This is a genomic window from Tenacibaculum sp. 1B UA (assembly GCF_033978845.1).
Taxonomy (GTDB): domain Bacteria; phylum Bacteroidota; class Bacteroidia; order Flavobacteriales; family Flavobacteriaceae; genus Polaribacter.
In genome coordinates, this window is record NZ_JAKVUA010000014.1 from 1 (window position 1) to 84391 (window position 84391).

Annotated in this window: 81 protein-coding genes, 1 other RNA gene and 2 riboswitches; of the genes, 25 read left to right on the forward strand and 57 right to left on the reverse strand. The window is 32.9% G+C overall.

From position 1 onward, the window contains the following. The 4 genes from MK851_RS11140 to MK851_RS11155 form a co-directional block, all read left to right on the forward strand. Window positions 1-339: SDR family NAD(P)-dependent oxidoreductase (locus tag MK851_RS11140; RefSeq protein WP_320243944.1), on the forward strand; the 339-nt coding region annotated here is incomplete at its 5' end. Window positions 340-362: 23 nt separating this feature from the next. Next, window positions 363-776, forward strand: a complete 414-nt coding sequence (locus MK851_RS11145; protein WP_320243946.1) for a hypothetical protein — start codon at window positions 363-365, stop codon at window positions 774-776. A gap of 57 nt (window positions 777-833) precedes the next feature. After that, window positions 834-995 carry a hypothetical protein gene (locus MK851_RS11150; protein WP_320243947.1) on the forward strand — a complete coding sequence of 54 codons (162 nt, stop codon included), beginning with the start codon at window positions 834-836 and terminating at the stop codon, window positions 993-995. Between the two features lie 11 nt (window positions 996-1006). Continuing rightward, on the forward strand, window positions 1007-1600 hold the full coding sequence (locus MK851_RS11155) for a hypothetical protein (protein ID WP_320243949.1): 594 nt from the start codon (window positions 1007-1009) through the stop codon (window positions 1598-1600). A gap of 296 nt (window positions 1601-1896) precedes the next feature. Here MK851_RS11155 and MK851_RS11160 read toward each other — a convergent pair whose 3' ends face one another. Further along, on the reverse strand, window positions 1897-2715 hold the full coding sequence (locus MK851_RS11160) for a copper resistance protein NlpE (RefSeq protein ID WP_320243951.1): 819 nt from the start codon (window positions 2713-2715) through the stop codon (window positions 1897-1899). Window positions 2716-2878: 163 nt separating this feature from the next. Here MK851_RS11160 and MK851_RS11165 point away from each other — a divergent pair, with 163 nt between their 5' ends. After that, a complete protein-coding gene (locus MK851_RS11165; protein WP_320243954.1) occupies window positions 2879-5215 on the forward strand; it encodes a DNA topoisomerase 3 in 2337 nt (778 codons plus the stop codon). Here MK851_RS11165 and MK851_RS11170 read toward each other — a convergent pair. Then, window positions 5208-5879: an RNA methyltransferase gene (locus MK851_RS11170; RefSeq protein ID WP_320243956.1), complete on the reverse strand. Its 672-nt coding sequence runs from the start codon at window positions 5877-5879 to the stop codon at window positions 5208-5210. The two genes, MK851_RS11165 and MK851_RS11170, sit on opposite strands and share 8 nt — an antisense overlap. Window positions 5880-5967: 88 nt before the next feature. On the opposite strand from MK851_RS11170, the gene MK851_RS11175 reads away from it, so the two are divergent. Then, window positions 5968-6669 (forward strand): NAD-dependent deacylase, encoded by a 702-nt coding sequence (locus MK851_RS11175; RefSeq protein ID WP_320243958.1) that lies wholly within the window; start codon window positions 5968-5970, stop codon window positions 6667-6669. Here MK851_RS11175 and MK851_RS11180 read toward each other — a convergent pair whose 3' ends face one another. The 9 genes from MK851_RS11180 to MK851_RS11220 form a co-directional block, all read right to left on the reverse strand. After that, window positions 6670-7143 carry a DUF6495 family protein gene (locus MK851_RS11180; RefSeq protein ID WP_320243960.1) on the reverse strand — a complete coding sequence of 158 codons (474 nt, stop codon included), beginning with the start codon at window positions 7141-7143 and terminating at the stop codon, window positions 6670-6672. Between the two features lie 122 nt (window positions 7144-7265). Beyond that, on the reverse strand, window positions 7266-7964 hold the full coding sequence (locus MK851_RS11185) for a peptidoglycan DD-metalloendopeptidase family protein (RefSeq protein ID WP_320243962.1): 699 nt from the start codon (window positions 7962-7964) through the stop codon (window positions 7266-7268). Between the two features lie 72 nt (window positions 7965-8036). Next, window positions 8037-8921 (reverse strand): anti-sigma factor, encoded by an 885-nt coding sequence (locus tag MK851_RS11190; RefSeq protein WP_303510132.1) that lies wholly within the window; start codon window positions 8919-8921, stop codon window positions 8037-8039. A gap of 76 nt (window positions 8922-8997) precedes the next feature. Further along, a complete protein-coding gene (locus tag MK851_RS11195; RefSeq protein WP_320243964.1) occupies window positions 8998-9669 on the reverse strand; it encodes a Crp/Fnr family transcriptional regulator in 672 nt (223 codons plus the stop codon). Between the two features lie 101 nt (window positions 9670-9770). Next, window positions 9771-12038: an aconitate hydratase gene (locus tag MK851_RS11200; protein WP_320243966.1), complete on the reverse strand. Its 2268-nt coding sequence runs from the start codon at window positions 12036-12038 to the stop codon at window positions 9771-9773. Between the two features lie 180 nt (window positions 12039-12218). Next, the gene (locus tag MK851_RS11205) at window positions 12219-14999 is read right to left on the reverse strand and encodes a bifunctional aconitate hydratase 2/2-methylisocitrate dehydratase (RefSeq protein ID WP_320243968.1); all 2781 of its coding nucleotides are present in this window, start codon (window positions 14997-14999) and stop codon (window positions 12219-12221) included. 290 nt (window positions 15000-15289) lie between these two features. Further along, window positions 15290-15598: RNase P RNA component class A (gene rnpB / locus MK851_RS11210), an RNA gene on the reverse strand. A gap of 184 nt (window positions 15599-15782) precedes the next feature. Beyond that, window positions 15783-16907 (reverse strand): molecular chaperone DnaJ, encoded by a 1125-nt coding sequence (gene dnaJ / locus MK851_RS11215; RefSeq protein ID WP_303510142.1) that lies wholly within the window; start codon window positions 16905-16907, stop codon window positions 15783-15785. 68 nt (window positions 16908-16975) lie between these two features. Then, window positions 16976-17536, reverse strand: a complete 561-nt coding sequence (locus MK851_RS11220) for a nucleotide exchange factor GrpE (protein ID WP_320243970.1) — start codon at window positions 17534-17536, stop codon at window positions 16976-16978. A 210-nt stretch (window positions 17537-17746) separates the two neighbouring features. Between MK851_RS11220 and MK851_RS11225 the strand changes: the two genes are divergently transcribed. Further along, window positions 17747-17938, forward strand: a complete 192-nt coding sequence (locus MK851_RS11225; protein WP_115901028.1) for a hypothetical protein — start codon at window positions 17747-17749, stop codon at window positions 17936-17938. Between the two features lie 58 nt (window positions 17939-17996). Here the strand turns inward: MK851_RS11225 and MK851_RS11230 are convergent, their stop codons facing one another. The 4 genes from MK851_RS11230 to MK851_RS11245 form a co-directional block, all read right to left on the reverse strand. After that, a complete protein-coding gene (locus tag MK851_RS11230) occupies window positions 17997-18758 on the reverse strand; it encodes a DUF6503 family protein (RefSeq protein WP_320243974.1) in 762 nt (253 codons plus the stop codon). 127 nt (window positions 18759-18885) lie between these two features. Next, window positions 18886-20199: a UDP-N-acetylglucosamine 1-carboxyvinyltransferase gene (gene murA / locus MK851_RS11235; protein ID WP_303510148.1), complete on the reverse strand. Its 1314-nt coding sequence runs from the start codon at window positions 20197-20199 to the stop codon at window positions 18886-18888. Further along, window positions 20200-20841, reverse strand: coding sequence for a DUF4290 domain-containing protein (locus MK851_RS11240; protein WP_320243977.1), 642 nt, complete (start codon window positions 20839-20841; stop codon window positions 20200-20202). Between the two features lie 46 nt (window positions 20842-20887). Then, on the reverse strand, window positions 20888-23218 hold the full coding sequence (locus MK851_RS11245; RefSeq protein ID WP_303510153.1) for an ATP-dependent helicase: 2331 nt from the start codon (window positions 23216-23218) through the stop codon (window positions 20888-20890). 229 nt (window positions 23219-23447) lie between these two features. Between MK851_RS11245 and MK851_RS11250 the strand changes: the two genes are divergently transcribed. The 3 genes from MK851_RS11250 to MK851_RS11260 are packed head-to-tail and all read left to right on the forward strand — an operon-like array spanning window position 23448 to window position 25277. Next, window positions 23448-24065, forward strand: a complete 618-nt coding sequence (locus MK851_RS11250; protein WP_320243979.1) for a SatD family protein — start codon at window positions 23448-23450, stop codon at window positions 24063-24065. After that, a complete protein-coding gene (locus tag MK851_RS11255) occupies window positions 24062-24775 on the forward strand; it encodes a DUF3307 domain-containing protein (RefSeq protein ID WP_320243981.1) in 714 nt (237 codons plus the stop codon). The genes MK851_RS11250 and MK851_RS11255 overlap by 4 nt, the downstream gene beginning before the upstream one ends. Continuing rightward, window positions 24765-25277 (forward strand): hypothetical protein, encoded by a 513-nt coding sequence (locus MK851_RS11260; RefSeq protein WP_320243983.1) that lies wholly within the window; start codon window positions 24765-24767, stop codon window positions 25275-25277. The genes MK851_RS11255 and MK851_RS11260 overlap by 11 nt, the downstream gene beginning before the upstream one ends. A gap of 32 nt (window positions 25278-25309) precedes the next feature. Here MK851_RS11260 and MK851_RS11265 read toward each other — a convergent pair whose 3' ends face one another. From MK851_RS11265 to MK851_RS11275, 3 genes are read right to left on the reverse strand one after another with little or no spacing between them, the layout of a single operon-like run. Beyond that, window positions 25310-25534 (reverse strand): hypothetical protein, encoded by a 225-nt coding sequence (locus MK851_RS11265; protein ID WP_320243985.1) that lies wholly within the window; start codon window positions 25532-25534, stop codon window positions 25310-25312. Window positions 25535-25542: 8 nt separating this feature from the next. After that, the gene (locus MK851_RS11270) at window positions 25543-26379 is read right to left on the reverse strand and encodes a sulfurtransferase (protein WP_320243987.1); all 837 of its coding nucleotides are present in this window, start codon (window positions 26377-26379) and stop codon (window positions 25543-25545) included. 6 nt (window positions 26380-26385) lie between these two features. Beyond that, window positions 26386-27711, reverse strand: a complete 1326-nt coding sequence (locus MK851_RS11275) for a dicarboxylate/amino acid:cation symporter (RefSeq protein ID WP_320243989.1) — start codon at window positions 27709-27711, stop codon at window positions 26386-26388. Between the two features lie 130 nt (window positions 27712-27841). Here MK851_RS11275 and MK851_RS11280 point away from each other — a divergent pair, with 130 nt between their 5' ends. Both MK851_RS11280 and MK851_RS11285 read left to right on the forward strand, forming a co-directional pair. Then, entirely contained in the window at window positions 27842-28492 is a 651-nt protein-coding gene (locus MK851_RS11280; protein WP_320243991.1) for a DUF937 domain-containing protein, read from the forward strand. An 83-nt stretch (window positions 28493-28575) separates the two neighbouring features. Continuing rightward, the gene (locus tag MK851_RS11285) at window positions 28576-28887 is read left to right on the forward strand and encodes a DUF6787 family protein (RefSeq protein ID WP_115901039.1); all 312 of its coding nucleotides are present in this window, start codon (window positions 28576-28578) and stop codon (window positions 28885-28887) included. Here the strand turns inward: MK851_RS11285 and MK851_RS11290 are convergent, their stop codons facing one another. From MK851_RS11290 to MK851_RS11340, 11 genes are all read right to left on the reverse strand, one after another. Then, a complete protein-coding gene (locus MK851_RS11290) occupies window positions 28888-29757 on the reverse strand; it encodes a mechanosensitive ion channel family protein (RefSeq protein WP_320243993.1) in 870 nt (289 codons plus the stop codon). After that, window positions 29757-32471, reverse strand: coding sequence for a DNA gyrase/topoisomerase IV subunit A (locus tag MK851_RS11295; protein WP_303510175.1), 2715 nt, complete (start codon window positions 32469-32471; stop codon window positions 29757-29759). Before MK851_RS11295 ends, MK851_RS11290 begins: the two co-directional genes overlap by 1 nt. Window positions 32472-32497: 26 nt before the next feature. Beyond that, window positions 32498-32689, reverse strand: coding sequence for a hypothetical protein (locus tag MK851_RS11300; protein WP_320243996.1), 192 nt, complete (start codon window positions 32687-32689; stop codon window positions 32498-32500). 219 nt (window positions 32690-32908) lie between these two features. Next, window positions 32909-34765, reverse strand: coding sequence for a DNA topoisomerase IV subunit B (locus tag MK851_RS11305; protein WP_303510180.1), 1857 nt, complete (start codon window positions 34763-34765; stop codon window positions 32909-32911). Between the two features lie 92 nt (window positions 34766-34857). Continuing rightward, window positions 34858-35094: a hypothetical protein gene (locus tag MK851_RS11310; RefSeq protein ID WP_320243999.1), complete on the reverse strand. Its 237-nt coding sequence runs from the start codon at window positions 35092-35094 to the stop codon at window positions 34858-34860. An 8-nt stretch (window positions 35095-35102) separates the two neighbouring features. Then, window positions 35103-35573, reverse strand: coding sequence for a thermonuclease family protein (locus MK851_RS11315; RefSeq protein WP_320244001.1), 471 nt, complete (start codon window positions 35571-35573; stop codon window positions 35103-35105). Window positions 35574-35615: 42 nt separating this feature from the next. Beyond that, a complete protein-coding gene (locus MK851_RS11320) occupies window positions 35616-36692 on the reverse strand; it encodes a type I restriction endonuclease (protein ID WP_320244002.1) in 1077 nt (358 codons plus the stop codon). A gap of 97 nt (window positions 36693-36789) precedes the next feature. After that, on the reverse strand, window positions 36790-37125 hold the full coding sequence (locus MK851_RS11325; RefSeq protein WP_303510191.1) for a YegP family protein: 336 nt from the start codon (window positions 37123-37125) through the stop codon (window positions 36790-36792). A 12-nt stretch (window positions 37126-37137) separates the two neighbouring features. Further along, window positions 37138-37695, reverse strand: coding sequence for an SH3 domain-containing protein (locus MK851_RS11330; RefSeq protein ID WP_320244005.1), 558 nt, complete (start codon window positions 37693-37695; stop codon window positions 37138-37140). A 97-nt stretch (window positions 37696-37792) separates the two neighbouring features. Beyond that, window positions 37793-38170 (reverse strand): PH domain-containing protein, encoded by a 378-nt coding sequence (locus MK851_RS11335; RefSeq protein ID WP_115901049.1) that lies wholly within the window; start codon window positions 38168-38170, stop codon window positions 37793-37795. Between the two features lie 85 nt (window positions 38171-38255). Beyond that, window positions 38256-38921 carry a hypothetical protein gene (locus tag MK851_RS11340; RefSeq protein WP_320244008.1) on the reverse strand — a complete coding sequence of 222 codons (666 nt, stop codon included), beginning with the start codon at window positions 38919-38921 and terminating at the stop codon, window positions 38256-38258. A 482-nt stretch (window positions 38922-39403) separates the two neighbouring features. Between MK851_RS11340 and MK851_RS11345 the strand changes: the two genes are divergently transcribed. Continuing rightward, on the forward strand, window positions 39404-40105 hold the full coding sequence (locus tag MK851_RS11345) for a DNA-binding domain-containing protein (RefSeq protein ID WP_320244010.1): 702 nt from the start codon (window positions 39404-39406) through the stop codon (window positions 40103-40105). A 265-nt stretch (window positions 40106-40370) separates the two neighbouring features. Here the strand turns inward: MK851_RS11345 and metF are convergent, their stop codons facing one another. From metF to MK851_RS11365, 4 genes are all read right to left on the reverse strand, one after another. Further along, the gene (metF, locus tag MK851_RS11350; RefSeq protein ID WP_320244012.1) at window positions 40371-41327 is read right to left on the reverse strand and encodes a methylenetetrahydrofolate reductase [NAD(P)H]; all 957 of its coding nucleotides are present in this window, start codon (window positions 41325-41327) and stop codon (window positions 40371-40373) included. A gap of 237 nt (window positions 41328-41564) precedes the next feature. Continuing rightward, window positions 41565-44240 (reverse strand): methionine synthase, encoded by a 2676-nt coding sequence (gene metH / locus MK851_RS11355; RefSeq protein WP_320244014.1) that lies wholly within the window; start codon window positions 44238-44240, stop codon window positions 41565-41567. A gap of 3 nt (window positions 44241-44243) precedes the next feature. After that, window positions 44244-45260 (reverse strand): homocysteine S-methyltransferase family protein, encoded by a 1017-nt coding sequence (locus MK851_RS11360; protein ID WP_320244016.1) that lies wholly within the window; start codon window positions 45258-45260, stop codon window positions 44244-44246. Window positions 45261-45310: 50 nt separating this feature from the next. After that, window positions 45311-45415, reverse strand: a riboswitch (SAM riboswitch). 228 nt (window positions 45416-45643) lie between these two features. Next, the gene (locus MK851_RS11365; protein ID WP_320244018.1) at window positions 45644-46147 is read right to left on the reverse strand and encodes an ecotin family protein; all 504 of its coding nucleotides are present in this window, start codon (window positions 46145-46147) and stop codon (window positions 45644-45646) included. A gap of 674 nt (window positions 46148-46821) precedes the next feature. On the opposite strand from MK851_RS11365, the gene MK851_RS11370 reads away from it, so the two are divergent. From MK851_RS11370 to MK851_RS11385, 4 genes are all read left to right on the forward strand, one after another. Next, window positions 46822-47514: an NAD(P)H-dependent oxidoreductase gene (locus tag MK851_RS11370; RefSeq protein WP_320244020.1), complete on the forward strand. Its 693-nt coding sequence runs from the start codon at window positions 46822-46824 to the stop codon at window positions 47512-47514. Window positions 47515-48141: 627 nt separating this feature from the next. Further along, the gene (locus MK851_RS11375; RefSeq protein ID WP_303508386.1) at window positions 48142-48846 is read left to right on the forward strand and encodes a hypothetical protein; all 705 of its coding nucleotides are present in this window, start codon (window positions 48142-48144) and stop codon (window positions 48844-48846) included. A 2-nt stretch (window positions 48847-48848) separates the two neighbouring features. Then, the gene (locus MK851_RS11380) at window positions 48849-49724 is read left to right on the forward strand and encodes a hypothetical protein (RefSeq protein WP_320244023.1); all 876 of its coding nucleotides are present in this window, start codon (window positions 48849-48851) and stop codon (window positions 49722-49724) included. A gap of 144 nt (window positions 49725-49868) precedes the next feature. After that, complete coding sequence (locus tag MK851_RS11385; protein WP_320244025.1) at window positions 49869-50213, forward strand: hypothetical protein; 345 nt, start codon at window positions 49869-49871, stop codon at window positions 50211-50213. Between the two features lie 94 nt (window positions 50214-50307). Here the strand turns inward: MK851_RS11385 and cysM are convergent, their stop codons facing one another. The 20 genes from cysM to msrB all read right to left on the reverse strand — a co-directional run bounded on the left by cysM (window position 50308) and on the right by msrB (window position 70965). Continuing rightward, complete coding sequence (gene cysM, locus MK851_RS11390) at window positions 50308-51195, reverse strand: cysteine synthase CysM (RefSeq protein ID WP_303508390.1); 888 nt, start codon at window positions 51193-51195, stop codon at window positions 50308-50310. A gap of 19 nt (window positions 51196-51214) precedes the next feature. After that, window positions 51215-51958, reverse strand: coding sequence for a serine O-acetyltransferase EpsC (gene epsC, locus MK851_RS11395; RefSeq protein ID WP_303508393.1), 744 nt, complete (start codon window positions 51956-51958; stop codon window positions 51215-51217). A 23-nt stretch (window positions 51959-51981) separates the two neighbouring features. Continuing rightward, entirely contained in the window at window positions 51982-52317 is a 336-nt protein-coding gene (locus MK851_RS11400) for a 2Fe-2S iron-sulfur cluster-binding protein (RefSeq protein ID WP_303508395.1), read from the reverse strand. A 134-nt stretch (window positions 52318-52451) separates the two neighbouring features. Then, complete coding sequence (locus MK851_RS11405; RefSeq protein WP_303508397.1) at window positions 52452-53507, reverse strand: NAD(P)/FAD-dependent oxidoreductase; 1056 nt, start codon at window positions 53505-53507, stop codon at window positions 52452-52454. 7 nt (window positions 53508-53514) lie between these two features. Then, the gene (locus tag MK851_RS11410) at window positions 53515-54093 is read right to left on the reverse strand and encodes a bifunctional precorrin-2 dehydrogenase/sirohydrochlorin ferrochelatase (RefSeq protein ID WP_320244029.1); all 579 of its coding nucleotides are present in this window, start codon (window positions 54091-54093) and stop codon (window positions 53515-53517) included. 21 nt (window positions 54094-54114) lie between these two features. Continuing rightward, entirely contained in the window at window positions 54115-54717 is a 603-nt protein-coding gene (locus tag MK851_RS11415) for an HPP family protein (protein WP_320244030.1), read from the reverse strand. A gap of 13 nt (window positions 54718-54730) precedes the next feature. Beyond that, complete coding sequence (cobA, locus tag MK851_RS11420) at window positions 54731-55498, reverse strand: uroporphyrinogen-III C-methyltransferase (protein WP_320244032.1); 768 nt, start codon at window positions 55496-55498, stop codon at window positions 54731-54733. Between the two features lie 14 nt (window positions 55499-55512). Beyond that, the gene (locus MK851_RS11425; RefSeq protein WP_320244035.1) at window positions 55513-57615 is read right to left on the reverse strand and encodes a HEPN domain-containing protein; all 2103 of its coding nucleotides are present in this window, start codon (window positions 57613-57615) and stop codon (window positions 55513-55515) included. Between the two features lie 38 nt (window positions 57616-57653). Next, window positions 57654-58001, reverse strand: a complete 348-nt coding sequence (locus tag MK851_RS11430; RefSeq protein WP_320244037.1) for a 4Fe-4S binding protein — start codon at window positions 57999-58001, stop codon at window positions 57654-57656. A 12-nt stretch (window positions 58002-58013) separates the two neighbouring features. Continuing rightward, entirely contained in the window at window positions 58014-59261 is a 1248-nt protein-coding gene (locus MK851_RS11435; RefSeq protein ID WP_320244038.1) for a sulfate adenylyltransferase subunit 1, read from the reverse strand. Window positions 59262-59365: 104 nt separating this feature from the next. Next, the gene (gene cysD, locus MK851_RS11440) at window positions 59366-60271 is read right to left on the reverse strand and encodes a sulfate adenylyltransferase subunit CysD (protein ID WP_303508412.1); all 906 of its coding nucleotides are present in this window, start codon (window positions 60269-60271) and stop codon (window positions 59366-59368) included. Between the two features lie 11 nt (window positions 60272-60282). Continuing rightward, a complete protein-coding gene (locus tag MK851_RS11445; RefSeq protein WP_413788388.1) occupies window positions 60283-60891 on the reverse strand; it encodes a phosphoadenosine phosphosulfate reductase family protein in 609 nt (202 codons plus the stop codon). 11 nt (window positions 60892-60902) lie between these two features. Next, window positions 60903-61157, reverse strand: a complete 255-nt coding sequence (locus MK851_RS11450) for a DUF2061 domain-containing protein (protein ID WP_115902311.1) — start codon at window positions 61155-61157, stop codon at window positions 60903-60905. Window positions 61158-61274: 117 nt separating this feature from the next. Next, window positions 61275-61682, reverse strand: coding sequence for an RrF2 family transcriptional regulator (locus tag MK851_RS11455; RefSeq protein WP_303508415.1), 408 nt, complete (start codon window positions 61680-61682; stop codon window positions 61275-61277). Window positions 61683-61705: 23 nt separating this feature from the next. Further along, window positions 61706-62872 (reverse strand): O-succinylhomoserine sulfhydrylase, encoded by a 1167-nt coding sequence (locus tag MK851_RS11460; protein WP_320244044.1) that lies wholly within the window; start codon window positions 62870-62872, stop codon window positions 61706-61708. A 216-nt stretch (window positions 62873-63088) separates the two neighbouring features. After that, a complete protein-coding gene (gene thrA, locus MK851_RS11465) occupies window positions 63089-66487 on the reverse strand; it encodes a bifunctional aspartate kinase/homoserine dehydrogenase I (protein WP_320244046.1) in 3399 nt (1132 codons plus the stop codon). 112 nt (window positions 66488-66599) lie between these two features. Beyond that, entirely contained in the window at window positions 66600-67892 is a 1293-nt protein-coding gene (locus MK851_RS11470) for an O-acetylhomoserine aminocarboxypropyltransferase/cysteine synthase family protein (protein ID WP_320244048.1), read from the reverse strand. Window positions 67893-68089: 197 nt separating this feature from the next. Next, a riboswitch (SAM riboswitch) is annotated at window positions 68090-68203 on the reverse strand. 184 nt (window positions 68204-68387) lie between these two features. Then, entirely contained in the window at window positions 68388-69953 is a 1566-nt protein-coding gene (locus tag MK851_RS11475; RefSeq protein ID WP_320244050.1) for a protein adenylyltransferase SelO, read from the reverse strand. 6 nt (window positions 69954-69959) lie between these two features. After that, entirely contained in the window at window positions 69960-70505 is a 546-nt protein-coding gene (gene msrA, locus MK851_RS11480) for a peptide-methionine (S)-S-oxide reductase MsrA (RefSeq protein ID WP_320244052.1), read from the reverse strand. A 13-nt stretch (window positions 70506-70518) separates the two neighbouring features. Beyond that, a complete protein-coding gene (gene msrB, locus MK851_RS11485) occupies window positions 70519-70965 on the reverse strand; it encodes a peptide-methionine (R)-S-oxide reductase MsrB (protein WP_303508456.1) in 447 nt (148 codons plus the stop codon). Between the two features lie 212 nt (window positions 70966-71177). On the opposite strand from msrB, the gene MK851_RS11490 reads away from it, so the two are divergent. Both MK851_RS11490 and ric read left to right on the forward strand, forming a co-directional pair. Continuing rightward, window positions 71178-72413, forward strand: a complete 1236-nt coding sequence (locus MK851_RS11490; protein ID WP_320244054.1) for an alginate export family protein — start codon at window positions 71178-71180, stop codon at window positions 72411-72413. Window positions 72414-72418: 5 nt separating this feature from the next. Continuing rightward, window positions 72419-73138, forward strand: a complete 720-nt coding sequence (gene ric, locus MK851_RS11495) for an iron-sulfur cluster repair di-iron protein (protein ID WP_320244056.1) — start codon at window positions 72419-72421, stop codon at window positions 73136-73138. 45 nt (window positions 73139-73183) lie between these two features. On the opposite strand, the gene MK851_RS11500 is transcribed toward ric, so the two are convergent. The 4 genes from MK851_RS11500 to MK851_RS11515 form a co-directional block, all read right to left on the reverse strand. Then, complete coding sequence (locus MK851_RS11500) at window positions 73184-74467, reverse strand: acetyl-CoA hydrolase/transferase family protein (RefSeq protein WP_303508429.1); 1284 nt, start codon at window positions 74465-74467, stop codon at window positions 73184-73186. Between the two features lie 89 nt (window positions 74468-74556). Beyond that, window positions 74557-76116: an L-aspartate oxidase gene (nadB, locus tag MK851_RS11505; RefSeq protein WP_320244059.1), complete on the reverse strand. Its 1560-nt coding sequence runs from the start codon at window positions 76114-76116 to the stop codon at window positions 74557-74559. Continuing rightward, window positions 76117-77043, reverse strand: coding sequence for a quinolinate synthase NadA (gene nadA, locus MK851_RS11510; RefSeq protein ID WP_320244061.1), 927 nt, complete (start codon window positions 77041-77043; stop codon window positions 76117-76119). Between the two features lie 105 nt (window positions 77044-77148). Next, the gene (locus MK851_RS11515; RefSeq protein ID WP_320244062.1) at window positions 77149-77487 is read right to left on the reverse strand and encodes a LysR family transcriptional regulator; all 339 of its coding nucleotides are present in this window, start codon (window positions 77485-77487) and stop codon (window positions 77149-77151) included. A gap of 272 nt (window positions 77488-77759) precedes the next feature. Between MK851_RS11515 and MK851_RS11520 the strand changes: the two genes are divergently transcribed. The 6 genes from MK851_RS11520 to dsrP are packed head-to-tail and all read left to right on the forward strand — an operon-like array spanning window position 77760 to window position 84018. Next, window positions 77760-77999 (forward strand): hypothetical protein, encoded by a 240-nt coding sequence (locus tag MK851_RS11520; protein ID WP_303508438.1) that lies wholly within the window; start codon window positions 77760-77762, stop codon window positions 77997-77999. A 45-nt stretch (window positions 78000-78044) separates the two neighbouring features. Continuing rightward, window positions 78045-80330 (forward strand): molybdopterin-dependent oxidoreductase, encoded by a 2286-nt coding sequence (locus tag MK851_RS11525; protein WP_320244064.1) that lies wholly within the window; start codon window positions 78045-78047, stop codon window positions 80328-80330. Between the two features lie 4 nt (window positions 80331-80334). Continuing rightward, complete coding sequence (locus MK851_RS11530; protein ID WP_320244066.1) at window positions 80335-81027, forward strand: nitrate reductase cytochrome c-type subunit; 693 nt, start codon at window positions 80335-80337, stop codon at window positions 81025-81027. Beyond that, the gene (locus tag MK851_RS11535) at window positions 81027-81653 is read left to right on the forward strand and encodes a multiheme c-type cytochrome (protein WP_320244068.1); all 627 of its coding nucleotides are present in this window, start codon (window positions 81027-81029) and stop codon (window positions 81651-81653) included. Before MK851_RS11530 ends, MK851_RS11535 begins: the two co-directional genes overlap by 1 nt. A 9-nt stretch (window positions 81654-81662) precedes the next feature. Next, window positions 81663-82790, forward strand: a complete 1128-nt coding sequence (locus tag MK851_RS11540; RefSeq protein WP_320244070.1) for a 4Fe-4S dicluster domain-containing protein — start codon at window positions 81663-81665, stop codon at window positions 82788-82790. 10 nt (window positions 82791-82800) lie between these two features. After that, the gene (dsrP, locus tag MK851_RS11545) at window positions 82801-84018 is read left to right on the forward strand and encodes a sulfate reduction electron transfer complex DsrMKJOP subunit DsrP (protein WP_303508448.1); all 1218 of its coding nucleotides are present in this window, start codon (window positions 82801-82803) and stop codon (window positions 84016-84018) included. Window positions 84019-84391: the final 373 nt, after the last annotated feature.

Genomic DNA, 84391 nt, shown 5'->3' on the forward strand with positions numbered 1-84391 from the left:
GGAGCTGCGGTAAAACCGTATGAAGGTTGGAGTATTTACTGTACGTCTAAAGCAGCCATTGATATGATGACCAAAACTATTGCTGCGGAACAAAACGAGCTTGAACATGGCGTAAAATGCAATGCTATGTATCCTGGTGTGGTAGACACCAACATGCAAACTGATATTAGAAGTACCAATGAAAAAGATTTTAAAAACGTACAACGTTTTATCGATTTAAAAGAAAACGACCAGTTGTACACTCCTGAATATGTTGCTGAAACCATTTTTAGCATAGACACCCAAAACAAACTACAAAATGGGGATATTGTAGATATTCGAAATTTTGACAATGATTAGTTTCAATACTTAATTGAATAAATATGAAAAAGATTTTACTTATACTTTTTAGCTCTATTTGTCTTTTTAGCTGTCAGAATTATGAAAGCGAAAAATACATTGAGAATGAGAATATAGCTATTAATGATCTTATCCTTGAAATGATAAAATTCGATAAAATAGTAAAACTTAATAATTGGGAGGATAAACAATTAAAACTTTATATTTTTTCTAAACTGGATACAAATACAGCTAATTCTGTTAAACCTAATGGATATGATACTGGAGCAAACGGAATTAGTTATTCTAAAGAGAAAATAAAGGAAAATAAAGAGAGATTTGAAAATGAATTAGAAAAATTTGAGAAAGAAGAACGTTTATTTTACGACCTGAAAAAAGGAAAGATAAAAGAGCGAAACTTAGATTACAGTTTCTCGAATGAAAAAATTGCCTTTTAATACATTAATCCTCAAAAGATAAAAGACTTTAACCCCAAAAAAAATGAGTATGGTTACTTGGACGTTTCAAGAATTATATTTAATTGGAATTACACTGTTGGTTATTTACATTACAGCTTTTACTGTGGAGATTTATGTGCTTGGAACGACAATATTAAAATAGAAAAGATAAATGGGAAGTGGAAAATAGTCGAACGCTATTCTGGAGGAATTTCTTAAAAAATGAAATCATGAAAAAGAAAATAAAATTGCTAACAATTTGTCTTCTAGCGTTTATAAATATTGGACATTCACAATCAAACGATACAATAAGAGGGAAAATTGTTTCTTCTATCACTCGCAAAAAACCAGTAGGAGAAATAGTTATCTCTGAAAAAGGTAGTACTGATTTTATTAAAGCAGATAGCTTAGGGTATTTTAAATTTATTACCAAAAACAAAAAATCTGAATATCATTTAGTTATAATTGCAGGAGATTATGATGTTCAAGAATTTGTCTTTAAATCTAAATGGCTAAACTATAAAAGACCTAAACATATAGTTGTTAATGCTAAATGTAAACTGAATAAAAAGAAAGCCTCATCAGATTGGAAAACTGGTAAAGCCAAACTTTATTTAATGGGTGGAATTGCCCCCATTGCTAATACTAAAAAAGATAAAAGATTTGAAAGAAAATATAAGCTTAAATATTACGATTTTAGTTGTGAAGCAAGATTACCTGAATGCTTAATTGATTACAATACATGGATATTTAAAAGTTTGGATTTAACACTTGGGAGAAGATGGAGAAAGACTGTAAGAAAAGATGTTATCGGCTATCAATAGCAATTCTTAACATAGATACACAAAACAAACTACAAAACGGGGATATTGTGGATATTCGGAATTTTTGAAAAATAATTTAACTTGATTCTTATCCTAAATTCAACTGTAAGCTTCCCCTAAAACCGAACTATTTTACTTTTTATTATACAATCAATGAAACCGTTGAATCACAACAGGATGCGTTGTGATATGTCAGGAATAGTATATGGAATGGGTATTGGGCTTATTATTTTTATGACAATAAAAAAAGACTCACCAATGGTAAGTCTTTTCTTATATCTTATACAGTAATCAAGCTACTTTTTTTGTAAAAAATATAACTCAGCCAATTCACCAGTTATTTCTTTTCCTTCAATATCTAGCTTTTGAATAGCTCCTTCTACTACTTTTAACTTATAAGCCTCTTCATTATCATCTATTAGTGTAATTACTGTACCAGCTGCATCCCATTCAAAAATTCCTTCAACTGTTTCTTCTTGTCCTTCTCCTAAATATTTTATAGTCATTACGTAGGTACCTTTATTTTTTAACAAAATGATGGTCTTAATTCCTTCACAGTCTGCACAAGGCAATACTCCTTCATATTCACCTTCCCAATCTAACGAGTTTTTTGCATTATGACCATCATTCATTTCTTTAATTGGATTTGTAGTTACATTACCATCCATTTCTTTGGATACAATTATTACTAATGAAGGACGTGTAGTATAACTAGTTTCATTTCCTTCAATAACTGAAAAGTCAAAATTAATTTTCTCTCCTTTTTTAGTAAGTGATACTGGTTGAAGCTCAGTTGATTTGTTATTCGCATCAACGGTAACTGCAATTACATATTCCTTTTCGAAGTCGATTGAAGTTGGAATTCCATTTTTCCCCATAACTGCTGCTGCCCCAAAATATTTCTCAAACTCTTCTCTATTATCTATTTTATTTGGAAGCCTATCTACATTATTTTTAATAAAATACCTCGAAGCAACTTTGTAAGTTACAGCTATAGACTCATTAGTTTCAATAATTTCTTCTTTAATTCCCTTTGATTTCTTGCTATTTAAGTTACACCCTACAAATACAGAAGTAACTAATAATAACGTTCCTAAAAATTTTAGTGTTCTCATTTTTTCATAATTTAATTAAACAATTACAGCATCATACTTAAATATGGCGTTTATCCGCAAGTTAACAACTATTATACCAATCAAATTTAGTTTCCTTTCTTTTAAAAAACACTTCTTATTTTTTACAAATAATTTAGTAATTTCGACCCTCTAAATCACTTTCATGAAAGTTTGCATCGCCGAGAAACCTAGTGTAGCCCGTGAGATTGCTAATATCTTAGGAGCCAATACCAAACGAGATGGATATTTCGAAGGTAACGGCTATGCTGTTACCTATACATTCGGTCATTTATGCACACTTTTAGAACCCAAAGACTACAAAACACACTGGAAAAGTTGGGACCTAAACAACTTACCCATGCTTCCTGAACGTTTCGAAACAAAAGTTACAGGTGATAGCGGAATTCAAAAACAATTCAAAATTGTAAAGTCCTTATTTGATAAAGCCGATGTGGTTATCAACTGCGGGGATGCTGGACAAGAAGGAGAGCTCATTCAACGATGGGTTATCAATCAAGCAAATTACAAAGGTAAAATTCAACGGTTATGGATTTCTTCTCTAACGGAAGAAGCTATTAAAGAAGGGTTTGAAAACCTAAAAGACAACGACGATTATAACAATTTATATTACGCAGGGTTTTCTCGTGCTATAGGTGATTGGTTGTTGGGCTTAAATGCTACCCGTTTGTACACTGTAAAATATGGTGGTTACAAACAAGTACTATCTATAGGTAGAGTGCAAACCCCTACCCTAGCTATGTTAGTTGATCGTTATAAAGAAATTCAGAATTTTAAACCTGAACCTTATTGGGAGTTACAAACGCAATATCGTGAAACTTTATTTAGTTGTGAAGAAGGTCGTTTTTTAAAGAAAGAAGACGGACAAGCTTTTGCCGACAAGGTAAAAGAAAGTGATTTTGAAATTACCTCGGTTACTAAGAAAAAAGGAAAAGAATACGCTCCTAAACTTTTTGACTTAACAGGCTTACAGGTATACTGCAACAACAAATTTGGGTTTTCAGCAGATGAAACCTTAAAAATTGTTCAGAAATTATACGAAATGAAAGTAGTTACGTACCCTAGAGTGGATACTACTTTTTTACCGAATGATATTTATCCTAAGGTTCCAAATATTTTAAAAGGACTAAAGCAGTATGCTTCTTTAACTCAACCTCTATTAGGAAAGAAAATACGTAAATCTAGTAAGGTTTTTAACGATAAAAAAGTTACCGATCACCATGCTATTATTCCTACAGGAATAGAAATCAACCTGCAATACAATCAGCAACAAGTGTATGATATTATTGTAAAACGATTTATTGCCGTGTTTTATCCTGATAGTGATATCTCTAAAACTGAAGTTAAGGGAGAAGCTGATAAGGTGCCGTTTAGAACTTCAGGAAAAGAAATACTTACCAAAGGTTGGCGAGCGGTTTTTGAATACGGAAGCGATGCTAAAAAAACAGAAGAGAAAGATGTACTTCCAACTTTTGAAAAGGGAGAAAAAGGTCCGCATGAACCTTCTTTTTTAGAAAAAGAAACCAAACCACCTCGCAATTATACCGAAGCGAGCTTGTTACGTGCCATGGAAACTGCTGGTAAGCAAGTAGATGATGATGAAATGCGTGAATTGATGAAAGAAAACGGTATTGGACGACCATCTACACGTGCGAGTATTATTGAAACGTTGTTTAGAAGAAAATACATCGAGCGCCAAAAAAAATTAATTATTCCTACCCAAACAGGTATTGATTTGATTGATTTAATTGACAATGAACTTTTAAAGTCTGCTGAATTAACAGGACTCTGGGAAAAACGTTTGAAAGAAATTGAACGTGGTGAATACCATGCTGCTACGTTTATCAATCAAATGAAAAAAATGGTTGATGATTTGGTCTATGAAGTTCGTTCAAGCTCTAAGACAAAAAGAATTTCTTACGAAGCTCAAAAAACAAAGCTAAAACCTAAAAAAACAGCTTCTAAAAAGAAAACCGTTGTTGGTAAAGAATGTCCAAAATGTAATAAAGGTCAATTATTAAAAGGAAGTGCTGCTTATGGCTGTTCTGCCTATAAAAATGGTTGTAATTTCACCTTAGCTTTTGAATTTATGGATAAAAAAATATCCGAAAATCAATTAATTCGTTTGCTTGATAAAGGCTGCACGACCAATTTAAAAGGATTCAAACAAGACGATAAAAAAGTAGAAGGTTTAGTTCGTTTTGATGATAATTTCAATTTAAAGTTTGAACCTAAAAAAACGAGTTCTAATGTCATTTCGAGTGATAACGAGAAACGTAAGTTCAGTGAAGCCAAGTCTCAAGACACCCTAACCTGCCCTAAGTGTAACAAAGGAGCCGTTTTAAAAGGAAAGTCTGCCTATGGATGTTCTGAATACAAAAATGGTTGTGACTTTGTGTTTACTTTTGAAAACATCAAAAAAATGGCTAACGGGCAACCGTTAACCAAAGAATTAGTATCTAAAATTATAACTTCTAAATAAGCTCGTTATAATAGTACCCTATTAATTTCTCTGGATTTTTAATGGTGTTTTTAATCCATTTAAAATACAATACCTTCTTTTCTTTATCTGATAGTTGCCAATCTAAACTCGTTCTTTTTAAACGTGTGGTCACATCTTGTAGCGTAATTGCTGCAGCTACTGATATATTTAAACTTTCGGTAAAACCAACCATAGGGATTTTTAAAAATCCATCCGCTTCTTGTTTTATATAATCAGAAATTCCATCTTTTTCAGCACCAAAAACAAAAGCTGATTTTTTGGTCACTTCAAAATCGGGTAACACACAAGAATCAGTATGTGGTGTGGTTCCTATAATTTGGTATCCTTTTGCTCGTAAATCTTCTAAACAGGCTTTGGTATTGTCTCCATCTTCTTTATACCGATGAATATCTAACCATTTCTGGCTTCCTTTTGCTACATGCCTTGATACTTTATTCGTGAACTTATTTTCAATTGCATACACATCTTGTACTCCAAAAATATCGCAACTTCTCACCACCGCACTGGCATTATGTGGTTGGTAAATATCTTCTAACACTACCGTGAAATGACGTGTGCGTTCATTTAAAACCTTATAAAAGGTTTCTTTTCTTTTCTCAGTAATGTAACCCTCTAAGTAGGCTAATAATCCTTCATCAATCATACCACAAACATAGTAATTTTTCCTATTTTTAGTCGCAGGGCGACAGCCTAGTATTTATTTTCTTAAACTTGCAACAAAATTTATATTTATGAAAAAACGATTGGTTGTATTAACAGGGGCAGGAATTAGTGCTGAAAGCGGTATTAAAACTTTTAGAGATGCTGATGGTTTATGGGAAGGTCATGATATTTATGAAGTAGCTTCACCTGAAGGGTTTCGTGCTAATCCTGAGTTAGTGTTAGATTTTTATAACCAGCGTAGAAGGCAACTTTTAGAAGTTTCTCCTAATAAAGCACATCACAACTTAGTTGTATTAGAAAATGATTTTGAGGTTACGATCATTACTCAAAATGTAGATGATTTGCACGAACGCGCTGGAAGCAAGAATGTAATTCACTTACACGGTGAGCTATTAAAAGCTCGTAGTACTAAAAACAAACACCTAGTTTACAATTGGAATAAAGATATTGTTATAGGCGATGTGTGTGAAGAAAAAGCACAATTGCGTCCGCATATTGTTTGGTTTGGTGAAGATGTTCCATTATTGGAAAAAGCTGCTAAAATTACCTTACAAGCCGATATTTTAGTTATCATAGGAACTTCTATGCAGGTGTATCCTGCTGCTAGTTTGGTTAATTATGTACAGCATAACACTCCAATTTATTTTATAGATCCTAAACCTGCTGTAAATAAAAACGCCTTCAATAACTTAACTATTATTGAAGACGTTGCTAGTACAGGTACTGATATGTTGGTTGAAAAGCTTCAACAAATTCAACATGATAATTAATTATGAATTTGATGTCAACTTATCAAAATACTCGTACAATTCTCCTTTAGAAATGTTACTTCCTTTTTCTATTAAATCAAAAAGTTCAACGTTTCTTTCTTCTTCATAATCTTTTGAGCCTCTTAAAAACTCAATAGTTTCATCATTCGGATTTTTTAATAACCACTCAAATCCTTCTTGCTCTAAAACATTCACCTCTTTATCAATTTTTATCACTATACGATGAATTTCTTTTTCATCACATTTAAATAGGTTGATCACTTTTGGTGAAAAATGTTCTAAATACGCTGTTTTGGTAAGAACATCGTCCCAAACCACATCACTAAACACATTCATTTCGTCTTCAGCTACTTGTGGTTTCTCATTTTTTAGCTCATCCCATTCTTTTTTATCAATGTTTTGTGATGCTAAAAAACGTGCAAACTCTTCATGCAATCCTTCAAATTGCTCTTTTGTAAGTTGTCTATATTTCAAACGTTTAAACTTTATTAATTAACTGATTCATCTGTAATTATAAAACACAGAACATTTACAACCACTCGTTGCACTCGTTCTCTCATTAAAAATTTTAAACAAATTCTTTTCTAAAGAAGTTTTTAATGTTTATTAATGTTCGTTTCATTTGGCAATTTTAATAATAAATTGGGGTTAGGGCAATTTTCCTTGTAAAAATCTAAGGTCTTTTTTGAAGACACTCCTGGGTAATCTCCATAATAATATTCAATATCTATTATTAACTGAAAGTGTAAATGCGGAGCATAATCTCCATTTACAGAACTATCTCCTAAGGTTCCTATCTTGTCTCCTTGTTTAACTTTTTTACCAACTGATATGTCTTCTAAAGATTCTAAGGATAAATGACCATACAATGAATAAAACTCATTTCCTTCAATTGAATGTTTTATAATAATTGTTGGTCCATAATCCCCATAACTTGTGTTATTTTTAAAACTATGAACTTCTCCATCTAGTACGGCCAAAATATCAGTTCCCGCATCGCACCATAAATCGATTCCTAAATGGATATTTCGTTGATTTTCTTCTGATAGTTTATTGAAATGTTCGCTTCTGTTATAAATACCTCTTACTTCTAAATATCCTCCAAAAGCAACTATTTTTTTTTCTCTTGAAAAATAATTCTCTAAATATGCTTCCCATTCTTTTGATGAAGAAATATCAAGGGTTAGTTCCTTATTAGATGCAGCCAATGAAATGGGAACGTACTCCTTAAAAGGTATGCTAACATCAACTACTTGCAATGGTTTTTGAGATATGTTGTTTAAAAATTCTATCATAAATATTTTTGTATAAAAAGAGTAACCAAAGATAATTGATTACTCTTACATCTGTAAATTATACAAGTTATTCTATCTTGTAACAGTACCACTAATTTCTTTAACTGGTCCTGCTCCCATAGTAAAAGTTACATGATCATCAGCATCTGATGGAACTCCATGCGCTAGGGGCTTTAATGTAAAAGGATTTGGACTATTATCTGGATCTGGCTCAACGGATATAACTGCTGTTGTTCCTCTTAAATCTGTAGGAAAAGTAAACCCAGTAGGGGCATTTTGTATAAAATCTTCTCCTGGATATCCTGGTCCATTATTTATATCTCCTTTAAATGGTGTTGTTACAGCATTATCATCTGCCATTGCTACATCAGTAAAGGTTCCTGTGCTAATTGGTGTGCCATTTATAACTACCCATCCTTCATACTTCCAACCTACTGGTAATGTTGGTAAAGATAATCCTGTAGCTGGACTTCCACTTGTTAAATCTAAAAACCAAATACCGCTTCTTTCATTGTTCATCATCCCATCAGTTGGAGTTGCTAGAATATACTTACCTGTAGCAGCAGAGAAATCTCCAACAATTTCTGTAGATGTTACTCCTGCTGAGTTACCAGAAAAATCTCCTGCTACTATTTTAGTATTCGCAGGCGCTGGGTCTGGGTCATTTGCTGGTTCTATAGAAAGTACAAATTTTGTAGCTGTTGCTAAAGCATTTGCTTCTACTACAAAAGAACTTTGCGATAGTTCTCCTGAGTCATTTACACTAAAAGTTCCTGTTGATACTGGTGCTCCATTTACTATAACCCAACCTTCATATACATACTCTGTTCCTAAATTTTCTAAACCAGTTACATTTAGACTTAAGTTTGATGTTCTTAGTGTGTTATCATCATCATCGCTACAGGCAGCAAAAGTTATCGTGCTTATTACTGCTAATGTTAAAAGTATTTTCTTCATTGTTTTTGTAATTTTGAATTTATACAAAAACAAAGTTACTTGCATGTTTTCTTTTAAAATGTTAGCTAGCTTACACTTATGCTGCTTTTTTTAGCAATCGTATCTCTTTTCTGTTAAAATCTATAATTTTTTCTTGTTTTAACTCATTCATTAAGGTATTTAAAGTAGGTCTTGAAGTACCTATGAGTGTTGCAATATCTTTCTGTGTATAAGGGTGTGCAATTACTTGATCTCCAGTTTTATCACATTCATAACCGTATTCTTCACAAAGCTCTTTAAAAAACTCTAACAAACGGGTTCGTGTATCTTTAAACAGCAATAATTGTAATCTTCTTTCTAGCTTTTTAATTCTTAAGCCTATGAATTTATGCATCTTAAAACTAACAGATACATTATCTCTCATTAATGAATACATAGTATCTTTAGATACGGGACAAATCACTGTAGCATTATCAATTGATTGTGCAAATTCATTTCTTTTATCTATTCCTAAAATAGCTTTTTCTCCAAATATTTCTCCTTTGGTTAAAATTGCTTTGATAATCTCATTTCCATCTTCAGTATAATATCCTATCTTCACTTTACCTTTATCTATTAGGTATATTTTACTAGCTGCCTCATCTTCAATATATATATAGTCACTCTTTTTATATGTAGAAAATATATGCTCCTGTTTATATCCCTCATATTTGTGTGGACATAATATCTTAAACAAATTAACATCTTCAAAAAACCAAAGTTTACCCATAGTTTACTTTTTAAACTAGGTCGGAAAGGTTAATGCTTCTTTACAAAAAAAGCTCTGGAAGATTCCAGAGCTTTTAAACTATTTATTTTTAAAAACGCTTATTAGGCATTTTGCTTTTTTATTAAATTTAAGGCTGATCCTTCTTTATACCATTCAATTTGTCCTTCGTTGTAAGTATGGTTTGTAACGATTATATCTTTTGAGCCATCAGTGTGTACTACTTCAATCGTTAATGGTTTACCTGGTGAAAACTCATTTAAGTCCAAGAAGTTAAACGTATCATCTTCTTGAATTAAATCGTAATCTGACTCGTTATCAAAGGTTAACCCTAACATTCCTTGTTTTTTCAAGTTTGTTTCATGAATACGTGCAAATGATTTTACTAATACTGCGGCAACTCCTAAATGACGTGGTTCCATTGCTGCATGTTCACGAGAAGAGCCTTCACCGTAATTATGGTCTCCTACTACAATCGTTTTAATTCCTTTTGCTTTGTATTCACGTTGCACCTTAGGTACTGCATCATACTCTCCTGTCAATTGATTTTTCACGAAATTCGTCTTCATATTGAAAGCATTTACAGCTCCAATTAACATGTTGTTGGAAATATTATCTAAGTGTCCACGGTAACGTAACCAAGGACCTGCCATAGAAATATGATCAGTTGTACATTTTCCATGTGCTTTGATTAATAATTTTGCTCCTTCGATTGTATCTCCTAATGGAGTGAATGGAGTCAACAATTCTAAACGTTCTGAATTAGGGTTTACAACTATTTTTACATGACTACCGTCTTTCTCTGGTGCTAGATATCCATTATCTTTAACTTCAAACCCTTTTGGTGGTAACTCCCACCCTGTTGGCTCATCAAACATTACCTCTTCTCCATTTTCATTGATTAATGAATCTGTCATTGGATTAAAGTCTAAACGTCCTGAAATTGCAATAGCAGCTGTTAATTCTGGTGAAGCTACAAAAGCATGTGTATTAGGATTACCATCAGCTCGTTTAGCAAAGTTACGGTTGAAAGAGTGAACAATACTGTTCTTTGGTGCATTTTTAGGGTCACTATACCTAGCCCACTGCCCAATACATGGGCCACATGCGTTGGTAAATATTTTAGCATCCAGCTTTTCAAAAAGGTCTAAAATACCATCCCTTTCTGCTGTGTATCGAACTTGCTCTGAACCAGGATTGATTCCTAACTCAGACTTCATTTTTAATCCTTTATCAATTGCTTGTTGCGCTATTGAAGCTGCACGTGATAAATCTTCATAAGAAGAATTTGTACAAGAACCTATTAATCCCCATTCAACTTGTAACGGCCAGTCGTTAGCTGTTGCCTTTTCTCCCATTTCTTTTCCTGCTGGTGTTGATAAATCTGGAGTAAAAGGTCCATTTAATAAAGGCCCTAATTCTGATAAGTTAATTTCAATAACTTGATCAAAATATTGTTCAGGGTTTGTATATACTTCTATATCTCCTGTTAAGTATTCTTTAATTTCATTTGCTGCATCTGCAACATCGCTTCTATCTGTAGCTCGTAAATAACGTTCCATAGATTCATCATAACCAAATGTTGACGTGGTTGCTCCTATTTCAGCTCCCATGTTACAAATAGTCCCTTTACCAGTACATGACATTGCTGTTGCCCCAGGTCCAAAATATTCTACAATTGCACCTGTTCCTCCTTTTACTGTAAGAATTTCTGCTACTTTTAAAATCACGTCTTTCGGTGCTGTCCAACCGGATAATTTACCTGTTAATTTTACACCTATTAATTTTGGAAACTTCAATTCCCAAGGCATACCTGCCATTACATCTACTGCATCTGCCCCTCCAACACCAATAGCGACCATACCTAATCCTCCAGCATTTACCGTGTGAGAATCAGTACCAATCATCATTCCTCCTGGGAAAGCATAATTTTCTAATACTACTTGATGAATAATCCCAGCTCCAGGTTTCCAAAAACCAATACCATATTTATTAGATACAGATTCTAAAAAGTTAAAAACTTCACTACTTACATCGTTTGCATGTTTTAAATCGGTTGCTGCTCCATCTTTAGCCTGAATTAAATGATCACAATGCACAGTAGTAGGTACCGCTACCTTATCTTTTCCTGCTTGCATAAATTGTAATAATGCCATTTGTGCTGTTGCATCTTGACATGCAATGCGATCTGGTGCAAAATCTACATAATCCTTTCCTCTTTCGAAAGCTTTCGTTGGGGTTTTATCCCAAAGATGTGTGTATAAAATTTTCTCTGCTAATGTTAAAGGCTTACCCGTAATTTTACGTGCAGCATCTACACGATCAACCACCTTACTGTACACCTCTTTTATCATATTAATATCAAAAGCCATAAATGTTATTTTTTTGTTGCTCTACGAATTTACCAAAAAAAAATAGTTTAAGAATGGGCTTGCCATATAATTATAAAAAGTTTAAATAAGTTTTTTCTATAGCTAAACCATGATACTCTTATTTATAAAAGAAAGCCCGAATCTTTTCAGACTCGGGCTTTTCAATTAAATTTTAGTAACCTATGCTGTTACTAATTGTTTTTGAGATGGTTTAAACTTCGTTAAAACAATACCTTCAACAGCTTTTTCATACTCTTCCATAGTAGGAGTTCTTCCTAAAATAGTAGATAATACTACTACTGGTGTAGATGATAATAAAGATTCACCTTTTTTCTCTCCTGAATCTTTTACTACTCTTCCTTGGAATAAACGTGTTGATGTAGCCATTACCGTATCTCCTGGTTCAGCCTTTTCTTGGTTCCCCATACATAAGTTACACCCTGGACGCTCTAAATATAACATGTTTTCATACTTAGTACGTGCTAAACCTTTTGGCTCGTTATCATCAAACTCAAATCCTGAGTATTTTTGTAATACTTCCCAATCTCCTTCTGCTTTTAACTCATCAACAATGTTGTATGTTGGTGGAGCAACTACTAACGGAGCATTAAACTCTATTTTTCCTTGTTGCTCTTCAATATTTTTCAACATTTGAGCTAAAATCTTCATATCTCCTTTATGAACCATACAAGATCCTATGAAACCTAAATCTACTTTTTTAGTTCCTCCATAGAATGATAATGGTCTAATAGTATCGTGCGTATAACGTTTAGAAACATCCTCGTTATTTACATCAGGATCTGCAATCATTGGCTCAGCAATTTCATCTAAATCGATAACTACCTCTGCATAATATTTAGCGTCTGCATCAGGTTTTAATGCTGGTTTAATTCCTGTTTTAACTTCTTGAATTCTAGTATTTGCCTTATCAACTAAACCTTTCAGTACTTGCCCTTCATTATCCATTCCTTTATCAATCATGATTTGAATACGATCTCTGGCAATTTCTAACGATTCTATTAATGTTTCATCTTCTGAAATACAAATAGAAGCCTTCGCTTTCATTTCAGCTGTCCAATCAGTAAATGTAAAGGCTTGATCAGCTGTTAATGTACCAATATGTACTTCAATAACCCTTCCTTGGAACACATTTTCACCATCAAATTGCTTTAACATTTGTTGTTGTGTTGCATGTACTACATCGCGGAAATCCATGAAACTTCTCATGTCTCCTTTAAATGTTACTTTAACAGATTGTGGAATAGGCATTGTTGCTTCCCCTGTTGCTAAAGCTAATGCTACTGTACCAGAATCTGCTCCAAAGGCTACTCCTTTTGACATACGTGTATGCGAGTCTCCTCCAATGATAATATCCCAATCACTTACCGTAATATCGTTTAATACTTTGTGAATTACATCAGTCATTGCAGGATATTGTCCTTTAGGATCACGTCCTGTAATTAACCCGAAGTCGTTCATAAACTTCATTAATCTTGGAATGTTTGCTTTTGACTTATCATCCCATACGGAAGCTGTATGACATCCTGATTGGTATGCTCCATCAACTATTGGTGAAATAACAGTGGCAGCCATCATTTCTAATTCCTGAGAAGTCATTAACCCTGTAGTATCTTGAGAACCTACAATATTAACTTCTACACGAGCATCAGAACCAGCATGTAATGTTTTTCCTGGAGTTGCCCCTACTGCATTCTTATTAAATATTTTTTCAACAGCAGTTAACCCTTGTCCTTCAACAGAAATTTCTTTAGAAATAGCATATACTTGTGGTACTTCTATTCCTAATATTTTAGCTGCAAATGTTTGTAATTTCTTACCAAAAACAACCGCATAAGATCCCCCAGCTTTTATAAACTCCATTTTTTGTGGAGTTAACGCTGCTGAAATATCTTTTAACTCTTTTTCTCCGCTATATAATTTCTTAGTTTTTGTATTGATTGTAAGAATTGTTCCTGTTTCTACAGAGTATTCTTGCTTTAAAACTGGCTCTCCGTCTTCATCTACAACTGTATTACCTTCAGCATCTTTTTGTTTTACCCAATTTTTTAAATCGATACCGATACCACCTGTTACACCAACTGTAGTTAAAAAGATTGGAGAAATTCCGTTGGTTCCTGCAATTACTGGTGCGATGTTGATAAATGGAACGTATGGACTTGATTTAACACCTGTCCATAAAGCTACGTTATTTACCCCTGACATTCTTGAAGACCCTACTCCCATTGTTCCTTTTTCAGCTACTAACATCACACGTTTGTCAGAATGTTGTTCTTTAAGCGCTAAAAGCTCTTTTTGCATATCTTTATTATGCTCGAAAAGTGATTGTCCGTGTAGTTCACGATCAGACCTTGAGTGTGCGTCAGCTCCTGGAGATAATAAATCTGTAGAAATATCTCCAATTCCAGCTATGTAAGTAACTACTTTAATTTCTTCTTCTACTTCAGGAAGTTTTGTAAAAAACTCGGCTTGTGCATAGCTTTCTATAAGCTCTTTTGCTATTTTATTACCAGCTTTATAAGCTTCCTCTAAACGCTCTGTATCTGCTTCATATAAGAACACCTGTGTTTTTAACACTTTTGCAGCTTCTTCAGCAGTAGCCGCATTATTACCTAATGCTAAATCAAGTAAAACTTCTATAGAGGCTCCTCCTTTCATGTGCCCTAATTGTTCTAAAGCAAAAGCTGGAGTTATCTCTTCTATTACAGATTCACCTAGAATAATTTCTTTTAAAAATTTAGCTTTTACCCCTGCGGCACTTGTTGTACCTGGTAAAACGTTATAAATAAAGAAATTAAGAGAATCTTTTCTGTGAGGATTGTTTACATCTTTAATTTGTGAGATGATTTCTGTTAACAATTCACTTCCATCAATTGGCTTAGGGTGAAGCCCTTGCCCTTTTCTTACTTCAATCTCCTTTAGGTAATCTGAGTATGTGTTCATAAAAAGTTTTGTTTTTAAATATTTAAAGGAAATAGTAAAAATTACTATATATTAAAGCTGATTTTTTTACAACTTTATCCTGTTATTTTTTGCTTAGCAAAAGTAACATTTTAACCTTAATTTAAAAAATAAACAACAAAACAGCCAAAAAAGCGTATTAATTAAATTTGAAAAACCTCTTTTTAAAAATATTTCAAAAAAACAAGTAAAAAACCATCTAATAATTATCAAATTGATAATTCATTATTTTGAAGAGAATGTAAAATAATGATATAATCATTCTAAATAGTAAAAAAAGCAGACCCATAAGCTGGATTCTGTTCCTTATAAATAAGGCTCTTATCATTTATCTAGTTCTGAAATTACTCTCAGAATCAATCTGCCTACCCCTTAGAATCGCGCGAGTAGCGCTCGAGCTCTAATGTACATGGCATTGCACCGCATAGAGTTTACCTGGTTTCACTACAGCATTACCTGTACATACTTTCTGTTGCACTTGTCCTCAGTTTACACTGGACGGATGTTATCCGCTATGCTACTCTATGGTGTCCAGACTTTCCTACTTATATTTTTATAAGTCGATAAGATAGGTCTGCTATTATATTGTTGTCAAATAAAAGTTCACACCTCTATTCATAAAAAAACCCACTCAAAAGAATTGAGTGGGAAAATTGCTATGAAAAAGAAAAAGTGTCTAGAACGTCTCCTAGACACTGCAAATATATAACTGTTTTTCGTTTAAAAAAAATTTTATTTAAAAAAAATATCTTTTTTAAGAAATTTTTAAGAAAACATATCTTTTACTTTCTCAAAGAAAGATTTGTCTGATTTCTGAGGGTTTGGGCTAAAGTTCTCATCTTCTTGCATTTCCTCAAAAAACTTACGTTGATCTTTGGTTAATTCTTGTGGTGTCCACACATTTATGTGAATTAAGAAATCTCCATGTCCGTAACGTTCAATACTAGGTAATCCTTTTCCTTTTAAACGTAAAATTTTACCTGATTGCGTTCCTGGTTCAATCTTAATCTTTACTTTTCCTGTAACTGTTTCTACTTCTTTTGATATTCCTAAAACTGCTTCTGAAAAGTTAATATATAAATCGTAGTGAATATTGCTTCCTTCTCTTTTTAAGTTTTCATGTGGTACTTCTTCAATCAGCACTAATAAATCTCCTGGAATTGAATTTTTACCTGGTGCTTCATTTCCTTTACCTCCTACTTTTAATTGTACTCCTTCAGTTACACCTTCTGGAATATTAATAGAAACCGTTTCTTCTTTTACTACCATTCCTTGTGCATCGGCTCCACTTGGCTTTTTGTCTAGCATCTCTCCTGCTCCATGACAAGTACTACATGTAGTAGCTGTTTGCATTCTACCTAAAATAGTATTGGTTACACGCATTTGCTGTCCGCTACCATTACATGTTGAACATGTTTTATAGGTTACTCCTTCAGCTTGAACCTTTCTACGAACTTTTACTTTCTTTTCAACTCCTTTGGCAATATCTTCTAAGGTTAGTTTTACGCGAATACGTAAGTTACTACCTTTTACTCGTGCTTGACGGTGACCTCCACCACCAAAACCACCAAAACCGCCTCCAAAAGCTCCTCCGAATATATCTCCAAACTGGCTAAATATGTCATCCATATTCATACCACCTCCTCCGAAGCCTCCATGACCTCCTTCAAAAGCAGCATGACCGTATTGATCATAACGAGCTTTCTTATTTTCGTCACTTAATATCTCATAAGCTTCAGCCGCTAATTTAAATTTCTCTTCAGCTTCTTTATCATTTGGGTTTTTATCTGGATGGTGTTTAATTGCCATCTTACGATATGCCTTTTTGATTTCAGCTTGTGATGCCGATTTTGATATTCCTAATATTTCGTAATAATCTTGTTTTGCCATAACTTTCAATGTTCAATTATCAGTAAACGGTTATATAACAACTAATAATTGTATTAATGATAATTGTTTTACGCTTGCCCCATTACTACTTTAGGGTGACGAATAATTTTATCTCCTAACTTATACCCTTTCTCTACACAATCAATAATTTTTCCTTTTAAATCATCTGTAGGTGCAGGTATTTGTGTTATTGCATCATGAACTTCTGCATCGAAATCATCTCCTGCTTTTACTTCTATCGTAGTTAATCCTTTCTGAGTTAAGATGTTTTTAAACTTATTATTAATAAGTTCTATACCTTTTATCAACTCAGAATCTTCTGATTTTTTAATTTCTGTCAAACCTCTATCAAAATCATCCATAATTGGCAGTAAAGCTGTCATTAATTCCTGGCTTGCTGTTTTAAAAAGGTCAATACGCTCTTTTGAAGTACGTTTTTTATAGTTTTCAAACTCTGCGAATAATCGTAAATATTTATCCTTCTCAGCTTGAATTAACTCTTCTGTTGTTGGTTCTTCCTTAGCTTCAACCTCTTTATTTTCTTGAGATTCTTCCTTATTTTCTCCTAAATCGCCATTTTTAATAGCGTCATTAATTTCGTCTTCTTTTGTATATTGATCTTTACTCATTGTAAATCGTTTCATGTATTTAACATCTTTTGATTAACAAGAATACTGCCAATAAAAAATTTGTGTCATAATGACACTGTAACAACGATAAGTAAAACACTTTATAATATTAAGTTGCAAAAAAAGGTTATTATATTTTGTTTAAAAATCTTAAAACTATATATTTAAGAAATTTTATTAATTAATTTATAATACAAAAAGTCCCTCATTATGAAACAGAATTTTTTAAACATTTCAGGAGTTACAATTCTTTCAAAAAACCAACAAAAAAACTTAACTGGTGGTGCTGCAATCGATCTTAATAAGTGTGGATGCGACTGCTCTGGTAGTGTAACAGGACCTATTTATTGTCACCAATATTTTGCTTGTACGCAAGAATATACTTGTAATGAAGAAATGTAAAAGTTAAACATAAGAAAAGCTGTTATCGAAACGATAACAGCTTTTCTATTTCATTTAACTAGTTTGGTAAAGCTTTAACTTTCTTTGCTTTTTGAGGCACAATAAATTCTGCTTCATTAATAAATTTAATATTAGATAATTTTACTTCTCCTATTACCTTTTCATAACCTTTTTTTAATGACCACATATGAAACGTCCAATTAGTTGCAATAGGTATAGATTTAATTATTTTGATTTTATTATACTTAATAGCGTGAGGTTCTTTTTCTGCCTTTTCTTTTCCTTTACCAAAGGTAACAATATATGCTGCTCCACCTAACATATTTGTTTCTGGGTTTTTATATATAATATACCAATCATCTGGTGCATCACCTGTTCCTGACTTAAAAGTTAACTTCCCTGTATCAAAATTTTTAGTTCCCCATTTGTTTTCTTCAAAATTAGACCAAATGGTTCCTTTGTCGTTTAGTTTATAAGGTAAGCCTAAAAAATATGACCATGTAAAAATATCAAAACGAGCCGCCCCCATATCTTCTTCTTTTATCCCTAATGAATAGACTTCTTTTCCATCAAAAATAATAAGCGACCCATCTTGTTTTTCTATTTTTATTTTCCCTCCTCCTGTTTCTTGAGTTATTTCTCCTTTTAGACGTTGCTTTCCTCCAAATGTTATATCAATAGTATATTTCAGGTACTTTTGACTCATAAAAGCTTCTTTTTTATGTACTTCTTCTATTGAAGATGTAAATTGAGGTTTTTCTTGGGCTGTAAAAATTGTTACTTGAAATAATAAGATAGCAAGTACTATTTTTTTTATCATAATGATTGATTTAAGTTAGGTCTCTTAGTCGGTAAAGACATTCTTTAATTACATTTTTTTTATCCTCAAAAAAAATCCCGAGTCAAATTAACTCAGGATTTTTGTTCTTTATATAATTACTATTATATTAATCTTCAATTCTTTCAATCTTAGCTCCTATAGATTTTAAACGTGCTTCGATATCTTCGTAACCTCTATCTATCTGTTCAATATTATTAATAATACTTGTTCCTTTAGCAGATAATGCTGCTATTAATAAAGAAATACCCGCTCGAATATCTGGTGAAGTCATTTTAGTTGCCTTCAACTGTGATTTAAAATCATGACCAATTACTGTTGCTCTGTGTGGGTCACATAAAATTACCTTTGCTCCCATATCGATTAATTTGTCGACAAAGAACAAACGACTTTCAAACATTTTTTGATGTACCAACACTGTTCCTTTTGCTTGTGTAGCTACTACTAAAACAATACTTAATAAATCTGGTGTAAATCCTGGCCAAGGAGCATCAGCTACTGTTAATACTGATCCATCAATATAACTTTGAATCTCATAACTTTCTTGTTCTGGGATATAAATATCATCTCCTTTTCTTTCTAGTTGAATTCCTAACTTTCTAAATACGTTCGGAATCTGTCCTAAGTCATTCCAACTTACATTTTTAATTGTTAATTCAGAACGTGTCATAGCAGCCATACCAATCCAACTACCTATTTCAATCATATCTGGTAAAATGGTATGCTCACAACCTCCTAATGATTCTACTCCTTCAATTGTAAGTAAATTAGAACCTACTCCAGATATTTTTGCTCCCATAGAATTCAACATTTTTGATAATTGCTGAATGTATGGTTCGCAGGCTGCATTATATATAGTTGTAGTTCCTTTGGCCAATACTGCTGCCATAATAATGTTAGCGGTACCTGTTACTGAGGCTTCATCTAACAACATCTCTGCACCAACCAAACCAGTATCGGTTTCTACTCCATAGAAGTATTCTTCACGATTGTAACGGAATTTTGCTCCTAAGTTTATAAATCCTTCAAAGTGAGTATCTAAACGACGACGTCCTATTTTATCTCCTCCAGGGCGTGGAATGTATCCTTTTCCAAAACGAGCTAATAACGGACCAACAATCATAATAGAGCCTCTTAATGAGCTACCATCTCTTTTAAACTCTGGTGATTCAAGATATTTTAAATTGATATCATCTGCCTGAAAACTATACGAGTTTTTAGATAGTTTTTCTATTTTAACTCCTAATTTTCCTAAAATAAAAATCAGTTTATTAACATCAATAATATCAGGGACATTATTTATAATTACTTTTTCTGAGGTTAATAACACTGCACATATAACTTGTAATGCTTCATTTTTTGCTCCTTGTGGTGTTATTATTCCTTTTAACTTGTGACCTCCTTCTATTTTAAATGATGCCATTTACTTTTTTCTATATTTATTAGTGCTTCCTTTTCCTTTTGAATGACTTTTGTGCTGACCTTGACTGCTACGTTTTCTTAATAAACTTTTGCTATCTGCTAAATCTTCTTCGATATCTCGAATATCAATTCTCCCATCAGACAACTCATATAAATGATTAAAAATCACATTATCATCAACGGTATCTTTATTCCAATTTAAAAAGCATTTTTTCATATGATTAGCAATTGTAAACACCAGTGCTTCTTTCATTTCTCCTTTTTCCCATGTTAATGCTACATCAATCATCGTTTGAATATTTGTTCCATAAAAACGGTACTTTGATGCTGATTTAGGATATGGCAATCTATCTGGAGCTTCTTGTAACTCTTCTTTTGAAGGTGTTTCATATGGAGAATCTACATCTAACTCAAAATCTGCCATTATATGTAACTGATCCCACAATTTATGCTTAAAATCAGGTACATCTCGTAAATGAGGTTGTAAGTTCCCCATTACATCAATAATAGCTTTTGCCATTGTATTTCGCTCTTCTTTATCTTCTAAAGCGATACAATGGTTTACTAATTTTTGTATATGCCTCCCATATTCAGGGATAATTAATTTGGATCTTTTCGAATTGTATTCTAAATCAAACGTCATTTCTCTATATTTTATCTATGCAAAATAGGTAATTATTATGAATTAATTACCCGATTACTTTCAATTTTGCAAATTGTAACAATAATTTCTTTTTACCTACGGTACTAAACTCTATTTCTGCTTTTTTATTGGGTCCTTTCCCTTCTAAAGCTACTACTTTTCCAGTACCAAAACGGTTATGCTCTACTACGTTTCCTACTGTGATTTCTCCATCAAATAAATTCATTTTCGGACTCATTTCTGAAACCTTTTTCATTTTACTTTTTGGAGGAACCATACTTGTTTTTTCCTTCTTCGCTAAAAATTCCTTTCTCTTTTTTTGAATTGGTTTTTGAAAACGTATTTTTTTGGGGGTATCATCATCAAACAAACTAGCATCAATAAACCTATTTATCGATGGTTCTGGCACTTTTGGAGTCAAATATTCGATAAACTGTTCGTCTATCTCTTCTAAAAATCTACTTGGCTCACCATCGGTTAATTTACCCCAACGATAACGTGTTTGTGCATAGGTTAAATATGCTCCTTTTTCGGCTCTTGTTAAAGCAACGTAAAACAAACGGCGTTCTTCTTCTAACTCACTACGGGTATTCATACTCATAGCTGAAGGAAATAAACTTTCTTCCAATCCTACAATATATACATAAGGAAATTCTAATCCTTTAGATAAGTGAATTGTCATCAATGAAACTCGAGGTTCTTCATCTTCTTTATCAGAATCAAAATCAGTTGCTAGTGCTACATCTTCTAAAAATGACGTTAATGAAGCGTCTTCTCCCGTTTCTATTTTATCGGTAATAAAGTCTTTTATTCCGTTTAAAAGCTCTTGAACATTTTCAACTTTATTAACCCCTTCTGGTGTTCCATCCTTTTGTAAATCTTTTACTAACTGTGTTTGTTTCACCACCAAATCAGCAATTTCAAACGCGTTTTTCGTTTGTGTTTCAATTTGAAAACGCTGAATCATGTTTACAAAATTCTGTAACTTTGTTTTCGTTCCAGAATTAATACTGATATCTATAGTGTTGATATTCTTTAAAATATCAAACATTGATTTTTTATAATGATTCGCTGCAATGGTTAATTTATCTAACGTTGTAGCTCCAATTCCTCTCGCTGGATAATTGATAATACGTTTTAATGCCTCCTCATCATTTGGATTGATTAAAATTCGTAAATATGATAGTAAATCTTTAATTTCTTTACGTTGATAGAATGAAATTCCTCCGTAAATTTTATATTTAATATCTTTTTTACGCAATGCATCTTCCATCGCTCTCGATTGTGCATTAGTACGATACAGAATTGCAAATTGATCGCTCGTTAACTGATAATTCATTTGGTTTTCCCAAATAGATTGCGCCACAAAACGTCCTTCTTCTCCATCAGAAATAGTACGCATTACTTTTACACTATCTCCCGCATCATTTGCTGTCCAAATTTCTTTATCTAGCTTCGTTTTATTCTTGTCAATTACACTATTAGCAGCTCGAACTATATTACTTGTTGAGCGATAATTTTGCTCTAGTTTGAATGTTTTTACATCCGGATAATCCTTCTGAAAATTTAAGATATTTTGAATGTTTGCTCCACGAAATCCGTAAATACTTTGCGAATCGTCTCCTACCACACAAATATTCTGAAAACGATCTGCCAATGCACGTACAATTAAATATTGTGAATGGTTGGTATCTTGGTACTCATCTACCATGATATAACGGAAGCGATCTTGATATTTTGCCAACACATCTGGAAAACGTGCTAATAATTCATTAGTACGTAATAATAAATCATCAAAATCCATTGCTCCAGACTTAAAACATCTATCTACATACTCTTTGTATATATCTCCCACTCTTGGACGGCTTGCTTCTAAGTCAGCTTGTTGTAAATCTGAATTATTAAAATAAGCCCTAACCGTTATCAAACTGTTTTTAAAAGAAGAAATTCTGCTTAAAATTTGCTTTGGCTTGTATCTATCTTTATCTAAATTCATTTCTTTGATAATCGCCGTTATCAATCGAACTGAATCTTGTGTATCGTAAATGGTAAAGTTAGACGGATACCCTAATCGATCAGCTTCAGAACGTAAAATACGGGCAAAAACCGAGTGGAATGTTCCCATCCAAAGATTTTTTGCTTCGCCATATCCTACTACTTTACCAATCCGCTCTTTCATTTCGCGAGCTGCCTTATTGGTAAATGTTAATGACAAAATATTAAATGCATCTACTCCATGCTCCATCAAATAGGCAATTTTATAGGTCAACACTCTCGTTTTACCCGATCCTGCTCCTGCTATAATTATCATTGGGCCGTCTTTTTGTAAAACAGCTGCTCTCTGTGGTTCGTTAAGTTGCTCTAAGTAAGTACTCAATGGAAATTAAATTGAAAGAATTTTAAAAATGGAAAATTAACCAATCTTTTAGGTTTTTTAAAGATTCTGAGCCTTTTTTTATTCACTAATTTTAACTCCTATTAATTCTTCTTAAAACCCGAATTAATAAAAATTCGTCTTCAAACCCTTATTCCTCACTATTCGTTTTATAACCCGAATTATTTGGTGCTTTCAACCCAAAAACTTACTTTTACTAAAATTTAGACACATGACAAGTGTAATTACTGGTGATATTATTAACTCTCGAGGTGTTTCTGTTGAAACATGGCTCCCTTTGCTTAAAAAATCTTTCAATCTTGTAGGAAAAACCCCAAAAACATGGGAGCTTTTTCGCGGAGACAGTTTTCAAATTGAAATTGAAAACATTGCAAACGCACTACTTTTCGCCATTGAATTAAAAACTAACATTAAGAAAATAAAAGATTTAGACATTCGTTTAGCTATTGGTATTGGTAATAAAAGTTTTGATACGGAAAAAATTACCGAAGCTAACGGTGAAGCTTTTATAAATTCTGGATATGCCTTTGATTATTTATTAAAAAAACAAAATTTAGCCTTGAAAACTCCTTGGAAAGATATCAATGAAGAGTTTGAGGTTTCTTTGGGTTTGAGTTTATTAATAATGGACAACTGGACAACTAATTCTGCTGCTTTTGTAAATATGTCTCTACAAAACCCTGAGTGTACTCAAAAAATTATTGCTAAAAAACTAGCTATTTCAGAAAGTAGCGCCAGCGAACGAAGAAAACGCTCTGGTTTTGATGAAATTATGAAGTTAGAAAAGCGTTATAGAAAACTTATGAATCAGAAATTTACTAACTTATGATACTCTTCTTAAAATTACTTGTAGCTCATTTATTAGGTGATTTTGTGTTTCAACCTAAAAACTGGGTAAAAAACAAAGAGAAAAAGAAAATAAAATCTATTAAACTCTATACTCACATAGGTGTTCATGCTATTTTATTACTATTATTATTACAATTCAACTCTACATACTGGAGTGTTTTTTTACTTGTAATTATTTCTCATTATCTGGTTGATCTTGGAAAACTATACCTTCAAAAGAAGAAAAACAAACGTTTATTTTTCTTTTTAGACCAAGCTTTACATATATTCTTTTTAGGTCTTGCTACCTATATATACACTCCTTATAAAATTAATATAGATACCTTTTTAAGTAAACAATACTTATTACTTTTTACTTGTTTAATTTTTGTTACTTATACTTCTTCTATTATCATAAATATTTTAATTTCTAAATGGAACCCTGAAAAAGGTAATAAATCAACAGAACAATCGTTAGCCAATGCAGGTAAGTATATTGGTTTCTTAGAACGCTTATTAATTTTTGTTTTTATTGCAATTAACCAATGGGCTGGTGTCGGTTTTTTACTCGCTGCAAAATCTATATTTAGATTTGGAGATTTAACTGCATCAAAAGATAGAAAGCTTACCGAGTATGTACTGATTGGAACTTTATTAAGTTTTGGATTGGCAATTTTAACAGGACTCGTATATTCGCATTATGGAAGATAAAATTATTGAAGGGCTAGCCTATGCCCTACCAGCATTAGTAACTGGCGGTGTAGCTTATCTAATTTTAGGCCGCTTTATTGAGCAAGATAATAAAGAAAAAACATTCAACGCATTAGTTGAAAAGAAGCGTGAAAGTTTACCTACAAAACTACAAGCTTATGAACGTATGTTATTGTTTTGTGAGCGTATCAACCCATCAAAATTACTATTAAGAGTTAATCCAATTGGAGAAGATACTGATAATTACCTACAGCTTTTAATTGCTAACATAGAACAGGAATTTGAACATAACTTAGTGCAACAACTATACATTTCTGACGATAGCTGGAAAGCTGTTACAGCTGTTAAGTTAGCTATTATTGCAAAACTTCGTTCTGCAGCAGAGGAATCTGAAACTGCTAAAGATTTACGAGAAAATGTATTGATTGATTATTCACAACAAGAAAGTCCAGCAAACACAGCTATTTCCTTTTTAAAACAAGAAGTCAAAAAACTGATATAAAAAAAAGCTTCAATATTGAGGCTTTTTTTATTCTATTTTTCCTTAACTATAAAGTAATATATCACATAAAGCCAACCTAACAATCCATGTAGTATTGCAAATAATACTGACTTATTTCTATCCCATGAAATTACAACAGCTATTACAGTTCCTAAACCTAAACCATTTTTTACTATTACTCCATTAAACTCCGAATCATGAGCATAACCTTGTAAGGTTAAAAATAACATTATTAGCAGCAAAGTATTCTTTTTCATTTCTTAATTTACTTTTCAACAGGCAATTCTAATCTACTTGCCCACTCTGTCCAAGAACCGTCGTATACACTATAATTAGTTTTTCCTGCCTCTTCAGCTCCTAAAGCAAGTATACATGCTGTAATTCCTGACCCGCAAGAAAGAATCATTCCTTCTTTACTTGGGTTCACTTCTGAAAATATTTTCTGAAGCTCTTCTTTCGATTTCATCTTACCATCTACCTGCAATCCTGCATAAGGCAAGCTTTTAGAATTTGGAATATGTCCTCCTCTTAAGTCTTTTCTTGGCTCTGGCTCCGTAGCATAAAATCTTTCTTTTGAACGAGCGTCTAATATAATTTTATTATGACGAGAAGCTTTTAATACTTCCTCTGTCATACTAATTTTATCTTTATTAATAGAGGCTTTGAAATTTCCCATAGACAATGTTCTTTCATTTTTAGACTCAACCATATAACCTGCTTCTTTCCATGAAGGCAAACCTCCATTTAAAACTGCTATATTTTCAAATCCAAATACTCTAAACAACCACCAAACTCTTGGAGACGAATACACTCCTATATCATCGTAAACAACAATACAGCTATCATTATTTATCCCTAATTTTTGAACCTGAGTTTCAAAATATTTTTCTGACGGAATTGTGTTAGGGTATTCTGCTTCAATATCTAAAAAGACATTCTTTAAATCAAATAAAACAGCATTTTGAATCTGCTGTTTTTCTTTTTTATCATCTGTCTTGGCTCCTACTTTCTGAATAGTTGCATCAATAACTATTAAGTTGTCTGCATTCAAGTTATCGTGCAACCAATCAACAGAAACTATAGGTGGTTTTACTGTAAACATATTACTTTATTTTACTTCATCATAATGCTCATCCCAATTATGTGGATGTGGTTTTCCTAACTTCCCTACAGACTTAGCTACTAAAGTAGAAACTGTTGCATCACCTGTTACGTTAATAACAGTTCTACACATATCTAAAGGTCTATCAACTGCAAAAATTAACGCCAGACCTATGGCTAATTTATCTGCTGGAAAACCAACTGATTCTAATACTATTACTAACATCACCATTCCTGCTCCTGGTACAGCTGCTGAACCTATTGAAGCCAATAATGCTGTTAAAATAATTGTTAACTGATCTCCGAAAGTTAAATCGAAACCTAAAGCTTGTGATATAAATACTGCTGCTACGGCTTGATATAAACTAGTACCGTCCATATTAATAGTAGCTCCTACTGGTAATACAAAACTTGATACTTCTTTATCTACTCCAATGTGCTCTTCTACTCGCTCCATCGTAACCGGCAATGTTGCTGCACTAGAACTTGTTGAAAACGCTAATAATTGTGCTGGACTTATTTGTTTTAAAAACCATAATGGATTCTTTTTGGTAAACACACTTATTAAAACCATATAAAGTGCTACCATTAACAATAAACCTCCAACAACTGTTGCTCCATATTTTAATAATGCTAACAATAAATCAGGATCATTGGAAGTAACTACAACATTTGCTAATAATGCAAATACTGCAAAAGGTGCAGTTAACATGATTAAATCAACCATTTTTAGCACAACTTCATTTAACGAATCAAAAAAGTTTTTTAACGGTGTAGCTTTTTTCTCGCCTATTAACAACATTGATATTCCTAAGACAATAGTAAAGAAGATTACCTGTAACATTGCTTTGTTATTACTCATTGCCTGCATAGCATTATCAGGAACCATATCTTCTAAAAATTGAAGTGGTCCACTTTCTCTTTGCTTACTCGCCTCTGCTATTTTAGCTTGTACCCCTTCACTATTTGCATAATCTGCTGTTAATTTAGCTATAGTATCTTCAGAAATCCCTTCTCCAGGTTGTACAACATTCACCAATACCAACCCTACTGTTATTGCTATTACTGTAGTACCTATATAAATTAACATGGTCCGTAAACCAATATTTTTAAATTTTGAAATGTCTTTTAAATCAGAAATCCCTTTTACCAGAGAAGCAATAATTAATGGTACTGCTATTAATTTTAATAATTTTACGAAAATTGTTCCAAAAGGCTTTATCCAATCTGATACAAATGATGCTCCATTATCTATAAAGGTCATTCCTACCCCAAATAAAACACCTAAAATCATTCCTATTAAAATTTGCCAGTGTAGTGCAAGTTTCTTCATATAATCTATAAATCTATTATTTTTTAACTGGCCGTAAGGTATAAAGAAATATTTAAAAAAAGTGACCTTCAGTTTGTATCTTGTGTCCCATTAATTAGAAACTAAGTACTAATCTTAATAAAATAAAAAAATGACGGGAATTTTAGATTTATTAAATAGCGACACAGGAAAGACAATTATATCTGGTGTTGCGGGCTCAACAGGGCAAAACACTAATAAAACTAGTAGTGTTTTAACAATGGCATTACCTGTTTTAATGAAAGCAATGCAACGAAATGCTACAACACCTCAAGGTGCAGAAAGCTTAAAAAGTGCATTAGATAAGCATGATGGTGGAATCTTAGATAATTTAGGAGACTTGTTTAATGGTGGGGTTAACTCTAATGTTTTACAAGATGGAGGCAAGATTTTAGGCCATGTTTTAGGAAATAAACAACAAGGAGTAGAACAAATTATTGGTCAAAAAGCTGATATGGATACTGGCGCTGTTGCTAATATTTTAAAAACCGCTGCACCTATTTTAATGGGAGTATTAGGTAAACAATCTCGTCAAAACAACATAAATAACTCAAATGATTTAAGTGGACTTTTAGGAGGTTTATTAGGTGGTAACTCTACTCAAAAAGAACAAAGCTTCTTAGAACAAATATTGGATGCTGATGGCGACGGTAGTATTGTTGATGATGTAGCTGGAATGATTTTAGGAAACACTAGTAGCAACCAGCAAAAATCAGGTGGTCTTTTGGGCGGACTTTTAGGCGGTGTATTTGGAAAAAAATAACTTTACTTATTTATAATGTAATGAAGGGGCAAACATTTGTTTGCCCCTATTCTTTTAATTACTTTTGCCCGACATTAACATTTATGGAGAAACTTAAACAACGTTGGGGTATAGAAAGTAATTGGGCTTTAACTGCTATTTTTATCGTTTTTGCAATAAACGGTTCTTTTGCTGCTTGGGTTGCCAGACCTGTTACCAATCTCTTAGGGTTGTCACCTGAAACTATGACTCCTTGGTTATATTATCCATTAAGAGTTTTACTTATCTTTCCTATTTACCAAACTACTTTGCCTTTAGTTGGTTGGCTTTTTGGCCAATTTAAGTTCTTTTGGGAATTTGAAAAAAAATTTTTAGCTCGTTTGGGTTTAGGCTTCTTGTTTAAAAACTCAAATTAATCAGCTTGTACTAACACTTGCACTAATTATTTTATGTATTGGTATAGGTAGTGATACTCCTTCTTTAAGAAAACGCTTATGTACAGCCTCTTTTAAAGCACATTTTGTTTTAAATTCTCGAAAAGGTTCGTTTAACCACACGTAAGCACGCATGTGAATGTGATCTGTATACACATCAATAACTCGAACATCTACTTGATGTACATCACCCATTACCTGATCTGGTGTACGATAATCGATAACAGTTGGTAACTTAACTGCTTCTTCTTGTATAATCCTTCGTGCTAAATCAATATCTGCCTTTAATCCTATTTTAAAATTATTAAAACTCAATACATGGGAATCTTCTATGGTATGATTTAAAATAGAGTCTGTACTAATTACCGAGTTTGGTATAATGAGCCGCTTATTTTCAAAATTATTTATTACAGTATGTCTCAGCGTTATATCTTCAACAATTCCTACACGTGCTTCATCTAACTTAATATAGTCTCCTACTCGAAATGGACGGAAAATAACAATAAAAGCTCCTGCTATTAAATTAGAGAGTGCTGCTTGTGCTGCAAAACCTATAATAGCTGCTAAAATACCTGCTCCAGAAAAAATTAGCGTTGCTTTATTTCTAAAAGCAGGCACCATCATAATTACATAAACAACACTTAAAAGGCCTATTACAAATGATACTGAATTGCGTAAAAACTGGATACTTGTTCTACCAAAACGATCTTCTTTTTTACTTTTAATTAGTTGCCAAATAATAGCTCTTGCCAATCTTGAAATAGCCCAAGACACTATAAATACAACTATAATATATCCTAAAGCACCAAAAAAGGTATCTAAATTAAAACGATATGGTAAAAATTCATCCATTAAAACAATGCTGTTTGACTTTCGTCATCTTTATCTTTTTTCTTTTTTTGAAGTGCTTTTTCTAATGCTCTTTTTGCTTTATCTTCTTTAGACTCCACAAATTCTTTATCTTTCGGTTTTGCATCTTCTACATCTAAAGGTAGCGCTTCTTCTTTAATTTCTTCTTCATCGTTTACCTCAATATCTTCAACCTTTTCTTCTTCTGGTTCTTCATAAGGTAACGATTCTAACAAGTTTACTGTTTTTATTTTATCTGTTGTTAGCTGGTTTCCTTGAGCTTTAATTCCTTTAATTGCTATAAACTCTTCAAAGTTCACCTCTATTTTGTCTAAACTTCTTTTTGAGAAAATCACCTCAGCCATAGGACGATAATCTGTAGCTATGATTTCTAATTTTGACTTTTCTTCTTCTGATATAAAAAGTTCTTCTTTATCTGGTGTTTCAATTAAAAATCGTTTTACAAAATAACGTTCTTTTGTACCGTCAAAATAAATTGCTGAAATTGGTTTGTTTGGTTTCCACTTTTCAAGCACAATCATATCATTATCAAAATGCATCGCTAAATCTGGCGATACTGCTTTTATTTTTCCTGATTGTGTAGCTATTAATATCTTATCTTCTGCTCTAAACTCACCTAACAGCTCTCCTCTACCGTCAACATTTAATCGATGTACTGTATCGTCAAACCAAATTTTTCTAGGTTTTAAAGTTGAGACTCCCGCTTCTTTAAACTCTACTTTTTTTACTGAATACTTGGTTACTAAATTACCTCGAACTCCACGTCCTTTTATCGCTAAATCGGCAAAATCAATATCCCATTTTAGCTTTTTAACGCTTCCAACTGCTCTGAGTAAAATAGTTACTACCTCAGCTTCACCATTAGAGTTGGCTGTAAAATACAATATTTTTGATTTTGAATCTCCGTTGGCTAAGTTATATTCCTTATCTCTAGTTACCGATGTTACATTAAAACGCTTCATATACGAAGGGCCTTTTGCTCCATCTCTGTATATCATGTTGTAAACTGTACGTTTATCTTTTTTCTTAAATATAGCAACATGAATAATTCCTTTTCCTACAAAGGTTTTAGAATCTACCTTCGTCACCACCATTGAACCATTGTCTCTAAATATAATGACATCATCAATATCGGCACAATCAGTAACATATTCATCTTTCTTTAATGATGTTCCTATAAACCCTTCTTCTCTATTTACATAAAGTTTAGAGTTACGCATTACTACTTTGGTAGCTACAATATCATCAAAAATTCGGATTTCAGTTTTACGCTCTTTTCCTTTTCCGTATTTTGATTTTAACTCTTTAAAGTAATCTATTGCAAAATCAATTAAATTATCTAAATGATGTTTAACCTCAGTTATTTTTTCTTCTAAACCTTCAATAAATTGTTTCGCTTTATCAATATCGAACTTAGATATTTTCTTAATTCTTATTTCTGTTAAACGAACAATATCTTCTTCTGTTACTTCTCTTTTTAGATGTTTGGTATGAGGTTTTAATCCTTCATCAATTGCTTTGATTACTCCTTCCCAAGTTTCTACTTCTTCAATATCACGGTAAATTCTATTCTCAATAAAAATACGTTCTAAAGAAGCAAAGTGCCATTGTTCTTCTAATTCGTGTAATTGAATTTCTAATTCACGTTTTAGCAACTCTACTGTAAAATCTGTCGATTTTTTCAAGACTTCTGTTACCCCTATAAATACAGGTTTATTGTCTTCAATAATACAACATAACGGAGATATTGAGTTTTCGCAACTGGTAAACGCATACAATGCATCAATCGTTTTATCGGGTGATACATTTGCTGGTAAATGCACTAAGATTTCAACATTGGCTGCCGTATTATCTTCAATACGTTTTATCTTAATTTTACCTTTATCATTGGCTTTTAAAATACTATCAATTAAAGAAGATGTCGTTGTACCAAAAGGGATCTCAGTAATTACTAATGTTTTTTTATCAAGTGCTGAAATTTTTGCTCTTACTCTTACTTTTCCTCCTCGTTTACCATCGTTATAGTTGGTAACATCTGCTATTCCGCCTGTTAAAAAATCGGGTATGATTGTAAAACTTCTTCCTTTTAAATATTTTACAGATGCATCTATCAACTCGTTAAAGTTATGCGGTAATATTTTTGTAGAAAGTCCTACTGCAATTCCTTCCGCTCCTTGCGCTAATAACATAGGGAACTTTACAGGTAAGTTTACAGGTTCTTTTTTACGTCCATCATACGAAGCTTGCCATTCAGTGGTTTTGGCATTGAAAACAACATCTAGCGCAAATTTTGACAATCGTGCTTCAATATAACGAGAGGCTGCGGCACGGTCTCCTGTTAAAATATTACCCCAGTTACCTTGCATATCGATTAGCAGTTCTTTCTGCCCCATTTGTACCATGGCGTCAGCAATTGAAGCGTCTCCGTGTGGGTGGTACTGCATTGTATGACCAACAATGTTTGCTACTTTGTTATAGCGACCATCGTCTAAATCTTTCATTGAATGCATAATACGACGTTGCACGGGTTTAAACCCATCTTCCATAGATGGCACTGCACGTTCTAAAATTACATACGAAGCATAATCTAAAAACCACTCTTTATACATTCCTGTAACCTTAGTTATGGTTTCTGTATTTTCAAGGGGTTGATTTAATTCTTCGTCGTGTTCGTAATTGTTACTTTCTTCACTCATGTATGAATGTTTAAACTTTTATTCGTTTAAGAGTTGGTTTGTTTCTTCTTAATTAGTAGAAAAATAGCTATACAAACTAAGGCTGCTACTATCATATTGATGTAAGACGACCTATTTGCTCCCCAACTTAAATTGTCAAAATCTACGTTAAATACGTTGACTAAAAAAATTGAAAATGCTATTAATAAATATATTCTAGCTCTTCTATTTCTATCCATTATCTTTTTGCACTTAGTTACAAGCTAATTTATTTATCTGATGTTTTTTATTCTTTAGTTATTTTGATAGATAAGCTTAATACTAAAGCCATAATCAACATTAATAATGTTCCTATATATGAAGTTTGACTTGATGGTCTACCAAAATAAACCATTAAAACACAAGCAAAAATCATTATTAATGATACTATTATAGTTACTTTCTTTAATTCTTTCATTTTAATTTTCTTCTACAATATCTAATTCAACTTTTAGATTGTTGATGATAAACTTTTGTCTGTCTGGAGTGTTTTTACCCATATAGAACTCTAACATTTGTTCTATCGACATTTCTTTGTCTAACATTATTGGATCTAAGCGAATATCGTCTCCAATAAAATGGACAAATTCATTAGGAGAAATCTCCCCTAACCCTTTAAATCGAGTTATTTCTGGTTTTCCTCTTAGTTTATCTATTGCTGCTTTTTTTTCTTCTTCTGAATAACAATAAATCGTTTCTTTTTTATTTCGAACTCTAAATAACGGAGTATCTAATATATATAAATGTCCTTCTTTTATAACCTCAGGAAAGAATTGTAAGAAAAAAGTAATTAATAACAAACGAATATGCATACCATCAACATCGGCATCGGTAGCAATTACAATGTTGTTATATCGTAAGTCTTCTAATCCGTCTTCTATATTTAAAGCAGCTTGGAGTAGGTTAAACTCTTCATTTTCGTAAACGATTTTTTTTGACAACCCGTATGAGTTTAATGGTTTCCCTTTTAAACTAAATACTGCTTGTGTGTTTACGTCTCTTGATTTAGTTATCGATCCACTTGCCGAGTCTCCCTCGGTAATGAATAGTGTAGTGTCTAAATATTTTTCTTTTTTTGTGTCTCCAAAATGGATGCGACAATCACGTAGTTTTTTGTTATGTAAACTTGCCTTTTTTGCTCTGTCTCTTGCTAGTTTACGTATACCCGATAATTCTTTACGTTCTTTTTCTGCTTGCAGTATTTTCTTTTGAAGCTTATCGGCTACTTCAGTGTTTTTATGTAAGTAATTATCTAGCTGTGTTTTAACAAAGTCATTGATGTACGTACGAACGGTTGGTAGGTCCCCTCCCATTTCGGTAGACCCTAACTTCGTCTTTGTTTGACTTTCAAAAACAGGTTCCATCACCTTGATAGATATCGCAGAGATAATTGATTTACGTACATCGGAAGCATCAAAGTTCTTTCCAAAAAACTCGCGTACTGTTTTTACTATGGCTTCTCTAAATGCATTTAAGTGTGTACCTCCTTGTGTGGTATTTTGTCCGTTTACAAACGAATGATATTCTTCTGAATATTGTGTTTTACTATGGGTTATCGCTACCTCAATATCATCACCTCGTAAGTGAATAATTGGATACAACATATCTTCTTGATTGTTGTTGTCTTCCAATAAATCTTTTAATCCGTTTTCTGAATAAAATTTCTCTCCATTAAAAACTATAGTTAATCCTGGGTTTAGGTACACATAGTTTTTTAATAATTTAGAAATGTATTCAGGACGATACATATAATTCTTAAAGATGGTTTCATCAGCTATAAAAGTCACCTTAGTACCTTTACGACGTGATGTTTCATCTAATAACTCTTGGTTTGTTAAGTTTCCTTTTTCAAATTCTGCTGAGGCTGATTTACCATCACGGTTAGATTCTACTCTAAAATAGGTTGATAACGCATTTACTGCTTTGGTACCAACTCCGTTTAATCCTACGGACTTTTTAAAGGCTTTGGAATCGTATTTTCCTCCTGTATTCATCTTCGAAACTACATCCACTACTTTTCCTAGTGGAATCCCCCGTCCGTAATCTCGTACAATTACTTTATTTCCTTGTACAGAAACTTCTATAGTCTTACCTCCTCCCATGACAAATTCGTCAATAGAGTTATCTAAAACCTCTTTAACCAAAATGTAAATTCCGTCGTCTGGTGATGATCCGTCTCCCAGTTTACCAATATACATCCCTGGTCGCATACGAATATGTTCTTTCCAATCGAGCGAGCGTATATTGTCTTCGGTATATTGTGTTTCCTGCGTCATAAAAAATCGTGTGAATTGAAGTCTGTGCTAAAATAGTACTTCGCTCGAAAAAATAAAAAACTCTGTTAATATAGTTATCAACAGAGTTCGTTTTATTTCTTTTTTAATACTTTTTTCTCCCATTTACAGAGCAACCTACCATATCGTCTTACTTTTTTCTCTGTACTTTCTTTTATGGTTGCTTTGCATGATGACAAACCTTTACAGTCTTTTTTAAAGTGATATTTTGTACTTGCTACACTACTACATATATACACTTTTTTGTCTTCTATTTTTTGAAATGCCACCAATACACTTACTGATAGTAGCATTATTATGACTTTTTTCATTTGTTTGGTTATTTTGGTTGTTTTCTATATTGCCATGGTGTGATTACATTGGGTAATGACCACATACCTATTTTAAGTTGTTTTGCCTTTACTTCTAACAAAGCATATTCTTTATTTTTTGAATACTTTTTAAAGTGCATTGCCAATCCTTCTTCTACTAAGTTTTTATTAATATTTTGATGATTATCAAAGTATATTTCAGCAATTAAACGATTCCAATGCCATTTTCCTTTGTTGATTATTTTAACTGTTTTTCCAAATATTTTGTTGGATACAAATTGTTTTGCTTTGGTGCTAAAAGGTTGCCCTTTTTCAGGACAATCAATATGTTCTAACCTTATGTATATTGGTTTGTTTTGATACAACACCTTCACCGTATCTCCGTCTACTACCCCAATTACTCTTGCGTTGAATTCTTTTGGTACTTTTACTCCTGTTAAAGTTACTAATAAAAATAATAGTATTGTTTTTAAGTGCATAGTTTAGTTTGTATGAATAAAACTGCTGATAATATTATATTTTTAATTAGTTTTTTCTTTCACAAACTCTTCATAGTAATTTATCGTTTCTAAAAGCTTAGAATCAAACTTATAGATATCATCAATTGTTGCTATTTTTTTCCTTATCTCTTTTTTATTAGCATCAAATACCCCTAAATATTTGGTTTTTCCATTAAAATGAAACCTACATAATGGCTTACGGTTGTTATCATCTAATAAAACGCCGAAATAAGACTGTGTGTCTCTAAAAGCAATTCTTTCTATAGGTATTTTTTTTCTTAGTATTGCCACCACAACCCTATAGGCTTCCATTTCTTCTTCTGTAGTTACTATTTTATTTTCATTTTTTTCTTCGTGCTCTATACTTTCTTCTACCAACTTTTCTTCTTCTTTATTTAAAGCATTATGCAGTCTTTCATTTACTTTTTCACTTATTAATTGATTAATGGATTTTGACACTAATTCTTTAAACTGCTCTAACACTCTTTCTGTTTGTCTTCCTGAATAAACTCTTGAAGAAAAGAACCGAACAAAATCATTTTCTGGTTCAATTAATTGACTATTAAATATCTTCTTTATTTCTTTTGAATACTTTAAAGAGCTTGCATTATTAACTATTTGATTGACATCAAACTTTGTTTTATGAAATTTAACAACTTCATTAATTACAGGCTCTTTTAGTTTGGTTATATCAAACTCTAAAAATGGTTTTTCATCCATTTTGTTTGTTTCTTCTAAATCGGTAAAGAACTTATATTCTATACCATTAGTTAGAAGTGCAAATCGTGATTTTGATGTATGAAAATATCTAAATAACTGTGAATTGTGCGTGTTTAAATCTTCTTTCCAATGTTTACACTCTATTATTAAAATAGGAGCTTTATTTTCAATTATAGCATAATCTACTTTTTCTCCTTTTTTCAACCCTATATCTGCTGTAAACTCGGGTATTACCTCTGTTGGATTAAAAATATCATATCCTAATAAATCTATAAAAGGTAATACAAATGCTGTTTTTGTAGCTTCTTCTGTTTCTATTTGCTCTTTTAATGTTGTAATCTTCTGTGAGAGTTCCTTTAGTTTGCTGGCTAGTTCCATTCTTTAAGTTTTGGTTATATACACCAAAGCTAAACCACCTAAAAAACAAAACCTTACGGATTTCAGTAAGGCTTCTAAATACTCTTTTCTACTTTGTTTATAGTTTCTCTTCTACAGAGGCTATTGGTGCATTTTTTTTAACTGATTCAATGCCTTTATCTCTTGCTGAAGTGGTCGTATACATTTCGCTTTTTCCTATTACTTCTCCATTTTGTGCTTTTAAAGTAAAATAAAAACTATCATCAATTGCTTTCTTTTTTTCAAAGTTATCACTATCAGGAGCATTTTCTTTAACTGAAGTTATTCCATTTTCACATCCTTGCTTTTTGTCATAACATTGGCTTGTTAAAATCACTTCTCCATTTCCTGCTTTCAGGTTAAACATAAATTCATCATTAGTTGTTTTTGTAATTTCAAATTTTGGGTTTCCCATTTTGTATGTTTTTTATTTCTCCACCAAAAGAACACCACTAGCATGAACAAACCCTATTACTTTTGTTCTTTGTACTTTTACTTTAATCCACTTTGCATGCGTAGCTAATATGGTTAGTTTTTCTCCAAAGTCTAATTGTTGAATTACATAATAAGAAGTATCTGGTCCACTTCTTAGGTTTAAAGAGTTTTTATTTACCAGTAATGTTTTTAGGTAATAGGGTTCTTCTAAAGATAACGTGCTATTGGTCTTACGTCCGTCAAAAATAGTTTGTTTGGTTTGTTTTGGCTTTTTATAGCTTTTATACGGATTGGTATAACTTTTCGTGCGGTTTCTTTTTGCACACACTCCACAAGAGCCTCCTCTGCTACAATGCTTACAATACTTGCAATTTTTACATGCTCTACAATTGGCAGAACCTGTACATCTAGCTTCTGAAGGAATATTACAACCTAATATAGTGGAACTGTATATTCTTTCTTTAGCTTTTGTGTTTTTAGTTATACTTACCATAGCGAATGTTACCAGTAATACTGCAATTAGTGAAAGTATTTGAGTTCTCTGATTCATAATAAAAGGGGGATTTAGTTTATGATATCAAATCTAGTTTCTGCCGAACAGAAAACCCTACGGAAATCCGTAGGGTTCATCTAATGATACTCTAACGTTACATTGCTTTTTCTGCTAAAAATTTTTGCACCTCATAAACATCAACATTTTTATTAAATTTTTTACTTACCGTAGGCATGTTCTCACTTGATATCCATATTTTTAATTCTGCGTCTAAATCAAAGGTACCTGCTGTTTCTAGTGAAAATCTAGAGATGTTTTTATAAGGCATTGACTTATACTCTATTTTACTTCCTGTTAATCCCTGGACATCAATCAGAATCAATCTTTTATTAGTAAACATAAAAACATCTCTAAATAGCTTGAACCCTAATTCTACAACCTCATTACTAACTAATAATCTGTTATATTTATCTGTCAGCTTTTCTGGCGACACTTCACTTGCGTTTCCTAAAATACTATTTATCAATCCCATTTAAATTTATTTTTTTGGTTAATATCATTACAAACCTACCTTGATAAAAACACAAAACCCTACGGTTTCCCGTAGGGTTAGTGATTTACTCTAAAGTTGTTCCGTCTTCAAAAATTATTTTCTCAGGCTTCCACTTTACTTTCATATCCTTTAGTTCCTTGTTTTTAAGAGCTTTATCACTATCGATAAACTGATTATAATTTGTTTGTGCTTCATAATTAACTGTAGTGTCTGCTTTAAGCACTTTATCATAAACCAAGTTTATCGTTTTTATTTCTTCATCAAATAAATTTGAAAAAATAAGACTCCCTTTCACTGCTCTTATATTTTTACTCGATTTATTTTGAATTACAAACTTATAGGTAATATAATCTTCATACTTGTACTTATAAAAACCCTTATCAAAACAAGAAATCACTACACTTTCTGATAATCTATTAATCCTCTCTAACTCTTCTTTTTTTGCTTTCTCTGCTAAGAGTTTCTGCTCTTTCTCTAGTTCTTCTTCTTTTTCTTTCCATCTTTTCCCTTTTTCTAAAATTTCTCTGTAGGTTAAACCTTCTACTTTTTCTCCTTCTAGTTTTAATCTTAACATTGACCCCACCAACATTCCAAATTCAGTTGAATCAATTTCTGATTGAACCGCCTTTATGTCTTCTGCTGCTCTTTCTTCATTAAACTTTTTATCAAGAGGGGAAGAACACGAAACAATAGCTAATAGTATTACCGATACAATAAACACTTTTCTCATTTTTTATTTTTTTATTAATATTACTGCAAACCTACCTTGATAAAAACACAAAACCCTACGGGAATCCGTAGGGTTTGCTACTGTGTTAGGGTCTATACAAAAATGCCCCCATAATTAGAACTTTGTTAGATGTTATATTGGTTTTCTTAACTTTTAAAAAGAATAACAACCTTCCGTGTTTTCTATTTACATACCTCCTTTATATCATCTAAAACGAAAAAAAACTATTTTAGTATCAGCTATAAAAATTGTTTGTAAAAAGTAAATTGCTATCCCCTATTACTATTCAATCACATTCAATTTTACAACATCTTTACGAAGTTAATGCTATTAAGGTACGCTTGTACCTGACTATTTGGTGATGAATAACACCAAGGTTAGTAATTGTTTTGGCATGTATTGGTTATTGCTCCAATATGCTAGCTGTTACTACCCAAAAAAGGATTCAAATGAAAAAGTAAATAATTTTAAAAATCAATATGATGAAGTACTATTTAATTGAAAACAAGTTAACCGATGAAACCAACTACTCAGCACGCATATTAACAGAGCGTACTATTAATCAAAACGAGTTGATTGATAAAATGTTGAGCAAACGTAACCTAGTGAGTAAAACCGATATTGTGGCGGTGCTTAATTCTTACTATGAAGAAATTATCGAGTCGATAGAAGAAGGCGATAACATTAATCTACCTTTACTAAACATCGGCTACTCTATTTCTGGAGTTTTTGATACGGAGGAAGATGGCTTTAATCCTGATACTCATAAACTACACGTTAACCTCAATAGCGGAAAGTTAATTAACGAAATTAAAGACGATATTCCGCTACAAAAAGTAACTGCCCCTATTACCAACACGATTATTACTAATTTAAAAGATATTACCTCTGCAACCACGAATACTACCTTATCTGCCAACGGATTGTTTGAGCTAAATGGTTTGCGTTTAAAAGTTGCTGGAGACTTACCTGAAGTTGGTTTGTATTTTGTTGCCGAAGATGGTACCGAAACCAAAGTTTCTTATTTAGCACAAAATAGCTATAAGAAGATTATTGGTCAAGTTCCAGCCCTTGCTACAGGTAACTACCATGTTAGAGTTAAAACGCAAGTAACAGGAAATTCTGAACGCTTTTTAAAGGATATTATGGTAGGTGATTCTACATTTAGCCTTACTGTTGCCTAAGTAACAACAGTACTGTTGTTTAACACCAAACACTACTGTTATGTAACAGGCAACAGTAGTGTTTGATGTTTCAAACAAAACCTACATACCATAAAAAGTACGAGCATCTGCTCGTACTTTTTTGTATTTCGTATTTGTTATGGTTTTTAATGGGTATGGGGCGTTTGCTAGTAAAACTAACAAAATTCTCAATGTTTATAGGGGGCATTTATTTGAGCTACGTTTAATAAACTGTATATATACTTTGGGTTGATTGTGTTTTGTTTTAAAAAACTGCCTTAGCTATTTGTTGAATATTGGTTGATCTTCCCATTGAGTAATAATGTAAAATAGGCACTCCTTTTTGCTGTAATTCCTTACTTTGAGTTATGCACCACTCTACCCCTACCTGTCGTACTTCTGCGTTACTTTTACAATTCACCACCTCTTTTACCAAAACATCCGGTAAATCTACTTTAAAACGGTGCGGAATTAAATTCAATTGTTTTTTGGTCGAAATAGGCTTTAACCCTGGAATAATAGGAACCGTAATACCTTCTTCTCTGCATTTTTCTACAAACTCAAAGTATTTTTCGTTATCGAAAAACATTTGAGTTACTACATAGTTTGCTCCATTTTTGATTTTCTTCTTTAAGAAATGAATGTCAGAATCTAAACTTGGTGCTTCCATATGCTTTTCAGGATATCCTGCTACACCAATACAAAAATCGGTTTTTGATGAGTTTTGCAAATCATCATCTAAATATCTTCCTTTATTTAGGTTTTCTATCTGCGTAACTAGCTCACTAGCATACCCGTGACCTTCTTTTTCTGGTTTAAAATAGGTTTCGCTTTTTACAGCATCACCTCGCAATGCAACTACGTTATCAATTCCTAAAAAGTCGAGGTCAATTAAAAAGTTTTCGGTGTCTTCTTTGGTGAATCCTCCACATAAAATATGCGGAATGGCATCTACTTGATATTTATTTTGAATCGCCGCACAAATACCTACCGTACCTGGACGTTTTTTTACCACTTGTTTTTTTAAGAGTCCGTCCCCTAACTCTTTATACACGTATTCTTCACGATGGTAGGTTACGTCTATAAATGGTGGATTAAACTCCATTAACGGATCAATATTTTTGAATATTGACTCTATTGTATCTCCCTTTAATGGTGGAAGTATTTCAAACGAAAATAGTGATGTTCCGTTCGCATTTTCTAAGTGTTCTGTTACCTTCATAAGTATGGCTTATAAAGGCGTATTTAATTACACCAATGAGGCTACAAATAACGATACCGCTGCCATTACTAGTAATTGTATTGCAAACCGAATCTCTAAATTATACTTTTTCATTTGTCTAATTTTATTGATTTTTTATAGGGCAATATTACTATTGTTTTGTAGCTTTTAGTTTACCTAACTTAAAACTTATTGTTAATTAAATACGCTCTTCTGTTTGTTTATTTTAAATTATTCTTAATTGTCTGAAATATTAGAATGCAACCATTTTCTGGCTTTCTCTAAGGCTATGTTTTTTCTTTCTGCGTAATCTCTTACTTGGTCGTCTGTTATTTTTCCTAAACCAAAATACTTAGCTTCTTCGTTAGCAAAGTAATATCCCGAAACTGCTGCTGCTGGCCACATAGCTAAACTTTCGGTTAAGGTTACTCCTATATTCTTTTCTACCTGTAAAAGCTCCCAAATGGTCTCTTTCTCCAAATGGTCTGGACATGCAGGGTAACCAGGTGCTGGACGAATTCCTTTGTAATCTTCTTTTATTAACTCATTATTAGTTAAATTTTCTTCGGAAGCATAGCCCCAATGTTTGGTTCTAACTCTGTGGTGTAAATATTCTGCTAAAGCTTCAGCAAAACGGTCGGCAATGGCTTGTGCCATTATTGCGTTGTAATCATCGTGATTTTCTTTGTATTGCAATGCCAGTTCATCAGCTCCAAAAATGGCGGTACAAAAAGCCCCTATATAATCTGTTCTTTCTGTTTCTTTAGGCGCAATAAAATCTGCCAATGCAAAACTTGGTTTTCCTTCACGCTTTTTTAACTGCTGTCGTAAAGTTCTAAACACAACTACTTCTTTTCCTTTCTTTTGTACTGAAATATCATCATCGTTTATAGAGTTTGCTTCAAACAAACCAAAAATAGCTTTGGGTTTTAAGGCTTGTTTTTCTATAATTTGTTGCAACATTTCGTGTGCATCTTTATATAAACTAGTTGCCTCTACTCCTACTATTTCATCTTCTAAAATATCTGGATATTTTCCGTGCAAATCCCACGAACGAAAAAACGGACTCCAATCAAAATACGGTACTAAATCTTTTAAACTTACCTGTTCTAACTTTTGTACACCTAATTCTTTAGGCTTGGTAATGTTAGTTGTTTCCCAATCTATTTTAAATTTTCGCTCTCTTGCTTCTGCAATAGGTATGTAATGCTTTTGTTTTCCTCGTTTTAAAAACTTATCACGAAATTCTTCATAATCTTTCTTCAACTTGGCAACATATTCATTGGAGGTTTCTTTGTTTAATAAATCTCCAACTACAGTTACCGCTCTTGACGCATCGTTTACGTGTACTACTGCATTTTTATACTGCGTATCAATCTTTACTGCAGTATGTGCCTTTGAAGTTGTTGCTCCACCAATTAATAATGGAATTTCCAAGTTTTGACGCTCCATTTCTTTCGCTAAATACACCATTTCATCTAACGAAGGTGTTATCAATCCGCTTAAACCAATAGCGTCTACTTTTTCGTTTTTAGCGGTTTCAATGATTTTCTCTGGTGGAACCATTACTCCTAAATCTACTATTTCGTAGTTATTACACCCTAAAACAACAGATACTATATTTTTACCAATATCGTGTACATCTCCTTTTACAGTTGCCATGAGTATTTTTCCTATAGCTTGCTGTTCTTCGCTTTTATCTGCTTCTATATACGGGTTTAAATAGGCTACTGCTTTTTTCATTACTCTAGCAGATTTTACTACCTGTGGTAAAAACATTTTTCCTTCTCCAAACAAATCTCCAACTACGTTCATTCCTGTCATTAAATGTCCTTCAATAACGTGTAATGGTTTTGTAACGCTTAAACGTGCTTCTTCTGCATCTTCTTCAATAAAAGTATCTATTCCTTTTACTAACGAATGTGTAATACGTTCTTGTAACGGTAAACTCCTCCATTCTAAAACCTGCTCGCTGCTTTCTTTTTTAGTTCCTTTTACTGTTTCAGCAAATTCTAATAAGCGTTCAGTTGCATCGTCTCTCCTATCTAAAACAACATCTTCAATATGTTCTAATAAATCCTTCGGAATATCGTCGTACACCTCCAACATTGCAGGGTTTACAATTCCTATATTCATACCTGCTTTGATGGCATAGTATAAAAACACCGAGTGCATGGCTTCACGAACCACATTATTACCTCTAAAAGAAAACGACACGTTACTTACACCTCCACTCACACTTACATGGGGTAAGTTTTCACGTACCCATCGGGTAGCTTCAATAAAATCTAACGCATTTTTTCGATGTTCTTCCATTCCAGTAGCTACAGGAAATATGTTTAAATCGAAAATGATATCTTCTGGCGGAAAGTGAACGATGTTCACTAATATATTGTAAGAACGCTCTGCTATTTCAATTCTTCGTTTATAAGTATCTGCTTGCCCAACTTCATCAAAAGCCATTATTATTACTGCGGCTCCGTATCGTTTAACCTGCGTAGCTTCCCAAATAAACTTTTCTTCTCCTTCTTTTAAGGATATTGAGTTTACGACCGATTTTCCTTGTACTACCTGTAATCCCGCTTCAATAATTTCCCATTTAGAACTATCAATCATAATAGGAACTCTCGCAATATCTGGTTCGGATGCAATTAGATTTAAAAAGCGCACCATGGCTTCTTTTCCTTCAATTAAACCATCATCAAAATTAATATCAATAATTTGCGCCCCACCATCTACTTGATGACGGGCAATTGCCAAGGCTTCATCAAACTTTTCTTCTTTTATCAATCGGAGAAATTTACGTGATCCTGCTACATTGGTTCGCTCACCTACATTGATAAAATTACTTTCGGGTGTAACAATTAACGGTTCTAAACCAGATAACTTCATATGTCGTCTTTCTTCACTCATCTACTAACTATTTTGTGTTACTGAAATAAACTCAGCGTGACGCGGTTTGTACTTCGCTGCTATTGCTGCTATTGCTGAAATATGTTTTGGTGTGGTACCACAACACCCTCCTATAATATTGATTAGATTCTTCTTTAGGTATTCTTCTATTTGTTCTGCGGTTTCTTCTGGGGTTTCGTCATATTCTCCAAAGGCATTGGGCAATCCTGCATTGGGATGTGCCGAAATAGCAAATTCTGTTTTAGAAGCGATTGCCTCTAGGTGAGGTTGTAATAAGTTAGCTCCTAAAGCACAATTAAATCCTACGGATAGTAACGGAATGTGTGATATTGAAATTAAAAAAGCTTCTGCTGTTTGTCCTGATAATGTTCTTCCTGAAGCATCAGTAATGGTTCCAGAAACCATGATAGGAATTTCTATATTTCGTTCCGCTTTTACTTCTTCAATGGCAAATAAAGCGGCTTTGGCATTTAGAGTATCAAATACAGTTTCTACCAACAAAATATCTGAACCGCCATCAATTAAGGCTTCTACTTGTTCCTTATAAGCAATACGTAGTTCATCAAAAGTTACCGCTCTGTATCCTGGATCGTTTACATCTGGCGACATGCTTGCCGTACGATTGGTAGGTCCTATAGAACCTGCCACAAATCGAGGTTTATGAGGTTCTCTTGCAGTGAACTCTTCAGCTACTTCTTTGGCTATTTTCGCAGATTGATAATTTAACTCGTATACCAACTCTTCCATTTGATAATCTGCCATGGCAATGGTAGTTCCTGAAAAAGTATTGGTTTCTACAATGTCTGCCCCTGCAGCAAAATATTTTCTGTGTACTTCTTTTACGGCTTCGGGTTGTGTAATGGATAACAAGTCGTTGTTTCCTTGTAACGGAGTTGGATAATCTTTAAAACGTTCTCCACGAAAATCTTCTTCAGTAAACTTATATTCCTGAAGCATGGTTCCCATAGCGCCATCGAGTACGAGAATTCGTTTTTGTATTTCTTGATAAATGTTTGACATTCCTGATATTTAGTGTAATGTTATCAGGAAAAGAGGAAGTAAAATTCTTTTCGTTATCTCCCTGCGAATGCAGTAGAATGTAGCACCTTCTTTGTTTGCACAAAGGGTTGCTAAGGTTTCAAAGGGTCTATTCCCTCCACCTTTCTTGATAACATCAATACGTTAATGAACGAGGCAAAGTTATAGTATTATTTTTTATTTACCCAATTTTTATTTTAGTTTTAAATAACGGAAAGAAAAAGAACACTTTTGTTACTAGATAAGAAAACTAAACAAGTGAGTCTTTTTCTTATTTTCAAGGTCTAGGCTAGAATTTTGTATCTTATTTTTTGACACGATTAAAAAAGCGCTGGAATTAAATCACAGCGCTTTTAAGTTTGCCTTTATTTTTGTTTCACCTCACTAGCACGATATACATCATCTTCTGCTTTAAATATCTTAAATTGAACCTCGTAACCTTCTGGTACATAAATAACAATTGGTAATTTCCCGTTATACCTTACTGTTGTTGGCTGACTAGATACAAATTTTTTGACTTTGCTACTTTCAAAACAAGCCATTCGAGTAGATATAACTCCGCCATCAGTTTTGAAATCATAATACGAATACCCCCATCCTTCAAGGTCTTTTTTTTCTATACTTCCTATAAGACCGTGCTTATTACAAGTATCTACTTCCATCCATTTTCCAATAACAAATTCTATTTTTTTGTTACTATCATTATCTGAATGCGGAACTTCAATAATCATTTGTTTATACCCTTTCTCTGGTTTAGGATATATTGATACATCCGTTTTTGTTAAAGACGCCTGTCCTACAGCCATAGAAGTAATAGTTAAGAATACGATTAAAAATAATTTGTTGATTTGCCTTGAAATTGTTCTCATAATAAAATAATTTTCCTAGAGCTTTTCAACATGTATGCCAAAAGTTAATCTAACTAAGACTTTTGTATTCATTCTTAAATTATTTACCATTCTTTTAACAACTATGAAAAGTGATGTTAGAATACAAACACATTCTCTGCTAGTTTAAAACCTTATGCTAAATACCTAAATAATAGTTCTTTTGTTTTATTTCTTGCTATGGTTACCCTTTTGATACAATTGCTATGAAAGAAAAATACTTGTAATAACATGTTATTTTTCTTTCTTCCATTTTTTACATGCGTTTATGAGTGGCTCAACCAGAATCATGTACGACGTCACCACTACGAACAGAAGATATGCTATTCCAATTAAGGTATAGAGAGTTCTCATGTAATCATTTTTAGCTTCTTACTAAAAGTTTCAATGTTGACTTCTGCCTTTTTAATAGAAATTGTTTGTTAAAATTTAAAAATTAGCTTTATCCCTTCTTAGGGAAAGCTCAGCGTAACGCGCTGATGGTTCCGTTGCCTTGAGGAAAGACCAGCGAAGCTCGCTGACGGTTCTGTTTACTTATATTTTCACCCCTAACTCCTTTGAGAAAGAAAAAATGTAAAAAATTACTAAATCAACATATGTAAAGACTTTGTAACTACTTCCCTTTTAATTTTGCCCTATTCTTAAACAATTATAGTATGACTTTAATAGATAACCTTGAGTGGCGATACGCTACTAAAAAATTTGATGCTTCTAAAAAAGTTTCAATACAGCATATAGAACTTTTAAAAAGAGCGATTCAATTAGCTCCTTCTTCTTATGGTCTGCAATTGTATACCGTTTTGATTATAGAAGACAGTGCGATAAAAGAGCAATTAAAAACTGTTTCTTACGGACAGAGCCAAATTACTGATGCTTCGCATTTATTTGTGTTTTGTAATTATTCAAAGGTTACCAATGACCATATAGATGCTTATTTTTCTTTAAAATCTGAAATAGAACAGGTAGACATTTCTAATTTTAAAGGGTATGCTGATTTTATTAAATCTGACGTTACGAATAGAACTTTGGTTGAAAAGAACAAGTGGACTTCTAACCAAGTTTACCTTGCTTTGGGGAATTTACTAAATGCTTGTTCAGAGCTTAAAATAGATGCTTGTCCTATGGAAGGTTTTGACGCCGAAGCTTATAACAAAATATTAGACTTGGATAAGTTAGGGTTAAATGCTACTGTTGTTGCTCCTGTTGGTTATCGTTCTGACGAAGACCATTCTCAAAACACACACAAAGTGAGAAAACCTATGGAAAATCTTTTTATAGAGTATAAACAACATAAAGAACAGCCTACAAAACGAACTCTAAAATCTGCTTTATTATTTAGTTTTTATTAATACATATACTAAAAGAAATTATACTTGTTTTCTTATTTCCCTATTACCTCATTTAAAATATTATAAACGTACATTTTTTGTGCGGTTTTTTATTTTGTTTTATATTGGCTACTCGAAATAAGAAAAATAAAATTGCTAAAAACTTCTACTTATCCTACCATAAAAGGAATCTAATTAGTAATTTTATTATGTATGTAAATAAGTTGTAGTACATTTTTAAAATCAACAAAACCTAATATTGAACTATGAATAATATCGTTAATTTTATTATGCTTTTAACTTTATTATTCTTCTCTAACAATACTATCGGATAAGAGAATAAGACTGACCTAAAAGTGGAGACTTAGAATAGAGTTTTATTATTGACCGAACCTGTCGATAGAGTTTATACTAATACTTGGTAAGCATATAAACTAGATAATGAAGAAATAGCATTGATTTCGGAAGGTAAATCAAAAGAAATAAGAAGTTATATAACTTTTAATTATGAAAACGAAAACTACGTAATATCTGCTTCAACTAATTTTAACCATAATATTACAGAAGAGGAATTTAAAGAGTTTGTTCCTACTAAAATTATTGATTTGTGTAGAAAAATTCAGTGTAGTAATTAATATAAGCCAATAAATGAACATTTCCTCTTTTCACCTTATAAAAATTCCATTTGGAAAAGCGATTAAAGGATTATTTTTAAACTTGATAAAAAAGAACACAAAAGGTCTAATTTATTCTGAATATATGACTACAATGACTTTAGGTTCTCCTATTCTATCTCCTTCTCGTTTTTTAATAAGAGAAGTAGCAATTTTTGCTCAATGGGAAAGCGAAAAAGACCTTGACAACTTTTTAGAAAAAGACAATTTTGGAAAAGTATTAAACAAAGGTTGGCACATTCGCTTAGGTTTTATGAGAGAATGGGGAAAGATAAAAGGATATAAAATACCTAAAGAAAAAGAAACCTTAGACAATCCCAACTCTCCTGTAGTTGTAGTAACAATTGCTCGTATGAAACCTTTAGCAGTTCCGAGATTCTTACATTGGGGAAGACCAGTTGAAAAATTAGTAAGGGATCATTCTGGAACATTACTTTCTCTTGCATCTTTCAAATTCCCGAATACAATTTCTACCTTTTCAATTTGGAAAAATGTAAACGAAATGGAGAGTATGGTTCACGGTCATAGTAAAATTCCAAAACCTAAAAGACACTCAAATGCAATGAAAGAAAGAGAGCGCAAAAACTTTCATTTTGAGTTTACAACCCTAAGATTTAAACCACTTTCTGAATATGGTTCTTGGAAAGGTAATAGCAATTACACTAAGAAAACTGTTTAATAATGGGATTTGCTTTTATAAAACAGAACTTTCAAGATTGGGTTACTCAACAATGGGTAATTGTTTCAGGTAAAAAAATAAATTCAAAAGAATATGAATGGTTGTTAGGTCCATTTGGAAACACAAATGGAATTGGAGAAAAATTTATTAAGCAATTAGAAAAAAACGAAAATTTAGAAATCTGTAAATCTGAACTAAGTAAAGGATTAATAACCTCTATTAACCAATTAAAATTACCAACAACTGAACTTAATAAGTTATCAAAAAATGTAATTGACTTTTACGAAAACACGAGTAGTTATGAATTTGAATTGAAAACTAAATGGAATCCTATTTTTAAGTTTTTGGGCTACCTCCTTAAAATACTTTTCAGTAATAGAATTGAACAACTGAACATTCCTATGAATAACAGCAAAAACACTAAAGGAATGAATAGCAATATTATTCAACTAATTGATAAAAAAACGAAAAAAGTAAAACGAACGATTTGGTTAAGAACATTTAAAAAAACGGAACAAGTTGTTTATTCAGGTGTTTATGAAACTTGTACAATTCCGAATGGAACAACCTGTATAAAAGCAATATTTCCATTACCAAATGGGAATGCCACAGTTATTTTACAACCAAGCGTTGGTAGCAACGGAGAACTAAGCTTAAAGTCTGTAGGTAGAAAAATTGGAGATAGTGGATTTTACTTTTTGCTAAAAGACAAAAATGGAAATTTATGGACAAAATATATAAAGTCATTTAAAGACAATCTTATAGTGAGTTTTAACGACGGAAAAATAAAAGCAAATCAAACACTAAAATTTTATGGCTTGAGAGTACTTAATTTTAAATACAACATAAAAAAACATGCAACAAAGATGTATAATTAAAAATTAATACCTTTCTTCACTAAATTGAAGTTTCAAATGAGTACAAAAAGTTAAATGCTACTGTTAAATTAGACTCTACTAATTAATCGTTATAAAAGCATATTGTCTATAAAAAACAGTACTTTGTAGTACAAATAATAAACCATGTACGAAAAAAGAACAGAAGCACCTATCAATAAAAAAAGGTTTTATATCAGACTATTAAAACACTTTTTGAGTATTTTAGTATTGATAGCTTTTTCACTTTTAATAGGTATTTTGGGGTTCATTACTTTTGAAGATTTAACCTTAAGTGAGTCTTTTTTACATTCATCAATCATGTTATCGGGCTTAGGACTTATTGAGAAGCCAAGTTCTCAAAGCGGACACATTTTTGCTGGCATATACGGACTTTATGCTGGATTAGTGTTTATAGCTTCTTTGGGCATATTAATAAGCCCTATCATTCATCGAATTATACATAAGTTTCATTGGGATGATAACAAGTAAAATGTTAACTAATAGCTCTTTTCGTAAAAAAATATTTATTAAAATTCCCGCACTTAGGCGGGAATTCTTGTATTATTAAATAAGTAAAGACAGTTTATTGAAATAAATCCGAAGATAAATAACGATCACCTCTATCACAAATGATAGCTACAATAACCCCTTTATCAATAGTTTTGGCTATTTCTAGGGCTGCATGTACCGCTCCTCCACTACTCATTCCTGCAAAAACACCTTCTTCTTGTGCTAGCTTTCTGGTCATGTTTTTTGCATCGTTTTCATCTAGCTCTACCACTTGATCCACCTTACTTTTGTTAAAGAATTTAGGTTGATATTCTGGCGACCACTTACGAATTCCAGGTATTCTAGCTCCATCTTTAGGTTGTGCTCCTACAATTTGTACCTCAGGGTTTTGTTCTTTTAAATAGGTAGACACTCCCATAATGGTTCCTGTAGTTCCCATGGCTGAAACAAAATGAGTTATTGCTCCTTCGGTATCGTTCCAAATTTCTGGACCTGTAGTTTTATAGTGTGCTTTCCAATTATCAGTATTTTCAAACTGGTTGAGCATAAAATAGCCTTTTTTATAGCGTAATTCCATCGCTACATCTCTAGAACCTTCAATACCTTTTTCTGCATCTGTTAAAATAACCTCAGCTCCGTAAGCACGCATGGTTTTTACACGTTCTTCAGTAGAGTTTTCAGGCATCACCAATACCATATTTACTCCTAATACTTTTGCCATGAGTGCTAACGCAATTCCTGTGTTTCCACTAGTTGCTTCTACTAAATAATCTCCTTGACGGATATTTTTCCTTTTAATAGCTTCAGCAATCATATTAAAGGCTGCTCTATCTTTTACACTTCCGCCTGGGTTATTTCCCTCTAGTTTTAATAATAGTTTTACGCCTTCCTTTTGAAGTATGTTAGATACTTCTATTAGTGGCGTATTTCCTATACTATCTATAATTGTTTTAGTTTTCATGGTTAATTTAGTACCTACATCATTTAACATAGGATTTTCTAGTGGTTATTTTATTTTCCGACTCATAGGTTACAATAGATCCTTCGGGTACAGAGGTGGTTACGCAAACATTTGCGCCTATTACGCTATCTCTTCCTATTACTACATCTCCTCCTAAAATAGTTGCGTTGGCATAAATGGTTACATTATTTTCAATCGTTGGATGCCTTTTTGTAGAAGCTAATTCTTTTTTAACTTGAATTCCTCCTAAGGTAACTCCCTGATATATTTTTACATTTTTTTTAATAATAGTGGTTTCTCCAATCACAATTCCTGTTGCATGATCTACAAAAAACGAATCGCCAATTGCTGCTCCTGGATGAATATCTGTTCCTGTTAATCCATGCGCATATTCACTCATCATTCTTGGTAAAATAGGAATTTCCATTTTATACAATTCATGACTCAATCGATACACTGCTATCGCATGAAACCCTGGATATGCTAAATACACTTCTCCTAAGCTTTTACAGGCTGGATCTGTTTGTTCAAATGCTTTGGCATCTAAATCTAACTTTTCTCGTATTTCACAAAATGTTTGTTGGTATACAGCCCATGCTTCTGGAGCATTTTTAATAGCCAAGCCATTTAAAATTTTTATAAACTTCTCTTTTAAATGGTTTGCTTTTTCTTGACATACATCATTAAACAATGCGTAAAATAATTGTTTTGTAAAGTTTTCAACATCATCTTTTAATGATAAATCGTATTGTTTGAATTGCATTTACTAATTTTTTACAAAAATAACTAACTTTCAGGAGCTAGCTCAACTTCAAGTCCTTCTAATTCAGATGTCATTTGAATTTGACATCCTAGTCGGCTATTTTCTTCTACATGAAAGGCTTCTGCTAACATTGCATCTTCATCGTCATTTATTTCAGGTAATTCATGATTTGACTTTACATAACATTGACAAGATGCACACATTGCCATTCCTCCACAGATTCCTATAGTTCCTTCAGGAGCTAATTCGTATGATCGAACCACTTCCATTAAGTTCATTGCCATATCTGTCGGAGCAACTACCTCATGCATTACACCTTCACGGTCTATTATTTTTATATTAATGTCTTGACTATCCATTTGTAACAATTTCTTATAGGAATCAGTAGTTAGGAAGGCTTTTCTATTTTGTTGGTAAAGAAGTTTCTACTTAAAACTTGTAATTACAACAAAATTATACGCTTAACTCCTAACTACTTTCATCCTAATCCCCATTATTGAATTGCTTTTACTACTGCTTTTGGTGCTTCTTTTCTTGTACCATCAAAACCGTCTACACCGCCAACAGTGGTATACTTCATCACATACTTTTTATCTGGATGGATGCGTTTGTATGCACTTTGACACATGAGTGTTGCCTCATGAAATCCACATAAAATTAATTTCAATTTTCCTGGATAGGTATTTACATCTCCAATAGCATAGATACCTTCTACATTCGTTTGATAATCCAACGCATTGTTTACTTTAATAGCATTCTTCTCAATTTCTAATCCCCAATTGGCAATTGGTCCTAATTTAGGCGCTAATCCAAATAATGGGATAAAGTGGTCGGTATCTATCATATAAGGTTCTTTCCCTTTTTCTTCTACCACAACACCTGTTACATGGTTTTCACCTAATACTGCTTTTACCTCAGCAGGTGTTATTAAATTAATCTTGCCTAAATTCTTTAATTCTTGAACTTTTTCTACAGAATCTAATGCTCCTCTAAACTCATTTCTTCTATGAATTAAGGTTACCGATTTTGCTACATCACTTAAGAAAATAGACCAATCTAGGGCAGAATCTCCTCCTCCAGCAATTACCACATCTTTATCGCGATATAGTTCTGGCTCTTTAATCATGTACTCTACTCCTTTATCTTCAAAGTCAGCGATATTTGGAATCGGTGGTTTACGAGGTTCAAAACTTCCTAAGCCTCCTGCTATAGCTACTACAGGTGCTTGATGTTTTGTTCCTTTATTAGTGGTTACGATATATGTTCCGTCATCTTGTTTTTCAATAGTATCAGCGCGTTCACCCAATGTAAATCCTGGTTCAAATTGTTTTATTTGTTCTAGTAAGTTCTTAGTTAAGTCTCCTGCTAAAATCTCTGGATATGCTGGAATATCATAAATTGGTTTCTTCGGATAAATTTCTGAACACTGCCCTCCTGGTTGTGGTAAGGCATCAATTAAATGACAACGTAATTTTAATAATCCTGCTTCAAAAACGGTAAATAGTCCTGTAGGACCTGCTCCTATAATTAATATATCTGTTTGTATCATTTGTACTCTATTTCACTAAACTCTCTGTTAGCTTATTTAATGTTTCTACTTTTTGTTCAAAGTTTCCTTTGATAGTTTTTCTATAACTATTTAAGTTTTGTACTAATTGATTGATGTCTTCTGGAATTACTTCCTCAAAAAACTGACGTAACCTCTTAGCCGTTGTTGGTGATTTACCGTTGGTTGAAATAGCTACTTTTACATTCCCTTTGGTTACAATTCCACCCATGTAAAAGTCACAATACGGTGGATTGTCTGCTACATTCACCAATTTATTTTGACTCCTACAATCTTTATACACTTGTATATTTACTTCTGGAACATCTGTTGTTGCAATCACTAAATGTTTTCCTTGTAAATAGGTGTCGTTATAGCTATCTGTTATCATATTTACCTTACCTTGTTTAGCTACTTCAACGGTTTCTTTTCTAAAAAAAGGTGCGACTATGGTTACGATAGCATCTGGACTCGATTTTAATAAAAATCGTAATTTTTCCTCTGCAACAAATCCACCTCCAACAATTAACATCTCTAACTCTTTTGTTTTTAAAAAGATTGGGTACAGGTTATTTCTTTCTTCCTTCATTAATATTCTTTTTAAACTTATTTAATATTGTTGCCTGTTTTTAATAGTTTTCATTTTAAAAAGTCTTGTATATTTTCTATTGGTAGGATAACACCTACCTTTTGTCATATTATTAAATAACAGAGCTACTACAAAAAGAATTAAAGTTCCTGTTAATACAGGAGATAGGACATACATATACCCTAATGATTTAATTTTTTCAGTCCCTATAACTGCTATTAATGCTGTAGCTCCTCCTGGTGGATGAAGTGTTTTTGTATACTGCATTGCTATGATAGAAAATGAAACAGCTAATGGTGCTGATATCCATACAACACTTGGTACTAAGTTGTATATAGTTACTCCTATTATAGCAGATACTACATGACCTCCTATTAAGTTTCTAGGTTGTGCTAAAGGACTTTGAATTGCTCCATATATTAAAACACAAGATGCTCCAAAAGAACCTATTAAAAAAATATTTTCGATATCTGGCAAATAGAATGATTGAATAAATGCAATTAAACCTATACCAAAAAAAGCACCGATAAATGACCAAAAGCTTTCTTTAAAATCAAGTAAGGTTTCTTTATAAAGAATATATCTTGTTATTCTAATGCTTCTTTGAATTCTTTGTTTTACCATTACTAAAACTTCTTTATACCACTTCTTTTAAAACAGCTTCTTGTTGTACTTGTAGCAATTGCTGCCTGTGGTTTACTACGTCTCCTAACACAATAATAGCAGGATTACTCAAGTTATTTTTAGCGACTACTTCTTCGATTGTATCTACAGTACCTATTCCTATTTTTTCTTCAAGAGTTGTTCCATTTTGAATAATCGCTACGGGTAATTCGCTCTTTCCTGCTTCTTTAAAAAGATGAATAATTTCTGAGAGCTTTCCCATACCCATTAATATAACAACCGTTGCACTCGATTTTACTGCTAAAGCAACATCGTTTGACAATTGGTGCTGTTTGGTAGTTCCTGTAATTACCCAAAAACTTTCTGAACTTCCTCTTTTTGTTAAGGGAATGTTCTGATATGCTGGTACTGCTAATGAAGATGAAATACCTGGTACTACAGCAACTTCTAATCCGTGTTTAGCTGCGTATTCCATTTCTTCTGATCCTCTACCAAAAATAAAAGGGTCACCTCCTTTTAAACGTACTACATGTCCGTGAGAAAAACCTCTTGCGACAATCAACTCATTAATCTGTTCTTGTTGATATCTGTAACACCCTCTGCGTTTTCCTACAAAGATTACTTCTGCATTCGGATTCACATATCCTAACAGGTCATTATTTACCAATGCATCGTACAATACCACATCGGCTTGTTCTAATGCTTTGATTGCTTTTAAGGTGATTAAATCAGCATCTCCTGGTCCTGCACCTACTACGGTTAATTTTGGTTGATTTTTCATTGGACTCTCCTTTTTTAACTTTCTACGGCTACTTTTCGGTAAGCATCTACCTTTTTGTAAAACGATGTCGCTTCTTCTAAATACTTTTTTGCAAAAGCTTCCGTAGGTTCATTTTCATTGATTTGATAAATCAACTCGGCAAATGAACTTGGTAATTCTATTTTATTTGTTGCTACAAAAACTTCATCAAAATTGGTGATGATTCCCGCCTGTGTATTGGTTTTTGCTCCTTCTGATGTTAATAATGCTTTAGCTGTGTTTACCATAGCAGCATAGGCATGGTAAATACTATCAGACCATTGTTGACTGTTCAAGGCTTGTGCTGCATTTTCTAACTTTTCTTCACTTTCAAATAGTAAAGTTGCTACCAAATCAATTACAACTCCTGCACATTCACCCACTCCTATGGCTTTTACATAGTTTTTATCGTGTCCCCAATCAATAAAATCATCTTCTTTTAAATTGGTAGTATCTGATAATTCTTTTAAAAGATCATAGAAATACGTTTTTCCCTGTCTATCATAATAGCTTAAAAAGTCTTCCTCTTCTTGTTTATGTTGTTCAAAATCGTTTAACAAGATTCGTAAAGACTCTGGTCCTCTTTTACTTGGGATTTTTACTAATTTATCAGAGAAACGTCCGCTTCCATCTCCTAAAACTCCACCGCCAACTAATACTTGTAAAGCGGGTGCTAACAACTTTCCTACTTTTATTGACATTCCTTGAAAACCAATGTGTGCCATGTTGTGTTGCCCACAAGCATTCATACATCCACTAATTTTAATCGTAATGTCTTTATTATTTACATACTGCGGATATTCAGCTTTTAACACACGTTCTAGTTCAGCTGCGATTCCTGTACTACTTGATATCCCTAAATTACAGGTATCGGTTCCTGGACATGCTGTGATGTCATTTAAACTGTTATATCCTGCTTCTGCAAAGCCTAGCTTTTGTAATTCACTGTAGAAAAACGGTAAAAACTCTTCTCTTACGTGACGAATCAAAATATTTTGACGTAGCGTAAAGCGCAATTCATTCGATCCATATTTCTTGGTTAAATCTGCTAACAAACGTGCTTTATCGGTATAAAAATCTCCTAAATGCACTTTAATCCCTATCGCATATAGTCTATCTTGCTTTTGCTTGAAAACATTGGTTCCTTTCCAGTTTTTATACGCTTCTTCATTTTCTATCACTACAGATGGAGCTTCGTTGGTTTCAAAAGCAATACCTTGTTCAAAATCGGTAGTATCTATCGGATAGGTTTTATACGCCAATGCGTTTCTTTCAGCGGCTACTAACTCTAAGAAAGCATCTACTCCTAAATCTTTTACTAAGAATTTTAAGCGGGCTTTGGCTCTTTTTGCACGTTCTCCGTAACGATCAAATACACGTAAAACACCTTCAATAGTAGGAATTAATAATTCAGTTTCTAAAAATTCATAAATCACATCTGCATGACGTGGTTGTGAACCCAATCCTCCTGCTAATAATACTTTAAATCCTTTTACCTCTTTACCGTCAACTGTTTTCGTTTTAGCAATGAATCCTAAGTCGTGAATAAAACTCAATGCGGTATCTTCTTCTGTTGCAGAAAAAGACATTTTGAATTTCCTTCCCATTTCTTGACAGATTGGATTACGCAAGAAAAATTGAAAGGTTGCATGTGCATACGGCGATACGTCAAACGGTTCTTTTGGGTCTATTCCTGCCGTTTCTGAAGCTGTAACATTACGTACGGCATTACCACAAGCTTCACGCAATGTAATATCATCTTTTTCTAACTGTGCCCATAACTCAGGTGTTCTGTCTAAACTTACGTGGTGAATTTGAATATCTTGACGTGTAGTAATGTGTAAACGACCACGTGAATACTCATCAGAAACATCTGCTATTCTATGTAACTGTTCGCTCGTAACTTTACCATACGGTAATTTGATACGAATCATTTGTACCCCAAACTGACGTTGTCCATATATTCCTCTGGCTAAACGTAAGCTTCTAAAACGTTCTTCATCTATTTTTCCTTCGCTAAACAAGCGTATTTTACGCTCTAACTCTAGGATATCTTTTTCTACTAAAGGGTTCTCTATTTCTGATCTAAAACTTTGCATCTGTTTTACTCCTTAATTTGCTTGTAAAAGCGTTGATATTAGTTATGTAAGAATTCTTGTTTTGCCAACAATTGTTCTTCGGTTTCTACATGTGTATCATCTGGCACACAACAATCTACAGGACATACTGCTGCACATTGAGGTTCTTCATGAAATCCTTTACATTCAGTACATTTATTAGGTACTATAAAATAGTATTCGTCTGATACTGGTTCGTTATCTTCATCTGCATTTACAGAAGTTCCGTCAAGTAACGCTATATTTCCTTGTAATGAAGTTCCTTCACTATACTTCCAGTCACTTGCTCCTTCATAAATAGCTGTATTTGGGCATTCTGGTTCGCAAGCTCCACAGTTGATGCATTCATCTGTAATGATTATTGCCATAACTTTTATTATTTACTTGATAAAACCAACTCCTGAGGTAGTATTGGTTTTAGGGTTGATGATTATAAATGCTCCGTTTGCTTTATTTTCTTCATACGAATCAACAAACAACGGTTTACTAACCTTTAAACTCACCTCTCCTATTTCATTTAGTAATAATTGAGATGGAGCTTTTTCTTTTCCTGTAAAGTCAGTACGAATTAAAGCTGTTAGTTCGGTTATTTTTGCTTGTACATCGTTTACTCCGTGTTTGATGTAATATTTTTGAGAGGCTTGTAATGGTGTTTTATCCATCCAACAAATTGTAGCTTCTAACTGTTTTACTACAGAGGGTTCTTCTCCTACTTTTACCAACATATCTCCTCTACTTACGTTTACATCATCTTCTAGAGTGATATTAACTGAACTTCCTCTTTTTGCTCTTGCATATTCTTTATCAAAAAATTGAATACTTTTTATGGTTGATTTTGTTGCAGATGGTAATACCGTTACAGGGTCTCCTACTACTAAATCTCCTCCGTACAATTTCCCTGCATATCCTCTAAAGTCATGGTACTCATCTGTTTTAGGACGGATAACTGTTTGCACAGGAAAACGTGCTTTTGACACTTCTTCTGTATCTTCAGAACCTAAGTTTTCAAGATGATTCAATAATGTTTCTCCTTTATACCATGGAGTGTTTTCTGAAGACTTCACAACATTGTCTCCTTTTAAGGCAGAAAGTGGAATAAATGTGATGTTTTGGTTTTGATACTCACTTTTCTTAGCTAGATATTCTATTTCTCCTTTTATCTGGTTGAATTTTTCTTCTGAAAAGTCAACCAAATCCATTTTGTTAACAGCTACTATCACATCTTTTACTCTCAATAAGTTATTGATAAAGAAGTGACGATAGGTTTGTTCAACCACTCCATTTCTGGCATCTACCAAAATGATAGAAGCTTGTGAGTTTGAAGCTCCTGTTACCATGTTTCTAGTATACTCTATATGACCTGGAGTATCGGCTATGATAAAACTGGTTTTTGGTGTTGAAAAATATATATGAGCTACATCAATAGTGATTCCTTGTTCGCGTTCTGCTACCAACCCATCTGTTGCTAAAGAAAAGTCTAAGTAATCAAACCCACGTTGCTTACTTTTTTCTTCTATCGCTTCTAGTTTGTCTTGGGTTAATGATTTTGTGTCGTATAAAATTCGCCCTATTAGCGTACTCTTTCCGTCATCTACACTTCCTGCTGTTGCTATTTTTACTACGTTCATCTTTATGCTGTTGGCTATTCGCTTTTAGCTGTTCGCCTTTTTATTATTATTATTTAGATCTTAATCTTGCTAACAGCCAAAGGCCAATAGCTAAAACCTATATTTTAAAAATATCCTTGTTGTTTACGCTTTTCCATCGCTGCTTCAGAGCGTTTGTCATCAATCCTTGCGCCTCTTTCTGATATGGTTGATTCTCTGATTTCATCTACCACAGTATCAATATCTATTGCGTCTGATAAAACCGCTGCTGTACAACTCATATCTCCTACGGTTCTAAATCGTACCATACGCTCTTGTACTTCTTCTTCTTTTTCTCTAAACACAACTTCATCGTTTGCAGACCAGATTAATCCGTCTCTAATAAAAGTGGCTCTTTTATGAGCGAAATAGATGGATGGAATTTCAATTTGTTCTTGTTGTATGTACGACCATACGTCTAGCTCTGTCCAGTTAGATATAGGAAAAACACGAACATTTTGACCTAAATCTATTCTTCCATTTAGCATATCGAACAATTCTGGACGTTGATTTTTTTCATCCCATTGTCCGAAATCGTCTCGTACTGAAAAAATACGTTCTTTGGCTCTCGCTTTTTCTTCATCTCTACGCGCTCCGCCGATACATGCGTCGAAACCAAATTCTTCAATGGCATCTAATAACGTTTCGGTTTGTAACATGTTTCGGCTTGCGTATTTTCCTTTTTCTTCTTTTACTTTACCTGCATCAATATTGTCTTGTACTTGACGTACTATTAACTCAACGTCTAATTCTTTCACCAAACGGTCTCTAAACTCAATCGTTTCAGGAAAGTTATGTCCTGTATCTATGTGTAATAAAGGAAACGGAATTTTTGCTGGATAAAATGCTTTTTGAGCAAGTCGCACCAGTGTTATGCTATCTTTGCCCCCCGAAAACAATAACACCGGTTTTTCAAATTGCGCGACTACTTCTCTTAATATGTATATGGCTTCGCTTTCTAAAGCTCCTACTTGTATAGTTTGTGTATTCATAATCATGTTCTTTAAATATGTAAACCACATTCTCTGTTACTTTCTACTTTTGTGGGATCGAAGTATTTAAACTCATTTGGTATTTGGTGTTCTTCTAAGTAAGCATCTAGTTCTTCATCTGACCAATGGTAAAATGGACTTACTTTTAATACTCCTTCTTTACTTTTTGAAACAATATCAATACTATCTCTAAAAGCTGTTTGTCCTTTTCTTAAGTTGGTAAACCAAACATCTGGTTTGTGTTCATTCATTGCTCTTTTGAAAGGCTCTAACTTTACTTGTTCTGTAAAAACAGCATGTTTTGGATCATCAATTGTTGGTAAACCTAAAGTGATGTTTCTGTGTGCTACTGTTTGTTTAGGTACATACAACTGAATGTTTAATTGTAGTTTTTCAATTAATTCTTCAGCATGTTTATAGGTTTGTGGAGTATTATATCCTGTATCACACCAAATAACATCTATACTTTTTTTTACTGATGCTACTGCGTGTAAAATAACTCCTTCATAGGGACGAAAGTTTGTGGTTACTACTGCTTTGTTTGCTTGTAATAATGCCCAAACAATAATCTCTTTTGGAGATTTGTTTTTTAACTCTGCGTTTACTGCTTCTAAATTCATTGTTTCTATACTCATTTTTTACCCCATTTAATACTGTTCCAAACTCTTTCGTGAAAAAAGTACAATAACATTTTTGTTACTAATTCTACAGCTCCAATTGAAAAGGCTGTTTTTACTTGTCCTGTAATTACCCATGATATTAGTATTGTATCTATGGTTCCAACAACTCTCCAACTTATTGATTTTACAATACTTCTTATTGGTTTTTCAGAACGTTTATCTTCTTTATAATTTGCTCTATTTTCTATTACTTGCTCTACAATCATTTTTAAAATACCATTACCCTATCGGAATACTAGGTTTTAAGTCGGCAAATATACAGATGCTTTTTAATTCTCCAAGGAGAAATCAAAAAAATATTTGAATTTTACAATTTGTTAATACTACACTAAATCTGCAAGTGTATTATTTCGAAGTACTTGTAGCGTATTATCTCTTACTTGAATCATTAATTTGTGTACTGAGCATGCTTCTTCATCTGGGCAGTCATCACATTTTTCATAATAATTCAAACTAACACATGGCACCATAGCAATGGGTCCTTCAAGTGTTCTAATTACATCAGTCATTTTAATTTCGCTTGATGGTTTTAGTAGGTAATAGCCTCCTCCTTTTCCTTTTTTGGCTCCTAAAATTCCTGATTTTCGTAAGGTGAGTAATATGCTTTCTAAAAATTTGTGCGAAATATTTTCCTTTTCTGATATGGTTGCTATTTGTACCATAGTGCCCTTTTCTTGCCTAGCAATAAAGGTAAGCGCCTTAATTCCGTATTTTGTTTTCTTAGAAAGCATATTACAAATATATGCTTTACTTCTTAATTATTTAATGCTTGATTTAAATCGTTAATTACGTCTTCTACGTTTTCTAATCCTACCGAACATCGTACTAAACCGTCTGTTATTCCTACTTCTAATCGGTCTTCTTCATTTAATTTACTATGGGTTGTTGATGCTGGGTGTGTTACAATGGTTCTTGTGTCTCCTAGGTTTGCTGATAGGGAGCATAGTTTTATGCTATTCAAAAATTTGCGTCCTGCTTCTATACCTCCTTTCACTTCAAAAGCCACAATGTTTCCTCCTAATCGCATTTGTTTTTTAGCGATTTCATATTGTGGATGTGATGTTAAAAACGGATACTTTACCAAGTTTACTTTTGGGTGTTCTTCTAAAAACTGTGCTACTTTCAAGGCATTTTCACAATGTTTTTCTACCCTGATTGATAAGGTTTCCAAACTTTTAGATAACACCCAAGCGTTGAATGGTGACATTGCTGGACCTGTATTTCTTGAGAATAAATAGATTTCTTTTACTAGTTCTGCTTTTCCTACTGTAACTCCTCCTAAGACACGTCCTTGCCCGTCTATGAGTTTTGTTGCTGAGTGAATTACTAAGTCTGCTCCAAATTTTATTGGGTTTTGTAGGTATGGGGTTGCGAAGCAGTTATCTATTACTAATAATATGTTGTGTTTCTTTGCAATGCTTCCTAATAGTTCTAAATCTAAAATATCTACTGCTGGGTTTGTTGGTGTTTCTGCATATAATATTTTGGTATTTGGTTGTATTAGACTTTCTATTTTTTCTGCTTCTGTTATTTTAAAGTAGCTTGTTTCTATATTCCACTTTGGTAAATACTTTGTAAACAAACTGTGTGTTGAACCAAATACTGAACGACATGATACGATATGGTCTCCTGCATTTAACAGGGCTCCAAAGGTTGAAAACACGGCTGCCATACCTGTTGCGAATGCGTAGCCTGCTTCGGCACCTTCCATAGCCACTATTTTATCGACAAATTCTGTGGTATTCGGGTTTGAAAATCGACTGTATAGGTTTCGTTGCTTTTCTTCTGCAAATGAGGCTCTCATATCTTCTGCATCGTCAAATACAAAACTTGAGGTTAGGTATATGGGTGTAGAATGCTCTGAAAATTGTGAGTGTTCTGTTTGTGTTCGTATGGCTTGTGTTTCAAAATGTTTACTCATGTTTGTTTTTTAAAGGGTGTAACTTATTTGTTTGTTGTTTCCTTTTTGTTTTTTTTCTATTCCTTACGGCTCTTTGTCTGTTCCTTAATGTTCTTTATCTATTCCTTACAATTGTTTGTCTATTCCTTAACGTTCTTTTTCTACTCCTTATGGTTGTTTATCTATTCCTTAGCGTTCTTTTTCTATTCCTTGCGGGTTTTGTTTTATTACTTATTGTTAATTGTTTGTTTTTGCTAATCGTAAAATGTCTCCGAATACTCCTCTGGCTGTAACTTTTGATCCTGCTCCTGCTCCTTGTATTACTATGGGTTGTTCTACGTACGATTCTGTATATATTTCAAATATGGCGTCGGAGCCTTTTAGGCTTCCTAAGGGTGAGCTTTCTGGTACTGATACTAGTTTTACGTTTAGTTTTCCTTTTGATTGTTGTAGGTCTCCATGTAAGTCTCCTATATATCGTAGTACGTGTTTTTCTTCTTGTGCTTCTTTTTGTTGTTGAAATGTTGGGTTTAGTTTTTCTAAGTTTGTTAGAAATTCTTTTGAAGGTATTTCTCTAAATTCTTCTGGTATTAGGTTTTCTATTTGAATATCTTCAAACTCGTTTTCTAAATCTAATTCACGTGCTAAGATTAATAGTTTTCTGGCTACGTCGTTTCCGCATAGGTCTTCTCGTGGGTCTGGTTCGGTAAATCCACTGTTAATGGCTTCTTGTAACACGTTTGAAAATGGTACGTCTTCTGCTGAAAACTTATTAAATAAGTAACTTAATGATCCTGAGAATACTCCTCTTATTCTTGTAATGTTTTCTCCTGAATCGTGTAATAGTTTAATTGTATCTATTAATGGTAAGCCTGCTCCTACATTTGTTTCATAGAGATAACTCTTCTTATTTTTATCTAAGGTTTTACGTAACTCTTTGTAAAAATCGTACGAAACTGTATTTGCTATTTTGTTGGAAGAGACTAAGTCAAATCCAGCATCGACTAACGGAATGTAATTTTCTATAAAGTCTAAGCTTGCTGTATTATCTACAGCTATTAAGTTTTCTAAATGGTGTTCTTTTGCATAATCGATTACAGTATCAACTGTATGCTTATCTTCTACTGCTTTTTCAAGCTCATTCGACCAAGTGGTTCCTATTCCATTTTTTGCTAACAATACTTTTTTAGAGTTTGCTATGGCAAAGATGTTTAGTTGGATTTTTCTTCTTTCTAAAATTGTTTTTGAGTTTTCTAAAATTTGCTCTATTAGTGTTCCTCCTACTAATCCTTTACCAAAAACGGCTATGTTTATTTTTTTTGCTACTCCAAATACTTGACCATGAATTACATTTAGTGCTTTGTGTAGTTGTTCTTTTTTTACTACTAAGCTTACGTTTTTACCTGTTATTGTGTTGTTAAATAACAAGGGAACTATTTGGTTTTTAATTAATGTGTTATATGGGTGATGAAATTCACTTAAGTCTTGCCCAATGATAGAGATTACTGATACTTCTTCTAGTATGGTTATTTGGCTTACATCTTTTGTTTGTAAGTCGTTTTCAAATTCTTGTTCTAGGGCTTTTACTGCTGCTGCTGCGTTGTCTTTATCTATTACTAAGCCAATTCCTCTTTCTGAAGAGCCTTGTGATATTATACTTACACTAATTCCGTTGTTACTTAATGCTTTAAAAATACGAGCGTCTACTCCTACTTTTCCTAATAGTCCTCTTCCTTCAAAGTTTATTAAGGCTACGTTATCTAATACTGATAGTGACTTGATTCCTTTTGATGTTGATTTGGCTGTTATAAGTGTTCCGTTGTCGTTTGGGTTAAAGGTGTTTAGTATTCGAAGGTTTATGTTTTTTTCTAATAGTGGAATTATTGTTTTTGCGTGTAAAATAGTTGCTCCGAAGTTTGCTAATTCGTTGGCTTCTGAGAATGATAATTCTTCTATTTTTTTGGCGTCTGCAACTAAATCTGGGTTTGCGGTAAAAATACCGTCTACGTGTGTATAGTTTTGCAGTTCTTCTGCATCTAAATAGTTTGCTAGTAACGAGGCTGTATAGTTGCTTCCGTTTCTACCTAAGGTGGTTGTTTCGTTTTTTAGGTTTGATGCTATAAACCCTGCTACTACGTTTACTGTTGTTCCGTTGTGTTGTTTAAAGTGGTTTACTACGTTTTCTTTTGATATTGGTATTATTGATTGTCCGTTACCTAAGCTTTCGTCTGTTTTTAATAAGTTTCTGGCGTCTGTAGCGTTTGCGTTAATGCCTTTTTGTTGTAGTAGGTCGGTTACTGTTTTTATAGATAATAACTCGCCTTGTGCTAGTACTTCGTCTTTTATTTTTTGGCTATAGTCTCCTAATAAACTAACTCCTTCAAATAGTTTTTCTAGTCTATCAAATTCGGTAGTGAAATTTACTAACGGGGTTAATTTTGTTTGTTCGTATTTAAATGTTTCTAATTGTTCTTTAAATGCTTCGTTTTTGGCTGCTTTTTTTAAAATTTCTTCTAATTCATCGGTTGCTTTTCCTCTTGCAGAAACAACTACGGCTATATTTTCTCCTTCATTTATTTTTTGTTCTATGATTGTTACTACGTTTGATATGCCTTCGTTGGATAATGATTTACCGCCAAATTTTAAAATTTTCATTCTTTTATTGGTTGATTTTTGATTGAATATCGGTTCAATAATTTTTTCTAGTTGTTTGTATTCTATTAAGAAAGCGTCGTGTCCATGGTCTGAATTAATTTCATTATAGGTTACATTTGCATGGGCAGATGCTAGTTGTTTATGTGTTTCTCTGTTTTCTTCGGCAGTAAAAAATAAATCGGAATCTACACCAACTATATGGATGTCTGCTTCAATGGTTTCTAACACATTTAGTTCTTCTCTTCCTTTGGTTACATCAATGGTTTTTAATAATTGATTCATTAATTTGTAAGAGGCTAATTGATAGCGTTCTTGCAGTTTTTTTCCATGGTGTAACAGCCAGCTTTCTACATTAAATATTTGTAACTCTTCGTTTTTGGAGCGTTGAAATCGTTTTTTAAATGATTCTGGGGTTCTGTAACATAGCATTGCGTGCATACGTGCATCGTGTACAGGGTTGCTAGAGTTTGTTAGGAATTGTTCTTGTATTTGACAGTTTGCTATTAACCAATCAGTCGATTTCCAGTCGGTCGCAATAGGTATTAAGTGTTTTGTTATTTTTGGGTTTAATACTGCCATTTCCCATGCTATTCCTCCTCCTAATGAGCCTCCTATTAACGCATATAGTTTTTCAATTTTTAGTTGTTTTAGCCCTTGTAAAAAAATGTTTGCTACATCGCGTGCTATAAAGCTTTTATAATTATCTATTAAAAAGTCGTCGTATCCATTTCCTGGGATATTAAAGCATAGAACTGTATATTTATTCGTATTTATAGTTTTGTTTTTACCAACTAAGTCTTGCCACCATCCATCAGTTCCTGTTACATTGCTGTTTCCTGTTAGTGCATGGTTGATGAGCACCACAGGTGCAGTGTCCAATTCTTTTCCGAAGGTTTGGTAGCTTAACGGAATTTTTTTGAATTGTACACCGCTTATTGTGGTATAACTAAGAATGTGTATGTGCTGTAAATCACTTTTCATTATTGATGTCTTTATGTTGGGCTTTACGCTAAATATTTTGTTCGTTCTCGATACTTGCTTGGTAAACTCGAACTGACAACAAAAGGGTCTTGCTTTACTTTTTAATGTAATTTTAAGCTACTACTTCTTTAGAGATTTTAGCAAATGCTTCTTGTAAATCGTTTTTTAAATCTTCACTATTTTCTAAACCAACTGATAAACGGATTAAGTCTTTGGTTACTCCTGCATTGTTTTGAGCTTCGTCACTTAATTGTTGGTGTGTTGTGCTTGCTGGGTGTATTATTAATGATTTTGTATCTCCAATATTGGCTAGTAGTGAAAATAGTTTGGTGTTATCTGCAATGGTTTTGGCTGCCTCATAGCCTCCTTTTACACCAAAAGTTACTAATCCGCTTTGTCCTTTTGGTAGGTATTTATCTGCTAAAGTTTTGTACTTGTTGCCTTCCAACCCTGGATAGTTTACCCAAGCTACTTGTTCTTGTTCTTGTAACCATTTTGCAATAGATAACGCATTTTCACTGTGTTTTTGAATTCTTACTTCTAAGGTTTCTAATCCTTGAATGATGTTGAATGCGTTTGTAGGACTCAAGGCTCCTCCAAAATCACGCAATCCTTCTAAAATTAGTTTAAACGTGTACGATGCGGCTCCTAATGCTTCGTTATATACTAGTCCGTGGTATCCTGCTGATGGTTCTGTAAACTCTGGGAACTTGCCATTTACCCAGTTAAAGGTTCCTGCATCAATAATGGCTCCTCCTAACGAGTTTCCTTGTCCGCCAATGTATTTTGTTAGGGAGTGAATTACGATGTTTGCTCCATGCTCTATTGGGTTTAATAAGGCAGGTGTTGCTACGGTATTATCTACAATAAACGGAACTTCTGCTTTTTTTGCATGTGCTGATATCGCTTGTAAGTCTAACACATCTAATTTTGGATTTCCTAACGATTCTACAAAAAATGCTTTGGTGTTTTCTTGTACAGCTTCTGCAAAGTTATCTGGGTTTGATGCGTCTACAAATGTTGTGGTTATTCCTAATCTTGGTAGGGTAACGTTTAGCAAGTTATATGTTCCTCCATACAAGCTGCTTGAAGCTACAATGTGATCTCCTGCTTTTAGTAAGGTTAATAATCCTGTTGAAATTGCTGCCGTACCTGAAGCAAAAACTACGGCACCAATACCGCCTTCTAAAGCGGCTAAGCGTTCTTGTAAAATTTGATTGGTTGGGTTGTTTAGTCGCGTGTAAATGAATCCTAGTTCTTTTAAAGAAAATAGGTTTGCTGCGTGTTCTGAATTGTTAAAAACATACGATGTTGTTTGATAAATAGGAACTGCTCTTGTTCCTCCATTTTGTGTTACATCGTGACCTGCGTGCAACGCGTTTGTTGCGAATTTTTGTGTACTCATTTTTCTTGTTTTTTGAGTTAATACTTGATTCTCGTTTCCGCGAGAATGACATTTTCAAAGGAAACCCAATACTGCGCATTGTGAATCGTTTTGAGATTAAACCAAAAGCCAAAACACATCTTTGTTAGATGTTGCTTACTAGAAAAATGTTATTAAGAAATTATAAGAAAGTTCTTGTAGAAAAAAGAAATTTCTTTGGGTTATCTATCCGTGAGTTTTTATGCTCTGGTAGAATTTAGCACCTTCTTTGTTTGCACAAAGGGTTGCTAAGGTTTCATAGGGTCTAATCCCTCCACCTTTCTTGATAACATCGTCAATAAGTGTTTGAACTTTTACGAGTACAAATATTCAATTATAAAAATGGATTTTCCAAATTTATTTTGATTTTTATTTAAAAAAGAGTTTTGAATTATTTTCAACAAAACAAAATAGAATACTGATTATCAGTATTTAAATAAAATCAACCTAAATAAAAAGTTTAACATGTTTTTTATCTTAAGAACTACAAGATAACATAGAACATCCTACTTTATTTCGAGCCCATTCTGGTCGTTTTACAAACCATTTTTCGTATTCTGGCTGCTCATCGTAAGGATTTTTGAGCAGTAAATATAACTCATTTAACAATACAAAATTATTTTTATTTGCATCATCAATGGCTAATTGTGCCATGTAATTTCTGAGCACATATTTTGGGTTTACGGTATTCATTTTTGCTTTTCTTTCTTCATCTGAAACAGTTTCATTTTGTAATCTGTCTATATAATTTTGAAACCAGTTTTCCCAAGATTTTTTTATTTCGTCTACAACTTCTGAAGGTGTATAAAATGCTTTTTTTATTTTTTTTATTGCCTCCTCTTTGGTGTCATTTTTTGAAATGTTTGACAACAATCGGAAAAAAATAGTCATGTCTGTTTCTGTTTTTTGAAGTACTTCTTCAAGGTTTGAAACTAATGTTCCATCTAATTCTTGTGAAGAAAAAAGCCCTAATTTTTCTCGCATCATTTGCATGTACTTTTCAGGAAACTGCTCTTGATAATTTTCTAAAACAGCTTCTAAAGGTTCTGCTTCTTCTATTAGCGGATATAAAGCATTTGCTAACTGATATAAATTCCATAAAACTACCTCTGGTTGCGCACCATATCGATAACGTTTATGGGTATTATCAGTTGTATTTGGCGTCCATCCGTGATCGTAACCTTCTAACCATCCGTAAGGTCCATAATCAATGGTTAAACCAAGAATAGACATATTATCTGTATTCATTACCCCATGTACAAATCCAACACGCTGCCAATGAATAACCATATCTAAACTACGTTCAGCTACTTCCTTAAAAAAGGACACGTATGTTTCTTTTGAAGGTTCTCCTAAATGAGAAAAATGATGTTTAATTGTATAATCAACCAGTGTTTTTAATGTTTTTATATCTCCTCTGGCAGGAAATATTTGGTAGTTTCCAAAACGTAAAAAAGAGGCTGCTGTTCTACATACGATTGCTCCTTTTTCATACGCAGCGTTTCCGTCATATAGTACATCTCTTAGTACTTGATCTCCTGACAGTGCCAATGATAATGCTCTTGTTGTAGGTACACCTAAATGATACATAGCTTCACTACACAAATACTCACGAATAGAGGAACGTAACACTGCTAATCCGTCTGCATTTCTCGAATATGGTGTCTCTCCTGCTCCTTTTAACTGCAATGCCCATTTTTTGTTATCATGAACTACTTCAAACAAATTAATCGCTCTACCGTCTCCTAATTGTCCTGCCCAATGTCCAAATTGATGTCCGCCGTAGCACATGGCATACGGTTGTGTATTTTTATATACATCATTCCCTGTAAAAATGTTCTTGAATTCATCTGAAGCTATTGCTGTTTCTGAAAGCCCTAATTCTTTAGCCATTTCATCCGAAATATGAATTATTTTTGGATTGGACGTTTTTTTAGGTGTTACATACGAAAAACAAGCTTCTGTAACCTGTCTTCGTGTATTTTCTTGAATTGGGTCAGCTGGTAATTCTTCGGTAAAGGTATTTTGTATATTGAATTTCAACACGTTTTATTGTTCTTTTAATTTGTTTGCGTATAGTTTTTTCAATTTTGCCAATTTAGGCGAAATAACTACTACACAGTACATTTGATCTTTGTTTTTTTCATAAAAGTCTTGATGACTCTCATCTGCTTTATGAAATGTAGATGCTTGGCTTATTTCTGTTACAATTTCATCTTCATAATAAGGTACCAGCTTTTCTACTACTTTTTCAGCAATTTGTTGTTGTTCTTGTGTATGATAAAAAATTACAGAACGGTATTGTGTTCCTACATCAGCTCCTTGCCTGTTTAACGTTGTTGGATCATGGCTTGTCATGAACATTACCAATAACTCTTCATAACTTATTATTTCAGGATTAAAGGTTGCTTGTACTACTTCTGCATGTCCTGTTAAACCTGAACAAATTTCTCTATAGGTTGGTGTTCCTGGTACAGTACCGCCCATGTAACCAGATACTACTTCTTCTACTCCTTTTATTTGATTTAAAACAGCTTCTACACACCAAAAGCAACCGCCACCAACGGTTATTACTTCTAATTTATTATTTGTCATTTCTCTCCTTTCTTTATTCTGTATCTAAAATCATTGAAGCCGAGTTAATGCAATAACGCAATCCGCTAGGTTCTGGTCCGTCAGGAAAAACATGTCCTAAATGAGCATCACAAGTATTACACATTACTTCCACGCGTACCATACCAAAGGTAGTATCTTTCTCATACTGAATAGAGTTTTCTTTTATAGGTTGTGTAAAACTAGGCCAACCAGTACCTGAACTAAATTTAATCGTTGAATCGAACAAAGGTGTGCCACAGCATACACATTTATATTTTCCAGCATCATACACACTACACAATTCTCCTGAATTTGGTCTTTCTGTTCCTTTTTGTCTAGTTACTCTAAACTGTTCTGGGGTTAAAAATTCTTGCCATTCTGCTGCTGTTTTTTCCACTCTTTTATCAGGTGTTGGATTACCATTAACAGCAAAATTAATTACATCTTTCCAAGTTAAAATTTTGTCGTTCATCCTGCTCTTTCGTTTTATTTAACTTATTAGTAGTTTCTTTTCTTTGTTACTTACAAAGCTACGATTCATTATTAACTATACTCATTTTAATTTCTATTATCTATAAAAGATATTTTCATCTTTTATAGTTCTACCTGATTTTTATCATGTTTTATCCTAGCATTTATCTAGAAATTTGGACTAATGTTAATTAAAAAATTATGAAAACCTCAAAAATTATAATAGCATTGCTCTTTTTTGCTACCACTACAACATTTGCTCAATTAACAATTGATGCAGAACTACGTCCGCGTGCTGAATATAGGCATGGATTTAAAACTTTATTTCCTGATAATGCCAATCCTGCTCTTTTTGTTTCTCAAAGAACTCGATTGAACACTACCTATAAAACTGAAAAATTAAATTTTTATGTTAGTTTTCAAGATGTTAGAGTTTGGGGAGATGTTCCGCAATTAAATACTACTGATAATAGTGGTTTGAGTGTACACCAAGCTTGGGGAGAAATACTTTTAGACACAAACTTTTCTGTAAAACTAGGACGACAAGAGGTTATTTATGACGATAGTAGAATTTTTGGTAATGTTGGTTGGGCACAACAAGCTCGTAGCCATGATATGGTAATGCTGAAGTATAAAAAAGATAGTTTTAAGTTTGATGTTGGTTTGGCATTTAATCAATCAAAAGAAAACCTAACAGGAACAAATTTAACTACACCAAATACGTATAAAGCTATGCAATATGCGTGGTTACATAAAGATTGGAGTGACTTTTCTGGTAGTTTCTTGTTCTTAAACAACGGTATGCAATCTCCTAACGGACTTAAGTATAGTCAAACCATAGGAACACATTTAACTGCAAAGAAAGATAAATTTACTATTGCTGCTAACTTATATTATCAATTTGGTAATGATGTTTTAAATAGAGATTTAAATGCTTATTTACTTGGTTTAGAGGCCATACTTAAAGCTTCAGAAAAAGCAAAGATTGGTTTAGGAGTTGAATTACAAAGTGGTAATGATTACAATACTTCTGCTGATGAAAACAATGCTTTTACTCCTTTTTATGGAACCAATCATAAGTTTAATGGTTTTATGGATTATTTCTACGTAGGAAATCATATAAACAGTGTTGGTTTGTTAAACCTCTATGCAAAAGCTAATTTTAAATTAAACTCGAAATCTGGTTTAACAGCTTTTGTTCATAATTTTTCTGCTGCTGCAGATATTAACAACTCAGTTTCTAACCAACTAGGTACTGAAGTAGATATTGTATATGGATATAAGTTTACGAAAGATATTGGTTTTAAAGCTGGATATTCTCACTTATTTCCTTCTGAAGGAATGGAGGTCTTAAAAGGAAATTCAGATAGTAACACAAATAATTGGGCTTGGGTTATGGTAACTATTAAACCGACTCTATTCACATCTAAAAACTAGAAATTATGGTAGTATCAAGTAACAAAACAGTAGCTGACTATGTGACTGAAAATATAAAAACAGCACATATTTTTAAGAAATACGGAATTGATTTTTGCTGTGGTGGAGGTATATCTGTTGAAAAAGCTTGCGCAAAAAACAATGTAGATCAAGCAACTCTTGAAAAAGAATTAGCTGAAGTTGATGTAATAAAAGATGTTATTGAGGATTATGATAAATGGGAGTTAGATTTTTTAATGATTTACATTGAAAATATACATCATACCTACGTAAGAGAAAGCCTACCTATCATTTCTCAATATGTTAACAAAGTAGCTAAAGTTCACGGGCATCATTATATTGAAGTAGTAGAAATAAATCAATTATTTCATGAAGTAGCCAATGAGCTACTATCACATATACAAAAAGAAGAACAAGTATTATTTCCTTTCATAAAACAATTGGTACAAGCTGAAAAAGAAGGCACAAAAAATACAACACCTCCTTTCGGAACTGTAAATAACCCTATACAAATGATGGAGCATGAACATGAGAGTGCAGGTAATGTTTTTAAAAAAATAGCTAGACTGTCTAATAATTATACACCTCCTGAGGGAGCTTGTAATACATTTAGAGCTTTGTATGCTAAACTAGATGAGTTTGAACAAGATTTACATAAGCACATACATCTTGAAAACAATATTTTACACCCTAAAGCAATTCTTCTAGAAAAGAAAATATCTTAATCAATAAAAAGGAGTAGCTAATTAACTACTCCTTTTTTATTTCGTTTATAACTTAGTAAATCTATTAAAAGCTTCTCGTTCTAATTCTTCTCTAAAATTAGGATGAGCTATAGAAATTAATGCTTTTGCTCGTTCTTTTAAACTCTTTCCAAATAAATTCACTACACCATATTCTGTTGCTACATAATGTACATGGGCTCTTGTAGTTGTAACTCCTGCTCCTTCTTTTAAAAACGGAGTAATTTTAGAAACTCCTTTCGCTGTTATTGAAGGCATTGCAATAATCGCTTTCCCTCCTTTTGACAAGGATGCTCCTCTAATAAAATCCATCTGTCCTCCTACTCCTGAGTATTGATATTTCCCAATAGTATCAGCACAAACTTGTCCTGTTAAATCAATTTCAATGGCACTATTAATTGCGGTTACTTTTGGGTTTAATTTAATAATAGAAGTATCGTTTGTATACCCTGCTTCTTTAAAATGCACCAACGGATTATCATCTATAAAATCATACAATTTTTGAGAACCTACAGCAAAGCAAGTAACTATTTTTCCTGTTTTTATTTCTTTTTCTTCCCCTGTAATTACTCCTTTTTCTATTAGGGGCAATACACCATCTGAAAACATCTCTGTATGAATTCCTAAACGTTGATGGTTGGTTAAATTATGTAATACAGCATTGGGTATGTTTCCAATTCCCATTTGTAAAGTAGCTCCATCATCAATTAATCCTGCAACATTTTTTCCTATCTTAATTTCTATTTCTGAAGGTGTTCCTGTAATAGATTCATGAATTGGTGAGTTTACTTTCACTGCATAATCAATATTACTTATATGAATTATACCATCTCCATGAGTTCTTGGAACATTAGGATTTACTTGGGCTATTACAGTTTTAGCGGTTTGTATAGCTGGTAGTGTAATATCTACTGATGTTCCTAAAGAACAATATCCGTGTTTATCAGGTGGAGAAACTTGGATAAACGCAACATCTAATGGATAAATATTACGACGAAATAACCAATGTATTTCACTTAAAAAAATAGGAATATAATCTCCATTATTCATATTCACCCCTTTCCTTACATTATCACCCACAAAGCAACTTATCAATCTGAATGATTTACTATAAGGTTCTTCTAAATACTTCGCTTTACCATGTGTATGAATTTGAATAATTTCTACATTGGTTACCTCTTGGTAGCGCTCACACAAAGTATCTATGAGTAAATTAGGAGTCATTGCTGCCCCTTGAAAAAATATTTTATTATTTGATTTTACAATAGCCACAGCTTCTTCGGCAGTAACAATCTTTAAATTTTCTGACATTTTATTCAAAATTTTATAGGTACAAATATCATAAGAAAGTACAATTTAATTAATGATAAAAGTCATGCTAACTAAACTAATTTACAAACCTATTTCGCACTATTATCAATATTAAAATACCCTCCTTTATTTTCTTTTCTTTCTAATGATTGGTTAATAATTAAATATGCTATAGTAACCATATTTCTTAACTCACAAAGAACAGTGGTGATTTTAGATGTTTTATACAGTTTCTCTACCTTATTGTAAATGATATCAAGCTTTTTTTTCGCTATTTTTAATCGCGTATTACTTCGTACAATTCCTACATAATCTCTCATTAAAATTTGTAGTTCTTTTAAAGAATTTTCAATTACTGTTATTTCTTCATTTAAAAGAATGCCTTCATCATTCCATTTAGGTATCTCAATAGGTAAGTGAATCGAATTATTTTCTGATAAAAACTTAAAAATATTATGAGCATACACCAAAGCTTCTAACAAAGAATTAGAAGCTAATCTGTTAGCTCCATGCAATCCCGTTCTTGAAGCCTCTCCACAACAAAATAAATTTTGAATAGTTGTTTTTCCATATTTATTAACCACAATACCCCCGCATAAATAATGAGAAGCAGGTACTACTGGAATCCAGTCTTTAGTAACATCAATACCTAAGCTTTTACATTTTTGATAAATAGTTGGAAAATGTTTTTGAAACGCTACAATATCTAAATGCGTACAATCTAAAAACACACAAGAGTCTCCTGATTTCTTTAGTTCTTTGTCTATAGATTGAGAAACGATATCTCTTGACGCCAATTCTGCTCTAGTATCATAGTATAGCATAAATCGATGTCCCTTTTTATCTCTTAAATAGGCTCCAAAACCTCTAACTGCTTCGGATATTAAAAAAGATGAACCTCCTTCTTTATTATACAATACAGTTGGATGAAATTGAACAAACTCCATATCTTTTATTAGTGCTTTGGCTCTGTACGCCATTGCTATACCATCTCCAGTGGCAATTATAGGGTTTGTGGTATGTCCGTATACTTTTCCTATTCCTCCAGAAGCAAGAATCGTATTATTCGCTCTAACCGTAAAAATTGTTCCTGTTTTCTCATCTAATACATAAGCACCATAACATCTTGTTTCCTTCTTTTCAATTGACGTTACCTGGTGTTCGGTAATCAAGTCGATAGAAAAATGATGCGGCAAGAGTTTTGTGTTTTTTAATTGATGAATGCGTTGTAACAAAGCTCTTTCAATTTCATATCCTGTAATATCTTTATGGTGTACCACACGATATTCTGAATGACCTCCTTCTTTGCCCAAATCGAATTTCCCTGCTGTATTTGTGTCAAAATTAGCTCCCCAAGTAATCAGTTCATTAAACCGTTTCGGTCCCTCATTAACAACCATTTCAACAACGGCTTCATCACACAAACCATCACCAGCTATTAATGTATCCCGAATATGTTTTTGAAAAGAATCTTCTTCTTTATTTAAGACAACTGCAACACCTCCTTGTGCATACTTGGTGTTTGATTCATCTTCATCTCCCTTAGTTATGATGGTTACTGTTTTATTAGAAAACCTTTCAGCTATCTTTACGGTAAAGGTCAATCCCGCAACTCCAGATCCTATTACTAAATAATCGGTTGTTATCATTTATTTTGAAAGTTCTAACATACGTTGAATTGGTACTAATGCCTTTTCTCTAATATTTTTTGGTACCTCAATTTTGGGGCTTTCATTTAACAAACAATCGTATAACTTTTGCATAGTATTTACTTTCATATAGGCGCATTCACTACACGCACAAATATTGTCTTCTTTAGCTGGAGCAGGAATTAATTCTGTGTTTGGAACTTCTTGTTGCATTTTATGTAAAATTCCTGCTTCTGTTGCTACGATAAACTTTTGATCGAAATGTTCTTTTACATACTTTATCATTCCCGCAGTAGAACCAATATACGTTGCTGTTTTTAAAATATGTTCTTCAGATTCAGGGTGTGCGATTATTTTATAATCAGGATATTTTTTATGTAACTCTATCAGTTTATCTATAGAAAAAGCTTCGTGTACTATACAACTACCATCCCATAATAACATATCTCTACCCGTTTGTTTTATAATATATTTTCCTAAATTTCTATCAGGAGCAAAAATAATTGGAGTTTCTTTAGGTATAGATGCTACTATTTTTAATGCATTTGAAGAAGTACATACAATATCTGTCAATGCTTTAACTTCTGCACTACAATTTACATAAGTTACTACTTTATGATTAGGGTGCTCTTTTATAAATTTTTCAAACTCTCTAGGTGGACATGATTCTGCCAAAGAACAACCAGCATTTAAATCAGGTAGAACAACAGTTTTTGTTGGATTCAAAATCTTAGCTGTTTCTGCCATAAAGTGTACTCCTGCAAATACAATTAAGTCTGCATCTGTTTCAGCTGCTTTTTGTGACAACCCTAAACTATCACCTACATAATCTGCTACATCTTGTATTGCTGTTTCTTGATAATAATGAGCAAGTATAACTGCATTTTTTTCCGACTTTAAACGCGTAATCTTATCTTTTAATGTCATATGTATTAATAATTCTTGGTGCGAAAGTAGTTGAACAGTAAAATTTAAAACATGATATTAATCATACTACTTTACATCCTCTAGGTCTCTTATTCTGTCTTAAAATCAGTCCTGTGAATATTTTTCAAGTTGTTTGTCTAAATACTTCCAACAGTTGGTATTAATACTCTCATACATTTCTATAAGTTCCAAACCATGTTTAGTTAATGTAGTTCCACCTCCTCCTAATCCACCCGATACTTTAACTACAACTGGTTTTTCTGCTTTCTTATTAACAGAGTCAATTAAATTCCAAGCTTTTTTATACGACATACCCAGTTCTTTTGCCGATTTTGATAGTGATTTAGTTTCTTTGATAGACTTCAATAGTCGAACTCTTCCTTCACCTAGAAAAGTAACATTATCTACTTCTACCCATATTCTACTTTTAATTTTATATGTCATAAGTTATAATTGAACTAAAGTTCAAAATTAAAAACTCACCTTTTTTTTATTTATGAGGCTAATCATAAACAACAAATTATTTAAACTAATTATAAATTACTCTTGTTTAAAATTGAAAAAAGAAAACAGGAAGTCTTTAATCACCTTATTTTTAGAACTATTCGTTGTTTCTAAAAAAACATAACGAACTGATAAACTATAAGTTATGACAAATATCATTTTTTTCGTAACCATATATTTATTAATTTGTTAAAGAAATTAACAACTATTTTATGCCTATAAAAAGTTATTTAGCACATCCTCATGATGGCAAAAAAGATGAGCTTATCAAAGCTTTATCAACCTTAAATGAATGTGAAGTAATTCCTGCTGAGAATAAAGATGTTTTGGTAGTAGTTACTGAAACAAAAACCAAAATAGAAGAAGAAAATTTAAAACAAAAATTAGAAACCATTAGTAGTTTAAAACTATTAGCTATGGTTTCAGGATTTAATACACCCTTAAAGAATTAGCCCATGTACACTTCAACAACAAACAGACGAAGTTTTATAAAAAAGATGGCAGTATTATCTGCCATGACAGCAGCAGCTACTATGTTTCCAGGAATTATGTTTGCTGGCGAACAAGAAGAACAATTACCTAAAGGAGGGAATTTAGATTGGAAAAAAGCACCTTGCCGATTTTGTGGTGTGGGATGTGGCGTGATGGTTGGTGTTGAAAACGGTAAAGCAGTCGCAGTAAAAGGTGACCCTAAATCTCCAGTTAACAAAGGTCTATGCTGTGTAAAGGGATACCATTCAGTAATGGCAATGTATGGTAAAGACCGTTTGACAAAACCTCTAGTTAAAAAGAATGGTAGATATGTAGAAACCTCAATGAAAGAAGCGTTAGATTTAATTGCTTCAAAAATGAAAGAAACCATTAAAGATTATGGTAAAGATGCAGTATCTATTTATGGTTCAGGTCAATGGACCATTCCTGATGGATATGTAGCTTCAAAACTTTTCAAAGGATGTATAGGAACTAATAATGTTGAGGCCAATGCACGTTTATGTATGGCGAGTGCTGTTACTGGTTTTTTAACTTCTTTCGGAATTGATGAACCAATGGGTTGCTATGAAGATATTGATCATGCCGATGTTTTTGTGCTATGGGGAAATAATATGGCGGAAATGCATCCTGTATTATTTTCTAGGTTATTAGATCAACGCTTAAAAAGAGGTGTAAAAATCATCGATTTTGCTACCCGTACTACTCGTACTAGTATGGCTGCGGATAAATCTATTTTATTTTTACCTCAAACCGATTTAGCAGTTGCCAACGCTATTTGTTATGAAATTATAAATAATGGCTGGGTTAATAAATCTTTTGTTGAAAAACACTGTAACTTTAATAAAGGATTGACCAACATGGGATATGGTTTAGAGGATAAATACAAGTTTAAGGATAAACCAGAAAAAATTAATTTTGAAGAATACAAAAAATTTTTAGAAGACTATACGCCCGAAAAAGTAGAGAAAATTTCTGGTGTTTCTGCTAAAGATATTAAGTACATGGCTGCTTACTATGGTGATCCTAATAAAAAAGTAATGTCACTTTGGTGTATGGGACCTAACCAACACAGTAGAGGTACTTGGATGAATAATTTAATATATAATATTCATTTACTTACAGGAAAAATATCTACTCCAGGTAATAGTCCTTTCTCATTAACAGGACAACCTTCTGCTTGTGGTACTGTAAGAGAAGTAGGTACCTTAACTCATAAACTCCCTCATGGTGTGGTAATGAATAAAAAACACCGTGAATTTGCCGCTAAAATTTGGGATGTTCCCTTAGAAAATATAGACCCTAAACCAACCTATCATACCGTTGAAATGTTTAGAGCTTTAGATCGAGGAGATATTCGTTTTATGTGGATTCAGGTAACGAATCCAATGGTAACCATGCCTAAATTGAAACGTTATAGAGATGCTGCTAAAAAAGAAGGACGATTTATCGTCGTTTCTGACATTTACCCAACACCAACAACTGATATAGCAGATGTTATTTTACCTTCAGCAATGTGGGTAGAACGTGAAGGAATGTATGGTAATTCTGAACGTAGAACGCAATACTTTGAGCAAATGGTACAACCACCAGGAGAAGCCATGAGTGATACCTGGCAATTAGTGGAGGTTGCAAAAAGATTAGGATACGAAAAACAATTCTATTATAAAGAAGATTCTCATATCGAAGAAATTTATGCTGAATATCGTAAACACCACGATAATAAAAAGCATAATATGGCTCCGTTAGAAGTTTTAAAAGAAAACCCTGGAATGCAATGGCCTTATGTTGATGGAAAATCTACTCAGTGGCGTTTCAATGCTAAATATGATCCTGCCTGTAGCAATGGGGAAAAATTCCATTTCTATGGAAAACCTGATGGAAAAGCTGTCATTTGGCAACGTCCATATGAACCAGCTGCAGAAGAGCCAGATGCTAAATATCCATATTGGTTAAATACTGGACGTGTCGTTGAACATTGGCATACAGGATCTTTGACAAGACGTATCCCTGTATTACATAAAGCAATGCCTCATGGTTATGTAGAATTAAATCCTGTTGATGCAAAACGTATGCAAGTTAAAACAGGAAACATGGTAAAGCTTACCACCCGTAGAGGAACAATAACATTACCTGCCTCTATAAATGAACGCGGAGTACCAGCGCCTATGCAAGTGTTTGTTCCGTTTTTTGACGAAAATATGTTAATTAATGATATCACACTCGACTCTTTTTGTCCAATATCAAAAGAACCAGATTATAAGAAATGTGCGGTTAAAGTAGAAAAAGCTTAATATTATGAAAAAACGTTTAGGCATCATATCGCTTTTCATTATTCTCTTTATTGCCTTTATTACTGTATGGAACTATAGTTACTATCAAGGACAAGAAGAAGCTTACATTCCTATTGAGAATAACCAACCAACTCCTATAATCCCTTCAGAAGCAGGTGTTTTTGAACGATCAAAGTATGCGTTAGATTATACTAAAATGCCAGTAGACGAAACGCATCAGCGAACCATGAAAAGCTATTATGATAATAGAGCTTTTCATGGAGCACCTCCAAGCATACCTCATGAAGTAAGTAGTGGTGAACGTAGTATGGGAGAAAATAATTGTTTAAAATGTCATGAAAATGGTGGGTATGTAGAGAAGTTCAAAGCATACACGCCTGTTACTCCTCATCCAGAAAAAGTGAATTGTCGTCAATGTCATGTACCACAAAAAACACAATCATTATTTAAAGAAACAAACTTTAAAAGAGGAACTATTCCTGTTGTAGGTAATAATAATGCACTAGCAGGTAGCCCACCTATAATTCCGCATCAATTACAATTAAGAGAAAACTGTTTAGCGTGTCATGCAGGATCAAGTGCTCCTAAGGAAATCAGAGTAACACATCCGGAAAGGGTTAATTGTAGACAATGTCATGTACCTAATAACAAGGTTACCGAAGACATTGGTAATTTCATCAGAAAAATTGAAAATTAATGAAAAAACACAAATATATAAAGTTCGTTTATTTCGCTTTTCTATTCACATTTTTATCAATTTCATGCAAGCATAAAGAACATGAATACCATAGTATTACAGATAAAATAGAAACCGAAAGTAAAAACTATAACGGAGTTTCTATTTCTTCCGAAAAATATTTAGAAGGAATGAAAATGATGGAGGTTACAGAAAATGATATCACTTTTTTAATTCCAACAAGAAAAGATAAAATTAAATCCTATAAATGTACTGAGTGTCATACACAACCTTTGATAAAAATGCAAACTAAAGATATAAAAAAGGCACATTGGAACATTAAATTAAATCATGCAGCATTAAATACAATGAATTGTATTACCTGTCATGATAGTAATAATATGGATAAACTAAAGAGTATAACGGGGCATTCTATTGATTTAAATAAAAGCTATAAACTGTGTAGCCAATGCCATCAAAAACAATACAAAGATTGGACAGGAGGTGCTCACGGAAAACGAATTGAAAGTTGGGCTTCACCAAGAGCTTCTATGACCTGTGTTAATTGTCATAACCCACATTCACCTAACTTTGACACTAAGTGGCCTGCAAGATTTAATACTCAAAAAGTAAAAGAACGTAAATAATTTTTAGGCATGAGCAATAACAAAAAAAAATGGTTTACTCTAAACCTAAATAGTAAACATAAACAAAAAAATAATTCTTGTGGTTGTGGAAAAACATCTGGAGGTTGTAATTCACATACCCAGAAAGAAGAACTGAATGAACAAGAGTTTTATAAAGCAGCGGTAAATGCTTCTATAGGAGAAGAGAAGCACAAAGATGGTTTTGATCAAGTATTTGATGTCAAGATGGATAGACGTTCTGCTTTTAAAAAATTAACTGCAAGTTTATTAATTGGAGCTGGAGCAGTTTCTTCATGTACAAGTGTGACTTCTAGCGATGAATCTAAAGAAAAAGCTCAAATAGATTGGGAGGAACAGTTTAAAGGTAACTATAAACTAATGACAGATGAAGAAAAAGAAGCAACTGTAAATCGTTTAATGCGTTCGTACCAATTACGTACCGGAAAAACAATAAATATGTCTTCTAAAAATGCTGAAGAAGATGTATTGTTTGGATACGCTTTTAACATTTCTAAATGTCAAGGGTATATGGACTGTGTGAGTGCTTGTGTTGAAGAAAATAACCAAGACAGAAATTCACAAATGCAATATATCCGAATCCATGAAATGAAAGATGGTAAAGGTTTTAATTTCAATGAAGCTGATGACAATTATTATCATGAAGTTCCTGCGGAAGGTCATTTTTATATGGGAACTCAATGCTTTCATTGTGATAACCCACCATGTGTAGAAGTTTGTCCTGTACAAGCTACTTGGCGAGAAAAAGACGGATTGGTAGTCGTTGACTACGATTGGTGTGTAGGTTGTCGTTATTGTATGGCTGCATGCCCTTACGATGGTCGTCGATTCAACTGGAGTAAACCAGAAGTACCTGAAGAGGAAATTAACCATAATCAACATTATTTAGGAAATCGAATGCGAAAAAAGGGAGTCATGGAAAAGTGTACTTTTTGTGTTCAACGCTCTAGAGCAGGTAAAAATCCTGCATGTGTGGAAGCTTGCCCTACCGGAGCACGTATTTTCGGAAACTTGCTCGACCCTAAGAGTACCATTCGATGGGTATTAGAAAACAAAAAAGTATTCAGATTAAAAGAAAATTTAGGTACCGAACCAAAGTTTTGGTACTTCATGGATTAAAAAATATACAATGAGAAGACTTAAAGTTTTTACAAGTTTAGTTAAAGGCAGTTTAGATATTATTACTAAAGGTTCAAAAAAATATCACCTTTGGATGGCTTTTTTAACCCTAGTCATCCTCATAGGAATGTATTGTTATTCAATTCAGTTAGAACACGGATTAAGCGTTACGGGAATGACGGATAGAGTAAGCTGGGGATTATATATATCTAACTTTACGTTTTTAGTAGGAGTTGCAGCCGCTGCCGTTATGTTAGTAATGCCTACCTATGTATTAAAAGATATTGACTTTAAACAAGCCGTTTTAATTGGTGAAGGTTTAGCCGTTGCAGCACTAATTATGTGTTTAGCCTTTGTTGTTGCTGATATGGGAGGACCTTCTGTTTTATGGCATATGATTCCTGGTTTTGGTGTTTTTAATTTTCCTAATTCCATGCTTACTTGGGATGTAATTGTATTAAATGGATATTTGTTTCTAAACATCACCATTCCTTTTTATATATTATTCAGACACTATCAAGGAAAAGAAGCAAAAGCAAATGTGTATGTACCAGGAGCTATATTATCTGTTTTTTGGGCGGTAGGTATTCACTTAGTTACAGCATTTTTGTATCAAGGTTTACAAGCACGTCCTTTTTGGAACAATGCTTTATTAGGACCTCGATTTTTAGCCTCTGCATTCGCAGCTGGTCCAGCTTTAATTATTTTAGTTTTAGCAATCATTAGGACCTTTACTACATTTAAAATTGAAGATAAGACTATTAAGAAAATAGCAATGGTAGTTACTGTTGCCGCTCAAATAAATATTATAATGCTAGTCTCTGAATTGTTTAAGGAATTTTACGCTCCAACACATCATAGTGAAAGTGCTTATTATTTATTCTTTGGTTTAGATGGAAAAACAGCATTATTACCATGGATTTGGACTGCTATTTCATTAAATGTCTTAGCTACAATTATTCTAACTTTTCATAGACTTAGAAACAATTTGAAAGTATTATATTTTGCTTGTTTTATATTATTTATAGCTATTTGGATTGAAAAAGGGTTTGGTTTAATTGTACCGGGTTTCATTCCTGGTCCTTACGGAAAAATAGCTGAATACACTCCTACTGGAATAGAAATAGGTGTTACTTTAGGTATTTGGGCCTTAGGAGCTCTTATATTCACTATTTTAGCAAGAACAGCCATTGGTATTGAAACAGGTAAATTACGTTACAAAAATTAAATTATACTTTATTATAAACTAAAAATCCTATGAATTTTAAAACTCATAGGATTTTTAGTACCTGATTGTATTTAGATCCACAAAGCCAAATACTGTAATGTTTACATTACTTTTTCTTACGTTTATACTTCTTTTACGCATCTTCGAAAACATCTCTTTATACATGTACTCACTACATATTACACTTCCTATTACTTAAAGAGGGGATTATCTTAATAAGTTAATTACTTACCTATAATTATCTTAAAGCTTTAGTCAGGTTAAGTAGCAATAAAATATTGAAGTTAAAATAGGTGCATAAAAAAACCTCAATCTTTTAAAGATTGAGGTTTATAAAGAAAGGCAACGACCTACTCTCCCACCATTGGCAGTA

Excerpts from the sequence above, each read along its gene's own strand:
- MK851_RS11145 (WP_320243946.1), top strand. The coding sequence starts at position 363 with ATGAAAAAGATTTTACTTATACTTTTTAGCTCTATTTGTCTTTTTAGC.
- MK851_RS11155 (WP_320243949.1), top strand. The coding sequence starts at position 1,007 with ATGAAAAAGAAAATAAAATTGCTAACAATTTGTCTTCTAGCGTTTATA.
- MK851_RS11160 (WP_320243951.1), bottom strand. The coding sequence starts at position 2,715 with ATGAGAACACTAAAATTTTTAGGAACGTTATTATTAGTTACTTCTGTA.
- MK851_RS11165 (WP_320243954.1), top strand. The coding sequence starts at position 2,879 with ATGAAAGTTTGCATCGCCGAGAAACCTAGTGTAGCCCGTGAGATTGCT.
- MK851_RS11170 (WP_320243956.1), bottom strand. The coding sequence starts at position 5,879 with ATGATTGATGAAGGATTATTAGCCTACTTAGAGGGTTACATTACTGAG.
- MK851_RS11175 (WP_320243958.1), top strand. The coding sequence starts at position 5,968 with ATGAAAAAACGATTGGTTGTATTAACAGGGGCAGGAATTAGTGCTGAA.
- MK851_RS11185 (WP_320243962.1), bottom strand. The coding sequence starts at position 7,964 with ATGATAGAATTTTTAAACAACATATCTCAAAAACCATTGCAAGTAGTT.
- MK851_RS11190 (WP_303510132.1), bottom strand. The coding sequence starts at position 8,921 with ATGAAGAAAATACTTTTAACATTAGCAGTAATAAGCACGATAACTTTT.
- MK851_RS11195 (WP_320243964.1), bottom strand. The coding sequence starts at position 9,669 with ATGGGTAAACTTTGGTTTTTTGAAGATGTTAATTTGTTTAAGATATTA.
- MK851_RS11200 (WP_320243966.1), bottom strand. The coding sequence starts at position 12,038 with ATGGCTTTTGATATTAATATGATAAAAGAGGTGTACAGTAAGGTGGTT.
- MK851_RS11205 (WP_320243968.1), bottom strand. The coding sequence starts at position 14,999 with ATGAACACATACTCAGATTACCTAAAGGAGATTGAAGTAAGAAAAGGG.
- dnaJ (WP_303510142.1), bottom strand. The coding sequence starts at position 16,907 with ATGGCAAAACAAGATTATTACGAAATATTAGGAATATCAAAATCGGCA.
- MK851_RS11220 (WP_320243970.1), bottom strand. The coding sequence starts at position 17,536 with ATGAGTAAAGATCAATATACAAAAGAAGACGAAATTAATGACGCTATT.
- MK851_RS11225 (WP_115901028.1), top strand. The coding sequence starts at position 17,747 with ATGAAACAGAATTTTTTAAACATTTCAGGAGTTACAATTCTTTCAAAA.
- MK851_RS11230 (WP_320243974.1), bottom strand. The coding sequence starts at position 18,758 with ATGATAAAAAAAATAGTACTTGCTATCTTATTATTTCAAGTAACAATT.
- murA (WP_303510148.1), bottom strand. The coding sequence starts at position 20,199 with ATGGCATCATTTAAAATAGAAGGAGGTCACAAGTTAAAAGGAATAATA.
- MK851_RS11240 (WP_320243977.1), bottom strand. The coding sequence starts at position 20,841 with ATGACGTTTGATTTAGAATACAATTCGAAAAGATCCAAATTAATTATC.
- MK851_RS11250 (WP_320243979.1), top strand. The coding sequence starts at position 23,448 with ATGACAAGTGTAATTACTGGTGATATTATTAACTCTCGAGGTGTTTCT.
- MK851_RS11255 (WP_320243981.1), top strand. The coding sequence starts at position 24,062 with ATGATACTCTTCTTAAAATTACTTGTAGCTCATTTATTAGGTGATTTT.
- MK851_RS11260 (WP_320243983.1), top strand. The coding sequence starts at position 24,765 with ATGGAAGATAAAATTATTGAAGGGCTAGCCTATGCCCTACCAGCATTA.
- MK851_RS11265 (WP_320243985.1), bottom strand. The coding sequence starts at position 25,534 with ATGAAAAAGAATACTTTGCTGCTAATAATGTTATTTTTAACCTTACAA.
- MK851_RS11270 (WP_320243987.1), bottom strand. The coding sequence starts at position 26,379 with ATGTTTACAGTAAAACCACCTATAGTTTCTGTTGATTGGTTGCACGAT.
- MK851_RS11275 (WP_320243989.1), bottom strand. The coding sequence starts at position 27,711 with ATGAAGAAACTTGCACTACACTGGCAAATTTTAATAGGAATGATTTTA.
- MK851_RS11280 (WP_320243991.1), top strand. The coding sequence starts at position 27,842 with ATGACGGGAATTTTAGATTTATTAAATAGCGACACAGGAAAGACAATT.
- MK851_RS11285 (WP_115901039.1), top strand. The coding sequence starts at position 28,576 with ATGGAGAAACTTAAACAACGTTGGGGTATAGAAAGTAATTGGGCTTTA.
- MK851_RS11290 (WP_320243993.1), bottom strand. The coding sequence starts at position 29,757 with ATGGATGAATTTTTACCATATCGTTTTAATTTAGATACCTTTTTTGGT.
- MK851_RS11295 (WP_303510175.1), bottom strand. The coding sequence starts at position 32,471 with ATGAGTGAAGAAAGTAACAATTACGAACACGACGAAGAATTAAATCAA.
- MK851_RS11300 (WP_320243996.1), bottom strand. The coding sequence starts at position 32,689 with ATGGATAGAAATAGAAGAGCTAGAATATATTTATTAATAGCATTTTCA.
- MK851_RS11305 (WP_303510180.1), bottom strand. The coding sequence starts at position 34,765 with ATGACGCAGGAAACACAATATACCGAAGACAATATACGCTCGCTCGAT.
- MK851_RS11310 (WP_320243999.1), bottom strand. The coding sequence starts at position 35,094 with ATGAAAAAAGTCATAATAATGCTACTATCAGTAAGTGTATTGGTGGCA.
- MK851_RS11315 (WP_320244001.1), bottom strand. The coding sequence starts at position 35,573 with ATGCACTTAAAAACAATACTATTATTTTTATTAGTAACTTTAACAGGA.
- MK851_RS11320 (WP_320244002.1), bottom strand. The coding sequence starts at position 36,692 with ATGGAACTAGCCAGCAAACTAAAGGAACTCTCACAGAAGATTACAACA.
- MK851_RS11325 (WP_303510191.1), bottom strand. The coding sequence starts at position 37,125 with ATGGGAAACCCAAAATTTGAAATTACAAAAACAACTAATGATGAATTT.
- MK851_RS11330 (WP_320244005.1), bottom strand. The coding sequence starts at position 37,695 with ATGAATCAGAGAACTCAAATACTTTCACTAATTGCAGTATTACTGGTA.
- MK851_RS11335 (WP_115901049.1), bottom strand. The coding sequence starts at position 38,170 with ATGGGATTGATAAATAGTATTTTAGGAAACGCAAGTGAAGTGTCGCCA.
- MK851_RS11340 (WP_320244008.1), bottom strand. The coding sequence starts at position 38,921 with ATGAGAAAAGTGTTTATTGTATCGGTAATACTATTAGCTATTGTTTCG.
- MK851_RS11345 (WP_320244010.1), top strand. The coding sequence starts at position 39,404 with ATGAAGTACTATTTAATTGAAAACAAGTTAACCGATGAAACCAACTAC.
- metF (WP_320244012.1), bottom strand. The coding sequence starts at position 41,327 with ATGAAGGTAACAGAACACTTAGAAAATGCGAACGGAACATCACTATTT.
- metH (WP_320244014.1), bottom strand. The coding sequence starts at position 44,240 with ATGAGTGAAGAAAGACGACATATGAAGTTATCTGGTTTAGAACCGTTA.
- MK851_RS11360 (WP_320244016.1), bottom strand. The coding sequence starts at position 45,260 with ATGTCAAACATTTATCAAGAAATACAAAAACGAATTCTCGTACTCGAT.
- MK851_RS11365 (WP_320244018.1), bottom strand. The coding sequence starts at position 46,147 with ATGAGAACAATTTCAAGGCAAATCAACAAATTATTTTTAATCGTATTC.
- MK851_RS11370 (WP_320244020.1), top strand. The coding sequence starts at position 46,822 with ATGACTTTAATAGATAACCTTGAGTGGCGATACGCTACTAAAAAATTT.
- MK851_RS11375 (WP_303508386.1), top strand. The coding sequence starts at position 48,142 with ATGAACATTTCCTCTTTTCACCTTATAAAAATTCCATTTGGAAAAGCG.
- MK851_RS11380 (WP_320244023.1), top strand. The coding sequence starts at position 48,849 with ATGGGATTTGCTTTTATAAAACAGAACTTTCAAGATTGGGTTACTCAA.
- MK851_RS11385 (WP_320244025.1), top strand. The coding sequence starts at position 49,869 with ATGTACGAAAAAAGAACAGAAGCACCTATCAATAAAAAAAGGTTTTAT.
- cysM (WP_303508390.1), bottom strand. The coding sequence starts at position 51,195 with ATGAAAACTAAAACAATTATAGATAGTATAGGAAATACGCCACTAATA.
- epsC (WP_303508393.1), bottom strand. The coding sequence starts at position 51,958 with ATGCAATTCAAACAATACGATTTATCATTAAAAGATGATGTTGAAAAC.
- MK851_RS11400 (WP_303508395.1), bottom strand. The coding sequence starts at position 52,317 with ATGGATAGTCAAGACATTAATATAAAAATAATAGACCGTGAAGGTGTA.
- MK851_RS11405 (WP_303508397.1), bottom strand. The coding sequence starts at position 53,507 with ATGATACAAACAGATATATTAATTATAGGAGCAGGTCCTACAGGACTA.
- MK851_RS11410 (WP_320244029.1), bottom strand. The coding sequence starts at position 54,093 with ATGAAGGAAGAAAGAAATAACCTGTACCCAATCTTTTTAAAAACAAAA.
- MK851_RS11415 (WP_320244030.1), bottom strand. The coding sequence starts at position 54,717 with ATGGTAAAACAAAGAATTCAAAGAAGCATTAGAATAACAAGATATATT.
- cobA (WP_320244032.1), bottom strand. The coding sequence starts at position 55,498 with ATGAAAAATCAACCAAAATTAACCGTAGTAGGTGCAGGACCAGGAGAT.
- MK851_RS11425 (WP_320244035.1), bottom strand. The coding sequence starts at position 57,615 with ATGCAAAGTTTTAGATCAGAAATAGAGAACCCTTTAGTAGAAAAAGAT.
- MK851_RS11430 (WP_320244037.1), bottom strand. The coding sequence starts at position 58,001 with ATGGCAATAATCATTACAGATGAATGCATCAACTGTGGAGCTTGCGAA.
- MK851_RS11435 (WP_320244038.1), bottom strand. The coding sequence starts at position 59,261 with ATGAACGTAGTAAAAATAGCAACAGCAGGAAGTGTAGATGACGGAAAG.
- cysD (WP_303508412.1), bottom strand. The coding sequence starts at position 60,271 with ATGAATACACAAACTATACAAGTAGGAGCTTTAGAAAGCGAAGCCATA.
- MK851_RS11445 (WP_413788388.1), bottom strand. The coding sequence starts at position 60,891 with ATGAATTTAGAAGCAGTAAACGCAGAGTTAAAAAACAAATCTCCAAAA.
- MK851_RS11450 (WP_115902311.1), bottom strand. The coding sequence starts at position 61,157 with ATGATTGTAGAGCAAGTAATAGAAAATAGAGCAAATTATAAAGAAGAT.
- MK851_RS11455 (WP_303508415.1), bottom strand. The coding sequence starts at position 61,682 with ATGCTTTCTAAGAAAACAAAATACGGAATTAAGGCGCTTACCTTTATT.
- MK851_RS11460 (WP_320244044.1), bottom strand. The coding sequence starts at position 62,872 with ATGAGTAAACATTTTGAAACACAAGCCATACGAACACAAACAGAACAC.
- thrA (WP_320244046.1), bottom strand. The coding sequence starts at position 66,487 with ATGAAAAGTGATTTACAGCACATACACATTCTTAGTTATACCACAATA.
- MK851_RS11470 (WP_320244048.1), bottom strand. The coding sequence starts at position 67,892 with ATGAGTACACAAAAATTCGCAACAAACGCGTTGCACGCAGGTCACGAT.
- msrA (WP_320244052.1), bottom strand. The coding sequence starts at position 70,505 with ATGACAAATAATAAATTAGAAGTAATAACCGTTGGTGGCGGTTGCTTT.
- MK851_RS11490 (WP_320244054.1), top strand. The coding sequence starts at position 71,178 with ATGAAAACCTCAAAAATTATAATAGCATTGCTCTTTTTTGCTACCACT.
- ric (WP_320244056.1), top strand. The coding sequence starts at position 72,419 with ATGGTAGTATCAAGTAACAAAACAGTAGCTGACTATGTGACTGAAAAT.
- MK851_RS11500 (WP_303508429.1), bottom strand. The coding sequence starts at position 74,467 with ATGTCAGAAAATTTAAAGATTGTTACTGCCGAAGAAGCTGTGGCTATT.
- nadB (WP_320244059.1), bottom strand. The coding sequence starts at position 76,116 with ATGATAACAACCGATTATTTAGTAATAGGATCTGGAGTTGCGGGATTG.
- nadA (WP_320244061.1), bottom strand. The coding sequence starts at position 77,043 with ATGACATTAAAAGATAAGATTACGCGTTTAAAGTCGGAAAAAAATGCA.
- MK851_RS11515 (WP_320244062.1), bottom strand. The coding sequence starts at position 77,487 with ATGACATATAAAATTAAAAGTAGAATATGGGTAGAAGTAGATAATGTT.
- MK851_RS11520 (WP_303508438.1), top strand. The coding sequence starts at position 77,760 with ATGCCTATAAAAAGTTATTTAGCACATCCTCATGATGGCAAAAAAGAT.
- MK851_RS11525 (WP_320244064.1), top strand. The coding sequence starts at position 78,045 with ATGGCAGTATTATCTGCCATGACAGCAGCAGCTACTATGTTTCCAGGA.
- MK851_RS11530 (WP_320244066.1), top strand. The coding sequence starts at position 80,335 with ATGAAAAAACGTTTAGGCATCATATCGCTTTTCATTATTCTCTTTATT.
- MK851_RS11535 (WP_320244068.1), top strand. The coding sequence starts at position 81,027 with ATGAAAAAACACAAATATATAAAGTTCGTTTATTTCGCTTTTCTATTC.
- MK851_RS11540 (WP_320244070.1), top strand. The coding sequence starts at position 81,663 with ATGAGCAATAACAAAAAAAAATGGTTTACTCTAAACCTAAATAGTAAA.
- dsrP (WP_303508448.1), top strand. The coding sequence starts at position 82,801 with ATGAGAAGACTTAAAGTTTTTACAAGTTTAGTTAAAGGCAGTTTAGAT.